Below are 115,343 nucleotides of genomic sequence, written 5' to 3' on the forward strand. Positions count from 1 at the left end.
TTACTTAATAGAGACTTTAATTCCCTTAGTGTTTCATGTTTATTTATAGCGCATCTACTTTTGTAAATGCGCTTTTTTTTGCTTAAATTTTATCGTGTAAGATGGGCTTATAAATAAGGAATTAGAAAAAGATAAATATTTATTAAACATTTTTGAACTTATTTAATATTTGATGCTCTTACTAAATAGAGACTTTAATTCCCTTAGTGTTTCATGTTTATTTATAGCGCATTTACTTTTGTAAATGCGCTTTTTTTTGGGCCCAATATTAGACAAAGATATTATTTTTTGGGACTTGTAGTCGCTGTATCTAGCAGTTTGCGTAGGTCGTTTTGTGTGATGGGTTTACTAAAATAAAACCCCTGAAGTTCTTCACAATTGTTGTTATCAAGAAAGTTTTGTTGCTCAACAGTTTCTACGCCTTCAGCTATAACTGACATTTTTAATGAATGTGCCATCGATATAATAGCTAAAGTAATTTCTTTTGCGTCAATACTGGTATCTAACTCACTCACAAATAATCGGTCGATCTTGATTCTGTCGATAGGGAATTGTTTTAAATAACTGAGTGAAGAGTAGCCCGTACCAAAGTCATCTATAGATAACCTAATTCCCATACCTTTAAGTTTATTAAGTACACCAATTGCTTTATCTATATCTTTCATTAAGCAGCTTTCAGTGAGTTCTAATTCAATATCATGAGCTGATATTTGTGCATTGTTTAATGCATACGCAACCTGCTCAATTAAATCTGGCGCAGAGAACTGAACGGTAGATAAATTAACCGCTAACTTTAAGTGGTGATGTCCTGCCTCATGTAAGCTTTTTAAATGTAAACATGCATTTTGTAGGATCCAATTTCCTATAGGAATAATTAACCCTGTACTTTCAGCCATAGGGATAAAGTCATCAGGTTGAATAAGTCCGCGTTGGGGATGATTCCATCTTACAAGGGCTTCAACCCCTATAATCTTATATTCTTTCGCTGTAACTTGAGGTTGGTAGTAAATTTCAATTTCTTCTCTTTCTAAAGCATTATGAAGATCATTAATAAGCTTGTTGTGCTCAATAATATTAAGCTTGATCGTTTGATCATAATAACAAACACCTCGATCGGTTTGTTTTTTAGCTTTTTGCATAGCTGTTATTGCAGCGTCAAATAGATCATCTATTTTATTGGCATGCTCTGGATAAAAGCTAGCACCAATACTAATAGGTAATATAAATCTTTCGTTTTGTATTTGGTAAGGCTTTCCTAGAAGCTCATATAATGCATCGCAATATAGACTTAGCTGCTCTTGGTTTGACACATCTTTAAAGAAAATAGTGAATTCTGGGCCGTTATATCTTGCGCATTCATGCTTGTGATCTATACAAGTATTAATGCGAGTAGATGCAATGTTTAATAAATGATCGCCTGCTTTAAAGCCTAGTAGCTCGTTTACATCTTTAAATTTACCTATATTTATCACAACAATTGCAAAGTTTAGGCTGCCATTTGACTGTCTAAGTGCTTTCACAATATTCTTTTTAAGCTGCTGTTGAGTCGGAAGTAAAGTAACGGGATCGTACCCAATATGCTTTTCTAGCACAGCGATTGTTTTATGATTGTTTTTGGTGTGAATAAATGAGGTTAAGCAATAAATAAGGACTTGTGCAACAATCATTAACGCTGGTTCAAACCATAAATTAAAGCCAAATAGTAAGAAAGCACTAACACCTATACTTAATAAAATTTGAGCAATTAAGCTAGGAATTAGCCAAAGGTTAGAAATGAAATAAGCACAAAGTAAGCTGAGTAATATAATAACAAACTTAATTGAATGACTTATCCAAGGTTCTGTTTTTAATATAAATTTATCATTGATTAAACCATTTACAATATGCGCATTGATCTCTACACCTGTCATGTTCTGGTGATTTGAAGAGAAGGGCGTTGTAAACCTTTCACTAAGTCCTGTTGCTGTTAATCCAACAATAATAACTTTGTTCTTAAAGTTGTTTATATCGACATTTTTATTTAAAACATCGATATAAGAATAAATAGGGATGGAGCCTGAGGTACTCGTATAGGGAATTAAAATAGGCTGACGTCTCGTCCAATAGTTACCTATGGTGAGTGTTGTTGTTTCAAATGTTTTATCAGGTTTAGCTAATCTTGCTAGGGCTAAAGAAAAGCTTGGCCATTTTGACTCTTTCCAACCAGCAAATAAATACAAGGATCTAACAAAACCATCACTATCAACCTCTAAGTCTACATGACCTAAAGCTGCGCTTTTATCCGCGAGTATTGAAAATGGTATAAGTTCTGAAGTAATGTTTTTTTGTGGTGCAAGTGGTGCTATAGCTAAAACAACATTATTGTTTTTTTCTATAGCGGTAGCAAAGTTGGTATCACGTACAGGGTGTTCTTTATCTGCTTCAGTAAACAGTATATCGAAACCTATTGCTTTTGCTTTGGACGTTTCTAATGTATTGAGTAATGTTGCGTGAACATCTCTAGACCAAGGCCATCGACCGATTTCGTTAATACTTTTATCGTCAATCGCAATGATAACGGCATTTTTTTCGACTACAGGTGGATTGTTACTTAATAAAAAATCATAAATAAGTGTATCTAACTTATTAAATTCATTAGTAAATAAAACTAACAGTCCTAATAAAAATATAACAGCGCGCAACTTATTGTTGCGCCATGTTGTTGGCGATTTCAGAGTTTGAGTGCCAACAGTTAAACTCATATTAATATGATTAATAAAATGAAACCAAATAGAGACATTACGCCTTTATCTATTTGAGTTGTATGTTGAGTTTTACTCCACGGGCTTTCAATTGTGGAATTGTTATATGATGCTGTTATTTTACATCTAACAAATAATTCATCGTTTGTAGTATGTTGAATATGATTTTTTTCTGAGCTTATTTGGTAGGCTTTTAAACCTTGAGTAAATTGATCATTTTGAGCTGTTTCAACGATTATAGTGTGATCATTTTTAATCGTTTTCCAAGAAATATCAACAATACCTGATGAAGCAACAGCGTTACACTGAGGTGTTTCTATTGTTGTTGTCCAGTTGAACATTAATGGCGTAGATGCCGGACCTTTATCAGTATCAACAATTGAAGACACTCTCCAATAATAATTACCGAATGCTAAATTATTAGGTAAAGCTAATTGGTTGCCCGTTATGTTTTTATTTAATACAAGTTGGGTAAATTTCTCATCTTTTGCTACTTCTACTTTATAGCGATCGGTAAGGTCTACAGAGTTCTCCCAGCTAAGCATAGATAATGTGCTATTGCCTAATATACGCTCAGGTATGTTTTTTAATTGAGGAGCTCTAGGTGATAAATTTAACGTGAAATTTTTATAAGCTGGCTTGCCTTCAATGCCTAATGCATCAATAGCTGTAACACGATAATAGTACATATCATCATTTAATTTAGGTAAAACGATAAAGGTATCTGTGGTTATTTGGCCCCAAATAATACGTTTAAAATCTTTTTTGGGCGAAACTTGAATGTTATAACGCTTCGCTTTTTCAATGTTATCCCACTTTATTACAGGTGCTTGTTCGAAAAATGTTTGTGTAGTTAATATGTGAGGAGGTGCTAATAGGGGAACAGGTTTAGTTGGTTCTGTTCCTTTTTCTATACGTGTACCTTGGCCGGTAGCAACTTTTATCGAGTTGTTTGATTTTTCTCCAGCAACAGCTACGGTTCCTTCAATAACTTCCACGGTTGATATATTTTTTTGATTGTTGGAAACACGGTACATGGTTCCTCTAACTGAACTGATTGCTGAAGGAGTCGAAATGTCTAAACGAGAACCAGGGCCTTTATTTTTCTTTGCGTTGGTTTCTACTTTTCCTTGAATAACACTTACACGTGTATCCACCATGCCAGTTTTACCGTAAGACGATAAATGGTCGAAAGCAATAATTGTGTTTTTAAATAACACCATTTCGCTACCGTCAGCAAATACAACAGTGGCGCTACTTTTGTCTGAGGTACGAATTTCATCACCTAACACTAAAGTTGTTGAGGCTGTGAGAGGGATTAATTTGTTATCTCTAAGGAGCAGGCTTTCGCCTTGTATAAACGAAATTCTAGCAGAGGCTGGAGTATGTTTTATCCATTCCATTGGAATACGAATAACACTACCAGGTTGAATTCGTTTAGGATATTTTATGTTGTTTAATTGTTGTAATTTCGTGTAATAGTCTATTTTTGTTAGGAATTTAGAGGTTATATTCCAAAGACTATCACCATTAGAAACCACGTAAACCCATGCTTTTTTTTCTACCGCATAGGTCGTTTGTAGGCTGCTAAATAGCAAGACTGAACTGGTAATTAAATAGACAATAAATTTTTTCATCAATGTATTAGCTGCTAAAGTATTTTTTATAATGATAATTATCGTTAATACTACACTGAATCTTATATCGAAGAAAATTTTTCCGTGTTAATATTGTGTAAATCTTATGTAAAATTTACGTTGTTGTCAATTAAAGTTGCTCAATGTAAAGAATGATTTCTCCTACTTTTAAACCATATTTTATAATATCGGTTTTATTAAACAGTCTTTTGTCATCTAATAAGTACATCCAGTCATCTAAGGTAACTTGGTATTCGCTCCCATCAACAGTGATTATTAGGTCGTATTGCCAATAAAGTGCCGAGCCATTTGTTTGCCCTTTTGCTGTACCTACCACATCGTTTGCTGTGCCAGTGTAAGTGTTATTTTCTTGCTTAATTAATTGCCAAGTTCTTATTGATTTTTCACCATCGTCGAATATGAACCATTCATTAATGGTGCCTTTGTTATTCTCCCAATAAGCTTCAAGTTTAACGGTAAATCTGCGAGAGAGTTTGCCATTGCGATCAAGCACCATGCCGTAAGCAACTAATTCGCCATTAAAAAAATCTTCTAACACTAGATTAGGTGTGGTGTTGTTGTAGTCTTCTATTTTGGGGGACGAGCAAGAGGTTACACAGAACAGCACTATTAACAACACAGAGCTTTTTATTAATTTATTCATTAGGTGATCTCGCTTTTTAAATAGGTTGTAAAGGGGGAAGTAAAATGAATAACCATAATGATTTTATGCCTATTTAGAGTTTACTTTCCAATAAGTTGTTTTCTTAATTTTGGCTCTGTGGTGTGTTCAGATAACCATATAGACAGGAAGTAGTCACCAAAAGTGGCGTCTTCTATTGTGCCTAATACTTGGTAGGTTTCGTTATATTGATTTTTATTTTTATCAAAAGTTTTAAGATAAAAATGAGCTTGTTTTTGCTCTGTTAAAATAAAAAGAATCACATCTTTTTCTGTAATATTAGGAAAAATACCGTTGAGTTGTTTTACCCATTTATCTTCTTGGGTTTCAGAAATAATTCTTTCGTTGAAATGAGCATTTAACTTATTCCATTGATCTTTTGTGGCATCAATAAATTCTTTTTGTTCTATATTCCTCTGATAGGTTAATTTTAGTGCTTTTGGGTAGGTTTGCTCTTGGTAAACGCTTCCTGATGTATAAAATTCAGCTTTGTATACTTTCCAAAAAAGTACTTTCATTTGCCCTTCACCGATCTTGTTTAATGAAGACAGTAATGAAGAGTCGGTATTAACCTTAGCCACCACTTTTCTCTCATGATCAGTTAATTTATTAGCATACGTGGTAGTAGAAAAAATAAGAACGAACAATAAAATATAACGCATTTTGTTTACCCTGTTTATAAATCTCTTTTGCAGCTAAATTGACTATGACCTGAAAATATAGCGGTGAATATGTGTAAATAGTGGTAGTAGTAAAGCCCAAATAAATGCCATAGCGAGTACAAAATATAAGGGAGATAAAACACTGTTGAATACATTTAGTTGTAAAGCCACGTAATAGCTTAGCGAACCAAAAATTGCGCCAATAACTCCTACTTTCTTTGTTGATAACTTAATTAGCCATTGCAAGCTGTGATTTAAACACCAAGCAAAAGCGCACCATAAAAACATCAACCAAATGGGTATTACTAAAGGTGACACAGAATTTTCAGGCAATTGTATTACTTGTATTGTAATTAATAACTGATCGACCGCTATGCCTATTAAAGCAATAGGAAGTACTTTAATGTCCGCTTTTTTTTGGGGGCTTAATGCAAAATGAATACACAGTAAGGAAATGATTATTAATATTCCGCTTTGTTGATATGTAGCCGATACAAACCAACAAAGCTGAAAGGTAATAAAATTAATAAGTGAGAATAGTCTCATCATTCGCATCTTTATATTCAGGTTTGCGTGCAACAATATGATGTGTGCTTATAACTCTTTCAATAAAAGCACCTTCGCAGTAAGCAAAATAGTAATGCCATAAACGTTTAAATTGATCATCGAAACCAAAAGGTTGAATATCAGCCCAGTTTTTATCAAAGTTTTTGCGCCAATCACTTAGTGTTCTTGCGTAATGCAAGCCCATATCCGTTACGTTATCTATCATCATGTCGGTACAAAGTGCTATATGCTCACTTATTACAGCTATAGAGGGTAAGCAGCCACCAGGGAATATATATTTTTGAATAAAGTCGGTGTTTTTTCGATAATTATCGTAACGTTGATCTGCAATGGTTATGGCTTGTATAAGCATTTTACCGTTAGGTTTGAGTAAGCTATTACACTGTTTAAAAAATTCACCCATAAAATCATGCCCAACGGCTTCAATCATTTCTATTGAAACGAGTTTGTCGTATTGACCTTCAAGTAAGCGATAATCTTTTTTTAATAAAGTGATTTTTTCATTTAATCCTAGCTTATTAACTCGCTCTTGAGCGTAGTCAAATTGTGCATCTGAAATTGTTGTTGTGGTTACCTGACAGCCATAGTGAGTAGCGGCATAAATAGCTAAGCCACCCCAGCCAGTACCTATTTCAACTAAATGATCTTCACTGGTTAGATTTAATTTGTCACATATACTTTTTAATTTTAGTCTTTGTGCTTCATCTAATGTGGTATGTTCATCGGAATAAAGTGCGCATGAATACATCATTTCTGGGTCAAGGAAGCGTGTGTAAAGATCATTACCTAAATCGTAATGAGCAAGAATGTTTTTCTTTGAACCACCGAGTGTATTGGCGTTTTTAAAATTAAGTAGTTTATTTTGTAGTGTGTTTAGCCAGCTACTTTGATTTTCAACACTATCAAGCGCTTTTTGATTACGAGCTAAAACACGCACTAATTGCGTTAAGTCTGTTGATGTCCATTTTTGTGATAAATAGCCTTCAGCAGCTGCAATGCTGCCACCTTTAATAATATCGGTATAAATTGAAGCATCATGAATATGCATGTGTGCTTTTAATGAAGCTTTTGGGTCGCCGCAAATTTCACTGTAGGTGTTTTCATGTATTTCAATGCAAGCATCTTTCATCTTATTGAGGGTATTTAAAACAAGTGCTCTGCATTTTTGTTCAAACCAAGTGAGTTTTTTATTTAGTATTAAATGATTTGTTTGTTCCATAATTACCTCAAATTAGTGCTTTTCTTTGTCTACAATAGGTATTTTTTTAATAAATAGCTGTAGAGCCTGCCAATAAATTAACGTTACAACCTTTACTATAGTAAAAGGTAAGCATAACCATGATTTTATTAGTGTGAGTGATTTAAGAGGCTGCTTGGTTAGTTTCATATTTACCTCGAATACTTTTTCACTGTTGTCAGGTGTAAGGTTTTGAATATTAACTAATATTTTTTCTGACGGATGACTTATATGCCAGTGATAATTCATGTTTAATTCCATAAAGGGAGAAACATGAAAGTCTTTTTTAGTTATTTGTAATTTATTCTTTGTTTTACATTCTGACTCTACGTTTAAATTAACAAGGTAATAATGCCTTTCATTCCAAGGGGTATTGCTTACCTCAGCTAACATAAATAAACATTGTTCATTTTTATCAAAACAGTAATAAAAGTTAATTGGGCTAAAATACAAACCTAAACAGCGACATTGAGCAATCATCAACACTTTATGCCCATCCCATTCACCGCCTAAGCGACTTACTTTATTAGCTATACGTTGCTTTAACGTACCTGGTTCACTTTTTATATAATCTTTTTCATTAAATCGAACAGGGTTAAACCATTGAGTCCCCAACAACGAGTGTTGACTTGTTACTTGATCAAGTTCGTCTACTACAATACCTAACATAGATATTTGATATGAAAACTCATGATGTTTAGGTGATAACCGCTTATGAGAAACAAACCCTTTATATACACCGCTTTCAAATAAATGGTTATCTTCTATAGTCTGTTTACGCATATTTACAATCCAATACCAAATCGTTTAGCTATAACTAGAGCACTAACTACACCATCTTCATGGAATCCATTTCGCCAATAAGCACCTGCAAAATGAGTGTGGTTATGACCACAAATTTCATGTCGCCTGTATTGAGCATCCAAACTTTGTTGATTGAAAATTGGATGATGGTAAACGTAAATGTCGATAATTTTACTTGGGTCAATCTTATCTGTTTGGTTGAGTGTTACGCAGAATGTTTCGTCAGTATCCGTTAAACCTTGTAAAATATTCATGTTGTAAGTCACGCATGAAGGGCGAGTTAATTGTTCTTGAGTGCTGGTGTTATCTAATAAATAATTCCAACTGGCCCAAGCTAATTTACGTTTAGGTAATAGATTAGTATCGGTATGTAACACAACTTCGTTTCCACTATACATTATGTTGCCAAGTATATTACTTTCAGCTTTTGAAGGCGTTTGTAGTAAGGCTAATGCTTGGTCGGAATGACAAGCAAAAACTACTTCGTCAAATAGGCTGCTATCCCCGTTTTTGAATACAACTTCAATATTAGCTTTATGACGAATAACATGACTAATATCGCAGTTAAGCTTAATGTTATCAGCTAACGATGCCGTTAATGGTTTAATGTATTCTCTAGAGCCACCAGGAATAACATACCATTGCGGTCGATCAGTAATATTTAATAAACCATGATTATGAAAAAAGCGGATGAAAAAATGTAATGGGAAAGCTTCCATTTCTATTAGGCTGGTAGACCATATGGCTGCTCCCATAGGTAAAATATAGTTTTGTTTAAAGTATTCAGAAAAATTATGTTGTTTTAAAAAATCACCTAAAGTTTCATTTTTATCAATATTGTCTTCTAAATAGAGTGTTTTACAACGCTTATTGAAACGAATAATTGCTTTAATTAAACGCCAAAATTTAATACTGAAAATGTTGCGGCGTTGAGCAAATAGGCTGTTTAGCGTATGACCATTGTATTCTAAATTTGACTGTTTATTGAATACACTAAAGCTCATTTCAGTAGGTTGTAAAGTAACATTGAGTTGCTTTAATAATTTAAGAAAATTAGGGTACGTTTTATCATTACAGACAATAAACCCAGTATCGATAGCGTATGATTTATTATTAAGCGTAATATCTTTAGTGGCCGTATGTCCGCCGATATAATCGTTTTTTTCAAACACGGTAACTTTGTGTTTTCTATTAAGTAAATAAGCACAGGTTAAACCTGATATGCCAGAACCAATAATAGCTATATTTTTCATGGTGTTATTGTCCTTTTACCATTTTATTTGCAAGGAATTTCCATATAAAAAATGGTAACAAAGCAAGTAATTTTAATGAGTATGTAAAGCGTTTAGGGAAATTTATCTCTGTTTTTTTACGAGACAACCCTTTGAAAATATATTGAGCCGCCGAATCAGAAGTAATAATGCAAGGCATGCTAAAGGTATTTTTATTGGTTAACTGCGTTTCAACAAATCCAGGGTTTATAACACTGACATTTATTTTTTGTGGGGTTAAATCAATAGCTAATGTTTTAGCTAAATAGTTCAAAGCTGCTTTTGAGGCGCCGTAAGCTTCAGCTCGCGGTAAAGGTAAAAAACTTGCACATGAACTAGTTATTGCAAGTTGTCCGTTGGGTTTTATCAGTTTTAACCAAACATCTAAGCAATAACCTATTGAAATAAGATTGTCTGTTATAACGCGGGCAAATAAGTCACCATCAAAATTTACAGCATCATCTATATATTCACAGCCACCTGCATTTAGTAATAATATGTCTAAAGGTGGAAATGCTATTGTAATATTTTTTATGTTTTCTTTATTGGTTAAGTCACAAGAAAAGGTTGTTATATTTTCATGTTGTACTGAAAGCTCATTTAATCGCTGTTGATTACGTCCTCCAGCAAAAACAGTAAACCCATTTTGTGCATAAAGTAGGGCAGTTGCAGCACCAATGCCGGAAGATGCTCCTGTGATCAGTATTGTTTTCATTTGTTTATTCTTTTCTTTAAGAAGCCAATAACACCACCTAAAAATGGAATGTTTTCATATAACATTGCACCGGCATCTAGGTAGTCTCTATGATAAATTATTTTGTTATCTAGGGTTTTTAAATGGGAATGCCCCATGACTGAAATAGTTTTACCTGATTTGAGCTTAGGGTGTTGATAATGCATTTCCCAATAAATAGCTGCTTCATCAAAGGTATGAATAAAGTGGTTAATTTCGAAGGTACAACTAATTACATGGGTGTATAAGTTTTCGAAATAAGCAAGCAGGTTGTGCAATCCTTCAACTTTGTGTAGTGGATCTTCAAACACAATATTTTCATGATAAACCAAGGTTAAAGCATTAAGATCATCTTTAGATAAGTTTTGATATACCGCCTGAAATTGAACCAACCAATCGGGTGTGTTTATATCATTTAGTAAGTTTTCAGTTATATCACTCATAAATACCTTTTAATTCTTAATTTCAACAATAACCATACTAGTTAAATACGCAGCGATTCTTTGTTTGGATCATAATGTTGTTGATAAAATGCTTTTTATTTAAAAAAATAAGATAAAGTATAGCTATTGCTAGTGTTTTTATAGAGATAAATGATAAGAGATGTATTGAAAGAGGAAAGGTGGAGTGATTATAGTCACTAAAATGTTAGTAAATGTGCCATCCTTGGCAATATGTTTTTACTCGCTCAGAATATACCCGTTACCAATCAAGAGACTATTTCAGAGTGCTCAAGCGCTTCTACTATGGGTCTAAAAATAATTTATGGGGCTTATTAACTTTAGTCAGGTTTCCTGCATGATGTAGGGCATTAGGGTAATGCAGGAGCAGTTACCGAGAATAACCATGACGTAAACTTAATGCCTTGCATACATGAATGTAGACCTTATATTTTGTTTGGATCGTAAAATCTGTGCCTAAATTTTTTTTAGTTCCCACTGAAACCTGCGTCTTGAATGATAACGGGTATAGAGGACTATTTTGAACTTGTAGCCATTTTTTATAGCTCCATTAATTGAACATCTTTTATTTCTAGTTCATGTCCTTCTGCTTGTAAGGCAATCCAGCCTGATGTAAGCGGTGTACCATCATCTAGTTGTAGCGACTGATAACGTAATACCTCTTTACCTTCAATGTATTGAATAACTTCTTTGTCGGAAGATACTTTTATCTCCATTTCTACCCATTTATCATCCAAGTAATAAGCTGAGTTTGATTTTACGCAATGGCTTTCTACCTTCTTACCGTTTTGTGATATATCGGTACCCGGAGTACATACATTGCCAGTAGATTGCTTTTTGTGCTTATCTGAACCTAGGAATTGTGCTTCAACACTGATAGGAAATGCTTGATATTTAGCTACCGATGTTGGATTTTCGCTATGAAACATTAAGCCACTATTTCGGTAAGCGTATTTAGGTGCATTAGCCACTAAGTGATCTAAAAATCTGTATTTAAACTTTAAACGGTAATTAGAATAAGGTTTTTTATAGAATAAATGAGCAAAGCGACCTTCATGAGCAAAAAAGGCTTTATGATCTAAATGCATGGCTCCATCTTTAATGGAAAATATATTCCCCGGGTTTTCTCCTAATTCGTAACCAGCAACTTTAGGGAGCCAACCCGCGTAGCTATAACCATTGAATATACTTTTCCAAACATTTTTAGTAGATGGTAATTCTTTTATTTTTAAATTACGCCATTGTACTTGCAGAGTGCCTGTATCTTGTTTAGTCGCATGAACCTGTAAACCTATAGTACCTTCATAATGTTGTGCATAAAGCTTTTCGTCACTATAGTCGCTAACTAGTTGGCCGTTAACCCATGTTCGTATGCGAGGGCCATCGGCGATTATTTTGTAAGTATTCCAATCGTTGTTTTTAAAAAATGAATGACTGTTGTTTTTAGCTTCTGGTGTTAACCAACCAGTATTTATTTTTTCACCATAAATATAACCTGATTGGCCGGGAGATTGCTCTATTTCTACTTGCGGGCCATATAGATGGGTTTCAAACAATTTATTTTCATCTAATTTATCTTTTATGTGCGAACGTATTTGTACGCCTGAATTTAATTTGTTGGGTAAAAATACCTCAAAGGTTAATTCAAAATTAGCATAGGTTTTTGTGGTGGCTAAAAAGGTGTTATGTCGAGGACCATTAATACCCACAATAGCACCGTTTTTAATTTTGTAATTAGCGTCACCACCATATTTTTGCCAATGCCAGCCACTAAAGTTTTTACCATTAAATAAACTTTGCCACGATTCAGCATTAGCTTGGCTTGAGCAAAGTAGGATGAGTAGACATAAATTTATTATTTTCATAGGGATCCTTATTTATTCTTATTTTTATCATGTTATATAAATGAATATTTTTAAGGTATGAGATATTCGGTTTTATATGCAAAATAATCGGCGTTAAACTTACAAATTGTGGTCTTCTACTTTATGTTGGGGTATATATTAAATCGAATAAATGTAGGGGGAGTACTACAAAATATGAGGTTTATAATGAATATTAATAAAAAGACTTTCTTGCTGGCGGGCTTTACTTTAACGTTATTAAGTAGTTGCAGTAATATGGATGAAGTAAATAACACTTCTGTTCAAGAAGTCAGTACAAAGCCGAATGTGGTTTATATCGTTGTTGATGATTTAGGTTATTCTGATATCGGGGCATACAATAAAGACAGTTTCTATCAAACGCCTAATATCGATACGCTTGCTTCTCAAGGTATTCAATTTACGGATGGTTACGCAGCTAATCCTGTTTGCAGTCCATCTCGTTTTGCCTTATTAACAGGTAAACACCCAACACGAGGTCAAGCGACAGACTGGTTTCCTCATAAAAACAAACCATCGCGCTCTGGGCATTTTAATGCAGCAGATTTTGAACGTGTTTTGCCTCATAAAGAAACAACAATTGCCGAAGCTTTTAAAGAGCAAGGTTATTCAACCGCATTTTTAGGTAAGTGGCATTTAGGTGAAGACGAAAGCTTTTGGCCTGAGCATCAAGGATTTGATGTCAACATTGGTGGCACTATGAATGGTCATCCTCCCGCAGGCTATTTTTCTCCTTATAAAAATCCTCGTTTATCTGATGGCCCTAAAGGTGAATACCTAACTCAGCGATTAACGGATGAGGCCATCAATTTAGTTGACGGATATAGTAAAAAAAGTGATCCATTCTTCATGATGTTAGCTTTTTATACTGTACATACACCGTTGCAAGCGCCTGAAGAAGATGTTCAAAAATATAACGCTAAACGTGATGAGGCTAACCTTGAAAATTCTTTTATTGAAGGTGAGCAAGTATGGCCTATAGATGAAGCTAGAAATATACGTGTAAAACAAAATCATTCTACTTACGCCGCTATGGTTAATCAAATGGATACCCAAGTAGGACGTTTGTTAAATAAGTTAAAAGCTTCAGGGTTAGACAAAAATACAATTGTTGTTTTTACTTCTGACAATGGTGGTTTATCAACTGCAGAAGGTGCACCAACGTCAAACTTACCTTTACGAGGCGGTAAAGGTTGGTTATATGAAGGAGGTATTCGCGTACCTTTTATTGTTAAAATTCCGAATATGCCGAATCAAGGGCAACTTGTTGCAACGCCTGTTATTTCAAACGATTTATACCCTACCTTATTAGCCGCAGCAGGTTTACCATTAAAGCCACAACAGCATATTGATGGGCGTGATTTGTCTAAAATGTTAATGGGCAAGGCTTCATATAATGAATTAAGTGATCGGGCTATGTATTTTCATTATCCGCATTATTCTAACCAAGGTGGATTTCCTGGAGCTGCAGTCCGTTTAGGTGATTGGAAGCTTATTGAACGTTTTGAAAACGGTGTCGTTCATTTATATAACTTGAGGAAAGATATTGAAGAGCAGCATGATTTAGCCACTGAATATCCTGAAAAGGTTAACGAGCTACGCACTAAGTTACATAATTGGTATAAAGAAACGGACGCTCGCTTTTTACAAGCAAAAGATGGCAAGCAACCATGGAGACCTGAGGCTTAGTTTATAGTTAGGTTTGATAAAGAAGGTAAATAAATTATTTATTTACCTTCTTTATACCGACTCAATTATTAACTTGGGCTGAAGCTAATGAGTAGATTGATATTTTAATTTAAGGTTTATAAAAATCTAAAGCGTCTAACCTTGCTGTTTTATGATCAACAATCGCTTCTGGATAAATTTCTGTTTTATTAATATTTGCCAGATACTTATGAGGAAAATGTATATGCTTTGTAGGTACATCACTCAACTCAGGTATATATTTTTTAATAAAACTGCCATCAGGATCAAAGCGTTCGCTTTGCCTAATGGGGTTAAATATTCTGAAATAGGGTTGGGCATCGCAACCTGTGCTAGCCGCCCATTGCCAGCCGCCATTATTTGCTGAAAAGTCGCCGTCTATTAAGTTTTGCATAAAAAACCTTTCGCCCAAACGCCAATCAATTAATAAATGCTTTGTTAAAAAGCTGGCAACCACCATACGTAATCGATTGTGCATCCAACCTGTGGTCACTAATTGTTTCATTGCAGCATCAACTAACGGATAACCTGTGCGTCCTTCACACCACGCTTGAAAGTGTTGTGGAGTATTGCGCCATAATAAGTGGTCGTACTTAGTTTGAAAGTTTTTATGCTTACACAATTGTGGAAAATGAAACAGTAAGTGCTTATAAAAATCGCGCCATGCAAGTTCATTTACCCAACAAAAATTATCTGCTTTTGGATTTTCTAATAAATGAGGATGTTTTTGTAATACGTTAAAAAGTAAGGCTTTAGCGCTAATGGCTCCAATCGCTAAATAAGGCGATAGCCCAGAAGTACCTTTTAACGCTGGAAAGTCACGGTATTCTTTGTATTCGTCATGTTTATTTTCAATAAAATTAGGGATAACCTGATCCAACACTTCAGACACTAACGGCCATTTCTTTGAACAAACCTTAGGAGTATTTAATGTTATTTTCGCAGGCGTAACCTTTGGCGACTTGGTCGCGGTATTCGTAACTTTGGGTGGATAGCTCATCGTAAAAGAATATTTAGCTAATTGATCAGCCCAGTTGTTTTTAAAAGGAGTAAACACTTTGTACATGGCTTTATCACCGTTAAGTACTTTGCCTTTTTCTACAATGACGTCAGCTTCAAAAAGATGTAACGATAGAGTTGTGCTACTAATAACTTGTTGTAGTTTGTTATCTCTGTTTTGTTCGTTTATTTCAACTTCGCTGTTGGCATATATATTGTCAATATTGTGTGCTTCACAATAATTTAATAACTGTGATATTTGGTCGTTGTAATCAGTAGATTCAATATGATCTAAGGTTATACCTAATTCAGCTAATTGTTCTGCTAATAAATTGAGATGACGCTCAATCAAGTCCGCTTGAATTGGAGCCATATCATGCTCTTGCCACTGCAACGGCGTTGAAATATATATAGCCTTACAAGGGGCTTCATTCATAGCTTGTGTAAGGGCTGGGTTGTCGTAAATACGTAAATCTTTTCTAAACCAAATAACATTCATTAATAGTGTACCTAACTTAATAATATGATAGATATAATTTGGGCTAATCCATTTTTATTATTGATATTTATTGCCTAAAACGCGGTGAAGAGTAAGAAAATATTTTGTTATATTTATTACTATATCAGAGCGTGTTAACATTGTGTTTACATTTAGAGGGCCATTTACTTAAGTTTATTTTTAATTCCTCTATTTCATGTAATACGTAGTAATTTAACAATAAGATCAGTGTGTATTTCTTATTGTTTTGTTCTTATTTTAAGTGGTTAAGCTATATGGATATTTTTAATCAAATAACTAATGTAATAAACGAGTTCATATGTTTAATCAAAAAACTAAAGAAGAATTAAAAAACTGTAAAGCTCAGCTAGTTGAAGTTCAATCGACTATTGATGCTATAAAGAGTGGAGTTGCTACTATTGAGTTTTCACCTGAAGGTAATATTCTTGATGCAAACGAACTTTTTCTTAATATAGCCGGGTATAAAAAAAATGAAGTTGTTGGGGCGCATCATTCAGTTATGTGTGAATCTAACTATGTAGCGAGCAAGGCATATAAAATTTTTTGGGAAAACTTACGCGCAGGCATTTCAAATAAAGGGACTTTTGAACGACGCAATAAACAAGGTGAAGTTTTGTGGTTAGAAGCAACATACTTCCCCGTTATAGTTGACAATAACGTTGTAAAAATAATGAAAATTGCCGCCGATGTAACTAAAGAAAAGTTAGCTGCCCTAGCGACAGAACAAATACTCGATTCTTTAGATAAATCACAAGCTATTATTGAATTTACACCTGAAGGGCATATCCTAAAAGCGAATAAAAACTTTACCGATGCTGTTAGGTATGACTTAAGCGAAATTAAAGGGAAGCATCATAAAATGTTTTGCGAAAGCGAGTTTTATGAGAAAAACCCTAATTTTTGGAATGATTTACAGCAAGGCGAGTTTAAAAGCGGTCAATTCTTACGAAAAGATAAATATGATACGCCTATTTGGCTTGAAGCTACATATAACCCCATAATTGATAGTAATGGACATGTGATTAAGGTTATTAAATTTGCCCATAATATTACGGCTAATGTCGAAAAAGAATACGCAGTTCGTAATGCATCAAATATGGCTCATAACATATCACTTGAAACAGTTAAAATAACAGAGCACGCTGCAGAGTTGCTTGATTCATCGGTCACATTGTCGAATGAAATTTCTGAAAAAGCTAAAATTACTTCAGAACAAATTGCTAAACTTAGCGAACAATCTGAGAACATACAGGCTATCGTATTAACAATTAAAAGTATTGCTGACCAAACTAATTTACTCGCCCTTAATGCTGCAATTGAAGCCGCAAGAGCTGGAGAACAAGGAAGAGGTTTTGCAGTGGTGGCTGACGAAGTACGCCAATTAGCTTCACGTACGAGCCAATCAACAAGTGAAATTGAAACGGTGGTTCTTAATAATCAATCCATTACTGTAAGTGTTCAAGAAGGTATGAGTTCTGTGTCAGACTTTGTTGAAAAAGGAAAGGTACAAATATCTGAAGTCGCAGATGTTATGGAAGAAATTAAGAGTGGGGCGGCAAATATATCGGATACCGTTTCAGCGTTATCTCAAGGTTAATTGCTAAAGCCTATTTATTACTCTCTTGTTATACAATTAAACCCATTATTTTGAATTTAAAATAATGGGTTATTGATATTAGCGTGTACTTATTATACTCGCTTAAAAATGCTAAAACCCGTACCTAAGTTTTAAATCATCTGGATAGGGAGATAAATACACTTGTGCAGATAAATACTCCTCTGTGTGCTCTCTTAAATAATGATTAATTAAGGTAAGTGGTACTAACAAAGGTAAAATCCCTTCTCGATATTGGTGTATTTTTTCAACCAATTCTTCTTTTTGAGATTTGTCTAAATACTTTTTAAAGTAGCCTTGTAAATGCATTAACGTATTCGTATGGCTTCTTCTATTCGACAGTTTTTTGAGTGCGGTCATTAATCCTGCAATATACAAATCGGCTTGTTCTTCTAACGGTAAATCAGCTCTCGCTAAAAGTTGCCCTAATGCTTTGTAGCTATCTATGTGATGGCTCATTACAAGATATTTATGTTCGCTATGAAATTTTATCAATTTGTGTTTTGTAAGGCCTGAAGCAATAAGATCTTGCCAATGACGATAAGTAAAAATACGAATGATAAAATTTTCACGCAATGGCATGTCGTTTAAACGGCCGTTTTCTTCACAAGGTAGTAATGGATTGGCTTTCATGACTTCTCTGGCGAAAAAACCTACACCATCGTGTTTGCAGCCTTTGCCATGGTCATACCAAATTTTTACACGTTCCATACCGCAGCTTGGGCTTTTTTGGCAGAAAATAAAGCCACTAAGCGAGTCAAAAGTTTTTGCTGTTTTTTGTCCGTATTCAGTTAAGGCTTTTGTTACATCGCCTGAACCGTCTGGTTGACTAACGGTAATGATGTCGTCTTTTATGATTTGTCGAATAGTGGGACGAGGAATAGGTAAGCCAATAGCAACTTCAGGACAGTACGTTTTGAAATCAACATGTTTGCTTAATTCGTTCATGCAAAAGTCAGACTTTTTATGGCCTGTATCATAGCGAACAGGTTCACCATGCACGCAAGCACTCATACCTATTACAGGTTTATTAAGGGTTTTTTTCATGGTGCTCCTTGTACAAAAACGAATGTGAAAAACTTAATATTAAGCCTTTAATAAATAAAGGCGCCAATAGGATTTAATAATTTACTTAAGCCTTGGATAAACTGTAACGCATCATCAGCTACGGTGTAGCATAAGCAGCCTTCTGTTGTATGTGGTGTATGGGTGTTTTTATCGGTTAACCAAATAAAGTCACCTTTAACGTAAGTGCCCATTTCATCTTCAAAACTACCTTCAAGCAATAGGGTTAGTTCAAATCCTTTGTGGGTGTGCGAAGGCACTCCACCGTCTTTGTCTATATGCAATAAGCTTGAATGTAACGCACCTTCATTTAAGTTTAGTCGTGCTCGGCTTAATTTACCCATTTTTTGCCAGCCCATCATCGACATAGATCGAAGGGCGGTAGGTAACTGATAAGTAGAACCTTTAATTTCAATTTCTAGAGGTTCTTGCACAACGAGTTCGGCAATTGATTCATCTTCAGTGATAGAATCAATCATAAATTCATAACTTAGCTCATCTGTAGCTGCTGTATTACTAGCAGGCTTATCTGAATAACTATTGTAAGTTTTAACGTCGGGTGAAAAAAAGTTAGCGGCAGACTCTTCTGTAAGGTGCTGAATGTTTTTCGCACAAATCTCACACATTTCGGCATGCACAGCAATTGCGGCACTTAATGAAGCAGGTAACTCTCCTTCCACAAACGCACTAAGGAGTTCGTGTTTTGGATGATGAGTGATCATTTCGATTCTCCTATTTGTTGTTTCAGTTTAACTAAAGCGAGTCGTAATCTCGATTTTACGGTTCCTAGCGGAATGGCGAGTTTAGTTGCCAATTGTTCTTGTGATAAGTCTTGAAAATATAAACCATTCACAATTTCTTTTTGTGCTTCAGGCAGTGTATTGATGTGCTTAAGAATATGCGTGCTCATAAGGTGATCATCAAAAACGTTATCTTCTATAAGTTCAGCTTCTGCTATTGGCCATATATCATCACTGAGTGTGTCTTCTCGGTTTGATCTGACTTTTCTTAACATATCAAACGATAAGTTACGCATTATGCTGTAAACCCAAGTGGTTGCTTGACCTTTATCGCCATCAAAAAGGTGGGCTTTTCGCCAAATATTACTCATGGTTTCTTGTAAAAGCTCGTTGGCTGCACTTTCGGTATTCAGTTTTTGTATGCCAAATCTAATTATTTTGGGCGCAAACCAAGAGAATAAGGCAGTAAATGCTGCTTTATCTCTATCGGTAGCTATATCGTATAGCCAGCCTTTTAATTGCTGTTGTTCATCAGGATCCATTGTTGAATTTCTTAAAATGATTTCAGCTGGCGCTGAGTTATAGTTCCAAGGTGTATTCATAATATAACACTTAACAGCAAATAAAGTTTAGGCTCTGTTGTGTTATACGCATTGTTTTATATTAGGGATCACTTTGTTTTAGTAAAAAGCTTAAATAAGCTGATTTAAAAGAAGAAGGAGACAGGGCTATTTGTGTGATAACAAATAACCTTACATAGCATTCACTATTTCAAGCAACTCGTTATGTTTCTCCTGCAACAGTGCAAAGAGATGAAATTGGTTTTTAGCACGATCTAAATTTTGTTTAGTATATTCTGTTTGAAAGTAAATATTACCGTTTATATGGTCAGTTAAAAATCGTATACCCAACATAAAAGGGATGAGCTGCGAGCCAACCACTAAGCTTTCTTTTTCGTGTTTAGAAAGATTATTGTTAAATGCGGTAAGATAGCCGCGTGCAATGGCTTTAAATATATCCATTCGAATAGTCATACTATGTAAATCAGTGCTGTTCTCATCAATGTTAGGGCAGCATGTTCGTACTAAGTCACCAAAGTCATTCATTAAAAAACCGGGCATACAGGTGTCTAAATCAATTATCGCTATGGGTTGCTGAGTAAGATGTGAAAATAGCAAGTTGTTAATTTTTGTGTCGTTATGAGTAACCCTTAAAGGTAAGTGAGTACTCAGTTCATTTACTTGCTTTACAAATGTTTTTTGATGTTCAATAAAAGAAATTAACGTTTGGCTTTCTTGTATTCTCTGCGCTTTATTTTTATCTGAATTACTATTAGAACATGCATTCAATGCTGTGCTTAGTTGTTGCAGTCGAGTATTAATATGATGAAAATTTGGAATGGTTTCGTTAAGTTTTCGTGCGTCTAAATCACTTAGCGTTCTCGTAAATTGAGCGAAAGCATTGGCCATAAGTTCAGCTTGCTGTGTAGTTTCAATCGCTTCAATAGTGACTGAGTTGGGAATGTAATCAAGTGCGCGCCAGTATTCTTTTTTATCGCCGTTATTATCTGTGTTGTGAACGCTATTTTCATAACAAGTAAGTCCGCTTTGATGAATGTTTTTAAGGTGTCCAACACTACTAAATGGATAAGATTTATTTTGTATTTTTTGCTGTAAATGCTGATGAATTAATTCGGCGTTTTCAACGATAGATTGAGGTTTTGGAAATACATGGGTATTAATGCGTTGTAATACAAAACGAGCTTCTGATGATTCAACTAAATAAGTATCGTTAATTAAACCATTACCAATACGAGTGATTTTGCTGGCATTTAATGAACAATTATATAAAGGCAGTATGTTTGCTAGTGTATTTTTAATGCTGTTGCTTAGCTTGTTGTTATTGAGGTGTTCGTGTGTATTTGACATAAGCTCTACGTATAATTATTTTTTTAATGGAAACGATAAGCTAAAACTAGCGCCTCCGTACTGTGTTGAATTTTTAGCTACAATTTTACCTTGATGCCAATCCATAACTTTCGCACAAATAGCTAAACCTAATCCAAAGTGACCATTTTCTCTTGACCGATTGGTATCAAGTTTTACGAAAGGATCAAATATAACATCGAGTTTGTTTTCAGGTATACCTTTACCGTCGTCTTCTATATTAATAGTGAGTAAATTTGAGTTACTCGTAATGTTTATATAAACACTTTTAGACGCGTACTGAACTGCATTGCCTACTAAGTTTTGTATGGCTCGTTGGCACCAGTATTCGTCAATTAAGGCGGTTATGGGTTTTGAGGTTTTATGATAAATTAATGCAATGTTATATTGCTGAGCCAGTGATTGCAGTTCGTCGGTTACGTTTTGTAAAAAATCGTTAATATCAACTGTTTCTTTTTTGAGATTAAACGCTTTTCGTTCCATGCCCGCATATTCCAAAAACGCTGAGGTCATGTCTTCCATTCGCGTGAGTTCAGCTTCCATACGGTTGATGTAAATGTCTTTTTTCTCAAGACTTTTCGCATCTAGCGCAGCTTCTACGCCAAAACGTAAACACGACATTGGGGTTCTTATGTCGTGAGATAAACTGCGGGCAAGTATTTGGTTGTCGTTCACGAGTTTTTCTATTTTTGCTGCCATTTGATTAAAGCTATTTTCAAAGGAGCGAATGTAAGAATATTTACTAGAAGATACGCGAAGTTCTAAGTTACCTTCACCTATTTTCTCCGCCACAGAAGTAAGAATAAATAGCCGACGAGTTAATGGAAATAACCATAAAATAATAATGCTACATACACCTAAATATAAAATAGAGGTAAGAATAATATCTACGTTTTGGCTCTCTATTGGATCGGTAGGTAGATGAATTTCAATTAATGCATCGGGGTGTGCGTTTAGCTTTCTTAATAAATAGGGGTTACTTTCTGATGCCAATAATAAACCGCCCGTTTGTGATAGCTGTACTGATAAAGACTCAGGTAAAGCTACGTTACTTGCTTGTTCTAAAGAAATATCTATTTGGTAATATTGACTAAATTTTTTAACTTCATTAGATAGTTGGTTGTGAGGTATTAGATTAAGCTGCTGACTTATACCTTCGATCAGTTTTTTATAAAGAACAATGTCGCTGCTGTCTTCATAATCTGCGTGTTCTTCAACCAGAGCGTCTAGGCCCCAGCTAATAATAAATAACGAGCCAAGCACTGCAAAAACAATGCTGATGTATAAACGTCTCATTAATTTTCTTCGGTCCAAGCGTCAGATACAAATAAGTAGCCTTTTCCCCATACGGTTTTAAATTTTTTAGGCTTTTGAGGATCGTCATTAAAGAGTTTACGTAGGGTTGAGAGCATAACGTCGAAACGGCGATCTTGTCCGTCGTATTCTCTACCTTTTAGTGCTTTAAATACTGAATCCCTATCAACTACTTGCCCAGCATTAGCCGCTAAAAATAACAAAAATGAAAATAAACTGGTGGATAATTCAATTTCTTTACCTTGATAGATAACTCGTTTTGCATCTTCGTTAATGAGTAAGCAGCCGTGCTGTATTTCATTGGTTTGCTGAATAGGTGCATGACTGTTTTTTAATGCACTGGTAATACGTGCAAGTAGGGCGCGCGGCCTTACAGGTTTAATAACATAGTCGTTTGCGCCTGCTTCTAAGCCGATAACTTCATCAAATTCGTCGGCACGTGCCGTTAACATAATAATAGGGATTTGTGAGTTTTCGCGAATTAAACGACAGACTTCAATACCGTTTAATCCGGGCAGCATAACGTCTAATAACACAATGTCGGCGTTGTAGTTTTTTAGTTCGTTCATGACTAAGTCGCCGCGGTCAACATGTTGAACATGAAAACCTTGTTCTACTAAATATTCTGAGACCCAATTGGCTAAGGTTATGTCGTCTTCGACCAGCAATATGTTATTTTGTGTAGTCATTATGTACTCCTAAAACAATCGCCATCTGCGTTTACGAGGTGACTTTTTATGAACCCAGCTTACGTCTACTGTTGCTTCTGCAAGTGGTTCATTATTGTTATTTATTAGTTGGTAAGTGAGGGACTCACTTGATTCAAATTCAAATGAATATGAATTACCTTTGCTATTCTTCCAACACTTTATGTTTTTTTGAGGTTGTGTTGATTGTTTTTGTACAATACAAAAGTTGTCATTATGTAATGTACTCCACTGTATTTTTACTTGCGCATAACAGGTTCTGCCTTGGTTTAAAGCAACACACATAGCGGGCTTTATTTGAAAAACTACATTTTGTTGCTGTTGCGCAAAACTTACTTTGGGCAATAAACACATTATTAATATAATTGGCGGAAAAGCAGCTCCATTGCTTAACTTAGAATACATATATTACCCCAAGCAGAAATTGAGTAATATTTTGCCTATCAATCAATGGGCTTTTACCAATAGTATTAGAGTAATAAGTTTGTGTTACCCCCGCACTAAATGACCATTTTTTCGAAATTGGGTATTGGGCGTAAACTTCAAATGTACCTTTATAACCGGTGTTAGGATCGTAAAAAGATCTGGCGTCTGTAACGTCTTCTGCTTTAACGCCGTAATAATAGTCCATTACCTGATTTGAATAATAGGTAACGCCACCACCAATATAAATATCCCAATTTTTATAAAAAAACACTTCGTTGTAATATACGTCAATTAACCAGCCATTTGCTTTACTCCAATAGGTAAGATTGGCAAAGTCTATTGAGAAAATAGCATCGTCATTAAAACGTGAGTAACGTAGTGCTATTGCATCACCTATTTCTCTTTCTTTTAATCCTTCTAACGTAGGTATATTTTCATCTTTCTTTTCAATTAAAAGCTCAGGGTCGTAACCTGAAATGTATGTTTTAGCTAAAATATCTACGGCCCAGTCGTTATCTACATGTAACTGATACCCCACTTCAGCACCTTGCGTTATAGCAACTGAACGACGATGGTTTGATTGAATAAAAAAACCTTTGTAATAAAGATCTATCATTAAAGACAAGGATAGATAATCAACTATATCTTCTTGTTTAACATCTTTTAATGGGCTATGACCTGAATAAACAGAAATTCCCATCATAACTTGCCAACTAAACGTTTGGTTAAACAAGGTTGTTTCTTTATCGAGTTGTTGTTCAACGGCAAAACTTAACTGAGGTAAAAAAAACAATGCAACTAGCAGAGTTTTACCTAAAGTGAGTTTTATTTTATACAACAAATTTTGAGTGAGTTTCATGTTTATCTTTTTTGTTTTACTTTTCCCCCTATGTTAGCAAATGTAACAAACATTGTGCAGGTAAGACCTTTTGTTAAAGTGTTTAAAAATTGTAAGAAATAGAACAATAAAAGCTATAAATTTACAGTTTTTGTTGAATATTACGTGTTAAAACTGCATTTTTAAGCCAATTGATGGAAACATTTCCATGCCTTTTTCACCTTCTATTGTATAGTCGGCTAATGTTTCTGTGCCGTCGGGCGCGTAGTAATAACCTGATATATTATCGCTGCCTAGCGCGTTTAGCATAGCAAAGCTCCACTCAGCTTTATTGCCAAAGTAGGTAGTTTTGTAATTAGCTTGTAAGTCTAAACGATGGTATACGGGTAGTGTTTTTGAATTGAGCTCACCGTATTGTGGTAAATAATGTCCGTTATAGTCGGGGTTTTCGTATAACCCTATAATGGGGGTGTACTTTTGACCACTTCTAATACTTAATTTTACGCCAAAATCCCAACGTTCGTTTAGCTCATAGTTAGCCACTAAGTTAGCCAGTAGAGGGGTGTCTAAGTAGTATTCGGTGGTAATATCGGTAATGTCATCGGTTCTATCACTTTTCGACCAGCTGATAGATGCCCAGCCATACCAGCCATTTTGTTTTTCACGCTTTACAACCCACTCTATACCTTTAGCACTGCCTGATAAGTCACTTGTGTAATGAAGGGCTTCGTTGATTTCACCTTCGTTGGTTGAACGAGCCATGTCTTTTAAGTCTTTGTAGTATATGTCTAAAGAGGTTTGCCAAATGCCGTTTAAGTTGTATTCAAACCCTAAAGCGTAATGTGTCGCTTTAGGTGATTTTATTTGGGGGTTACCTATTTTGCGTAATGCCGTGTCTATGTCTGGAAAACGACTATAGGTGCCCACTTTCGTGTTAACAGTTAAGTTATTAGTAGCATACCAATGTAGCGCAACTCTTGGGTGTATAAACTTTTGGTCGGTGTAGTCGTCATGCTCAGCTCGTAAGCCTATATCTAACATTAAGCTGTCGGTGATTGTCCATTGGTCATGTATATATGCCGCTATATTTTTGTTAGTTAATGCGTCAGTATCTTGAATGCGATCACCTTTTCGGCTTTCGCAATCGTTGTCATGATCTGTGCAGTAATAAGGGATAGCATCGTAAGAGTATTCGGTATCTTCTTGTTTAAAATCGACGCCTGTAATCAATTTATGTGATTCAAACCAGTCAATTTGATAAAGAAATCTAGCATTGTAAATTTCAGAATCAATATTAATAAATTGACCTTGGCCAAAGGATTGCTTTTCTTTTTCGGTGGTATGGCCAACAGTAAAATGCATTATTTTTTGATTGTCGCCATAGTATTGCCACGAAGCACTTTGACTATCAAACTGAGTTTTTATTTTTAAGTCGCCAATTGAATCAGGGTCAACTCGGCCAGCTTCAGAAGCCGCGGATATATTAATCCCCCCTACATCACTTGCGCCTGTTATGGTAAATGTTAGTTTGTGTTTGTCACCAATTAGCCATTGGTATTTCCCTTGATAATCATCACTCATTGGTGCTTTAAATATGGTGTAACCTTCGTCTTCTTCACCTTCTGGGAGGAGCAAATGAATTAAACTTCTGCGATAAGCTAGATAAAAAGCATGATCATCAGCAATACCTCCTTCGATCATTGCGCTGGCTTTGAGTAAACTCATATCTAAGGTTGTTGATATATCTTGATTACGTGGATCACGGAGTTTTACATCAAATACACCACCTGTTACATTACCATAATGACTACCAAAAGCAGCAGGTTCTAGCCTGAAGTCTCGTACAACATTTTCGTTAAAAATACTGTCGCCAAATAAATGAAAAATATAACCTGAGGGTAAGTTATCAATATAAAAAGCGTTATCGTCTGGAGATGAGCCTCTAATTGCGGGGGCTCCACCGTCATCGCCACCCGCGTAGACAACCCCAGGCATTGAATAAACGGCACTTAGCGGATCGTGATCAAGGCCTGCGATGCTAAGTAGTTTTTCAGTTTCAGGCGTTAGCTCTGTTAAAGCTTGGTTTCTTCTCCCTTCAACCGTAATAACCTCAGTGCTTCTATCTTTTAAATTTTCTTCAATACTAATTTCAGGAGTAAAAGCGTAAGTTGGAGTCGTAGTTATTGAACCGGCAATTATTCCAGATAATAGTGTTAATTTATGTAAGCTAGTTTTATGAGTAAACATAAGGCTCTCAAGTAATCAGTGAAGTTATTAATTGAGTATATTGTTGATGAAAATCGTGTTTAAATCCGTTAGCTATTTGTTGGCACTTTGTAGGTAAATGTAATAATTTGTTGAACCCTCTTTTGGTTGTAAAGATTTATAGCCAAACGTTATAGTTGCTACAAACGATAACTATTTTCGCTCTGCTATTTTTTTCAATACAATAGCCTATCCATCTTTAATATGAGTGTGCTTTCATGTCTGATAACTTTCAAAAGAAACCTTCTTTTAATTGGGAAGATCCATTACTGCTTGAGTCTTTATTAAACGAAGAAGAGCGCCTCATTAGAGATAGCGCCTATCAGTATTGCCAAGAAAAATTACAACCTCGAGTTCTTGAAGCTAATCGTAATGAGCATTTTGATACCAATATTATGAAAGAGCTTGGCGAGTTAGGATTGTTGGGCGCTACATTACCTGAACAATATGGCGGTTCTAATATTAATTATGTAAGTTATGGTTTAATCGCTCGTGAGGTAGAACGTGTTGATAGTGGCTACAGAAGTGCCATGAGTGTGCAATCTTCTTTGGTTATGCATCCTATTTATACCTACGGCAGCGAAGAGCAAAAACTAAAATATTTACCTAAATTAGCAACGGGTGAATATATTGGTTGTTTTGGTTTAACTGAACCTAATTCAGGATCTGATCCGGCAAGTATGTTAACTAAAGCTGTTAAAGTTGAAGGAGGTTATCGCATTACAGGTAATAAAATGTGGATAACCAATGCACCTGTTGCCGATGTTTTTATTATTTGGGCAAAGCTTGAAGGAGTGATTAAAGGTTTTATTCTAGATAAAGGTCTAGAGGGGTTATCTGCACCTGCAATTAAAGGTAAGTTTTCACTCAGAGCGTCTATTACGGGGGAAGTGGTAATGGACAACGTATTTGTGAATGAAGATGCTCTATTACCTCATGCTAAAGGCTTGTCAGGACCTTTTGGATGTTTAAACAAAGCGCGTTTTGGCATCGCTTGGGGAGCTTTAGGTGCAGCCGAATTTTGTTGGCATGGCGCAAGGCAGTACGTATTAGATCGCAAACAATTTAATAAACCGCTAGCGGCTACTCAATTGGTTCAAAAGAAGCTCGCTGATATGCAAACAGAAATAACCATGGCGTTACTAGCTTGTTTACAAGCCGGTAGATTGATGGACTCATCAGAATTAGCACCAGAAGCTATTTCTTTAATTAAGCGTAATTCTTGTGGAAAAGCTTTAGATATAGCCCGCACAGCGAGAGATATGCTAGGCGCTAACGGTATTAGTGACGAGTTTCATATTATTCGTCATATGATGAACCTTGAAACGGTTAACACTTATGAAGGGACTCACGATATTCACGCACTTATTTTAGGTAGAGCTCAAACGGGAATTCAAGCTTTTTGTTAGTTGATAGTGACTATGAATTATCATATTGTAATATTTATTAACGAACTCGCTATGCAAATAGTTATTCAATTTGGTATTAATACACATAAATGACATATCTATTATCATTTTTTGAGATTATAATAAAATGTCTTCTATAACCCGTAAATCATAGAGTTAATATGCTAAGTAACCGTAAAAAAAATGAATCCGCCTTAATTCAAACTTTTAAAGGTTTGTTAAAAGATCAATGTTATGGTTCGCAAAGTCAATTAGCTGAAGGCCTTGCTAAACATGGCTTTGACAATATGTCTCAAGCTAAAATATCTCGTTTGTTGTCTAAGTTAGGCGCTGTAAAAATGAGAAATGCATCGAGCCAAGTGGTTTATATTTTACCTGATGAATTAGCTGTGCCTCGTACGAAACAAGCCATACAGTCAGTTGTTATTAGTGTTAAAAATAACGGTGTACAAATTATAGTCAAAACAGGTATTGGTGGAGCACCACTTATTTCTAGGATGTTAGACAGTATGGGCGAATCAGCTGGTATTTTAGGTACATTGGCTGGCGACGATACTATATTTATTGCTCCTGCCGACGTGAAGAATATCGATCAAATAACTGCAGATATTAAACAAATATTAGATATGTAGTTTTATTGAGTAAACGACTATCGACTGTTTCTAATTGAATAGTTATTTAAGCATTTACGATAAACATTCATTTATTGTGAAGCCTTAAGAAATAAGTCCTTTATTCATCGGATAGTGTTAGTTTTTTCCTTATAATTCGTCTATAATCTCGCGCAAAAATTATACTTACTTAATTATTACAGAGGGCTCTCATGGCTATCGAACGTACTTTTTCAATTGTAAAACCAGATGCAGTAGCAAAAAATGTTATTGGTCAAATATATAACCGTTTTGAAACTGCAGGCTTAAAAATTGTTGCTTCAAAAATGGTTCACTTATCTAAAGAGAAAGCTGAAGGCTTTTACGCTGAACATAGCGAACGTCCATTTTTTGGTGCTTTAGTTGAATTTATGACATCTGGCCCAGTAATGGTTCAAGTGTTAGAAGGCGAAAACGCAGTATTAAAAAACCGTGAAATTATGGGCGCAACTAACCCAGCAGAAGCATTAGCGGGTACTTTACGTGCTGATTATGCTGATTCGATTGACGAAAACGCATGTCACGGTTCTGATGCTTTAGAATCTGCGGCTCGTGAAATTGCTTATTTCTTCTCTGACGATGAGATTTGCCCTCGTACTCGTTAATATTAACTGTTATTTATAATAACAGAGCATAATATAAATGTATGATGAAAGGATTTTACTGAATACTCGGTAAAATCCTTTTGTTTTTTACGATAGCCTTGCATATTGGTATTACGTAAAAATTTCAATATTGAGTGTTTTTTATTAGAATACTCAATATTAAAATTTTAACGGTGTTATATCGTTAAACCTTATGAAGTAATTTTCTTTATTAATAAGAAAGTTACTTTACCTATTAAATGTATTTCTGAGATTTATTTATCATGAGTGAAGTGGCCGAAACATCGTCTGAGTCTATTAAAAAAGTAAACCTACTTAATTTGGACCATCAAATGATGCGTGAGTTTTTAGCATCGCTAGGTGAAAAACCTTTTCGAGCCGATCAATTAATGAAGTGGATTTATCACTTTGGTTATGATGATTTCGAGCAGATGACAAACATCAATAAAAAATTGCGTGAAAAACTTCAACGTAGAGCTGAAATTGTTGCACCTGTTATTTCAGAAAAACAAGTCTCTAAAGATGGCACTATAAAATATTCATTAAGACTTGAAGGTGGTCAAGAAGTTGAAACCGTTTGGATACCTGAAAATGATCGCGCTACTTTATGTGTTTCTTCACAAGTAGGTTGTGCGCTTGAATGTACTTTTTGTGCAACTGCGCAACAAGGTTTTAATCGTAACTTATCTATGGCTGAAATTATTGGTCAAGTTTGGCGTGTAGCGAACGATATTGGCGCAACACGTATCGCAGGTAAAAGACCTATTACAAATATTGTAATGATGGGCATGGGCGAACCGTTATTAAATATGAAAAACCTGATCCCGGCACTAGATACTATGCTGAACGATTTAGGGTATGGTTTATCTAAGCGTAGAGTAACAGTGAGTACTTCAGGGGTTGTACCTGCATTAGATATGTTAAAAGAAAAAATTGATTGTGCATTAGCTATTTCAATTCATGCACCAAATAACAAGTTGCGTGATGAATTAGTACCTATTAATAAAAAATACCCTCTAGAAGAGTTTTTAGTTGCAGCAGGTCGCTATATAGAAGGTTCAAAAGCAAATAAACAAGCAACTATTGAATACGTAATGTTAGATCACGTAAACGATAGTACAGAACAAGCCCATGAATTAGCGATTGCTTTAAAAGATTTACCAAGCAAAATTAACTTGATCCCTTTCAACCCTTACCCAGGCTCTCCATATAAAAGATCAAGTAATTCACGGATAGATCGTTTTGACAAAGTACTACAAAGTTATGGTTTAACCGTTATTACCCGAAGAACGCGTGGTGATGATATTGATGCAGCTTGTGGACAATTAGCTGGCGATGTATTAGATAGAACTAAGCGTACGGCATTAAATGAAGAAAAAAACCAAGCAAAAATAGAAGAAATATCAGTAAAAGTTGTCTGATATAGTTATGATGCGTATGCAAATAATTCTAAATTAAAGGGATCTTACCTACTATGCCTAAAATTTACCAAATAATAACGGTAGGTGTATTGTCATCTTTACTTTCAGCTTGTGTCACACAGAATTATGAAAACAATGCTGAAAACCCTGTTACCGAGCGTAATTCAACCGATAATGAAATAGCTATGACACGTATTTCGTTAGGGATGGGGTATTTAAATATGGGTAATACCACGCAGGCAAAACTAAATTTAGAAAAAGCGAAAAGATTTGCACCTAACTTAACGCAAGTTTATACCGCTTTCGCTCATTATTACGATGTAGTCGATGAGCCTGAACAAGCAATAACAGCATTTGAGAAAGCCTTATCATTAGATGCTGATGATGCTGATACATTAAATAATTATGGTGTATTTCTTTGTAAGCGTGAAAAATACGACGAATCAGAGAAATACATGCTTAAAGCTATTGCCGTGCCTAGCTATTTGCTAGTTTCTCAAAGTTATGAAAATTTAGCTTTATGTCAGCTTGAAGCTAAAAACTTTGAAAAAGCTGAAATGTATTTAGCGAAATCAATATCACATAGCCCAAGTAGCGCTTCAGCATTATTGCAAATGCTACGTTTACAATATGCTATGGGAAAGTATGATGAAGCTATTGCTTATTTAAGGCGTTATGAAAAATCAACGAGACGCTTTACGCCTAATGCACTCGCATTAGCTTATAAAGTATACGAAAAAATGAATAATCGAGGCATCGCAAAGAACTATGCAAGCCTGTTAGTTAAAATGTTTCCTAATTCGTATGAAGCTAAACAATATATTTTAAATGGATTACAGCATGTTGAAGCGGACGACTTAGCGTCTAAATTCTTATTACTGAACAAAAAAAATAGCGATAAACCTAAAAAGCGCACTATGGTATTGTCGCCTAATAAAAAATCAGGGATTTCTTTATCATCAAAAAGAAAGATAGCTAATAAATCTTTGAATAATAAAGGAAGTGAGTCAGTTAAACTTGCTACTAAAAAACAAGTAACGACTACAAACGCAAATGTTAAAAATGATATTGTAGCAGCCAATGATAAAGCTACAAATATCAATAAAACGAAGCAAGAAGCTACAACTACCTCGAAAGAGGGCGTTACAGGCGATAAAAATATTGAAAAGACAGCTAAAAAACTTTTAGATACATCACCAAAAGAGGATGTATTAGCACAATCATCAATCGATGATGATGGTAATAAAATGTTAACCTTACCGATTCATGTGATTGTAAAAGGTGATAGCTTATTCTCTATTTCTAAACGATATAATATTAAAATGCAGCAAATTGAACGCTGGAATGGATTTAAACGGTCAAAAATTTTAAAGGTTGGTGACGTTATCTATTTGGCTGATCCTAAAAAAGCACTTAAACGTTAATGAGCTTACTTACATGAGTAAAAAATTACCAGAAGTAGAAGAAAACGAACTACAGATTGCACAGGCTGGCCCCGGCAGCATGCTATCTGAAGCTAGAATTAAAAAAGGTTTAAGTATTGATGATGTGGCTAGTCGCTTAAATATTAGAGTTGCATTGGTGAAAAATATTGAGGCAGATATTTTTGACCAAACTTTGCCAGATACTTATAACCGAGGTTATATAAAAAATTACGCTAAATTAGTCGATCTGCCTGTTGCTGATATTATTGCGTATTACGAAAAGCTAAATATTCTTGAAGTCCACAGTACCAAAATGCAGAGTTTTTCTCGTGGAACAATGAAAAAAGCCGAAAACAGCATGTTAATGTGGATCACTTATTTGATCTTAGCTATTTTTATTGGTTTAACTGTGATGTGGTGGTTGCAAGAAGATAAAGCACCTGAACCTAAAGCTGCACTAAGTTCTGAGACTCCAATAGAAAATACAACAAATAGTAACGCCACAGATCAACTTGTTGAAACAATCGCTTCTACTGTAGAAGATACCGCCAATATTGAGTCTATTACTACTGAAACAAACCATTCAACATTAGATGCCTCAAATATTGATAGTTCTGAAATAAATACCTCTGAGACTGATTCCTTAGAACAAAGTGCATTAGTAGAAAATATTGGTGCCGAAGATATCACAACGGTTGAGTCAGAAGATGTTGCGCTAACGAAAGTTGTATTTACTTTTTCTGGTGATTGTTGGGTTAATATTCAGGATGCTCTAGGTGAACGCATCGCTTGGGGAATAAAAAAATCAGGTTACATAATGACCATTGACGCAAAAGCTCCCCTAAAAATAACCATAGGTAAACCAGAACTGGTACAAATTAATTTTGGTGGTGAAAGTGTTGATATGTCTACCTTTCCTGAAGGGCACATTGCCAAATTTGATTTACCTTTACTTTCGCAATCATAAATTATTAGTAACTAAGAAAAATAACTATGTTTAAAGAATCTCCTATTATTCGACGTAAATCTCGCCAAATCATGGTAGGTAATGTTCCTGTAGGTGGTGATGCGCCTATTACGGTTCAATCCATGACTAACACACTTACAACAGATGTTGCCGCTACTGTTGCTCAAATTAAAGCTCTTGAAGCTGTTGGAGCTGATATTGTGCGCGTTAGTGTTCCCACAATGGATGCCGCCGAAGCTTTCAAAGAAATTAAAAAACAAGTTAATGTACCTTTAGTTACAGATATTCATTTTGATTATCGCATAGCATTAAAAGTCGCTGAGTATGGCGCTGATTGTTTAAGAATAAACCCTGGTAATATTGGACGAGAAGATCGTGTGAGAGCGGTTGTAGAATCTGCTAGAGATCATAATATTCCTATTCGTATTGGTGTTAATGGCGGCTCTTTAGAAAAAGATATTCAAGAAAAATACAGTGAGCCGACACCTGAAGCCTTACTTGAATCAGCCATGCGTCATGTAGATATTTTAGACCGCTTGAACTTTGATCAATTTAAAGTGAGCGTAAAAGCTTCCGATGTGTTTTTAGCGGTAGGGGCTTATCGATTACTTGCTAAGCAAATTGATAACCCATTACATTTAGGTATTACAGAAGCAGGTGGCTTACGCTCTGGTTCTGTAAAATCTTCTGTTGGTTTAGGTTTATTACTCGCTGAAGGAATAGGCGATACTCTGCGTGTATCTTTAGCCGCAGATCCTATTGAAGAAATTAAAGTCGGTTTTGATATTTTAAAATCTCTTAAATTACGTAGTCGTGGTATTAATTTAATTGCTTGTCCTAGTTGTTCTCGTCAAGAGTTCGATGTTATTGCCACTGTTAATGCGTTAGAACAACGTATTGAAGATATTATGACACCCATGGATGTTTCAATTATTGGCTGTATCGTAAATGGTCCAGGTGAAGCGATAGTATCAGATTTAGGTTTAACAGGTAGTAGCAAAAAAAGTGGTTATTACCTTGATGGCATTAGACAAAAAGAACGTTTTGATAATACTAATTTAGTTGATCAACTTGAAACTCGTATTCGTGCTAAAGCTAAGTTGCTTGATAAAAAAAATAGTATTGATGTAAAAGAAATTGATTAATACCGTACTAATAATAAGGTCTATTCAAGGCCTTATTTACGTTTAGCTGTAATACGCCTATAATGCGCGCAGCATTTTAACCATTCTGATTTTGTAGAGAGAAGTACATTAGTGAGTAAAGCAATTCAAGCAATAAGAGGCATGAACGATTGTCTACCATCTGAAACCAATATATGGCAAATGGTTGAAACGGTATTAAGACGTGTTGCCAGCAATTATGGTTTTGCTGAAATACGTATGCCTGTTGTAGAATCTACTGCGCTTTTTAAACGTTCTATCGGTGAAGTAACTGATATTGTTGAAAAAGAAATGTACACGTTCGATGATCGAAATGGAGACAGTTTAACACTAAGACCTGAAGGAACCGCCTCTTGTGTTAGAGCTGCAAATCAACATGGTTTGTTATATAACCAAGAACAGCGTTTATGGTACATGGGACCTATGTTTAGGCATGAACGCCCACAAAAAGGTCGCTATCGACAGTTTCATCAGTTTGGTATTGAAGCTTTTGGCTTAGCAACGCCTGATATTGACGCCGAAATTATTACACTTTCATCTCGTTTATGGCGTGAACTAGGTATTAGTGAACATGTAACATTAGAGCTTAATTCTTTAGGTTCTAATCAAGAGCGAGCAGAATACCGAGACGCATTGGTTGTTTTTTTAACTGAACGTGAAGATCAGTTAGATGAAGACAGTAAACGTAGAATGCATAGTAATCCTTTACGTGTATTAGACAGTAAAAACCCAGCAGTTCAAGAAGCTTTAGTGGGTGCACCTAAATTATCTGATTATTTTGGTGAAGAATCTAAAACACATTTTGAAGATGTTTGCCGTCGTTTAGACGCTGCCGGCATTAACTATGTAATAAATGATCGCTTAGTACGTGGTTTAGATTATTACAACCGTACTGTGTTTGAATGGGTAACTACAAGCTTAGGTTCACAAGGTACAGTTTGTGCCGGTGGTCGTTATGATGGTTTAGTTGAGCAACTTGGCGGTAAAGCAACACCTGGGTTTGGTTTTGCCTTAGGTATAGAAAGATTAGTACTAATGTTAACGAGCTTAGAAAAAGTTAACAATGTTCGACCTCAAGTAGACGCCTACCTTATTATGTTAGGTGAAGAAGTTGAATTAAAATCGATTCAACTTGCGGAGCAATGGCGTAATTTAGTACCAGAATGTAGAGTACAAAACCATTGTGGTGGCGGAAACATGAAAAAACAAATGAAGCGTGCTGATAAGTCAGGTGCTCAAATCGCCCTGATTATAGGCGAAAATGAATTAGCAGAACAAAAAGTAACAGTTAAATATTTGCGCGGCCAACACGACCAAGAAACCGTGTTATTAGAGCAAGTGCCAAGCTTATTAAAAAAATTAATATAAGGGAAAAACGTGGAAATTTACGAAACAGAAGAACAGCAAGTTGATGCAATTAAAAGTTACTGGAAAAAAAATGGTAATGCCATTATTGCTGGTTTAGTTATTGGTTTATCAGGTTTTGTGGGTTTTAACTTTTATAAAGAAGCAGAATTAGAAAAACAGTTAGCTGTATCAGATGCTTATCAAACATTAGTTGAATCATCAGAAACTAAACCTGACGGTTTTATTGCTGCTGGTGAAAAGTTTATTGCTGACAACAAAGATTCAAGTTATGCAACTTTAACCGCTTTAACGCTAGCGAAACAGGCTGCAACTCATAAAGATTGGGCTCAAGTTGAAAAGTATTTAACTACGGCTATCGAGTCTTCTAAAGACGAAGGCATGAAAGCTATTGCTACACTGCGTTTAGCAAGAGTTCAAATTCAATTAGATAAAGTTGATGCAGCATTAAGCACATTGGCTGCACCATTACCAAAATCGTTTAAGTCTTCAATTGAAGAAATAAAAGGTGATGCTTATTTATTACAAGATAAGAAAGATTTAGCACGTACTTCATACCAAGAAGCTATCGCGGCAACGCCAGGTAATGCAAGTCAATCACTTCAAATGAAGTTAGATGATTTAGCGGAAAACATTGTTTTAAAATAAAGATTTAAAATAATGTGAAAAAATAACATATTGAGTGACTTTTTTTCGAATTCAGTTGTCTGAAGCTAAAGCTCAATATGTTTAATGACTAAATAAGTGGATCTTGATGTGTTAATTTTTGATAAAAATAGTTTAAAAAAGAAAATAGCTGTTGTGTGTTTAATTGCGCTAGGTATTTCGGCATGTTCATCAACCGATGATGTTGATGAAAGTTTACCTGTTGATTTAGAAGAAATTAACCAACAATTTGAACCTAAAGTTATATGGGAAGAAAACGTCGGTGGAGCTGGGAAGTATTTTTCTCGCATTTCTCCCATTATTGCTTACGATAAATTATTTACTAGTAGTCGTGAAGGTGAAGTGACCGCGATCGAGCCTAAAACAGGTAAAGAAATTTGGTCTGTTAACTTAAGTGATGTTGATGGCAAGAGTGGTTTTTTCGAAAGTAATAAACCTGCATTAATTAGCGGTGGGCCAGTTGCAGGTATTAACAAAATATTTTTAGGTAGCGAAAACGGTAAAATTTACGCACTTGACGCTGCAACGGGTAAGTTAGATTGGCAATCAACCATTAAAGGTGAAGTTTTATCAGCGCCTGCTCTTGATGCGGGAATATTGGTTGTTAACAGTTCATCAGGTGTTATGAAAGCTTATAATGCAGCTACCGGAGAAGAGCTTTGGAAAATAGACCAAGATACTCCAGCATTAACCTTACGTGGCATTAGCGCTCCAACCATTTCATCTGGCGGTGTTTTTATTGGGACACCAGACGGTAATGTATCTGTTTATATTTTACAAAATGGTCAACAAGGCTGGTCAGCTCCTGTAGGAGAGCCAACTGGCTCTACAGAGTTTGAGCGTGTAATAGATGTTGATTCATCTCCAGCTGTATTTGGCGATAAGGTTTATACTATATCATCAAGAGGAAACTTAGTTGCTCTTGAGTTAAGAACAGGTCAAGTGGTATGGGAACGTCAATATTCATCTTATACAGACTTATTAGTTACGACGAATACTATTTATTTAACTGATATTAAAGGGCATGTTTATGCTGTAGATCGATTAAATGGTACTGAAAAATGGAGTCAACTTGCTTTAACTAATCGTGATGTTACTGGCCCTGTTGAAGTGGGAAATTATATTGTTGTAGGTGACTATGAAGGTTATTTACATTGGTTAAATAGTTCGACGGGAGAGTTTGTTGCTCGTCATCATCTAGATTCAAGTGGTGTTCATGTAACGCCTACTGTTCAAGATGATATTATATATTCACAAGCACGTAATGGTGATCTGCAGGCAATTAAAACACCTTAAGACACTTAAAAATTTAAATTAATAACGGCTCCTCGCATAACGTGTTGGAGCCGTTGTTTATTTTTAAAAAACATAAATATATTGAGTTTTGGCATTAGCACAAAGCTTATCATTCTTTTTAAATCGAGGTATTCATGCTTCCAGTTGTAGCGCTTGTTGGTCGTCCTAATGTAGGTAAATCAACGCTATTTAATCGTCTTACTCGTAGTCGAGATGCACTTGTTGCCGATTACCCGGGATTAACCCGTGATCGCCAATATGGTAAGGCCGAAGTTGAAGAGCACCCATTTATCGTTATTGATACAGGCGGTATTCAAGGGGATGAAGAAGGAATTGATGCATTAATGGCTGAGCAGTCATTAATGGCTGTTGATGAAGCCGATGCGGTTTTATTTATGGTTGATGCTAGAGCTGGTTTAACCTCTGCGGATTTAGGTATCGCAAGCTATTTACGTAAACAAGATAAAAAAATCTTTCTTGTGGCCAATAAAGTTGACGGTATTGATGCAGATTCAGCTGTTGCTGATTTTTACTCTTTAGGTTTAGGTGAGACAGTACATCAAATTGCGGCTGCTCATGGTCGAGGTGTTACTCAATTATTGACGTTGGCATTAACACCTCATATTGAAGCATTATCAGCACCTAAAGCAGAAGAAAATGACGAGTTTGATGGCGACATGGAGAGCGAGTTATCCGATCAAGAAAAAATTGATGCAGCTCCGGAAGAAAATGATCGTATTAAACTGGCCATTATTGGTAAACCTAATGTAGGAAAATCAACATTAACTAACCGTATTTTAGGTGAAGAACGTGTTGTTGTATACGATATGCCAGGTACAACACGTGATAGTGTGTATATTCCAATGGAACATGACGGTCGTGAGTATACGTTAATTGATACTGCAGGTATTAGACGTCGTAAAAATGTTACTGATATTGTTGAAAAATTTTCGGTTATTAAAACCTTAAGAGCTATTGAAGACTCGAATGTCTGTTTATTAATAATAGATGCGCAAGAAGGGATCACTGATCAAGATTTAAGCTTACTGGGCTTTATTTTGGAGTCGGGTCGTTCTTTAGTACTTGCTGTTAATAAATGGGATGGTTTAGATGATCACGTAAAAGATCGCATAAAAACTGAGTTAGATAGACGCTTAGGTTTTATCGATTTCGCGCGCATCCACTTTATTTCAGCTCTTCATGGTACAGGTGTTGGACATTTATATGAGTCAGTTGAAGAAGCTTTTGTTTCGGCAACTAAGCGTATTTCAACGTCAATGGTGACTAAAATATTAGATATGGCGGTATTTGATCATCAACCTCCTATGCATCAAGGGCGTCGTATTAAATTAAAGTATGCCCATGCGGGTGGTTATAATCCTCCTATTATTGTTATTCATGGCAACTTAGCTAAAAAATTACCGCCATCTTATAAACGCTATTTAATGAACTATTACCGTAAATCATTAAAAATAATGGGGACACCTATAAGAATTGAATTTAGAGAAACTAGTAATCCATTTGCTGGTAAGAAGAAGCTTACATATACAGAGCAAAAGAAACTTGCTAGAGCAACACAAGGTTATAAGAAAGATTAATGACTTTTAAGTGATTCATTCAAAACAAGAAAAAGTAGCTTAAATAGCTACTTTTTTTATGGCTAATAATCCAGTTATATTGCTTTTAATCGCTGATTTAGCTACTGTAATTAATATTATTTATTGTTTATTGCAGGCTTAATCGGTGAGTGCGAAAGAAATTGATACATCAAACAGGTTAAGTAACCATCTTGCTTTGATCTTACCTGGCACAACTGTGTCATTAGATATTGCAACACCTGCGGGGCAACGTGCAAAATTTAGAACAATATTTATTGGTTACTTACCTAAAAAATATACGCTGGTTCAGTATCCAGATACAAGTAAATTAGGCAGCTTTGCTAAATATATTACACAAGGCTCCTCTATTACGGTTCGTGGATTAATTGAAGGGCATGAAGGCTCTGTTGTAGCTTTTGTTTCAACCGTTAAACAAACGCTCCAAATTCCCTCACGTATGATTGTTTTAGACTTTCCTAAAAAAGTAACGTTGCAAAGCTTACGTGCATCACTGAGAATTGATGTAGATATTGAAGTCAAAATAAAAGTAGATAATGAGTATTGGAAAGCTTCAATTAGAAATGTTTCTGCGCATGGTTGTCAAATTAATGTAAGTAATGGAGAGTCTTTAACCTTAGTCTCCGATAAAAAAATAAGTATTATTATTGAAGACTTTCAAGGTTTGAAAAATATGAATTTAGTTGCCAATGTTTGTAATATTAAGTCTCAGGTCGAAGGCGTTTCACTCGGTGTTCAATTTGACGAAGTAAGCACAGAAGATGTAATTAAATTAGTTCAGCATGTTGTGGTAGCTGAATTATAAAATACCTAGGTTTATTGGTGTTTATTCAATTGTGTTACTATTGCTGAAATAAACCCATTAGTTACTTGTACTGAAATTTTCTCATCTATACGAGCTTGTTCAATGCTCGTAATAACCTTTCCTTTAGCATTTTTAGTCACACTATAGCCTCGTACAATGGTCGCTAGAGGGCTTACTATATGTAATTGCTCAATAGTATGTTTAAATTGATTTTGCTTGTTTTTGTTAGTTGCTTGTATCGCGTTGATTAACCTGACTTCTAATGCATTAACTTTTTGTTGATTATTTTGAATGTTTTTTAGTGGTGACTGTAACAATAAACGTTGGTTTAGTTGTTGATTTTTAAGTTGTAAGCGTGTTTTTAATTGCTGTAAATTATGGTTAAGTCTAAAGCTTAACTCATCAAACTTTTGTTGTTGTACTGTCAGTTTTTGCGCTGGGTGCAATAACGATAATCTATGTTGAATATGACCGAGTCGATTTTTTTCATTAAGTAAATTTCGTTGACTAGCTTGGCGTATTCTTTGATTAAAGGTCGTAAGTTTTTGCAGTTTTTCTTCAATATTAGAAGAGACTAATTCAGCCGCAGCAGAAGGTGTAGGAGCCCTAAGATCTGCGGTATAGTCAGAAAGAGTCGTATCTATTTCATGTCCTACAGCACTAATCACAGGTATTTTACTGTGATAAATTGCTCTAACGACATTCTCTTCATTAAAACTCCATAGGTCTTCTAATGAGCCGCCGCCTCTACCGACAATTAATATATCGCATTCTTTTCTGTAATTTGCTGTATTAATGGCTTGTTCGATTTCGAATTTTGCTTCGTTACCTTGTACTAGAGCAGGGTATATAATCACGTTAAGTAACGGATTTCGTCGTTTTAATACGGAGAGTATATCTTTTATAGCAGCGCCAGTAGGAGAAGTAACAATACCAATGGTAGTAATATTTTTAGGAATTTCTTTTTTACTAGAAAGCTCAAATAAGCCTTCAGCGTAAAGCTTATTTTTAAGTTGATCAAATTGTTGCCGTAAAACTCCTTCTCCTGCATCGTCAAGTTGTTCAATTATAAGTTGAAAGTCTCCTCTTGGTTCATATAAAGAAACTTTTGCTCTTACCAGTACTTGTTGGCCATTTCTGGGTAAGCCAGACGATAATCTAACTTTACGATTATTCCCTTTAAACATTGCACATTTTACTTGCGATTTACTGTCTTTTAATGACAAATACCAATGACCTGAACTTGCAGCAATAAAATTAGAAACTTCACCACATAACCAAACAGTATTTAATTCACTTTCTAAGATAAAGCGTACTTTTTTGGTTAATTCGCTCACTTGTAAAATATGCTGATTCATTTTTTATATTCGTTAAAATTTCGTTTTATTAGAAAGGAAATCGCATTATATAGCGGTTAATTGTTTTAAAGGGAATTTATTTTGGTTTTTACAAAAATTTAAGTTTACCTTACTGATGAAAACGGTTAAAATTCTGCCGCAATATTTACTCCTGATCACCCCTTATTAGTGAGATATTGCGATGCTAAGAATTGCCCAAGAAGCGTTAACTTTTGACGATGTTCTACTTGTACCTGCCCATTCTACGGTACTTCCCCATACGGCTGATTTAAAAACTAAATTAACTCGTAAAATAAACCTTAATGTACCTATGATTTCAGCATCAATGGATACAGTTACTGAGGCTCCTTTAGCTATTACGCTTGCTCAAGAAGGCGGCGTAGGTTTTATTCATAAGAATATGACCATTAAAGAACAAGCCAAAAATGTTTCTAAAGTTAAGAAATATGAAAGTGGTATTGTTTCAGACCCTGTTACTGTTTTTCCAGATGAACCTATTGAAAAAGTAATGAAACTTGCTGATAAACTTGGCTTTTCGGGCTTCCCTGTTGTCGACAAAGATAACAACTTAGTGGGAATTATTACAGGACGTGATTTACGTTTTGAAACAGACCTTTCTTTACAAGTATCTGAATTGATGACTGTAAAAGACAAGTTAATCACCGTTAAAGAAGGTGCTGAGCGCAAAGAAATTTTAGGTTTAATGCACGTAAATCGTATTGAAAAAATATTGATGGTTGATGATGCGTTTAAGCTTAAAGGTTTAATTACAGTAAAAGATTATCAAAAAGCAGAAAGCAAACCTAACGCATGTAAAGATGAGCTAGGTCGTTTACGTGTAGGTGCTGCGGTTGGTGTAGGTGCTGGTACAGATGAGCGTATAGATGCATTGGTTGAAGCAGGGGTTGATGTACTACTAATTGATACATCTCACGGCCATTCTCAAGGCGTTCTTGATCGCGTAGCTGAAACTCGTGCTAAGTATCCTGATTTACAAATTATTGCGGGTAACGTAGCAACTGGCGCAGGTGCTAAAGCGTTAGCCGATGCTGGTGTCGATGCTGTTAAAGTGGGGATTGGCCCTGGTTCTATTTGTACAACGCGTATTGTAACAGGTGTTGGTGTTCCACAATTAACAGCTATTTCAAATGCAGTTGAAGCGCTAAAAGGTACAGGAATTCCTGTTATTGCTGATGGTGGTATTCGTTTTTCAGGTGATATAGCTAAAGCACTTGTTGCGGGGGCTCATTGTGTAATGGTAGGCAGCATGTTTGCTGGTACTGAAGAGTCTCCAGGTGAAGTGGAGCTTTATCAAGGTCGTTATTACAAATCATATCGTGGTATGGGCTCTTTAGGTGCAATGAACCAAAAAGAGGGGTCAAGCGACCGTTATTTCCAAAAATCTGATGGTGAAGCTGATAAGTTAGTGCCAGAAGGTATTGAAGGTCGCGTTGCTTATAAAGGACCTGTAGCGGCAATTATTCATCAGCAAATGGGCGGTTTACGTTCATCTATGGGGCTAACAGGCTCAAAAGATATTGAAACTATGCGAACTAAACCTGAGTTTATGAAAATAACGTCAGCAGGTATGGGCGAGTCGCACGTGCATGATGTGACCATCACAAAAGAAGCACCTAATTACCGCATGGGCTAATTTTGATTTATATTTTTGCTGATAACTTTATCAGAAATACTCACTTACATTCGTAAGCTCAGTGTTTCTTCTTCGTTATCAATCAAAACTATTTCTCAAAATATTGAAACAGAAATAATATTAGGCTGAAGTAAATATGAATTATTTCAGCCTTTTTACTTTAAATATATCGCTCTAGATTAAAACAAAGTTAGAGCCGTTAAATATGAGAGAAGAACCATGAGTAAAGACATTCATGATCACCGCATACTAATTTTAGATTTTGGTTCACAATACACACAACTTATTGCACGTCGCGTACGTGAAATAGGTGTTTACTGTGAACTATGGGCTTGGGATGTAACCGAAGAGCAAATTAAAGGTTTCAATCCTACCGGTATTATTCTTGCTGGTGGCCCTGAAAGTGTTACCGAACATAATTCACCTCGCGCTCCTGAATATGTATTTAGCGCTGGCGTACCTGTTTTAGGTGTTTGTTACGGTATGCAAACTATGGCTGAGCAACTAGGTGGGGGAGTAGAAAGTTCTGAACATAAAGAATTTGGTTACGCTGCCGTTGAAGTGATCACTGAGTCTGCTTTATTTAAAAATATTGAAGATAGTGTGAATGATGCAGGTAATGCATTGTTAGACGTATGGATGAGTCATGGTGATAAAGTTTCAGCAATACCTGAAGGTTTTGTTACTGTTGCACAAACGCCAAGTTGTAAATATGCGGCAATGGCGAATGAAGATAAGCAATTTTATGGTGTTCAATTCCACCCAGAAGTTACTCATACCAAGCAAGGTTTACGTATTTTAGAGCACTTTGTGCTCGATATTTGTCAGTGTGAAAAACTTTGGACTTCTGCTTCTATCATTGAAGATGCAATCGCCAAAATGAAAGAGCAAATAGGCGATGACGAAGTTATTCTTGGTCTATCAGGAGGTGTTGATTCTTCGGTTGTAGCGATGCTTTTACATCGAGCTATTGGTGACAAATTAACATGTGTTTTTGTTGATAACGGTTTACTTCGTTTAAACGAAGGCGAACAAGTTATGGAAATGTTTGGTGATCATTTCGGATTAAATATTATTAAAATTGATGCCGAAGATCGTTTCTTAGACCGTTTAGCGGGCGAAAATGATCCAGAGAAAAAACGTAAAATTATTGGTAATGTGTTTGTTGACGTTTTTGAAGAAGAGTCAAATAAATTAGAAAACGCAAAGTGGTTAGCGCAAGGTACTATTTACCCTGACGTTATTGAGTCTGCAGCATCAGCTACAGGTAAAGCACACGTTATAAAATCTCACCATAACGTAGGTGGTTTACCTGATTACATGAAACTAGGTTTGGTAGAGCCTTTACGTGAACTATTTAAAGACGAAGTTCGTAAAATTGGTTTAGAACTTGGTTTACCATACGACATGCTTTACCGTCATCCTTTTCCAGGTCCTGGATTAGGTGTGCGTGTACTAGGTGAAGTAAAGAAAGAGTATTGTGACTTATTACGTCGTGCAGACCATATCTTTATTGAAGAACTTCACAAGCATGATCTATATAACAAAGTAAGCCAAGCCTTCACTGTTTTCTTACCTGTTCGTTCTGTTGGCGTTATGGGCGATGGTCGTAAGTACGATTGGGTTGTTAGCTTAAGAGCGGTTGAAACTATTGATTTTATGACGGCTATTTGGGCACCACTACCATACGACTTTCTAGGTTTAGTATCTAATCGTATTATAAACGAGATAGATGGTATTTCTCGTGTGGTTTACGACATTTCCGGTAAGCCGCCTGCTACCATCGAATGGGAGTAATTTATTAAGCGATGTTTTAACTTGCTGTAATATATAACTTCATCGTCAAACGTACTCACTGACTAGCGTCAGCTCCGTGCGATTTCCTTGAACTAATAAATTACATCGTCGTTTAAACAACGCTTAAGCTGTATATTTGATAAAACCTCATTGTTGAAAAGCATTGGGGTTTTCTTTTGACAAGAATAAATTTGAAGAGTGATAAAAATGACAATAGAAAGAATTGAAACAAAACAACGCATGAGCCGTATCGTAAAACATAACGGTACTATTTATTTATGCGGGCAAGTATGTGCTGATGCGACAAAAGGGATTACAGAGCAGACTCAAACCATGCTTGATAAAGTTGACGAGTTATTAATTGCTGCGGGTAGCTCTCGTGAGCATATATTATCAGCCACTATTTATCTTAATAAAATGTCTGACTTTCAAGAAATGAACGCTGTGTGGGATGCTTGGGTACCTGAAGGGTATGCTCCAGCAAGAGCTTGTGTTGAAGCTAAAATGGCAAGAGATGTGCTACTTGTTGAAATTAGCGTAATCGCTGCTGAGAAATAACAGCTAAAAAATGAATGTCACTCTATGTTGTAAAATGAAGTGTGACATTCATTAAATATTGTATTAAAGCGCGAGTTCTATCACCATGTCTTTAAGTTCGCTTTTTGATATAGAGTTATCGTGATTTTTATCAAAACGATGGAAAATGGTTTCACACATTCTTATTCCTTTGTCTTGTAATAATACGTCAATTAATTCAACAAATTCACTACGGCTAATAACGCCGTCTTTATCTTCGTCAAATACTTCAAATAATTCATCGACCCATTGATTAAGTTCCATGAGTATTCCTCGTTAGAATTTCTACTTACCTAATATTTAGATAGACTTTATCTTTTATCACTCGCTATGTGAATATTTAATTGTAACTTTTGTTGTTTAGATCATAAAAAGATCAGTTGTTGTTTTATATTTGAGCCTCGCTAAAAAACACAGTAAATTTTGGACTTATTATTAATTGGTATAAGCTATAAGTTGTTTTGTTTTTTTATTCTAAATAAGTGATTTTATATTCATTTTTCTTTAAGGTGAATATACAAAAATATAGGTTGTATTAACTTTTTTAGTTTATCGCTATGTTTAGCTATAAGTTAAAATTTAACCATAGTATAAATTTACACATGAAATTTTTTCATTGTGATATGTAAGAGAATATTTACAGGGGGGTATATTGCTGTTAGTTTTTAGTACGAAACCTTTACTACTTTTTTATTGTTGCCTCTTCTTCAATCCTTTGTATTTAAATGTTTTTTATTTTTATTGATTTTATTTTTGAGTTTTTATAAGGAAAGCAATGTTTTCGTTAATGTTGTTTTTAAGTGGTAGAAACAAAAAAAAGAAAAATTTTGAAAACTTGTAAAGCAACACAGGCTGTTCTATAAAGAAATGAGCTTTTTACAAGTTATTTACATAATAATTGTTTTAAGTAACTATAAAAATAAATAAAAATTCATAAATTAAGAATTTAGTCCTCAAATTTAATAAGGGAAAAATATGTCTATAAAATTTCGTAATGCTACATTAGCTATTGCTGTTAGTGTTGCTTTAGGAACAACAGCTGTATCTGCTGCTGAAAATGAAGCCGGTGCTAAAGAAAAAGATGTTGAGCGCATTGCTGTAGTTGGTTCTCGTGCTGCACCTCGTTCAGTTGCTGATTCACCTGTACCTATTGATATTATTGGCGCAGAAGATTTAGCAAAAACTGGCTCAAGCGATATGCTTGACCAACTAGTAGGTACTGTACCTTCTTTTAACGTTCATGCTAACCCAATCAGTGATGCAGCAACGTTAGTACGCCCTGTAAATTTACGTGGTTTGTCATCAGATAGTACACTTGTATTATTAAATGGCAAGCGTCGTCACCGTGCTTCTGTTATTGCCTTCCAAGGTGGTGGCATAAATGATGGTGCACAAGGTCCGGATATTTCTGTTATTCCAAGCATAGCGTTAAAACAAGTTGAAGTTTTACGTGATGGGGCAGCAGCGCAATACGGTTCAGATGCTATTGCTGGTGTTATGAACTTTGTATTAAAAGACGCTTCAGACGGTGGTAGTTTCTCAGTAAAACATGGCGAATATTATGAAGGCGATGGCGCTACAACTACCTATGCAGGTAATGTGGGTATGCCTTTAACTAAAGATGGCTACGCTAACTTTAGTTTTCAATATAAAAACGCTGATGCAACTAGCCGTAGTGTACAAGTTGCCGATGCTGCAACAATTTCTGCTGCAGGTAATCAGTTTATTGCTGAAGAAGCTCAAGTATGGGGGTCACCTGAAATAAATGATGATGTTTCATTATTTGGTAATATTGGATTAGATTTAGGTAATGATAAAAAATTCTACATGTTTGGTAATTACTCTGAACGTGATGTAAAAGGTGGCTTTTACTGGCGTAACCCGCACAACCGTGGAAGTATTTATTCTAACGATGGTGGTGATACATTATTGGTAGGCGATGTTGGTTTTGCTAATAATGGAGTTCCTACGTGTTCTGTCTCTAACGTTTTCAATGAAATTATTTTAGGTGCAGTAAATGATAAGGGTCAACCCGATAGAAGTTCTTCATTAGTACCTGCAAATGTAGGTGATGTTCTTAGTACTGACGCATATAAAAATATGGCATCTGATTCAAACTGTTTTTCAGTTAATCAAACTTACCCAGGTGGTTATACTCCTAATTTTGGTGGTAATGTAACTGATACTGCATTGACTATGGGTGTTGAAGGTGAAATCTCTGGCGGTATCCTAAATGAAGTTTACTTTGACGTTAGTGGTTCTGTTGGGCGTAACGAAGCTAGCTTTAGCATTGTTAATACCATCAACTCTTCAATGGGCCCAGAATCACCACATGATTTTGACTTAGGTAAATATATTCAGCTAGAAAAAACCTTTAACTTAGATTTAAGTAAAGGTGTTGATGTTGGTTTGATCGATCCAATGAATGTTGCTGCAGGTCTTGAATGGCGTGAAGAAACCTTCGAAATTGGTGCCGGTGATCAATATTCTTTCTTAGCTGGACCATTTATTGATCAAGGTTTTAACTTAGGATCTCATGGTTTTCCAGGTTTTCAACCTTCTCAAGCTGGTGTTTTTTCACGTAGAAACGTAGCTGCTTATGTTGATGTTGAAGCTTATATAACAGAAGACTTTTTAGTGGGTGGTGCATTGCGTTATGAAGATTTCTCATCTTTTGGTGATACATTAAACTATAAATTAACAATGCAATTAGCAGTAACTGACGAGTTAACGTTCCGTGGCTCAGTAAGTACTGGTTTTAGAGCGCCTACGGTTGGTCAAGCTAACGTAAGTAACGTATCTACAGCTTTAGAAGATGGTGAATTAACAGATTCTGCGTTATTACCACCTACAAGTGAGTTTTCAAAACTGTTTGGTGGTAAAGAGTTAGAGCCTGAAGAGTCACAAAGTTATGCAGCTGGTGTTGTTTATCAAAATGGTGAATTCTTCTTCACTGCTGATTATTACAACATTGAAGTTACAGACCGAATTACTCAATCAGATCGTACTAAGTTGACTGAAAGTGATTATCAAAAACTAGAAGCTTTAAATGTTGCTAACCCTCGTTCTGTGGGTACAGTAAGTTTCTTCGCAAACGATTTTGATACCACAACTCAAGGTGTTGATGTTGTTGCTAACTATGGAATGAATTTATTTGACGGTGATACTAAGTTTAGCTTAGCGTATAACTGGACTGATACTGAAGTTGACAGAAGTTCAGATATTACCGGTGCTTTTAAAGTTAAGCGTTTAGAAGAGGCATTACCAAATCATAGAGGTACATTTACTGTTTCTCAAAGTTGGGATACCTTGAGCATGTATGTTCGTGCTAATTACTTTGGTGAATATCACGCTGTACATGTAGATTATGATTTAGCGGCACAAGATGCAGATGCAGCGGTAACATTTGACGCAGAGCTAAGCTACTTTGTTAATGATGAACTAACTATTTCTGTTGGTGCTCAAAACATCTTTGATCAAGATGCTGAAGAGTTGAATTTTGCAGAAGCTTCACGTAGCCATCCTGATGGATTCACTCCAAATAACCAATGGGGTGGTAAATATTATGAAACATCTCCATTCGGATTTAATGGTGGTTTCTACTACGCAAAAGCAACTTATACATTTTAATTAGTGTGTAAATAACCACTTGGATAACAAGTGGTTTAATTTTAAAAGTCAGCTATTTGTTAGCTGACTTTTTTATTTCTGTAATTTTGTTTAATCGCTCGTTTTCTATTGCTGCTTTTATTTCTTTCCCTTTTAAACCTTGCTCAACAAATACTTTTGCCGTTATGGTATTTGCAGCTTTAAGACATTGGTGTAAATAATCAGCTTGTGGGTATTCTTTATCTTCGAATCCTGTTCTACCGCGCATATCAGCGGTGCAAGCTAAAATAAAGTCGTTAAATTCCTCAGGTCTCCTCCATACGTCTAAGGCATTAAATAGTCTTAAGATAGTACTAGGCTTTAACTCAAAGGCTTTATGGCAATGTAGGTGGTATTCGCACACCTTGAGGGCTAATGTTTGGTATGAATTAGGTACTCTTAAGCGGTTACAAACGTTTTTTACTAAAGGTAAGCCCGATTTTTCATGTCCTCTATGGCTTGGCCATTCAGGTTCAGGAGTATTACCCTTACCTAGATCATGGCACAGTGCAGCAAAGCGTACTTCAGGTTTTTTTGATAGCTTTACTGCTTGTTGTAAAACCATCATGGTATGAAGTCCTGAGCATATTTCAGGGTGCCATAGTGCTGGATTAGGAATTCCCCAAAGCGTATCAATTTCAGGGAGTAGTGCTTTTAATGCGCCACACGCTTTAAGTGTTTCAAAGAATACTTCAGGATTGTCTTCAAGTAGGCTTTTATTGAGTTCAGTAAATATTCGTTCGCTACTCAAAGATTGTAGCTCGTTGCTTTGAGATATTTGTGTCATCAAGGCCATGGTTTCTTCGGCAATAGTAAAGCCGTATGTGTGATACCGCGCAGCAAAACGTGCCACTCTTAATACCCTTAATGGATCTTCAATAAATGCGTCGGACACATGTCTAAATATTCTATTTTTAAGATCTGTTTGACCGTTATAGGGATCTATTATTTCGCCGTTTGGCTTTAATGCCATGGCGTTAATGGTTAAGTCTCGTCGGAGTAAGTCTTCTTCAATGGTAACAAATTCGGAAGCATCGCAGGTAAACCCTGTATAGCCAGCATCTACCTTTTTTTCGGTACGTGCTAACGCATATTCTTCTTTGGTTTGAGGATGCAAAAATACAGGAAAATCTTTACCCACTTGAGAAAAGCCTAGTGAAAGCATTTGCTCAACGCTCGAGCCTACTACAACGTAATCGTGATCGTAGCTTTTTCTGTTAAGTAGTTTATCTCTAACTGCACCGCCGACTAAGTAGCTGGTGATTTGTGATACTGGGTTTTCCATTGATACATCCGATTAAATTATTACAACTTAAGTTTACCATAAATGATAATAGTGTTTTGACATCTGCTAAGCTAAAGGTTAGTTTCATGGTGTTATTTTTTATGATGTTGTTGATATGTATACCGCTTATTTCGGCTTAAAAGAAAAACCCTTTTCAATTGCACCTGATCCTCAATATTTATTTATGAGTGATCGTCATCGTGAAGCACTCGCGCATTTAACCTACGGTTTAGGTGATGCTGGCGGCTTTGTACTGTTAACAGGTGAGGTAGGAACCGGAAAAACAACCGTGAGTCGTTGTTTAATGGAGCGCTTGCCTGAAAATACTCAAGCGGCTTTTATACTTAACCCTACGCTTTCAAGTCACGAATTATTGGCCACTATTTGTGACGAATTAAAAATTCGTTATCGTAAAACAGGCGCAACATTAAAAACCTTAACGGATAAAATTCAAGAAAAATTACTAAAAAATCATAAAGAAAATACCAATACACTATTAATCATTGACGAAGCTCAACACTTGCAACCTGAAGTACTTGAGCAACTACGCTTATTAACTAACTTAGAAACAAATACTAAAAAGTTATTACAGGTTATTCTTATAGGGCAGCCTGAATTACAAACTCTATTAAAAAGAAGAGATCTTCGTCAATTAGCTCAGCGCATAACGGCAAGGTATCACTTACTCCCTCTTAATAAACAAGAAGTCGCACAGTATATAAAGCATCGCTTATCTATTGCTGAGGGCATTAGAGCACTGTTTTCAGTGTCGGCTATGAATACTATTCATAAGATTTGCGGCGGTATTCCTCGTTTAATTAATTTAGTGTGCGAACGCTCTCTCATTAATGCTTATAGCAGTAATACTGCGGTAGTTAATAAACGCATTGTGTTGTTGTCTGCTCATGAAGCGCTTGGTGATGATTATGAGGTTACTCCTTGGTGGAAAAAACCTGCAACTAAAATAGCGCTAGTCGTTTTATTGATAGGTATTATTTCTGCTGGAGCCTATTTTTTTGGTAGCTATCAAACTCAGAATAATACCTTAAAACCATTAGCCATCATTGATGCCTCTGAAAAAAACCTCAATGATATTAAACCATCAAAGCAAACTGAGATCACTTCAGAGGAAATTCAAAACGATGAAATCACTAACTCAATAGTAGATAAAAAAACGAATGAAGTATTGCCGGTAGATGCTAGTGCACAGCAAAAGCAGGAAGAAGTTGAATCACCTATTACCGAAAAAGAAAGTACGCCAGCACCTAAAGAGATTGTCCAACAAGCGCCTGCTAAGGCTAAGCAAGTTAAACAAGAAGTTCAGGCTAAAGATATAGAATTTACTCAGGTTGAAGGTGTATCAGACGAATTATTAAGCCAGTTTAAAAAAGCGTTAAATAATGAAGACGATACGAATGACACTATTGAAAATATTAATAACGAGGATGCAAGAAACCAAGAAATAGACCCTATCGAAAAAATGCCGTTATGGGTACAAAATGGTATTCCGCAATTACAGTTTGAACAACATATTTATGCAAGTGATGGTCAAGGTTGGGTAAAGGTAAATGGTAGAGATCGTTATGAAGGTGATACGATTGCTAGAGAGTTAATTTTAGTCGAAATCCTCCCTCAAAAAGTGGTATTAAATTTTCGAGGGGAGAAATTTACAATGCCTGCTTTATCGTCTTGGTAGTTTTTGCTAACTGCTTTTAGGGAGCATACTGTCTGGCATTAATACCGCGATAACTTCTCCTCTAGCGCATTCAACATTGTCAGCCAACAAGCTGATATTTACTATTATTTTTCGCGCTTTAATTTCGGTAAAAGTACCTATTAAGGTTAACTCTTTATTCTGTGGTGTTGGTGCTAAATAACTTACATTTAAAGCACCTGTTACAAAACGTAGAGCAGGGGAGCTATCCATAGGTCTCTTTTCGTTATGATAGGCCATTGCTGCAGCACTTCCTGTACCGTGGCAATCTATTAGCGATGCAATTAATCCACCATATACAAAACCTGGAATTGCCGTGTATTTAACGTCAGGTGTAAAATGAGCAATGGTTTTAAGGCACTTCCCATCTAGGTGATTTGTGTCTTCAAACCAGTAGCTTTTTAGTTGATGTCCTTCGGGATTATTTTTCCCACAGCCATAACAATGGCTGATTTCATCTGGATAAAAATCTTGGAAAGCTAATGTAGTCATCGTATTTCCTAAATTTAATTTATGGGACGTAGGTCGTCTATTACTTTGCCGTCGTTAGCTAAACTACCTATAGGTACTAGCTCTACGGTTCCGCTGAGTTTTGTCACTTGCCTCAACATGCTAGCAATATCGGTAGAAGTTAGTTCTATTTCTATATTGGTGAATCCGTTTAAATCCATTTCGCACTGCAAGTGCATTTTGTCGTTATGATTTTCTTTGCTAATTGATAGACGAACTTTTGCAATGTTGTCGTATTTTAAGCGAACTTTTTCTATTTGTTCTGGGTGAACAAACATACCTTTTACTTTGGTTGTTTGATCAGCTCGACCTAACCAACCTTTTATACGCATATTAGTGCGACCACAGGCGCTAGGTCCTGATTTTACTGCTGATAAATCACCCGTTGCAAAACGTATTAATGGGTAATCTAAATTAAAGCTTGTTACTACAACTTCGCCTACTTCACCATCACTTACAGGTTCTAATGAGCCGGGGCGAACAATTTCAACAATAATATCGTCATTAATAATAAAGCCGTCACCCGCTATACTTTCGTAACCTATTAATCCTATGTCTGCTGTCGCATAGGCTTGCAGCACTTTTATACCCGCTTTATTAAAGTCAGTTCTTAGTGTTTCAGGTAAAGCTTCGCCCGTAACAAGTGCTTTAGTTATACTTGAAGTATCACGCTTATCTTCTTTACCTTTATCTAATAATATTTTTAGAAAAGAGGGCGTGCCGCAGTATCCTTGAGGTTTTAAGTGTTCAATGAGATCAAGTTGTTGCTCTGTTTGTCCCGGTCCAGCGGGGATTACGGTACAGCCACATGCTCTAGCACCAGAATCTAGAATAAAGCCACCAGGAGTGAGGTGATAGGATAAACAATTCTGAACTATGTCGCCTTTTCTAAAGCCAGCAGCATAAAAAGCTTGACCTACTCGCCACCAATCTTCGCTGGTATTCTCAGGATCATATATAGGTCCTGGCGATTGAAAAATTCTATTTATGTTAGCCTTTTGGGTATTAAGTCCGCCAAGTGGGAAATTGTTGTTTTGTAGAGTCATTAAGTCTGACTTACGTGTAATGGGTAATTGTGCTAATAACGCTCTAGACGTTATTTTATCAGCGTCTATATGCTTTAATGATTGTTGGTAATAATCGCATTCTTGCGTTGCATAGCTAATGAATGATGCTAATCGAGCAACTAATGATTGCTCTCTTTGCTCACTGTTTTGGCATTCTTTTTCATGAAAGTAACTGTTCATAACAACTCTTTTATTTTATTTGTTATTTGTAAAAAATGGTTTGTTGTCATAGATAAATAAGGGAGGTTAATACATTAGAAATATGACGCTAAACCACAGTGATATGTTATAGCCAACGTTTACGACGTTTGTACGACTTCAGGTCTTTAAAGCTCTTACGTTCTTCATTACCGCCGCCGAGATAAAATTCTTTAACGTCTTCATTATTCATGAGCTGTTCTTGCGTTCCATCTAATACAACTTTGCCTGATTCCATAATATAACCATAGTTTGCAGCTCTTAATGCGTAGTTCGCATTTTGTTCTACAAGCAACATAGTAATACCTTGGTCTTGATTAATTTTTTTAATAATGGCAAAAACTTCTTTCACTAATAGTGGCGATAAACCCATTGATGGTTCGTCTAAGCAAATCATTTTAGGTCTAGCCATGAGTGCTCTACCTATAGCTAGCATTTGTTGTTCGCCACCAGATAAATAACCCGCTAAACCTGTTCGCTCTTTTAAACGAGGGAAATAATGAAACACCATTTCAATATCTTGAGCTATTTGCCTATCTTTACGTGTATATGCTCCCAATTTGAGGTTTTCGATAGACGTCATATCTTCAATAATTCTACGCCCTTCCATCACTTGGAAAAGCCCACTTCTTACCACATCTTCAGCATTCTTTTTATCAATTCGTTCACCCATAAAAGTAATGTCGCCGCGGGTAACTTCACCATATTCTGTTTTAAGTAAGCCTGATATTGCCTTTAATGTGGTTGATTTACCTGCACCGTTGGGGCCAAGTAAAGTTACTACTTCACCCTCAGGAACATCGAGAGATACGCCTCGAAGTACTTGAATAACTTCGTCATAAACGACTTCTATATTATTAACACTTAATAAAGGTGAAGCGGTTTCAATTTTTACTGCTGCTTGTGACATAAATACTCCGTTGAACTTATTTATTCTTTGCTGTGTATTTTTACTTGGGTTCTTTTATCTACAGATCCCATAATTAGGCTGGGGGATAAGTATGTGATCTGTAGTAAAAGAAACTTTTAGTCGTTAAGTAAGGTGTTTATTAATAACCTAACCAGTCATCACGACGCTTTAGAGTGACCTGAGAAACTTTTTCTATTTGAACATTACCGTTGTTGTAGTTACCTTTATAAACGTTAACTTGGTTTACACCACGGTGATCATCCATTGCAAAGTTTGCTTGCAAACAAACACCCTCTAAGCCTTTAGGTACCCAGTTTTTATGGGCGTACATACCTTTCTTAACGTTTTCGCCGGTAATGCCACCATTGTCTTTGGCCCACTCCATTGCTTCTTTCATTAAATAAGTAGAGCAAACACCACGTATATAGTGGTGAACACGCTCTTCTGATCCTGATGGATCTGACATTTTTGATATTTCACGTACTAACTTCATACCGGGTGCATCATCATTCCAAAAAGGTGTCATAGTTGGGAATATATAATCTTTTATACCTTCGCCTGCCGCTTCAAACACTTTCTTATCTCCCCCCCAAATGTTAGACATTAGTTGGATATTTGTGCCTACGGTATTACAAGACTTAACAAGAGAAAGTACTGAGCCCCCTAAGTTACCAATGTAACCATAATTAGACCCTGAGCTTTTTAAACTTAAACATTGTGCTTTAAAATCACCTGGTTTCATTGAAATAACAACAGGAGGTAATACTTTAAAACCAAGTTCTTCAGCATATTCGGCACATGCAGCTTTTGGTGCATTTGGGAATGGGTGGTTTGCGCCTATATGAGTAAATTTAGGTTGGCGTTTTCTCCCCTTATCTTTCCAATCTTTGTAAGCCCATTGAACTAAGCCACGACACGCATCTGAATAAGATGCACCGTAGAAAAAATTATATGGAGCAGGTTTTTTCGTATGAGGATTTTTACCTGTAGGATCTGTTAAATGTCCGGAGTAAGACGCTGAAAAAACAGGTGTTTTATCACGTGCTACGAAAGATATTAATGCTTCAGTATCAGCCGTGCCCCAGCCTTGCATTGCTACCATATTTTTACGTGATGTCCACTTTTTATAAGAGGCTATGGCTTGTGGCACTTTGTAAGCGTAATCAACTGTTTCAAATTCAAGCGTAGTTCCCTTAATGCCGCCGTTAGCGTTTATATAGGCTAATGAATCTCTAACCCCATTAGCATAGGGTTTACCAACGAACGCTGTTGGCCCAGACATATCAGCTAGGTGACCAACAAACACTGAATCTTCTGCTTTTACTTGGCTAGTTATACTTATTACGATACTAGTTGCTATAGAGCTTATAATGAGTTTTTTATTTATGTGTGTCTTCATTTGACTTTCCTCGAGTAATTGCTTTTTTTATGGTGTACAAAAAATGTACTTTTATTGCTATTTTCAAGTGTTACCGATATATCTAAATCCCCGCGATATAACGGCGCGTATTCACCATTTATTTATTAATAAGCAAATGGATAGAATTTCCAGTAGTTTTTAATTTGTGTCCAACGATGTGCTAAACCTTCAGGTTCAAAAATAAGAAAGGCGATAATTGCTAGTCCGATTGCCATTTCTTTGATGTAGGATAGACCGTCAACAACCATAGGGATGTTGCCCCAGTCTGTCATTTTCATTAGGCCGACAATGCTGGCGAGTACCTCGGGTAATAACACCATGAATATGACGCCCATTAATGTTCCTTTTATTGAGCCTAACCCTCCAATAATGATCATCGCTAAGAATTGAATAGACATAAAAATGGTAAAGCCTTCTGCAGACACATAACCTAAGTAATGAGCGTACAACGCCCCCCCAATACCGGCATAAAAAGATGAAATACCAAACGAAAGTAATCGATATTTATTAAGGTTCACCCCCATGATTTCAGCGGATAAGTAATGGTCTCTAACTGCAATAAATGCACGACCATCTCTGCTGCGCATTAGATTACATCCCCAAATAAACATGAAAACTAAAGAAAATAAGGCAACGTAATAAAAGCTTTTGTCAGTATTAAAAACGAAACCAAATAAGTTTAAAGATTCAGCCATAGAACCGGCGGAACCACCTGAGAACCACTCTGCACGAGCGAAAAAGTCTTGGATGATAAATTGAGCGGCCAATGTTGCTATGGCTAGATATAAGCCTTTAATACGAGCTGCAGGCATACCAAATATCATGCCGACACCCATAGTAAAAAAACCGGCTAATGGAATAGATAAAAATACCGGAATTTCAAAGCTGATATTTAACCAAGCAGAGGCAAACGCTCCAAAACCAAAGAAAGCACCATGACCTAAGGATATTTGCCCAGTAAAACCAACAAGAATATTTAACCCTAACGCAGCAATACCTAAATATGATATTTGAATAAGTAAAGTAATAAAGTAGCCATCAACCACTAAAGGGGCAAAACATAAAGCAATAATGGATATGATGGTTATCCAGCGAATTGTGCTGGTTTCAAAAATAGTATTATCTTGTTTATAGCTCGTACGGAAATCACCGCACGGACGCATACTTAAACTAGACATAATGAACTCCTAAATAATAATTTTTATAATTTTTTAACGTAAATGCAGATTTAGAAAATACACCCTATTGGAACGAGGTTATTTTGCTTTATATGCGCTCAATATCTTTGGTTCCGAATAATCCGTATGGTTTGAACCATAAAATAATTAATAAAACGTAAAAGGGAGCAATGTCGTACATATTGCCAACATGTAGGTATTGGCTATCGAAGAACTCAGCGACATTTTCTAAAACACCGATTATGATACCGCCAACAATAGCGCCAACTATTGAATCTAAGCCACCTAGAATAACTGCAGGAAAGACCTTAATTCCCATAATGGATAACGAATCAGATACGCCGTTTACCATACCTATAACTACACCAGCAGTTCCTGATACCGTAGCAGCGATTCCCCAACTCATTGCAAATACATGTTTTACCGATATACCTAAACTTTGTGCTACTTGTTGGTCAAATGCAGTTCCTCGCATTGCTAAACCATGCTTAGAATGTTTAAAGAATAAATAGAAGGCGACCATGATAAACAGAGCGATAACCGTACTCATTAAATAAGCCATTTCGATATTAAGGCCTAATATGCTTATACTTTGGTTATCAAAAACTTGCGGGTAACTTTGTGGCGATACACCAAATATCCATTTCATTAATGCTTGGAAGAATATTGATAAACCAATGGTTACCATGATCACTGAGATAATCGGTTCACCAATCATTGGTCGTAGTACTATCATTTGAAGTAATACGCCAAAGGCCGCCATAAACAGAAGTGACAGTAAAAATCCGACAAAGAACGGTAGTTCCAAATAGACTAATGCCGCCCAGCAAACCCAAGCACCTACAAGTAAAAATTCGCCTTGTGCAAAATTAACAATTTGCGTGGATTTATATACCAGTACAAAACACATACCAATAACCCCATATAACAGGCCAACAATAAGACCGTTAACGATAAGTTGAGTTAAAAGTTCAAAATTCATGATGTTTACCTCTTACCTTGATTGTTGTTAATAACGGTCTTAACGTTAAGCTGAGTTTTAATACGTGATTTACTACCGTCTTGGAAAGTGATCACCGTATCGATATCAACTACATCTTTGTTATCGTAAATGGATTGAATAATGTCTCCGTATTTATCGGCGATAACATTTCTACGAACTTTACGTGTACGAGTTAACTCACCGTCATCAGCATCAAGCTCTTTATAAAGCAGAATAAATTTATTGATTTTTTGAGCATCAGGTAAAGTCTCATTTACCTTGGCAATCTCTTCGCTCACTTTTTGATAAACTTCAGGTAAAGTTGATAGGTTGGTGTAATTCGTAAAGGAGTAACCTTTTTGTTCTGCCCACTTCGCGACAATAGAGAAGCGAATGCAAATCATGGCACTTAAGTAAGGCTTATCTTTACCGAGGATGACGGCTTCACCAATGAAAGATGAGAATTTAAGTTTGTTTTCAATATACTGCGGAGAGTATTGAATTCCGGCGCTTGTTTTCGCTAAATCTTTTATACGGTCAATAATAACGAGGTGCCCTGAAGGTTTAAAGTAGCCAGCATCACCGGTATGCATCCAGCCATCTTTTACATCTTCATTGTAAGCTTCTTGGTTATCTAAGTAGCCAGTAAACATACCAACTGTTTTTGCTAGTACCTCACCAACCCCTTCTTTATCCGTGTTAATGACTTTTACTTCAGCGCAATCAAAGGCATAACCTACACTGTCATAATCAACATCATCAGCATTATGTACCGTGTAAGCTCCACATAATTCTGTTTGACCATATAATTGACGAAGAGGAACACCTATAGTTTGAAAGAACTTAAATGTATCAGGACCTAATGCAGCCCCACCTGTAGCTGCTGACTTTAAGAATGAAAAGCCCAACCTGTCTTTTAAAGCGCTCATTAGTAAGGTATCAGCTAACCAAGAGCGTTGACCTTCTTCTTGAGCTTTTTCAGCGAGCTTCATTGCATAGTTATAAAGCTTTTGTTTAAGTGGGGTTGAATCCATCATTCTTGCTTGAACGTCAGCTAATATTCCTTCCCAAACTCGTGGTGCTAATAAAACAAAACTGGGACCTATTTCACGAAGGTCAGCCATTAAGGTTTCTTGTTCTTCAACAAAGTTAACAATTTGTCTTGCAATTAACGCTTGGCCTACTGCATAAACTTGTTCCATGATCCAAGGTAAAGGGAGAACTGAAACGTAGTTGTCGCCGGCTTCTCTAGGGTCTGCACGTAAATAAGAAGCACAGTGTTTAACAAAATTACCACCACCTAATAAAGCTATTTTAGGTTTAGATGTAGTGCCTGAAGTTGTACAGTAAATCGCGGTATCTTCAGCTTTAGTTGATTCAACTAAAGCGTTGTATTTATCTGGAGAAGCTTTATCAATGGCTTGACCTTGTTTATATATATCTTCAATACTGATCAAGCGTTTATCTGAATATTTACGCATACCACGAGGGTCACAATAAATAATCACTTTTACGGCATCTATTTGTTCGCCTAGCTCTAATAGTTTGTCGCATTGCTCTTCGTTTTCTGCAATAACAACCGATGCATTACTTTTATTAAGTAAGTAAACCACTTCTTCATGTAATGAATCTTGATATATACCTAATGAATAACACCTTATGGCATGAGCTGAAATTTCGCCCCAAACCCATTCTGGACGGTTATCACCTAATAGACCGATGGCGTCACCAGGGGTTACTCCTAAATTAAGTAAAGCTAAAGACAACCACTTAACGCGGTTTTGATAATCTAGCCAGGTAAACTCATGCCAAATACCAAATTCTTTTTCACGCATGGCGATATCGTTAGGCCAGTTTTTAGCGTTGTGGTTTAAAATTTTTGGAAAAGTATCTAACTCTCCCATTTCAAAGTTGTGTGTTTGAAGTGACATTAGCTAGCCTCCTGTGCATCAATTTCGTCGTCTTCAATGCCTAAGTAGGCACGTTTAACGTGAGGATCTGCCATTACTTCATCAGGTAAACCAGTAATAAGTTTTTTACCGAAATCAAGTACCATGACTTTATGAGAAATATCCATGACTACGCTCATATCGTGTTCAATCATAATAACGGTAATACCGTATGCTTCGTTTAGGTCAAGAATGTAGCGAGCCATGTCTTCTTTTTCTTCTAAGTTCATGCCAGCCATTGGTTCGTCAAGTAAGATCAAATCAGGTTTTAATGCGATTGCTCTTGCAAGCTCTACGCGTTTACGTAAGCCATAAGATAAGGTACCTGCAATAGATTTACGGATAGGGGATATTTCTAAAAAATCGATCACATCTTCAACATGACGGCGATGTTCTAATTCTTCTTTTTGTGCATTAGATGCCCAATAAATAGGGCCGGTAAGCCAATTGTTTTTTAATAAATGATGACGTCCCACCATAATGTTATCTAATACGGTCATGTGGCCAAAAAGCGCTAAGTTTTGAAACGTTCGGCCCATACCTAAATCAGCTCTATCATTAGGACGAAGGTTAGTGACATTTTTTTGATTAAAATAAATATCGCCTGAATTAGGCTGATAGCGGCCAGATATACAATTAAGCATGGATGTTTTTCCCGCGCCATTGGGGCCTATAATTGAAAATATAGAGCCTTTTTCAACTTCAAAGCTAACATCGGTAAGCGCTTTAACACCACCAAAGGCTAATGAAATTTTCTCTACTTTGAGTATTGACTCAGCCATACTCATACTCCTAAATTAAAATAATATTTAAAAAAACATTAACGAGTTAAAAAGCATTAGTGTGTATAAATAATGAAAATTAAGTATGGATAATGCGTTAAAAAAGAGGGGGAATACTCCCCCTCAAACAACGTAACAATTACGAGAGGCGTTACGTTAAAGGGGTTTAACTGAGTTAAAGCGTGTATCTAAAAGATAATTGTGCATAGTTGGAGTCAACATTTGCATCATCCATTTTAAACTGGCCAATTTCACCACCAATTGCTAACTCTTTAGTTAAGTTTTTAAACAAGTTGACACTCCACTGGCTTCTATCGCGATCAGTAACATCTGATTCTGCTCTGCCGTAAAGTACTGTTGTTCTTAAAGATTCATTCCAAAAATGACGATAAGCAACAAGATAAGAGGTTGTATCTTCTACTTCTTCTCCAATTAAATCAGGTGCGAATGCAACACCTACATAACGACCTAATTCACCTTTATGAAATTGGAAACGCAGATCATCTTGACCACCGGTTTTAATACGACCAGCAACTGAAGCACCAATAGCTGTTTCTTTTTCGCCAGTAGTTGTATTCAACTGGCGAGCTAATGCTGAAAAAGAAACACTACCCCAGTCGCCTTTAAGGTTGTAGCGACCAACAAAGTCAGGTAGTGCATCTTCAGCTGTATCTCCACCCCATGATTCAGGGTTTTCGATAGAGAATTGGAAGTTACCTATTGTGTAGCGAATTTGAGCTTGACGAATAAACACTAAACCTACCGTTGCACCTGCAAAATCAGCTGTTTCAGCGATAGCGCTAGTATTCATGAATGTTGACCAAGTTTGACCAGCTAAAATGTTTTTATAGGTAATAAAAGCATGACGAAGTCTTGGGTGATGTGAGTTAGAAACAATCTCATTTTCGCCGCCGCCTAAAAAGTCCATTTCAATATAACCCATGACATCGCCATGGTTATATTTCATGTTAAAACGGGTTTCTGAAGCATTTAGATTAAATTGAGACTTACTTTCCGCTAAAGGAGTGCCAGAGCCGGTAAAAAAATCGTTGTATGCAACATCACCGCTGACGTAACGAGCATCTACTTTGATGTAGCCGCCAAAAGTAATTTTGTCTTCATCTGATATTTTTATTTCGTAACTTGCATTTGCAGCGCTAGCAACAAGTAAAGATGAAGCAAGTAGTAATTTTTTAGAGTTTAGTTTGATCATTTCATGTTTCCCTTATTTTTTTATATAAGTGTTTTTGCTTTGTTCGAAATTTATAATAGGTAAGTTGAAATAATGCACAATTGACAATAAGGATTAGCGCTAAAGGCTTAAAACTAAAGGAGTAGTAAAAAAGAACTAGTACTAAAGTACTAATTTTTATGAGGTTAACTGTTTCGCTTTTTATCTTTGAATTATGTTAAGTTGCTTTTAAGTAACTTGAAAAAGAGCGCAGTATGTTTGCAAATTGGTTATTAATAAGTGTCAGTATTAGCTATATAGGTTTACTGTTTTTAATTGCTTACTTAGGTGGTAAGTACCGTCATAAAATAGCAGGCAAACAACATGCTATTATTTATGCGCTCTCGCTAGGTGTTTACTGTACTTCTTGGGGGTTTTTAGGCACGGCAGCTCAAGCGGCAAATAGGAATTTTACGTATTTTTCTGTTTATTTAGCGCCTATATTATTGTTTGTTTTTGCTTGGCCTTTCATTCAACGTATTATTAAAACCTGTTTAGCACTAAAAATAACCTCTATAGCTGATTTACTGTCTTCTCGATTTGGTAAGTCGCAAAGTTTAGGTGTAATGATTACTTTAGTGGCCTTAATTGGTGTAGTGCCTTATATCGCGTTACAACTTAAAGCGATTGTTTATTCGTATCAAATACTTCAAGAAGATACAGATTTTTCTGTATGGCAAGTTGCTCTATTTGTGAGTCTTATATTAGCTTGGTTTACTGTTATTTTTGGTATTCGCACTATTGATGTAACAGAGCGTCATCCTGGTGTTATGGTCGCTATTGCTTTTGAATCTATTGTTAAATTAGTCGCTTTTTTAGGTATAGGCTTGTTTGTTTCTTTTGTTATATATGATTCCCCAATTGATATATGGGAGTTATCAATGGAGCAAATGTTTGTAGATTATCAATTTGAACCTAGTAACCTTCTGAATATGTTTGGTTTGATGATTATCGCCGTTTCTGCTTTTTTATGCATGCCAAGACAATTTCAAGTGATGTTTGTTGAAATTAAAGAACAAAAAAATAGTGCTTTTGCTCGTTGGTTATTACCTATTTACGTCATCATTTTTGCTGTATTTGCTGTTCCTATAGGCTTAGCAGGAAGCTTGAATTACGGCTCATCTTTACCCACCGACGCCTATGTTTTGTATTTACCTGCTTATAATGGGCAAATGTGGATGTCTTTATTTGCTTTTTTAGGTGCTGTTTCAGCAGCCAGTTCAATGGTCATTGTTTCTACAATTGCGCTAAGCACTATGCTAAGTAATGAAATCGTTTTTCCGATGATATTTAAGTTTTCACGAAAACAGAATTATGACTTTAATCAGTTCCAATCAAGGTTGTTGCTTATCCGTAAGGCGCTTGTTTTATTCGTGATTTTACTTAGCTACGGTATGTTACTTTTATCTCCTCCTGATACATTATCATCTCTAGGAGAAGTTGCTTTTGGTGCTATTGCTCAGATAGGACCCGCGTTATTTGCGGCATTTTTATGGCGAAAAACAACCTTATATGGTGTTTTGGCTGGTATAAGTAGTGGATTTAGTGTTTGGTGTGTTTTTAATTTATTACCTCAATTAGGGTTTTACTCTCACCCTTTAAGTGGTTCAGGTTTACCCGCGACTACTGTCATTACTTTGATAGGCTTATTTCTGAATATCACTATGTTATGGGTAGTGTCATTATTGACTCGACAAAGTATACGAGAGCAAATGCAAGCTAAGTTTTTTTACAAAGAACGAGTAAAAGAGCAGTGGAACTTACCAATAAAATCAAAAATAGATGTTACGGAATTAGAGCTATTAATCGCACGCTTTATTGGTCAAGAAAAAGCACGTATATGTTTTCAATTATTTAATCAAAAATATGGTCAACCTTCTATAAATGCTAAAAATAATAAGAAGTTCAATGAAGATCTTATTCTTCATGTTGAAGATACTTTAGCTCGAGTTATTGGTTCAGCATCTGCCAAATTAGTGACTTCATTTGCTACAGGTATAAGAAAAATTGACTTTGAAGAAGTCGCTAAACTTGTTGAAGATAATTCCACAGAGCAACTTGAGTTCAGTAGAACAGTATTACAAAGTGCGATTGAAAATGTGAGTGAGGGAATATCGGTTATTGATGGTGATTTAAATCTTGTTGCTTGGAATAAACAATATTTAGATATTTTTAATTACCCTGATAACTTTGTTTATATTGGCTGTCCCATTAGTCAATTGATACGTTTTAATTTAATGCAGCAAAAGCATTTTTCTAATGATTTAGACAAACAAGTAAAAAAGCGTATTAAATACATGAAAGTAGGAAGTCGACACAGTACCGAGCGTAAATTAAAAAATGGAAAAACCATCCACATTGAAGGTAATCCAATTCCCGGCGGGGGATTTGTGATGATTTTTTCAGATATAACAATATATAGACAAGCTGAAAAGGTGTTGAAAGAAGAGAATTATGATCTCGAATCGCGTGTTCGTTATAGAACAGCTGAACTGGAATTAGCAAATAAAAAATTAGAACAAGCCAGAGAAAAATCAGAACAAGCTAATATTCAAAAAAGCCAATACTTAAAAGCTTGTAGTCACGATTTATTACAGCCTTTATCGGCGGCACGGTTATTTTGTTCTTCGGTTTTATTAAGTTCAAAAGCCCATCGTGTTGATAGAGAACAAATAAAACAAATTGATAATTCTTTAGAAATAGCGAATAACCTTTTATTAGACCTCAACGAAATAGCCAGAATTGAAAGTGGTAATATATCTCCAACAATTGAAGTGTTATCGGTAAATAAATTGTTTTCAATGTTATCTTCTGAATTTAGCGGATTAACGGAGGAGTACAAAATACAATTTCGTTGTATAACTACTCAATATTATATTAAAAGTGACATAACCTTATTATCTCGAATTATTCAAAACTTTTTAAGTAATGCATTTAGGTATGCTAATAATGGCAAAGTTCTTCTTGGTTGTAGAAAGCAAGGAGACGAACTGTCTATTCAGGTTTTTGATAATGGCCCGGGTATTCCGATCGATAAACAGCAGCAAGTTTTTGAACAATTTATGCAGCTTAAAACAAGTAATGTTATTGGTCCTAAGGGCTTAGGGTTAGGGTTGAATATTGCGAGAAGTTTAGCTGAGATTTTAGGACATAAAATTAACTTAAAATCAGAGGTTGATAAAGGATGTTTATTTAGCGTTAATGTCCCCTTAGATGAATCTTCTGTTCTTGTTAAGCCGAAACAAAATTCATCTGCAAGTATGAATTTACAAGGTGTTGGTGTGTTATGTATTGATAACGAAAAAGATATTTTATTGGGAATGGAGCACTTGTTAGATGCATGGCAATGTAAAGTTTTTCTGGCGACTGATGCGCAACAAGCACGAGAAATCCTGTTAAAACATGAAGATGAAATAGATATGTTACTGGTTGATTATCAACTCGATGTTCCTACTGGTGGTCTTGAGGCTATTATCAGCCAAGAGGGGATTTGTAATTTATATGATGTGAATGGTATTGAGCTTATTCAACAGTTAAGGGAGATGAGTCAATATCCTTTACCTGCGATACTTATAACGGCAACCACGGATGAAAACTTAATTAATCGAGCTCAGCAAGTTGATATAGGTTACTTAAGAAAAATGATTAAACCTATAGCGTTACGTTCTTTAATGAGTTCTTTATTAGCTAAAAAACTTGAACAAAACTACGCTAACTGGTCTTCTAAAGAGTAATTCAGGCGTGTTTAGAGCTTAAAACTGTTGTCCAATGCTCTTTAATTGATTTAAGAGGATAACGGCTTGCGTTCGATTGCGAACACCTAGCTTTAAAAAAATGGTACTAGCATGGCTTTTTACGGTGGATTCAGATAATCCAAGATCATAGGCTATCTGTTTGTTTAATAATCCATCAGCAAACATTAATAAAATTTTGTGTTGTTTAGGTGTTAACGACGCTATTTTATCGGCGGCACTGCCTTCTTCTTTTTGATTAACATTAAACTCGCCATCCGGCGTCCATAACTTACCATCGAGTACGTCGTTAATTGCTGAGATCATTTCGGGTACAGATGTCGACTTCGGAATAAAGCCAGCAGCACCATGATGCATAGCTTTGTGGATAGTTTGCTTATCTTCAAAGCCTGAAACAATAATGATCCCTAGCTCAGGATAATTGCGTCTAATGCTAACTAAATTGTTAAAACCTTGAGCTCCTGGTATATCTAAATCGAGTAATACTAAATCTATAGACTTATTTGTAGCTAATATTTCTTCTAGCTGAGGAATAGATTCTGCTTCAAGTACGCACATATTATCAAATTGTGCTTTAAGAGTGCCCATTAAAGCTTGTCTAAACAAAGGGTGATCATCTGCTATTAATATTTTCATAAAGGCTATTTACATCGACTTTTACTGTTTTTTAAAATTATAGGAATAATTTATAAAACTTATATTATAACTACACCATAGCAAATTCATGAAAACCTAGCTACTCAGCAGTTTATTGGAATAAGAGAATAGCATAAAAAAATGTGATAACTTTACATTATTTATATATTTTATTTTGCTGCTATTTATTAATGAATGACTATTTTTTAGTTGATGATAAATATATGAAAATTAAAATTAATCAATGCTTTACGTCTGTCCTTTATGAATGTCTTCTGTAAGCACTTACCTATTGTGCAAAGTCTTCAGCATTGTAATAAAGAGGTTTCATTGCTCCGCAATAAGTGAGTTTATAGTGAATTTCATTCTCTTTGGGAACAGCTGAAGATGCTGTGAAGTTAGTTACACAATTAACATTATCCGACAGGTAAATAAGGTGTTCATAACTTGGCGGTTGTTGAATTTGGTGTACTAATATTCGCTCATTATTACGTAGTTGTACAATGTCATATTTTTGTCTTTTATTTGACTCTTCTGGTTTGTCGATTACTTTTACAAATAACTGTTTATCAAAAGCTATTTTCATTCCTTTGTAGGTTAACATGCCATCTTTTTTATAGTTTCCCATGTACACGTCAGCATTAACTTCTATTTGCTCTCCACGCATCAATCGCTCTAAATTAAACGCTTCCGGCTTAATTGTAACTAGGTCTGCATCTTTAACTAATTGTAGTAAAGAGAGCTCATTGATATCTATTTTATAAATAATTTGTACATTATTTGGGGCTTTTAATGTCAACATATGAGAGGCATATACACTTGAACCTTTATTAAAAAGTTTCATTCCATGAATACCCATATATTTAGGATTTAAGGGGGGGAGAGGCTTAGGCTCTTCTTCTGCTAAAGCAATATTAGAGAGTGATAATATAAAAAGCGATAAAATAATTTTGATCATGAAGTTTAATAATTCGAGTCATATTTAATTATTATTCTAGCAGTTATATTGATAAACATTGGCAGAAAATTTTAATTTTTTAGGAAAGTTAATACCTTGTATAAACAGGGTAAACTCAGCGTAAATAGAGTTAGTCCAAACTAGGGGATACTCAAATTACGCTTATATTTTCAGTCAAATAGTTACTTATTTTATGCTTAGGTAATAATGTCTTGATTCCTCAATGCTGTTGCAAAGTTTTTCTAATTCACCTAGCAACCTTGGTGTCATTCGGTGTAATTTGTCTGAGTTAGGATGTATTAATTGTTTATGTTTTGCGGCTGGTATGTCGCTCCACTGTAACCAATTAACAGCATCTGGAGTTACGTGTCCATTCGATATGGGCTGAATAATTAATTGTGGTTTAGCGATTGCCACTTGCTCTAAACCTATTTGTGGATAGTCAGTTATGCTTTCTACAAAAGGATTTGTTGCTCCACAAACATTAAGATGTTGTTGCGGCCACGAGTTATTACTTACTGTGGTTAATGGGTTAGGCCAAAGTTCGTAAAATACAGTTATAGGTGGTTTATTGGCGAAAGTTTTACGTAAATTTTTCAGGTCTAATTCATATTGGCTTGCTAGCTCTTCGGCACGTTGATTTGTTCCTGTTAATTTACCTAATAAGCGTAATTCAGTTGCAACATCTTCTAAATTTTTAGGATCTGAATATACAACATTTAACCCTAACTTTTTGAGCCTGTCTAAATCATCTAAAGGGTTTCCTGTGCGCCAAGCAATAATTAAATCGGGTTCATAGGCAAGTATTTTTTCTATTTTTAAGCGTGCATAATTTCCAATACGAGGAACATTATTTGCTGCTTCAGGAAAGTCTGAATGCTCGGTGGTTGCTATGACGCGATCGCCTACACCTAAGCTAAAAAGCATCTCTATTAGGTGCGGGGCTAAGGTGATAATACGTTGTTTTTTAAACTCACTTTTATTGTTATCTACATTATCAATGGCGCTAGAGTCATTGGCATATAACATAGTAGATGTACTTGCGAGTGCTAAAAGTACTAAAGCAAATAATTTTGATGGAAGCTGCATAATAATTACCAATCGACACCTTTTTGAACTCTTATGCCGCTATCGAAAGCATGTTTGATAGATTGCACTTCAGAGACTGTATCGGCTACTTCGATTATTTTTCTATGGCAAGCCCTACCTGTAATAATGACATGTTGCATTGATGGTCTATTTGCTAATACGCTTAACACTTCTTCTAAATCAATATAACCGTAAGTCACCATGTAGGTTAATTCGTCGAGTAATACAATATCAACACTTTCATCGGTGAGGAGCTTTTTCGCTTCAGCCCAAGCTAATTGAGCTGCGGCCGTATCGGCTTCTTTATTTTGTGTTTCCCACGTAAAACCTGTTTTCATTGTGTGGTGTTTTACGCCATGTTGTTTTAATAAATTAAGCTCGCCACATTCCCATGTACCTTTAATAAACTGAATAATTCCAGCACTTAAACCATGGCCTACAGAACGGGTGATCATGCCAAAACCAGAAGTTGATTTACCTTTACCATTACCTGTAATTACCAGTAGTAGGCCTTTATCTTCTGTGGCGGCTGCAATACGTTCATCTACTTTTTCTTTTAATTTTTGCTGGCGCTTTTTATGATTTTCTTTTTTCTTATCGTCATCAATCATGAGTGATTCCTCTATTTATTTTTATTCAAATTCTTCAGGGGTTTGAGATACCGCTTTTAAAGGGGTAGAAATTGTTATTACATTACTATGTTGCAAAGCTGGGAAAGCGCTTGAGCTTATATTTGTAAGATTTTTAACTAATGTAATACTACTATTTTTAATGGTTAATTGACTAAAAAGTGTTTTATTACGGTAATCAATATTAAGTAAAAGAGCCAAAAGCATACGAATAACACCACCGTGGCACACGAGTAAAATGTTTTTTCCTGTGTGTGAGGTTAATAGCTCACACCATGAGCGCTCGACTCTATTATAAAAGCTTGATAGCAATTCAGCTTGAGGGGGAGGAGATAGGTCTGGATCATGCCAAAAATCTTCTAATTGTTGCCAAGTTTTTTCACTGTTTTCTGAATCTCTAATATCATCAAATGAAATACCATCTAATTGGCCAAAATTCATCTCTTGAAAGTTATCTACAACTTCAAGAGGTAAGTGGTTATCTTTTGCGAACTGGTGAGCTAAGTTACAACAGCGTTGGAGGGGAGATGTAATTACTTGGCTAATTTTGTTGATTAAATTTTGTTGTAATTGATTTAATTCAGTTAATATTTTCATATTTACTTCATCTGTTACACCTATATCTGTTTGACCATATAAGGCCGCTGGCCCGTTTACTTTTCCATGGCGTAATAAATAGATTGTGGTTGTTTGCATAGTGTCTTTTTGCATAAAGGTTATGCCTGACCAAAGGATGTAAAACTAGCAAGTATTACTAGGTAGATAAGTAATTCACTTAACTGTTGGCAAGCACCTAAGCAATCGCCGGTATAACCGCCTATTCGTTTTATTAACCATTGTTTAAAACCCGCTCTAAAAATAAAAAGCGTGAGTATTAACAATAGGGCTGTAGTGAGCGAAAAAAACAGCAAAGGAGCAAGGCCAACAATAAAAAGTAACCTTAATTCAAAGGGGCTTTGTTTATTTGCTAAAGGTTTACTTTTACTGGTGTCGATATCTGCCACATAAGGTAAGTCATATATTAAACTAGCCGCAACCGCTCTTGATAAGGCATAACCCAAAAATAATGAGGGAATTAAATACGCTATTTGAGCAAGCTCTATTAATACTAATAACTTTAACGCTAAAGCCATAAATAAAGTGACTGCGCCATAAGTACCTATGCGGCTGTCTTTCATTATGGTTAAACGTTTTTCTACTGTCATACCACCGCCAATACCATCAGCCATGTCAGCTAAACCATCTTCATGAAAAGCGCCAGTGAGCAATAAGCTAACAATAACAAGTAACGCGATGCTAATCGTATCAGGGAATAAGGGAGAAATAAGGGTAAAAAGCAAGCTTAAAATACCTGCTAATAAAAGCCCTATTAAAGAAAAATAACGGCCAGATTTATTTAAAAGCACAGGGCTGTAATACATGCTTTGTGGAACAGGTATACGAGTAAAAAAGCTTAACGCTAAATAAAATAAGTTGATCTGGCGCTTTAAATATCGCCTATATTTATTGTTGCTTGTATACCCGTTACCAATCAAAATGCGTATTTCAGAGCACTTGAGCGATATCAATTCAAGGCAATGCTTTGCCATAATGGTGTACCCTTATAAAAAGTATTAACGACGAAGTGATTTTGCTCAAGCGCTTCTTCGATGGGTCTAAAAACAATTTATACTGCGTTATTAACTTTAGTCAGGTTCCTACACGGATGTAGGACATTAGGGTAACGCAGGAGCAGTTACCGAGAATAACCATGACGTAAATTTAATGCCTTGCCTAAATTGTTTTTAGTTCCCACTGAAACCTGCATCTTGAATGGTAACGGATATATAACGCTTTTGTATGATCAAACGGTTACACCTGCATCTTCAAAACTTGCCATATTATTGTAAAAAGCAGCTGCTGCCGTTAATAACGGTAATGCGACTGCTGCCCCCGTTCCTTCACCTAGACGTAAACCTAAATTTAGTAAAGGTTTGGCTTTTAAATGGCGCAATAATAGTTGATGACCAAATTCATGAGATTCATGAGCGAAAATTAAATAATCTCTTACATTAGAATTTATTTTACAGGCAACCAATGCTGCCGCACTTACAATAAAACCGTCAACTAATACACAAACTCCAGCTTGTGCTGCCGCTAAAATTGCGCCTGTTATTTCAACTATTTCAAATCCACCTACTTCTTTTAGAACCGTTAATGGATTGTCTGAATCAAAGCGTGCAAGGGCTTTATCAATTAAGGTTTGCTTTTTAAAAAGTTGTTCAGCAGTTATACCTGTGCCTACACCAACACAAAGGTCAACTTCTGTATGTGTTAAGCAAGCGGTAATAGCCGTAGCTGAACTCGTATTACCAATACCCATTTCGCCTAATATAATTAGGTTAGAGCCGTTTTTAATTATGGGAGTTACTACTTGTTCGCCATAACTAAGGCCTAATTCAACTTGTTCCATTGTCATTGCTGATTCATGTACAAAATTTTTGGTGCCTGCGCCTAATCTCATGTTAATTAAATTAGACGGTAATTCAGATGAGGCTTCTGTAATAGGCTCTATAATGCCAGCATCTATTACGTTGAACTCAATATTATTTGCCTGACAAAAGCAGTTTATCGCGGCACCACCTGCCATAAAGTTTTGTACCATTTGGCGCGTTACACAACTTGGTGCAATAGAAACACCTTCTTCACTAATACCATGATCCCCAGCAAAAACTAAGGCTGTAGGTTTGTTAATTGAAATATGTGAAATAAGTGTATTGGCTTTATTACTTTGAATAAGCGCAAGCTGTAAGGCTGTGTTTTCTAATAAACCTAAAGAACCAATTGGCTTGGTTTTTTGATTGATTTTGTTTTTTATTTCACTTTCAAATTCAAGCCTTAATGCTTTTATTTCCATAATAAATCTCGCTTACATTTTTCGTAATAAGGCTAAAAAAAACAAACTGCCCATCGCTGAAGTAATAACACCTATAGGTATTTCTTGTCCGCCTAAGGCGGTGCGGGCAATAACATCTACCCATACTAAAAAACAGCCACCAACTAAGCCTACGGCTATAAATAACTTAGCGCTGGTAATACCTACAAAAGGTCTAACAATATGTGGGATCATCAAACCAATAAAACTAATACCACCACAATAAGACACAATAACGGCTGTTATTGCGGCACATAAAATAAGGGTAATAACACGCAAGCGTTCAACTTTCACTCCCAAGGTACGAGCGCTGTCGTCACTGAGTAATAACGCATCAAGCTGACGGCCTAATAAAAGAGCAATAAGCGTAGCAATAATAATTACGGGGGATATAAGTAATAACGCGTTGGTATCTGCTCTGGCTAAACTGCCCATTAACCAAAAAATAACGCGGTTACTTGAAAAGGCATCACCGCTGTAAAGAATAAAGGTGGTTAAAGAACTTAATAAGAAAGAAACCGCTACGCCTGCTAACAGCAAATGTTCAATACGACGCCAATTGTTTTGATATAACACTATTAAAATAAGTCCAACGGCTAATAAGGACCCTAAAAAAGAGGCTAAAGGTAACGAAACAAGCTGCATTGATACCGGTAAAAACTGAGTTAAAGTTGCACCTAAACCCGCGCCAGAAACAATACCAAATAAATACGGATCGGCAAGGGGGTTGCGTGTCACGTTTTGCATTAAAGCACCGGCTAAAGCTAAACCAAAGCCAGCAATAAACCCCAGTAACACCCTAGGAAAACGTATTTCCCATAAGATGGTATCGTAAATGCTTTTCTCGCATCCTTGAGTAACACATTGCCATACTGCTTTGTGACCTAATTCTACAACACCAAATCCAATAGAAGACAAAAGAGTAATAACCACGAGACTACTAATTAATAATAGTGAGTGTTTGAAAGATAATTTTTTTGTAAAGAGGTGCTTTTTCATGATTGCAGCCATTTTGATTCGTCATTTACTCTATTATTTATGCCTGCAAAGGTAATTCTTGTTTTTTGAGTGAAAGGATTTTTATCAATAGCGCATTCTAGTTTAAATACATCGGTTAATTTTTCTGCAGTAAATACACCTTCAGGTGTGTCGTCAGCAACAATTTCACCATTATTTATTATGACCACTCTGTCACAATATTGGGCGGCTAAATTAAGGTCATGAATAGTGATTAGTAAGGTTATTTTTAGTGACTTAGCTAACATTAATATTTGATGCTGGTAGTACATATCAAGATGATTAGTCGGTTCGTCCATAATCAATATATCAGGTGCTTGCACAATAGCTCTAGCAATTAATACTCGCTGTTGCTCACCACCAGAAAGGGTGTTAAATAATTGATGCTGCTTCTTTATCAGATCAACCTTTATTAAGGCTTGTTCAATATTGTGTTTGTCAGCATCAGTGTTTATGTCAAACAAGCCTTTATGAGGAATAAGCCCCATACCGACAATATCTAAAACGGTTAAGCTGAATGCTGACTCTGAATGTTGGCTAACTACTGCAACTTTTTGGGCTATATCTTTGTTATTAAGAGCTTTAAGTGGCTTACCATGTAAGTAAATATTACCTGAATAATCAGAGTGCTCACCGTATAAACATTTTAGAAGGGAGGTTTTTCCAGCACCATTAGGGCCAACAATAGCAACGGTTTCACCTGTTTTTATTTGTAGGTGAATATTTTGAATAACATTTTTTGAGCCTGCAGACCAAGTTACATTATTTGCTTGTAGAACAAAGGGTGACATATGTGCCTTAAACAATTATACCAAATACAATTTTAGGAAATACAAGGACACATAATAAGAAGCCTCCTATGTTATATAGGAGATATTCCTAGTTTTACGCGTTACCCGCACGTTCACTAAAGGCAATTAAGGCAGGTGTTCTGACTTAAGCGTTGAGTGATGTTAACCGTCACTAAACTCTTATTACAGTTGCGGGAACAGTTATGGATTTAAGCGCTTGTTAATTTTAGTCGTATTGTGCTTGCACCATATTCCCCTTTAAGTTTTACTCTTAATAAAATCAGAGTGAAAAACACCTTAAAAGCGCTTTCATATTATCATAGTTAATTCTTAATTAAATCAATACAGCATATAAACAGCCTTTATTTAGCTTGTAAGTGAATGACGCTAATCAATTTTTGTGAGGAAAACAGTAGAGTATTTGCTTTATAAAGATTTATGACTATGATTAGCAATAATATGACTTATACGGAAATTTAATTTGCATTATGTTTACAAACCTTTCATTTAAAAGAAAAATACTGTTCTTATTGCTATTACCTTTATCTAGTTTTTTATGGATGAGCGTAAGTTTAATTCTTGAGCATATTGATGTTAAAACAGAAATGACTGAACTAAGCGGTTTGACTGAATTATCCGTTGTTTATAGCGATTTGGTGCATGAACTACAAAAAGAAAGAGGAGCAACCGCTGGATTTATCGGCTCTAATGGAACATCGTTTAAAAATATCCTAAAAGAACAAAGAGTGCTTACAAATAGTCAAAATGATAAAAGAACGACTTTTTGGCAAAATAACAATGAACACTCTCCCGTTATTGTTGAATTACATAATACAATTAATCAACAGTTAAATGAGTTAAGTAAAATTAGAGCAAATGTTGATTCGCAAAGCATTTCATTAAAAGAAGCTCTAACTTATTACACGACATTGAATGCAAAACTCTTAAGTGTTTCTAAAACAATCAGTTTATTAAGTAATCAGGCTCACATTACTAAAGCAATGATTGCTTATTATTATTTTCTTCAAGGTAAAGAGCGTGCGGGTATAGAACGAGCTGTTTTAAGTCATGTTTTTTCTGTAGATCAATTCTCTTCTGAATCATTGAGCCGTGTTATTAATCTTATTTCTCAGCAGAACACCTATTTTGATAATTTCAAAGATTTATCTAATGCTGAAAATATTGATTATTTTGCTAATGCAATGAAAAACCCTGCAGTTCTTGAGGTTGAAAAATTACGAAAAATTGCCATGGAAAAATCATCAATAGGTCAATTCGGTATTGATGCAAGTTATTGGTTTGAGCAAGCAACAGGAAGAATAAAACAGTTAAAACAGGTAGAAAATAAACTAGATAAATCGGTCATGCAATTAACTCATAGTATTATGGATGAGGCGAATTATTCTTTAATTGTATGTATTGCTGTTATTTTATTAATTAGTGTACTTGTTACTATAATTAGTTTGGCTGTGATTAAAGACTTAGATAACCGTATCAAAGATTTAATGAGAATTTTTAGCAAGGTTAGGAAAGAAAATGACTTAACCGTTAGAGGTCAATATAATGACCAGAGTGAATTAGGCACTATTTCAAATGCCTTGAATCTTACCTTAGAAAACTTTTCTGTCGCTTTATCAAATATCACAAGTGCAAGTGTTTCGTTATCGTCAGAAGCAGAAGAAACCGCTCAAACGTGTGAATATAGTTTTAAAAATATAGAAGAACAACAAGCTGAAATTGTACTTGTTGCTACTGCTATTGAAGAGCTGTCTACAACGGTGAAAGAAGTTGCTATGAATACTCAAGGTGCCTCAGACGCAGCTAAGAGTACAGATAATGAAGCGAAAGCTGGATTAGAAATAGTACAAAAATCTTATCAATCTATTGAAGATTTAGCGGAAGAAATATCAGACTTATCAGTAAAAATAACCAGTTTACATGAAAGTAGTTTAAATATTACCAATATTGTAGATGTTATTAAATCGGTTGCTGCGCAAACTAACTTATTGGCATTAAATGCTGCCATTGAAGCCGCCAGAGCTGGCGAACAGGGTAGAGGTTTCGCTGTAGTAGCTGACGAAGTGAGAACCTTAGCTTTACGTACACAAGATTCAACGAACGAAATAGAAAATTTCATTAGTGAATTACAAGGTAATGCCAACTTAGCTTTTACTGTTATTGAGAACAGTCAAAACAAAGCGAAAGAAGCTGTCGACAATTCAAAAAATGTTGAACAAGTGCTCAGTAACATAACAGGCTCTATTAGTAATATTTTTTCTCTTACTGAACAGGTGGCTGCAGCTGTTGAAGAACAGTCTATTGTGACTCAAGACGTTGCGAGAAATGTGGTTAATATTGAAGGTAAGTCTTTAGAATCCGTTACTGGAGCGAAGCAAATAGCAGCAACGGCACAACATCAAGCTGAATTAGCTATATCATTACAAGATACCGTTAATATGTTTAAAGTGAGCTAAGATAAACGTTTATCTCTCAAATAAAAATACTCTATCAAGTGATAGGGTATTTTTATTTTTAGCCTTTGAAACCGAAGTTGAGCAATGAAATAATGTAAGCCATTCTAGGGTCTAGATATACTTCGTAGTACAATTATCCACATGCCTGCTAAATATATGGGCTTCTTATTAATACCGATCTTAAGGCAACATGATGATCACTAAAAAAATTATAACTATTTGTAAGTTATTAACCATTCCTTTGTTACTGGGTTTTCCTCTTGCCGTAATTGCTTATCGTTTGCACTTATGGAGCATGGGAACGTCTTTTAAAATCATTCAATTTACAGGGTATGCGAGTATTATTGTGCTGTTAATTGCAATAGTTATTGGTTTGTTTGCGTTATTTACAAAAAAACAACGAGTGTTTAAAAGTAGTGCTATAGTCGCGATTTTATTAGCTATACCGGCTGTTGGTTTATCACTGCAAGCAGCTAAAGCTAAGTCTTTACCTTTTTTACATCAGGTAAGTACCGATACGGTTAGTTTACCTCAATTTCAAGCTGTTTTAGCTTTGCGTGGAGAAGGAACTAATCCACTTGAGTACAACAGCGAAAAATTAGCTCCTCTTCAAGAAAAAGCTTACCCAGAGCTAAAACCTATTATAAGCAATTTGAACACAGAACAAGCTTTTAACAAAGCTGTTGATACAGCGATAAAATTAGGCTGGGAAGTTGTTGCTAAAGATATTAAGCAAGGAATGATTGAAGCTGTTGACACCACTTTACTCTGGGGTTTTAAAGACGATGTAGCTATTCGTATTCAAGCAACAGATACAGGAAGTAAGATAGATCTGCGCTCCATTTCTCGTATTGGTGGAACAGATCTTGGAGCCAATGCTAAACGTATAAAAAGCTTTATATCATCATTTTAATTATTGAACAAAGTACTTTACCTAGGTTTTCTACACAATATTCTACTTAATATTTGTTTATATAAATAATGTCTGTACTGCTAATTATCTGTTATTAGCAGTACAAATTTTCTGTATACGAAAAACAAAATAGCATTGTGGCCTAAAATAGCTTAACTAGAGTTTAGGCTCCCTACCAAGTGATTCTTTAAAACAATATATCAGCAAAACATTATTACATTATCCGTCACTTATCGGTCTCCTAGATAAAAGCGGTTCAGAGTATTCACGTTATGTGGCAATATACTGCACTTATTATAAGGCTTAGACTTTTATCAAGAAAAACACCGAACGCATGAGCCAAACTAGTATAATTTTCAAATGCCTTGAATATGCATATTTTATTTAATTTTTACAAGGGAAAGTAATGAAGAGAACAAGACTTGCTCTATTTTCATTTTTGTTAAGTATTACCGCTAATGCTGTGTTGGCGAATGAAGAAAACTCTGCTGTTGAGAACTGCCACCTTGATGGTATTCGCTCGCAAGTGCAATGTGGATCTTTAAATGTCCCCGAGAACTACAATAAGCCTGAAGGCAAAAATATTTCCATTAATTATGCTGTGTTACCAGCGATTGATAGCTCAAAAAATAATGCGCCACTTATGTTTCTTGCCGGGGGGCCAGGTCAAGCAGCTGTTGAATTAGCAGCACATATACGTCGAAGCTTTGCAGAAATTAGAAAAACACGCGACATTATTTTAATTGATCAACGAGGTACTGGTTTATCTCAACCTATGTTGTGTGATGAAGCTACTAAAGGGAATTTATACAGCATGATTCCTGAAGAGTTTTCTGAACAAGAAACGCTAGACTGTATTACAAAACTAAAAGAAACTAACGAGCTAAGCCAATACAACTCAGAAAATGCAATCCGTGATTTTGATGCAGTAAGAGAAGCATTAGGTTACAAGCAAGTGAATCTTTATGGTGGCTCTTATGGAACAAGAGCGGCGCTGGTTTATATGCGTTTATTTCCTGAAGCCATTAAAAGTGTTGTCTTAGATAGCGTAGGGCCGATTGAAGTACCTATCGGTTTATTTGGTTTGAGTTCAGAGCGATCATTTAACTTATTACTTGAACATTGCGCTAATGAAGAAAGCTGTAATAAAGCCTACCCTAATTTAAAAGAAGAGTTTGAAACAGTTGTTAATCGTTTATCTAATCAAGTGATTTCTTTATCTGTTAACCATCCTAGGTTAGGCACTAAAATATCCTTTAAACTAAGTAAGGGAAAGTTCATTAGTACTTTATTTAAGCAACTATACAGTACACAAACTCGCACTATAGTGCCTTTAATTATTCATCAAGCCTTTCTGGAAAACTACCAACCATTACTTGGGCTAATTGCTACCGGTGAAGACGCTATGAGTATGTATGTAGGACTTACATTTAATATTGTATGCAACGAAGATATGCCAAGAGTTACTGATGATATGCGTGTTAAAGACAGCAAGAATAGTTTTGATGGTGGTAGTAGCCATGCTATTTTTAAAACAGCTTGTGATGTATGGCCAAAGTATCAGGTTGATGACGCTTTTTATAAGCCTGTTGTGGCCAATATTCCTACCTTAATATTATCGGGTGATTTAGATCCCGTTACACCGCCAAGCAATGGCGAAAAGTCAGCGAGTACTTTACCTAATAGTCATCATATTATTTCAAAAAACAGTGCGCATATTGTGGCTTCTTCCGCTTGTGGTGTAGCAATGATTAATGATTTTTTACAACATTTAGATCCTAAAAAAGTGGATCAAACATGTTTGTTAGATATACCTGCCGAGTCATTTATGACAAGCCTAAACGGCAGCATATAAGGAAATTATTATGATTGAAGTTAACAATTTACATAAATCTTTTTTAGGCGCTAAAAAGAAACAAGTCATCGCCTTAAACGGTTTGTCTTTTACCGCAAAAGATGGCGAAATTACTGGAATTTTAGGACCTAACGGAGCAGGAAAAACCACCTGTTTACGTACATTATATGGTTTATTAAAAGCGGATTCTGGCTCCGCTACTATTGATGGGATACAGGTTACCAAGTCACCTATTGAAGCTCGTGCTAAGTTAGGTATTTTTCCTGATAAATTTGGATTATATGAACGACTAACCGCTTACGAGCAAATAGATTATTTTGCAAGTATTCATGGTTTGCAAGGCACAGTTAAGCATCAAGCAATTGAAGCTATTATTAAAGATCTAGAAATGGAAGAACTTGCACACCGTAAAACACAAGGTTTTTCTCAAGGTCAGCGGATGAAAGTTACTCTAGCGCAAGCTTTGGTTCACCAACCACAAAACTTTGTTTTAGATGAGCCAACACGTGGCTTAGATGTAATGAGTACTCGTGTTTTACGTAATCACTTAGCTAAATTTAGAGACAAAGGCCACTGCATATTATTTTCGTCTCATGTTATGCAAGAAGTCGCTGCTTTATGTGATCGCGTTATTATTGTGGCTAACGGAAAACTCGCTGCACAAGGAACACCTGCTGAGCTATGTGACTTAGCGAGTGAAGCATTATTAGAAGATGCTTTTGTTAAATTAATAGGATCTGACGAAGGGGTTGCTGCATGATCCAATTTAAAGCGTTATTAATAAAAGAATTTAAAGAAGCCTTTCGCGATAAGCGTGCGCTTATGGTTGCCATGACCATGGCTATGCTCGCACCAGTTATGATTTTAGTGTTGTCAAAAACCATGATTAAAGAAATGGTGGCAACACCACCTATTTATTTAAATGTAACAGGTGAAAGCTTCGCACCTAAGTTAATTAAACAACTTAAGCAAAATAATATTTACCCATTAAGCGACGTACCTGAAGACATCAAAAACCTTTGGACAGAGCGTAATATTGAACTCATTATTCCAGAAAATTTTGCTGAATATATGGAAGAAGGGCGGGTTATTACCATCAATTTACGTGCTGATTTTAGTGAAAAAGCATTGAATGCACCGATCAGACGAATTAAAAATCAAATTAATCAATATGCACAAAGTATAGGTGCCAAGCGGTTAATTGTTAGAGGGATAGATCCGCGTATTTTACGGCCAATTCAAATTAACGATCAAGATACCGCACAGCCAAGCAGTAATGCTATGTTTATTTCTTTAATGTTGGGTTTATACGTATTAATGGCCGCTTTTATGTCGGGGCTTTCGGTCGCAATTGACTCAAGTGCTGGCGAGCGAGAACGTAATGTACTTGAAATGCTACTTTGCCAACCGGTAAGTACCTTTAAAATAGTTGCCGCTAAGCTTTGTTGTGCCAGCACCATTTCTATAATTGGTGTTACGTTAACGTTAGTGTTGACCTCTTTTTCAGTCAGCTTCGTCGATTTAACTAAAATTGGCGCAACGTTTAACCTTGATTTACTCATGGTATTATTTTTAATTTTATTGTTATTACCGATTAGTTTCTTTGCCTCAGCTTTACAGTTATTTGTTTCCTTTCAAGCGAAAAGTTTTAAAGAAGCGCAATCAACGGTTAGTATGATCATTATGTTGCCCGCGATGATCCCTGTTGCGCTTATGTTTATTGACGATAAGCCTCAGTGGCTAGATTGGTTACCTGTTTCAGGGCAATCTTTATTAATGGACGATTTATTTAAAGGTATTCCTATTAACTGGGCAGCCTTTACAGGTACAGCCTTAGTGACTGTTGGATTAACTGCTGCACTAGTGATCATACTTTCGCTGCGATTAAAATCTGAAAAAGTAGTTTTAGCGCTCAGTTAATTGTTTTATTGCTAAAGAGCTTGTTGAAGTGTTATTTCAACAAGCTCTTTTTTGTTGTATTAAGAATAATAAAACAAGTTATTTTTATTATGTATGGTATTTCTGTTTATATTGAAATTAAATTCATTGATTTAATCTTTTTATCGTATTATATTTTGTTTTGTTGTGGTTTGTCATTTTGTAGTTGATATTGAAATCTTCAAGATATATTAGATTACTAAATCGACTAACATTTGTTTGTTTTAGCATGTACAAAATAGCTAGTTTCAGGCAAAATACCGCCCATAAAATTTATTGATTTCTTATTGAATTATACCCCACAGCCTACGTAGAGTAATTGGCTGACTACTTGAGGATTTTACATGCTTAAACGTGATATGAATATCGCAGATTTCGATGCTGAATTGTATGAAGCAATCACTAAAGAAACTGTTCGCCAAGAAGAGCACATCGAGCTTATTGCTTCAGAAAACTACTGTAGCCCTCGTGTACTTGAAGCTCAAGGTTCACAATTAACGAATAAATATGCTGAAGGTTACCCAGGTAAACGTTATTACGGTGGTTGTGAATACGTAGATGTAGCTGAGCAATTAGCTATTGATCGCGCTAAAGAACTTTTTGGTGCTACATACGCCAACGTTCAACCACATGCTGGTTCACAAGCAAACGCAGCAGTTTTTCAAGCGTTAGTTACACCAGGCGGAAAAGTACTAGGTATGAGCTTAGCTCATGGTGGCCATTTAACTCATGGTTCACACGTAAACTTTTCAGGTAAATCTTATGAAGCGTTTCAATACGGTTTAGATCCAGAAACCGGTGATATTGATTACGTAGAATTAGAGCGTTTAGCGGTAGAACATAAACCAGAAATGATCATTGGTGGTTTCTCAGCATTTTCAGGTATTGTTGACTGGGCTCGCATGCGTAAAATTGCAGATAAAGTTGGCGCATATTTCTTTGTAGATATGGCTCACGTTGCAGGTTTAGTAGCTGCTGGTTTATACCCTAACCCAGTTCCACATGCTCATGTAGTTTCAACAACTACACATAAAACATTAGCAGGCCCTCGTGGTGGTTTAATTGTTTCTGCGTGTGATGATGAAGACATTTACAAAAAATTAAACAGTGCTGTATTCCCTGGTGGCCAAGGTGGTCCTTTAATGCACGTTATTGCCGCAAAAGCAGTAGCATTTAAAGAAGCTTTACAACCAGAATTTAAAGCGTATCAGCAAGGTGTTTTAGATAACGCTAAAGCTATGGTGTCTGTACTTCAAGACCGTGGTTACAAAGTGGTATCAAATAGTACTGAAAACCACTTATTGTTACTTGACCTTATTGATAAAGATATTACCGGTAAAGATGCCGATGCTGCATTAGGTAAAGCGCATATCACAGTAAACAAAAACTCAGTACCAAACGACCCACGTTCGCCATTTGTAACTTCAGGTTTACGTTTGGGTACACCAGCGATTACACGTCGTGGTTTTGGTGTTGAAGAGACTAAAGAATTAACAAGCTGGATTTGTGATATTCTAGACGATATTACTAACGAAGAAACTATTATAGCGGTGCAAGGTAAAGTTAAAGAGCTTTGTTCACGTTTCCCTGTTTACGGTTAATTTGTAAGTTTCTCAGTTTAGCTTTAATTTTTTCAAACACTAGTTTGACTTATTAATATCGCATAGAATGGCCGCATTAGCGGCCATTTTTATTTATGCTCAAACAGGGTTGTAGGATCTTATTATGTTTTGTCCTTTTTGTTCTGAAACAGATACTAAAGTGATTGACTCAAGATTAGTTGCTGACGGTCATCAAGTCAGAAGAAGACGCGAGTGTTTAGCATGTCGTGAACGTTACACTACGTTTGAAACCGCCGAACTCGTTATGCCTAAAATTATTAAGCGTGATGGTTCAAGAGAACCCTTTAATGAAGACAAAATGCGTAATGGTTTAGTTAGAGCATTAGAAAAAAGGCCAGTTAGCGTTGAAAATGTTGAGCTTGCTATCAATAGAGTTAAATCGACATTACGCGCGACAGGCGAGCGTGAAGTATCAAGCGAAATGTTAGGTAATACTATTATGGAACAATTAAAAGAGCTTGATAAAGTCGCCTATGTTCGATTTGCTTCAGTGTACCGTTCTTTTGAAGACATCAAAGAATTTGGTGAGGAGATTGCCCGTTTGGGTAATGAAATAATTAAATAACGTATGACTTCATTTTCAAGCCAAGATCATCAATATATGCAGCGAGCATTATCGCTAGCTAAGCGCGCTCACTATACTACCTCGCCTAACCCCAGAGTAGGTTGTGTATTGGTAAAAAACAATGAAATTATAGGCGAAGGTTATCATGTTAAAGCAGGCTTTGGGCATGCTGAAGTTAACGCACTTAAACAAGCTGGCAGTTTAGCTAAAGGTGCTACAGCTTATGTAACACTTGAACCTTGTAGCCATTATGGTCGAACGCCACCTTGCGCTGAAGGATTAATTAAAGCTGGCGTAAAACATGTAATAGCTGCCATGGTAGACCCTAACCCTCAAGTGTCGGGCAATGGTCTTAAAATGCTTGAGGCGGCAGGTATTACGACGCAACATGGTTTATTAGAACAAGAAGCAAAAGCGTTAAATATTGGCTTTATTCAGTTAATGACCACTAAGCTGCCTTATGTTCGCTGTAAATTAGCGGCGAGTATCGATGGCAAAACAGCCATGGCAAGTGGTGAAAGTAAATGGATAACATCACCTGAAGCCAGACAAAACGTACAGCGCTTACGTGCACAAAGTTGTGCGGTTATTTCCGGTGCTGATTCTGTATTATTTGATAATGCAAAAATGAATGTTCGCTGGAATGAGCTCGGCGAGCTAAAAAATACCTATAACGAAGATACTTTACGACAACCCATTCGGGTTATTATTGACTCTCAAAATAGATTGTCGCCAGAATTAGATCTTTTTAAAACAGAATCTCCTGTAATTATATTTACTCATAACATTGAAAATAGCCACAAGTGGCCATATTTTGTAGAACATATAAGCGTTCCTTATGCGCAAGGTTTAACGTCAAATAAGTTAGATCTTAAAGCCGTTTTATCTATTTTAGGTGAACGTGGCTTTAATGATGTACTTATTGAATCTGGTGCTAAATTAACAGGGGCTTTTGTTGAGCAGAATTTAGTGGATGAACTTATTCTTTTTCAAGCGCCTAAATTGATGGGAGCAGACGGTAAAAGCCTGCTGAATATGCCTCACATTGAAACTTTGTCGCAAGCGAAACAGCTAATGTTTTCAGATATACGTATGGTGGGAAAAGATATACGTATAACAGCAAAAATAGCTAAAAATTAACTTAATAATCAATTTAACTATAAAAACTAACAAGAGTTATTCATGTTTACAGGAATTATAGAAGCCGTAGGCCAAATAGGTACTATTCAAATTAATGCTCAAGGTGCGCGTATTACGGTGTTAACCGGACAGCTTGATATGCACGATGTAAAATTAGGTGACTCAATCGCCACTAATGGCATTTGTTTAACGGTTGTTGATTTTAGCACAAACACCTTTAGTGCTGATGTTTCTAACGAAACCTTAGCGCGTACCGGCTTTGCTCATTATAAAAGTGGGCAAAAGGTTAACTTAGAAAAAGCTATGTTACCTACTACACGTTTTGGTGGGCATATGGTTTCAGGGCATGTTGATGCTTTGTCTGAAATAGTAGCAGTTGAACATGATGGTAATAGCATTCATTATTGGGTATCAATGCCTAATGATTTAGCCGGATATATTGCTGAAAAAGGTTCTGTAACTATTGACGGCACAAGCTTAACGGTAAATAGTTTATCGGAAAATAAATTTAGATTAACTATCGTGCCGCATACTACTGAACAAACAATTATTAGCAGTTATCAAGTGGGCTCTAAAGTCAATTTAGAAGTTGATTTGATAGCACGTTATATAGAAAGATTATTGACACACAAAACAGCTGAAAATAAACAACAATCAGGTGTTACGCATGAACTATTAGCACGCAATGGTTTTATCAAATAAAGAGGTAGATATGAAATTAAATACCCCACAAGAGATTATCGATGATATAGCTCAGGGTAAAATGGTTATTTTAATGGATGATGAAGACCGTGAAAATGAAGGTGACTTCATTATGGCTGCTGAAAAAGTAACACCTGAAGCAATCAATTTCATGGCAACTCATGGACGTGGCTTGATCTGTATGCCTATGTCTGTAGAGAAGTGTAAACAGTTGAAGTTGCCGTTAATGGTAGATAACAACAATGCTCAATTTAGCACAAACTTTACCGTATCGATTGAAGCTGCTGAAGGGGTAACTACGGGGATTTCTGCTGCTGATAGAGCTACAACCGTATTAGCGGCTGTAGGGCCTAATGCGAGTCATTTGAGTATTGTTCAACCTGGGCATATTTTCCCATTAATGGCGAAAGACGGTGGCGTTCTAAATAGAGCAGGCCATACTGAAGCTGCTGTTGATCTATCTCGATTAGCTGGGTTAGAAGCTGCATCGGTTATTGTTGAAGTATTAAATGAAGACGGCAGTATGGCTCGTCGTTCAGACCTTGAAGTTATTGCTCAAAAGCATGGTATAAAAATGGGTACAATAGCCGATTTAATTGAATACCGTAATGCGAATGAAACAACCATTGAACGAGTTTCATCATGTAAATTACCTACAGCGTTTGGTGAATTCGATTTAACTGTATTTAAAGATACAATTGACGGCCAAGCTCACTTTGCCTTAACCAAAGGTGAAATTAAAGCAGATGAACCTACGCTGGTACGTGTACATCTTGAGAATACATTTAGAGACTTATTATTGAGTGAACGAGAAAGTGTTGCTAAGTGGCCAATAGCTGACGCGTTAAAAAGAATAGCAGAAGAAGGCGGTGTTCTTGTCCTGTTAGGTAAACATGAATCTCCAGAGTCGTTAATTGCTCAAGTGCAAAAGTATGCTAAACAAGACGCTGGCGAAGTGGTTAAAGATATAGAACGTCATGTAGGATCGCGTAATGTAGGGGTAGGATCGCAGATTTTATCTAATTTAGGTGTTAGTAAAATGCGTTTATTAAGCTCGCAAACTAAATACCATTCATTATCAGGGTTTGGTTTAGAAGTTGTTGAATATATTGCTGAGTAAGCTTAATAAGTATTAAGTGATGTAACTTAAAAACGCTACCTCGGTAGCGTTTTTTTATTTGTCTCTGTGTAAATTAGAGCATTCAACCATTTAGAAATGACCACGGTTATTCCTTACGGCACTTATAAACATTACCAGATAATGTTACGTTGGTTTGTTGGCTTCCTCCGCCAAAGCCATCGTCATAATGACCTGTTTGACCAGCTCTTTGCGTTAAAATATAAATGGTGTCACCACCAAGCATCATGGCTTTATTTTTTAGATCATTACGTGCACCTGTTTCTAAATCAGCATTAGAGGTAAACGATCCTGTAAAAAAATCGCCTTGGCTACCTGTAATATCTCCTAAAAATAAACATTCTGGCCCTGGTTCATTATGGGTTAATCTTACATTATTAGCTTCAGGGATTATGGCTGTTGAAGAGCATGCCGCTAATGTAGTTACAAATATTATGACGAATATAGCTTTCATTACTAGTTCCTATGAGTGTTTTGATTCGATTATTTTATGGAGTTCGTTAATTATTAATACTTACAAAGTGTTGTAATAATGTAAGTACAACTTACATGTCACGATCAGTTTTTTACAATTTATGAAATAGTGGCGATTTATCGTTTGAAAACATTAAAGTAAATTCGTTGTGCATTGAAAATGTTCAGGTTAAGGTAAACTATTCTGACAACAGCCTCGAAAAGGAATCAATTATGATCGATTTTAAAAATTCATCTGTATTTAAGCTAAAGCGAATTGACAATGAAGATGCGAGAGAAGATTTCCATGCTTTTCTCATTGACGGCGAAACTATTTTTGCTACGTTCAAAAGTATTCGTGATCAAGTGGTATTTACCAACAAACGTGTAATTTCAGCCAATGTGCAAGGTATTACGGGCTCTAAAGTTGATTATACCTCTCTTCCTTACAGCAAAATTAATGCATTCTCTATTGAGACTTCAGGCACGTTAGATTTAGATTGTGAAATACAATTATATATCAGTGAATTAGGGCAAGTTAATTTTGAAATTAAAGGTAGTTTCGATATTGTTGGTTTTAATCGTTTAATTAGCCAATACGTTCTCGGATAACCTTTTTACTCTGCTACTACAATAAAAAAGCTTCTAGTGAGGCTTTTTTATGACGTTATATTTATTTTACTTCATCTTACTCTTACTCCTTATCTCTTATTTTCAAGCTTCCTTCTTTTTACAGTAAATCGTGAGATTTTAGCCAAGAAACCTCTTTTTATGAAAATGAATGTCAATGTTATAATGTTTTTAATGTATTGATTTATCTTGTTTTTATTTCTGCTAACCCTCTTTTTTATAAATCCACACATTACAAAAGCCATTATCTAGAGCTAGAGTTAAATATTATTGGTAATGTATTTTTTATAGGTAAACTTCATTGGTATTACAATTAAGGTTAAATTGGTTGACACTTATTTTATTGTTGGTTAGTATTGTTTGGCTGGTAATATCTTTTGTAAAACTGAATAACATTTAAGATAAAAATTTTAAAGTGTTTAGTAGGGCTAATAAATAAATGTATATATGTTTTTATTTAGCTTTATGGTCAGTTAGGTTAAGAACAAAATTAGTATTTGTACTCAAAACTTATTAAATCTGGATTTATAGCGGAATCTTACATGTACTTTTATAAATGGTGCTTCCCTATAAAACTGATTCACAAAGCATTAGTGCAATGGGTTATTTATTCAGACATTAATCTGAGTTTTAAGTGAATTTTTTCTTTTATAAAGAAAATAGTACGTCCACGAGGCGTTAGCGATTTTAGACTCAGGCAAACAACACCAATATATTTAGGAGTTAGATATGACAAAACCTATCATAGGTTTCATCGGCCTTGGCCTAATGGGCGGCAACATGGTTGAAAACCTACAAAAACGTGGTTTTCAAGTAAACGTAATGGATCTTAATAAAGATGCTGTTACAAAGGTAATTGCTCGTGGTAATGCGACTGAAGTTACTTCAGGTAAAGAATTAGCAGAGAAAAGTGACATTGTTATGCTTGCGCTTACTACTTCAAAAGTCGTTGAGATGGTTGTCTACGGCGATAATGGTGTATTAGCGGGCATGTCAGAAGGTTCTGTATTAATAGACTTCGGCACTTCTATCCCGGCTTCTACACGTAAAATTGGTGCAGACCTTGCGGCTAAAGGTGCAGGAATGATTGATGCGCCACTAGGGCGTACTCCGGCTCATGCTAAAGATGGTTTACTTAACATTATGGCTGCTGGCGATATAGAAACTTTCAATAAAGTTAAACCAGTATTAGAGCAACAAGGCGAAAACGTATTTTATCTTGGCGCACTAGGTTCAGGTCATACAACTAAGTTAATCAATAATTTTATCGGTATGACTACTGTTACAGCTATGTCGCAAGCGTTTGCTATTGCAAAAGCTGCGGGTGTAGACGGACAACAGTTGTTTGACATTATGTCAGCAGGTCCATCTAATTCTCCATTTATGGAATTTACAAAAACCTATGCTGTAGATGGCGAAGAGAAATTAGGTTTCTCTGTTGCTAATGCTAATAAAGATCTTGGTTACTTCAACCAAATGGTTTCAGATTTAGGTGGTGAGTCTTTAATTGCTCAAGGTACTTCTGCTAACTTACAAGCAGCAGTTGATGCTGGTTTAGGTCAAAATGATGTTCCTGTGATTTTTGATTACTTCAATACAAAGTTAGCTAAGTAACCCTAACTGGGCTTATTTATATTTTATTTATAAATAAGCCGATTACAAATTCATTATTCCGAGTTTGGGTTAAGTAAGAAAAATCCCGTTGATCTTAATATCCTTTTATTCATGAAATGGGTATAGCGGGTAATATTCTACAATACATTATAGTGCTCGTTGGCCTCTTTTTGAGGCCTTTTTTTTGGGAGTTAAAAATAGACTATTATGAGCTTTGAAAGTAGGTGTTTGAGCACGAATATGAGATTGATAAATGATTAATTTATCTAGATGGATTTAATTAAATTGTTGATTGTATAACTATTTAATTAAGCTTTCTAAAGAGTACAAACCTCTTTTTTCACTGTTTTTTCTTTTAACTTCTTCTAATGCTCTGGTTTCAACCGCATCAAATAATGCGTTAATTAAACGATTGAAATGTTGATGCATAGCTAAGCGTGCTTTAGTGGCATTTTTCTCTTTCAATGCATTATAAATAGCCGTGTGCTCAGTTAACGTAAGGTTATTGTCTTTGCTACAAACGCTTTTGTAGTCATCAATTATTTCAGATGTTGAAGCTCGAAGTGCCCATAAGTTGTTAACAGATAATATCATTGCACCGTTACGTGTTGCGCCTGCAATAATGTTATGAAACATTTTGTCAGCTTTCTCAATACTATCTGCATCTTTTGGATTTTCCATCATAACAAGCGTTTTGTGTAAATCTTCTAGTTCGTCATCAGTAATGCTGGTAGCTGCTAAAGCGGCTACTTCACCTTCAACTAATGCTCTTGCTTGTGTTAATTCAAATGCACTAATGTTTTGATTTTTATAGCTTTGAGTTGCAGTTTCTAATACGTAAACACCAGAGCCGGTTTTAACCTCAACCTTTTCTCTCACTTCTAACGCGATGATTGCTTCACGAATAGTAGGTCTACTTACTTCAAATCTTTCTGCAAGCTCACGCTCCGGAGGGAGACGGCTTCCCGGTGTAAAGTCACCTTTATTAATAGAAGCCTCTATACTCTCGACGATACGCCAAAATAATCGACGATTCTTCATTTTTCTTTCCCTTAATTCTCAACAACACAATATTCAGTGTTTATATAGTATCTATTTACAAAACCCATAGCAAAGACATTATATTTTTTCGATTTTAAATTGTTTATATGCTTTGGTATTAATGTAGTAAGTCTTGTTTTTTTGTTTTCTGGTAATAAAGTGTACAACACTTTTAATTTAATTGGTATAACAAAATGGTTGACAATTGGTGTATTGATTGGTTAGATTTAACAGCGTATTAAAAGTGATGGAATTTAAACATAATCTAAAAAAATAATTATTTTATTAAATAAAGAAAATTAAAATTTAAAAATACAATCTGGGGGGATTACATGAACAGGAACATCAATAAGCTAAATAAAATAAGTTCAGCGTTAAAAGCAAGCCGTATAAATACAATGAATAAAGGTGTATTGCTTGGTGCAACTTTACTGACAGCATTAGCAACACCGGCATATTCGGCAGAAGAAGCGACTAAAGCTGAAGTGAGTAATAAAAAAGCGGAAGTAGAGGTTATTGAAGTACGCGGAATGCGCGGCACCATGACTCGTTCGTTAAACGAAAAGAAAAATACGGTCGCTATTGTAGATGCAATAGCCGCCGCTGATTTTGGCGACTTGCCTGGCTTATCAATGTCAGACGTTATTGAAAACATCACTTCAGTATCAGGGCATCGTGGTAAAGGTAGTGCTTCTGAAATGTCTATTCGCGGTATGGGACCTTTTTTAGGTTGGGCTACAGCAAATGGCCGAGTAGTACCTAGTGCTGGTTTTGCTCGTTCTTCAAACTTTAAAAAATTCCCATCAGATTTAAGCGATAAAGTGGTGGTTTATAAGTCACAACAAGCCGATTTAGTTGAAGGTGGTACTGCGGGTACTATCAATATCAACTCGTTAAGAGCGCTTGACTACGGAAAACAAAAAGGTTCGTTTGAAGCAACAGGTTTTTATAATACTAAAGCTGCAGATATTGATGATGATAATGGCTTAGGAAATAAACTAACCTTTTCTTGGGTTGATCAACTTAGAGATACAGCCATTGGTGATTTTGGTTATACGATTGGTTTAAGTCGAACAGATTCTGCTAATCCTGAAGACGAATTAAATTCAAGTTCTACTATGTATGCATGTTCGATGTTAGATGCCAACGGTGCTCGCATTGATACGGATCACGATGGTTGGAATAAACGTTGTTATTCTGGCGACGGTGAAGTTACTCGTGGTAATTACGATACTTTTAAAGATCAAGATGAAGCTGGTGAAGTTTTTATTGGCGAAAAAGAATGGTCATACAGAACAAGAGAAGAAGAAGATACTCGTGAAGCCGTGGTTGCTAGCTTTCAGTGGCAGCCTAATGAACGATTTGACATAAATTTTGATTCAGCTTGGTCTAAAAATAATTTTACAGATCACCGTCATGATTTCGGTGTGGCTGCTGCAATGGAATACATCAATACAGATCCTGACTCATACGAGATTGCTGAAGATCGTCGTCTCGTTAAATGGGAAGGCGAGTCTAAAATGTACAACAAAGGTGAAATTCGTGATGAGTTAGAAACTTATTTTGGATGGGGCTTAAATGTTGATTACATTGTTAGTAACGACTTAACGCTTAATGTTGATTTATCTCATGCTAAATCTCACCGTAACCGTCGCGATTTTCAAACACGTATATTTACTAAAAACCGTGTAGAGTATGCAATGGACGCAAGTAATAAGTTACTGCCTGCATTGTCGTTTATTGGTGATGACGTTGACTTTAATGCTAATGATGCAAGTTCATGGGCTGGTGGTGAAGCAAAAAGCACACGTAAAAATGACTACCGTTATTCTTACATGGACGCTTTACGTGTAGATATTGATTACGCACTTAATAATGATTTTTTCTCTTCAATTAAAGCGGGTGTTCGTTTTTCAAAAGAATCTTTAACTGATGATAAAAACTCTCAGTGGTCACATTCTTCTCCTACGGATACTACATCGACTAAAGAAATGAAAACTAAGGATACGGCTTATACCGATCCTATTATAGAAAACTGTATGTCTGCTCATAATAATGATGCTTACATGAGTAATGCGAATAATGCAGGTATCACCAATGGTGATGGCTCAGCTAATTCATGGGCATTGTTACAAGCTGATTGTGCATGGCCAATTTTACAAGGCGTAGATGGTTTTACTGATATTGGTCGTAAACCTCAATCAATAGATGCGGGCGATGTTGAAGTAGATGAAACCATTTTTTCAGCTTATGCCATGGGTAATATTGATGGTGAATTATTTGGTTTACCGGTAACAGGTAATGTGGGTGTTCGTTTTGTTAAAACTATGGTGGATTCTGTGGGTTATATTTCAGATTACACTAAACAAATTGACGATTCAGATCCTGATAATATCAGATACACTTTAGATGGTGACAGCTCTACTTTAGAACGTTTCGAAACAAGTAACGATAGTATCAACGTATTACCGAGTGCGAATATTACCTTTCATTTAAATGAAGAATATATGCTTCGTTTCGCAGCATATAAAGCTATCGCTAAACCTGACCAACGTAATATGGGCGCAGGCCGTACCATTAATACCAGTGAAAGTGACGAAAACTCGCTAGATGCATTAATTAATTATGTTGAAGGTGGTAACCCGTACATTGAACCGCTTGAATCGATTAATGCGGATATCTCTCTTGAATGGTATCCGTCTCAAGACACGTCGATTTCTGCGGCTATTTATTGGAAAGAGTTTGAAGCTAACTTCCGTAAAATTTATACCCAAGAAACCATTACGATTGATGGTGAAACAACCGATGTAGAATTGCGTACTTCAGGTTACACCGCTGACTCAACAACATTAACAGGTCTTGAGCTTGCGGGTCAGCATAACTTTGCTGACTTACCTTATCCTTTTAATGGCTTGGGTGTGAAAGCCTCGTATAACTATACTGATTCTGGATTTTCTAATGAAGATGGTGCATTTGGTGATTCTTTCAATGAATTAGGTATACAAACGGCTTCGTCTCTTCCTGGTATTGAAGACGCCAACCTATTTGGTTCATCAAAACATACTTTCTCTGGTTCTGTTTATTGGGAAATTGATGATTTAACACTGCGTGTACTTTATAAATCGCGCTCAGAATATTTCCAACCAAATACTGGTGCTAAAGCTAATCGTTATGTTCAAGACATTAATTTTGTTGATGTAAGTGTTAATTATAAAGTGAGCGATAATTTATCTGTTTCACTTAAAGGCATTAACGTACTTGATGAAGAACAAATAATGAGACGTACTAACTCAACCGTTACTTTTGTTTCGAGTACCGGTCCAAAGTGGGCGTTGAGTGCTAAATACAATTTCTAATCGGTAACCTAAGTTAACTAATAGTGGAAAACTCTACTATTATCTAACTAATTAGAAATAAAGGAGTTCTATCTTGTTTTATTCAGTAGAACTCCATTTTTCAGTAAACCTTTTATTTATTAGAAGTGTTACTGAAGAATTCATGCATTACTTATCCAACGAATCACGTACAAAAAGCGTAAATTAATTTGGATACTTGCTAAATTACAAGAGAGTTATCAATGAACAATCATAATAAAAAGCTAACGTTTAATCGTTTATGTATTTTTATATTAACCACTTTACTCATTGCATCATGTGGCGCTAACAACACACAAAGTCGTAATGAAATATTAGTGAAAAATCAAAAAGAATATTTTGCTGCCGCTAAAGATTTAAAAGCAGGTGACACGGTTATACTTGCTAACGGTGTTTGGCAAGACTTTGAAATAGTGTTTAAAGCTATGGGCACAGAAAACTCTCCAGTAACTCTTAAAGCTGAAACTAAAGGGCAGGTGATTTTATCGGGGGCTTCTAACTTACGTTTAGCCGGTAAATATTTAGTTGTATCTGGCTTGGTATTTAAAAATGGTTTTACGCCCAGTAGTGAAGTGATTTCGTTTAGACGTAATAAAGAAGATCTTGCGTATCATTCTCGTGTAACCGAAGTGGTGATTGACAATTACAGTAACCCAGACCGATTTGAATCAGATTACTGGGTTGGTATTTACGGTCAATATAATCGTTTCGACCACAACCATTTAGTGGGTAAACGTAATAAAGGCGTTACTGTTGCTGTGCGTTTAACTACAGCAGAAAGCCAACAAAATCATCATAGAATAGATCATAACTATTTTGGCCCTCGTCCTATCTTTGGTTCAAACGGTGGTGAAACTTTAAGAATTGGCACCAGCCATCATTCATTAACTCACTCATTTACTACCGTTGAAAACAACTACTTTGATCGCTGTAACGGTGAAGTTGAAATTGTTTCAGTTAAATCAGGTAAAAATAGCATTATTAATAACACCTTTTTTGAATCACGTGGCACGCTAACGCTTCGTCACGGAAACGGAAACATTATTAAAAACAACGTATTTTTTGGTAATGGTGTTGACCATACCGGCGGTATTAGAGTGATTAACCGTGACCAAGTTGTACAAAATAATTATTTAGAAGGTTTAACGGGCTATCGTTTTGGTAGTGGTTTAACGGTAATGAATGGTGTGCCTAACTCAAGTATTAATCGCTACCATCAAGTGGTTAATGCACAAATAGCCAATAACACATTGATTAATGTTGATCATGTTCATTTAGCCGCAGGTAGTGATGCAGAGCGTTCAGCTGTTCCTATTAAAAGTACCATTCAAAATAACCTGTTTGTTAATGAAAACAATAAAGCGCCATTTTCTGTATTTGACGATATTAGTGGCATTACTTTTTCCGATAATATTTCTAATAAATTGAAAAATAATAAAATTACGTCAGGTATATCAGAAAAAAATGTTGTGTTAAAGCGAGCTGCTAACGGCTTGTTATACCCAAGTAATTATTCCGCTAGTTCTGCAGGGGTTTCAAAAGACTTGCAACCCACGCTAAAAGATCAAACTGGCCCTACGTGGTATAAAAAAACTGAACCTGAAGTTGCTTTTGGTTCAGGTAAAACAACTACGGTTAAAGCGGGCGGTGAGTCGTTATATCAAGCCGTTGAACAAGCTCAGTCAGGCGATACTTTAGTTTTAGAAAATGGCAGCTATAGCGTAGAAAAAATTATTAAACTCGATAAAACGCTTTCAATTAAAGCTAAAAATCAACATAAGGTGCTAGTAGATTTCAGTCGTTCAACGTTATTCGAAATTAATAACGGTGGCAGTTTAAGTATCGACGGTATTGTTGTTAGTGGTAAAAATAGTGCTGATTACTCAGGTAATACCTTTGTGAGAACAGCTAAGTGGGGCATGTTTAAAAACTATCGTTTTACTATGAAAAATAGCGTGATAAAAGATCTCGATATTAACCACTCATTTCACTTTTTTGATTCAGGTAGCAGAGCATTCGCTTTATCAATTGATGTTGAAAACAATGTTTTTGAAAATATTACGGGTGATATTTTTAGATTAAATAAAGAAACCGATGATTTAGGTATTTATAACGCAGAATATTTAAATGTGAAGAACAACACCTTTAAAAATGTTGAAGGTACCTTGGTTAACTTATATCGCGGTGGTTCAGACGAAAGTACTTTTGGCCCACATATACTTTTCAAAAACAACATGATAACCAATGTAGGTAAGGGCAAACGAAACAAGTCGAAATCTGCAATGCAGTTACATGGGGTGCAAGTAACTAACCTTGAAGATAATACCTTTATTAATAGTGCCTTAATTAATGTTGAGCACACAGTAGGTGAACCCGTTACACGTATAACAAATAATACCCTTAATAAAACGGCAAAACCTCATGTGGTTGAATTACGTGTTAAAGGTCCACACACGGCAATTTTACAAGGTAATAAGGTACTTTAATGATGACAACACAACCCTTAAAAAATAGGTATTCGATTACCTTCTTAGCGGCTTTATTACCGAGTGGTGTAACTAAAGTTTTAACACGCTCTGTTTTAGTATTAGCGGCATTATGTCTATCTTCAACGGCTGTATCTGCTAAGTCGCATCCTACATTGGTGATTAATGTTGATGATGTTGTTGCAATGAAAGCTGCTATTCATCAACAAGGTAAATTTAAAGACGCTTACTTAGCGAATAAAGCATGGGTAGACCAACAATTACAGCAAGTGATTACCGTACCTGTACCACAAGATGGTGGTGGTGGTTATACCCACGAACGTCATAAGAAAAACTATAAAGTTATGTACGATGCTGGCGTTATTTATCAATTAACGGGTGAAGCAAAATATGCTGATTATGTTCGCGATATGCTACTTGCTTACGCTGACTTGTATCCTACTTTACCTCCTCATCCTAAAAGAAAAATAGGTAAACAAAACCCGGGTAAACTATTTTGGCAAAGTTTAAATGAAGCCGTTTGGTTAGTGTATACCAGCCAAGCCTACGACCTTATTTTAGCTTCGCTGAACACCGCTGAAAAAAACAAAATTGAAACCGGTTTATTTCGTCCTATCGTAAGGTTTTTATCGGTAGAATCGCCGGCTACTTTTAACAAAGTTCATAATCATGGTACTTGGACAACTGCAGCTGTAGGCATGACAGGTTATGTATTAGGTGAGCAAGAATGGGTTGAACAAGCACTTTACGATTTAGAAAAATCAGGTAAAGGCGGCTTTATGAAACAGCTTGATGAATTGTTTTCACCTCAAGGTTATTACAACGAAGGGCCTTACTACCAACGTTATGCCTTAATGCCTTTTGTTACTTTTGCTAAAGCGATTCAAACGAATGAACCTGAACGTAAAATATTTGAATATCGCGATGGTATTTTATTAAAAGCGATAGATACCACGATTCAGCTGAGCTATAACAAATTATTCTTTCCAATTAATGATGCCATAAAAAGTAAAGGCATCGACACTATTGAATTAGTTAATGGCGTAACTATCGCTTACGGACTAACGAAAGACGCAGGTTTATTAGATATTGCCAAGCAGCAAGATCAAATTGTTTTAACGGGCGATGGTTTAAAAGTCGCTAATGCGATAGACCAAGGTTTAGCAACACCTTATCAATTTAAGTCTGTAGCTTTTGGCGACGGTAACAATGGTAAGCAAGGTGCTTTGGTTGTTATGCGCCAAAATGTGGGAGGCGAACAAGCGTTATTATTTAAACCTGCCGCTCAAGGTTTAGGGCATGGTCATTTCGATAAATTAACTTGGCAGTTTTACGATCGCCAACAAGAAATCGTATCGGATTACGGTGCTGCTCGTTTCTTAAATGTTGAAGCCAAATTTGGCGGGCGTTACTTACCTGAAAACGACAGCTATGCAAAGCATACTATTGCTCATAACACGGTAGTGGTAGATCAAACATCGCACTTTAACAGCGATGTAACAGTGGGTAATGCTAATCATCCAGAGGTTATTTTCTTTGACGCGAACGATAAAGTAAAAATATCGTCAGCAAAAATTGATACCGCTTATGAAGGCGTTGAACTCAAACGTACTTTAGCGTTGATCAACTTACCTAAATTAAATCAGTCGTTAGTGGTTGATGTATTTGATGTAAGCAGTGATAAAACGCACCAGCTAGATTTACCTATACATTACAAAGGTCACTTAATTGAAACCAATTTTGAATTAGGCTCCAAAACTGAAAGTATTTCAGCACTAGGTAAAAATAACGGTTACCAACATATGTGGTTAAAAGCTCAGTCTTCACCCAAAGCGGGATTAGCTAAAATTACGTGGTTGAATGAAGATAATGGACGTTTTTACACACAAACTTCGTTAGTTGATGGCAAGTCAGAGATGTTATTTACCCAATTAGGCGCTAACGATCCTAACTTTAATTTACGTAACGAAAATGCATTTATTGCTCGCGTAAATAATACTAAAAAACATAGTTTTGTCAGTGTATTTGAACCTCATGGCGAATATAACCCGTCAAAAGAATTCACTATAGATGCAACGAGCAAGCTTAAAACATTACAACACAAAAAAATTAACGGGTTAGACATTGTCGCTTTTAGCTTTGACAACAAGGTTAATTACATACTGGCTTTTAATAGCCAGCAAAGTGATAACGCAACACGTAATAAATTTTCTTATAACGGTAAATCTTTTGAATTTACCGGTCATTCTAAATTTTTCGAAATTAATAAGTAGTAGGAGTTCCACATGAGTCAAAGTGAACGTTTCACCATAGGTAACGAAGCAGTAATTGAAGACATAGGCGGTGGGTTAAAACGTCAAATGTTGGGTTATAACCACGAGTTAATGGCAGTAAAGATTTGGTTTGAAAAAGGCGCTATTGGTTATAACCACGCACATAGACACTCGCAAGTGACCTACGTGGTTGAGGGGGAGTTTCATTTTAATATTGATGGCGTAACTAAAATCATGAAAGCGGGTGACAGCTGTATGATACCTCCACACGCTGACCATGGTGCTACTTGCCCAACAGGCGGTATTTTAATTGATACCTTTAGCCCTCCTCGTGAAGACTTTGTTGCAGAAGGTACCTTTGACCCTATTCATAATAAGGAAAGCAGCTAATGAAAATGAAAAACTTACGTTGGTGGGTTATTGCATTAATCGCATTAGCTACCGTTATTAACTACATTGATCGTTCTGCGCTTGCTGTACTTTGGCCTGATATTGTTGAAGATCTTTTCCCTGATGAATCGGCTTTAGAGCGTAAGCAAATTTATGCAAATATCTCTATTGTTTTCATTTTATCTTATGCTTTTGGCCAAGCCATATTCGGCAAGATATTTGATTGGGTTGGTACTCGCTTAGGTTTTGTTTTATCTATTGGTGTTTGGTCTTTGGCTACGGCTGCTCATGCTTTTGCACAAGGTGTACTGAGTTTTAGTATTTTCCGTGCAATATTAGGTGTGGCAGAAGCGGGTAACTGGCCCGGTGCAGCTAAAAGTAACGCGGATTGGTTTCCAACGAAAGAGCGTGCTTTAGCGCAAGGTATCTTTAACTCAGGTGCTGCTATTGGCGGTATTGTGGCTATTCCTTTAATTGCTTATTTGACCGTATATTTTAGCTGGCAAATGGTTTTTGTTGTGATTGGTGCTGTTGGTTTATTATGGCTTATTCCTTGGATCATTCTAGTGAAAGCGCCACCTAAGTCACATCCTTGGATCACAGACGAAGAACGTGAGTATATTTTAACGGGTCAAAGAAGCTGCGACGTTGATGATAGTGCTGCTAATGGCACTGATGAAGAAGAATATAATCCATCAACCAAAGAATTACTTTCACGTAAACAAAGCTGGGGCGTAATAATTGCCTCTGCAGCGATTGATCCTATTTGGTGGTTGTTTGTTTTCTGGATCCCTATTTATCTTAACGAAGTTTATGGCATGGATGTTAAATCCATCGGTATCTATGGTTGGGTTCCGTATGTAGGAGCCATGGTTGGTGCTTGGTTTGGTGGTTTACTTGCACAAAACCGCTTACAAGCTGGTTGGAGTACCGACAAAACACGTAAGCTCACCATTACTTTAGGTTGTTTGATTATGTTGCCTGCTTTGTTAGCTATGGCAAACCCTGGCGGACCAACAACTGCGGTAATTATTATGGCAGTTATCTTATTTGGCTTTCAAACTGCAATTGGTAATGTGCAAACACTACCAAGTGATCTTTATGGTAAAAAAGCCGTAGGAACATTGTCTGGCTTTGCAGGTATGGCTGCAAAATTGGGAGCACTCGGGTTAACGGCTTTAGTACCTATTTTAACGGCTGACGGAAACTATACGCCTGCATTTGTTATTGGGGCTTCTTTAGCTGTTATAGCAATGCTATCTGTTTGGGTTCTTATTCCAAAAATAGAACCTTTAAAAAGGAAATAGGTAAGTGAAAAAGATTTTCCTATTTGGTGAGTGTATGGTGGAGCTACTCAATGTTTCACCTAACACTCAATTACCACAAACATTAAAACAATCGTTTGCTGGCGATGTATTTAATACAGCTGTTTACCTTAAACGTGTGTTTTTTGACACGCAGGTGAATTTAATTACAGCGGTAGGAACTGATGAATTTAGTTCTAATATGGTTGAGTACTTTTCGCAGCAAAACATTGAGACTGATTTTGTTTATCGCTCAAACGATAAAATAGCGGGCTTATATTCAATTAAAACCGATAGCGAAGGTGAAAGAACGTTTACCTACTGGCGTGAAAACTCAGCCGCTCGTGATGTAATGAAATTTATTGATGCTTCAGAAATAGAAAAGATGTTACACGGCGATGTGTTCTTTTTTTCAGGTATTTCTTTAGCGGTTATTAGACCTGAAGATCGTCCAAAATTTTGGCAAATGGTTGAGCAATTAAAAGCTGCTGGACTAAGCATTATTTTTGACCCTAATTACAGAGCAAGAATGTGGAGCTCTGTTGAGGAAGCACAGCACGAATTTGATAAAGCCTTTTGTTTAAGCAATATAGCACTGCCGGGGATAGACGACTTTAAACAGCTCTATAATTTAACCACTGCAGAAGCCGTTATCGAATTTTGTAAGCCATATGCATTCGACGAACTGGTTATTAAAAACGGTGAACAAGGCGTTGTCAGTGTTAAAAATAACGTCATACAAAATATTGAAATAACACCTGTAGAACATGTGGTCGATACAACGTCGGCGGGTGATTCTTTCAATGGTGTATTTATTAGTGCTCGCACGTCAGGTATGAATAGTTTTGACGCTATTAAATTAGCTTCAGCCTCAGCGGCTTTAGTTATTCAACACCAAGGAGCCATTGTCGATTCAAAACCATTTCAAGCCTTTATTGACCAAGAGCTACTATCAATTATTAAGTAAATTTTAAACCTAAAACTCATCGATAAACCATCATTGTTTCAACACTATAAGAATGGCTATTCGACTTTATTTATACTAAAGGAAAAAAACATGAAAACATTCTCATCACTCATGGGAAACCAAACACTATTACCTATCATTCAAGCTGCTACAGTAGAACAAGGTGTTAATATAGCTAAAGCCATGCACGAAGCAGGTATTCATTTAGTTGAAGTGGTTCTACGTACTGAAGCATCGCTAGACATTATTAAACAGATCAAGAAAGAGCTACCTGACTTACTTGTGGGAGCGGGCACGATATTAAATGAAAGTATTTTAGATGATGCATTAAAAGCAGGTTCTGACTTTATTATTACACCAGCGAGTTCGCCAACATTACTTCATGCACTTAAAAACTGTCCTGTACCTGTTTTACCGGGAGTTTCTACATCAGCAGATATTTTATTAGCAACAGAATTTGGGTATAGTGAATTAAAATTATTTCCAGCATCACTTTCAGGCGGTTCTCAGTTTTTAAAAGCTATGGGTTCTGTATTTAAGTCAGTAAGCTTCTGTCCTACAGGTGGCATTAACGCAAACAACAAAGCTGATTATCTTAATTTAAGCAATGTATTTGCAGTAGGTGGTACTTGGGTTGCACCAGCAAATTGGGTTGAGTCACAGCAATGGAATTTAATTACATCAGCTTGTAAAGATGCTCTTTTATAGGATTATAAATAAAGCTTATGAATATAATATCTAATAGGGTGTCGGTAGGCGTAGCCACGGGACAAAGTGTTACTGATCTTTATAACTACGCTAAAGATAATCAGTTTGCTTATCCTGCAGTTAACGTTATTGGTAATCATTCCATTAACGCGACTCTAGAAGCCGCCAAAAAAGTCAATTCACCGGTTATTATTCAACTATCTCATTCGGGGGCTGCTTTTTTTATTGGTAAAGGTGCAAACCTTTCAGCAATGGATGCTTCTATTCAAGGAGCCATAGCTGGAGCCCACTATATACATTTAGCCGCTAAGCATTATGACGTGCCTGTTATATTAAATACCGATCATGCAGCTAAAAATTTACTGCCTTGGATCGATGCTTTACTGACCGAAGGTGAAGAGCACTTTAAAAGAACAGGCAAACCTCTGTTTAGTTCTCATATGGTTGACCTATCGGCTGAATCTTTAGAAGAAAATATTGCAACATGTGGTCGTTATTTAGAGCGTATGAGCAAAATTAATATGACGCTAGAAATTGAATTAGGTTGTACTGGTGGTGAAGAAGATGGCGTTGATAATACTGATATTGATAGCGCTAAGCTTTATACCCAACCTGAAGATGTCGCATATGCTTATGAACAATTGATAAAAATTAGCCCTAATTTTATTATAGCGGCTTCGTTTGGTAATGTGCATGGTGTGTACAAGCCAGGTAACGTAACGCTGTCGCCAATGATCTTAAAAAATTCGCAAAATTATGTATCTGAAAAGTTTGCTTTACCTCCTAGACCATTAAACTTTGTTTTTCATGGAGGATCAGGATCTGACGTAGGGGATATTAAAGAAGCACTATCGTACGGTACGGTAAAAATGAATATAGATACTGATACGCAATGGGCAACTTGGCAGGGCGTACTAAATTACTATAACGATAAAAAACGTTATCTTGGTAAACAAATAGGTAACCCAACAGGTGAAGATAAGCCCAATAAACCATTTTATGATCCTCGAGTATGGATACGCAAGGGTGAAGACAGTATGGTTCAAAGGTTACTTCAAACGTTTGAAGATTTAAATTGCTTAAATAGATACTAATTAACCTCAGCTCGGGATAAGCAAAGTTACTCAACAAGCTATTTTTATGCCTAACTTCGTTGAATTTATTACTAATAGCCAGCTATTAGATAGAAAAATTCGCCTTGTTATAAACAAAAATATCAATGTTGAGAGACTAATATAACTTAGGAAAACAACGATACAGATTAAGGTTTTGATAAATAAGATTTTTAATTCATTATCTAACATTCATTAACCCGAGTTGAGGTTAATTAACCTAAATTACAATTAACTATCCGTTTAAGATGTCGCAATAGGCATTTTAAGCGGATAAATAAGTTTTCTGCCACGGTTTCGTAACCTGCTCATTATTCCTTTTCTTTATTACGCTAAGCGCTTTATATCTTTTTATTCCCCTCTTTTTTTATGTAACCGTGTTTTTTTTGGTAATGCCAATTTTATTTATTTAGTATTTTTGTATTACCAATTTATTGGGTGGATTATGTATTTACATGATTATTGCTAATATATCATTATGTTAAGGTGTGCTTTATTTTTAACTTTTTCTTAATCTTGCATAAATGTAATTAACTCAACGTTAATTTGAATATTATCAGATTCTTAATTTAAGTTTTTGTTATACAACGTTTTTGTATTTATTTCTCGTTGTTTTAATTAAATTTTTATTATTAAGAGCAAAATAATAAAAGTGACCTATTATTTATAATAGGTAGTACCTAGGCTAAAAACGAAAGAAATTTATTATCAACTTGTTTATTTGATTAATTTCTTTACTCATAATTTAATTAATTATGTTAGCTGTCACTTAGGATTTATAGATTATTCCTTTTATATACGAGTACTTACAGAAGTAACTAAATCCATCTACCTTATTGGTAAAGACTGTTTTCGTTTGTTATTTTAAATTGGTTTACCAAAATGGTTGACAATAATGGTTTTGTTGGTTAGATTTGGTTTAGTTTTTGAGCTAATAACAAATATTAAATTGGTAAGCTCAAATAAAAAATAAACATCATGTAAGGTTTAGGGGAAAAAGATGACAATTCAATTAAATAAAATAAGTTCAGCATTACAACGTAACCGTTTAAGTAATAAATCAGCTCTATATAGTTCTGCGTTAGTGGCCATGCTAGCAATGCCTACTTATGCAGCAGAAGAAGTTAACACTCAAGATGCAAATGAAGCTGAAGCGATTGAAGTTATCGAAGTGCGAGGCATGTTAGGTAGTATGAAAGCTGCTTCTCTACTTAAACGTACAGATGGTCGTATTGTAGATGCTATCGTTGCTGAAGATATTGGTAAGTTACCAGATAACAATATTGCTGAAGCATTACAACGTATTACAGGTGTATCAATTAACACCGATTTTGGTGTAGGTGATAGCGTTTCAATACGTGGCTTACCTCAAAACCGTGTTGAATTAAATGGCCGTTCAACTATCGGTGATTCTCGCGATGGTGTAAGTCTTCAAGATTTTCCATCAAGTTTCTTAAAAGCGGTAGAAGTTGTTAAGTCACCTACTGCAGACATGATTGAAGGTGCACTAGGCGGTACAGTAAGTCTTAAAACCGTTCGTCCGTTAGAGTTAGAAAAGCTTACTGGTGCTATGTCTTTAGATGCTGAGTACGCAGATAAAACAGAAAATATCGCACCTATTTTTAGTGGTTCAGTAGGTAATAATTGGGATTTAGGTGATGCGGGTACTTTTGGTGCTTTAGCCATGCTTTCTTACCAAGACCGTGAAATTCGTCAAGATGAAACTTCTAGCCGTGTTAAGCCTCAAGATATTCAAATTAACGGCCAAGATGGAAACACTCCAAGCGGTAATGCAATCGTTAGAGATGAGCACAGTGTTGAACAATACGTAGAAAAACGTGAACGTACTGCTTTAAATTTATCACTTCAGTGGGCGCCTAAATCTAATGACGGTATGATCTACCTTGATTTAAACACAACTAAGCGTTCTGGTGAGCAAAATGGTAACTCAATTCTTGGTGTTGTTGGCTCTTTATCTACAGATGAAAATACGACGCAAGATGCTAATGGTGTAAATAACTATACTCTTACAAACGACTTTGCTATTCCTAAAACTTACAGTGATTTCCGTGAAACTAAGTCTTTTTCACATGCACTAGGTGCTGAGTGGAATATTGCTGACGACGTGAAAATATCGGGTGAAGTTGCTGTAGCATCATCAGAAAGTATTAGACCTGACTCTGAATTTACCTTACGACCTATTGAAAAATCTACCTTTGAAGCTAGTGGTGGAACAGACCTTGTAAATCATCTTTATGATGGTGCTTTTTCTCAATCAGGTAATAAACTTCCAAGTATTATTCACTCAGATCCTACGGCATTTACTAGCCCTGATAACTTAGCGTTACGTACTTTTAAAAGTGAAGAAAAAATAACGAATAACGATGAAACTGCTGTGCGTTTTGATATCGCAATAACGGAACCACTAGGTTTAGAGTGGGTAACTACATTAAAGGCAGGTGTTCGTGCAACTAAACGTGAATACGAATATGAGCAATACAAAGTTGAAATTAAAGATATTTACAAGAAGGCCTTTAATGATTCTGATGGTTCATTAGCTACATTATGGATTGATGATTACAACGACCAATTTGCTGGTAGTTTTACTACCATGAGCCACGATAACTCTTTCGATCAATTAGGGCATTCAGGCCAAAACGATTTGTTAACTTTCGCGACTTACAACGGATTATCTAACCCTGCAAATGTATTTAATGAATTACAGCAACTATTGGTAGGTACTAATTTAGCAACAACGGGTAGTTTAGCCGATAACTTGAAATTTCAAGATAGTGCTTACAGAGAGGTCACTGAAGATACTGCCGCTATTTATGTATCAGCGCATTTAGATTTTGATGATATTACCGCGATTGTTGGTGGTAGATATGTAACAACAGATCTTGAATCAAGCGTATATCTTGATAGTGAAAAAGTAACAGGCGAAAATGATTACAGCGACTTTTTACCTAGCTTAAACGTAACATATAACTACTCAGACGAAACTCTATTTCGTTTTGCTGCAGCTAAAGTAATGCGTCGTGCTAACTTCAATGAATTAAGTCCGGCATTTGATATTAATAACGATATAACGGGGGCTACTCAAGGTGCTATCGATTTAGAACCTTTCCGTGCAACTCAGTTTGACTTATCAGTAGAGCATTATTTTGGCGAAGGCAACATGGTGTCTTTCGCAGTATTCTACAAAGATGTTGAATCTTTCTTAAGTAACGAAAGTAGCTGTGTGGCAGATGCTTCTACTGTTGGCCAAAACGTGACGCAATGGAATCAGGTTTGTCAGTTAACTACAGCAGGCGTATCACAAGACAACCTAGTTTTCTCTGATAGTACAGACTTCCCAGTAGATGCTGACGGTTTTGCTTTTGTTGATGCGCTAAGAGCTTCAGGAAATACAGGTATTGATACAACGAAAGATACCAATGGTGAAAATGGTAAAGTTCAAGGGTTTGAAATAGGCTATCAGCAATTTTTTACTTCTCTTCCTGATGCTTGGTCTGGTTTAGGTGTTAGTGCAAACTACACATATGCAGATAGTGAGCAACCAAATGGTAACCCATTATTAGATATTTCTAAAAACACATACAACTTACAGTTGTTCTGGGAATATGAAGGTGTTTCAACGCGTTTAGCTTATAACTACCGTGATAGTTTCTTAGATACTGAAAATGAAAAACGTGTAGAAAATATTAATGCTACAGGTGGTATTTCTGAAGAAGGTACTGTTTATGGTAATAACTACCGTGACGATAGAGGCCAGTTAGATTTCTCTGCAAGTTGGGATATTAACGAACACTTTACAGTAGTAGCTAACGCGACTAACTTAACAGGTGAACCTTCTATCTACTTATCTGAATTAGGTGGAGCTTGGAAATACACTGAAGCGGATCGTCGTTACACAGTTGGTGTACGCGCTAAGTTCTAATATCAAATTAATATAGACTAAATAAAAAACGAGCTAAGTAGCTCGTTTTTTTATGTTTGATTATTATTTTTGATAATAAAGTTAACCTTTATAAGTGGCTTAATATCGCTAGAATTAATTAACGAATTTGTTAATTTTACTTAATATACCTTCGCTATCTAAACCTAACTCTTTATGTATTTCTTCTTGTGTGCCGTGCTTAATAAACACATCAGGTAAACCAATATTTAATACTTTTATCGCTATGCCTTTACTGAGTATAAATTCATTTACGCCTGAACCTGCACCACCTGCAATGGCGTTATCCTCAAGGGTTACGATGCAAGAATGCGTACTGACTATTTCTGAAATTAAAGACTCATCTAAAGGCTTAATAAATCTCATATCGACTAAGGTGGCGTTTAGAGAATCAGCGGCTATTTTTGCTTCATGTAACAAGGTGCCAAAACTTAAAATAGCAATCTCTTTACCTTGTTGTGTTATTTGGCTTTTACCTATTTCTAACGTTTCTGAAATTGCCGGTGACTCGGCACCAGTACCTGAACCTCGAGGATATCTTACTGCTGCAGGCCCATTGTGTTGGTAGCCTGTGGTGAGCATTAATTGACACTCTCGCTCGTCAGAAGGAGCCATTACAACCATGTTAGGTATACATCTTAAAAAGCTTAAATCGAATGCGCCTTGGTGCGTAGGGCCGTCGGCTCCCACAATACCTGCACGGTCAATAGCAAATAAAACAGGTAAGTTTTGAATCGCTACATCATGGATCAGTTGATCGTAACCACGCTGTAAAAAGCTTGAATAAATAGCCACAACAGGATGATAACCACCAATTGCTAAACCTGCCGCAAAGGTGACTGCGTGTTGCTCAGCAATGGCGACATCGTAATATTGTTCTGGAAAACGTTGGCTAAACTCAACCATGCCTGAACCTTCACGCATGGCTGGTGTAATTGCTGCTAATTTTTCGTCTATTTCGGCTGTTTTACAGAGCCAATGACCAAAAATTTTAGAATAAGTGGGTAAGCTTGGTTTACTTGCTGGCAGCGTAGTCTCTTCAGGATTAAACTTAGGAACAGCATGGTACTTAATAGGATCTTGTTCAGCGGCTTCGTAGCCTTTACCCTTTGTAGTAGCAATATGTAAAAGCTGAGGACCTTTTAAATTACGCATGTTGCTAATGGTATCAACTAAACCTTTAACATCGTGTCCATCGATCGGACCAATATAATTAAAACCAAGTTCTTCAAAAAAGGTGCTAGGAACCACCATGCCTTTAATGTGTTCTTCTGCTCGGCTGGCTAATTCTTTAATTGGTGGAATGCCTTTAAGTATGCGCTTACTACCTTCTCGAAGCCCAGTATATATACTTCCAGATAACATTTTAGCTAAGTGGTTATTTAATGCGCCTACGTTTTCTGATATCGACATTTCATTGTCGTTTAACACAACGAGCATATCTTTATTAATATCGCCGCCGTGGTTTAATGCTTCAAACGCCATACCTGCTGTCATCGCACCATCACCAATAACAGCAACTACTTTTCTGTTTTTTGCTTCTTTCTCTGCAGCTACTGCCATACCTAGGGCTGCAGATATTGATGTACTCGAATGACCGACACTTAACACATCGTATTCGCTTTCTTCTCTCCATGGGAATGGATGTAAACCATCTTTTTGTCGAATGGTATGCAGCTGATCACGTCGACCCGTTAATATTTTATGAGGATAAGCTTGATGTCCAACATCCCAAATAAGTTGATCAAAAGGTGTGTTATAAACAAAATGCAACGCCACGGTGAGTTCTATAGTGCCTAAGCCCGAAGCAAAATGACCACTGCTTTTACTAACTGAACTGAGTAAGTATTGACGTAATTCGTTACTCACTTGGGTGAGTTTATCTTTACCTAATAATCGTAAATCATCAGGCGTATTAATATTAGATAAAAGAGGGTAGTCATTCAGGTCAATTGTCATGTGTATTGATTATTCTTATTAATGTATATCGGGTAACTAGCTGGTGCGTTTTACAATGAAAGTGGCAAATTCAGCTAAACTGTGGGTATTGTAAGGTAAAGTAGACAAAGCTTGAAGCGCTTGTTGATATAAGTCGTCAGCTTTTTGTTGAGCACCTTCTAAACCAAGTAAAGCTGGATAAGTACTTTTATTGGCTGCTACGTCTGAACCCGCTGGTTTTCCTAGCTCTTCTTCGCTTGAAGTAATATCAATGATATCGTCTCTTACTTGATAAGCTAAACCAACAAGTTGTGCAAAAGTTTTTAATTGTTCTTTTTCTTTAATTGAAATTTTTGTACTGCAATCAGCCGCCATAAGTACAGAAGCTTCAATTAAAGCGCCTGTTTTTAATGAATGTAAATGTTGCAGTGCTTCTAACGAAATAGATTTGTCGGTTGCGGCTAAATCTAATGCTTGTCCGCCACACATACCTTGATAACCTGAAGCCTTAACTAATTGTTGCACAAAACCAATACGTTTATTTTGAAGTTGCTTAGAAAAATGGTGATTAGCTAAAATATCAAACGCTAAGGTTTGTAAACTGTCGCCTGCTAATATTGCAGTCGCTTCGTCAAAGGCTTTATGACATGTGGGGTTACCACGTCTCAAATCGTCGTCGTCCATTGCAGGTAAGTCGTCATGTAATAACGAATACGCGTGAATGCATTCTAATGCCGCAGCAATACCATCAATATCTTCTAATTTAGCGCCAACACTTATACCTGTTATATAAGCTAAATATGGGCGCATGCGTTTGCCACCAATCAGTAAACCATAACGCATGGCTTCTAATAAACGTTCGTCGTTACACGTTAGCTGATCTAATTTATGGGTAAGAAATTGATTAACACGTTGTTGGTATTCATCTAATTGAGGTAACTGACCCACTTAGCTATCGTCCTGTGTTAATTCAAATGTAGAAAGTTCTTGTTCTGGATTGTTTTTATCGAGCAATATTTGGATTTTTTGCTCGGCATCCTGTAGCTTCGTTTGGCTAGCTTGGCTAAGATTTAAACCACGCTCAAATAAATTCATTGAATCTTCCAGACTTAGCTCACCTTGTTCTAAATTTTGAACAATTTCTTCTAATTCATTGAGTGATTCTTCAAAGCTTAAGTTTTCAATTTTTTTTCTAGCCATTATTTTTTTACTGCTACATTTAATAGATAGGCGCAAAGGTACCTTAGCTTAACATTTTGGTCAATTAGCGTCGATTTATTAATTGATTGTTATCTTTTAATGAAAAGAACTTAAGTTATTGACATTGCGGGCGATAATAAAGTTATTAGTATTCGCGTAACCCAAATCGTTAATGTATTATTATTTTATAAAGTACAACGAAAACATGTGAACAGGAGAATTTTGTGGATTTAGCTACGCTTCTTGGAATGGTTGGCGCCATAGGTTTTATCGTAATGGCGATGATTTTAGGTGGTGATATCAGCATGTTTGTTGACACCCAGTCTATATTAATCGTGTTTTGTGGATCTTTATTCGTTGTATTATCAAATTATAATATGGGGCAATTTTTCGGCATAGGTAAAATATGTGGTAAAGCCTTCCTCTTTAAAATAGAAAAACCAGAAGAACTCATCGAAAAATCAGTTGAAATGGCAGACGCAGCTCGTAAAGGTGGTTTTTTAGCCTTGGAAGAAGCCGAAATCACTAACGCTTTTATGCAAAAAGGTGTCGATATGCTTGTAGATGGGCACGATGCTGATGTAGTACGCGGTACCATGCAAAAAGATATCACCCTGACCAGCGAGCGCCATGAAAGAGGCATAGGTATGATGATGGCTATTGCCGATGTTGCTCCTGCAATGGGGATGATAGGTACGTTAATTGGTTTGGTTGCCATGTTATCAAACATGGATGATCCTAAAGCTATTGGTCCTGCTATGGCCGTTGCGCTTTTAACTACACTGTATGGTGCCTTTTTAGCAAACGTAATTGCTATTCCTATTGCTAATAAACTAAAACTAAGACTTGATGAAGAAAAAATGAATCAGCAACTTATTTTAGATGCTGTTTTAGGTATTCAAGATGGTCAAAACCCGCGTGTTATTGAAGGGCTGTTAAAAAATTATTTAGCTGAAGGTAAGCGAACCATCGACACGAATGAAGAATAGGGGAGGCTAAAATGGAAGAAGAATGTAAGTGTCCGCCCCCTGGGCTACCTGCTTGGATGGGAACATTCGCTGATTTAATGTCATTGCTAATGTGCTTTTTTGTATTGCTGTTATCTTTTTCTGAAATGGATGTTTTAAAATTTAAACAAATAGCAGGCTCGATGAAGTTTGCTTTTGGTGTACAAAATAAAATTGAAGTAAAAGACATCCCTAAAGGTACGAGTATTATCGCCCAAGAATTTAGGCCGGGTAAGCCTGAACCCACGCCAATTGAAGTTATTCAACAACAAACCGTAGAAATGACCCAACAAATGTTGGAGTTTCAGGCGGGTGACGAAACTTCGGCAGGTGGTCGACAAGAGCAACGTGGAACTCAGCGTGGCGGTCAATCACAAAGTACAGCTAATGAACAAGCCGAACAACAAATAGTACAAACCTCAGAAGAAGCTCAAAAAGCCTCTCAAGAACAAATGAACGAGTTAATCAAGAAAATAGCAGATCAGCTCGATAAGCAAATTCAAGATGGTGCTATAGAGTTAGAATCTTTAGGCCAACAAATTATTATTCGTATACGTGAAAATGGCTCATTTCCCTCGGGTTCCGCTTTTTTACAACCACAGTTTAGACCTATTATTAGAGAAATAGGTGAGTTGTTAATGACGATACCCGGTGAAATAATGATATCAGGTCATACCGATAACCAAGGTATCAGCTCAGAGTTATTTACTTCAAATTGGGATTTATCAAGTAAACGAGCTGTCGCAATAGCGCATGAAATAATAAAAGTACCAGATTTTGATCAAAGCCGATTAGTGGTTGCTGGACATGCCGATGCTCAGCCTTTAGTGCCAAATACTAATGCACTTAACAGACGAAAAAATCGTCGGGTTGAAATTGCTATTAACCAAGGCCGAGCGCAAGAAACAGAACCTGTGTCTATTATTCAATAACACAATCAGTTCACAGTTAAAAAGAGTTGCATTTCGCAGCTCTTTTTTGTTTTAAAGCTATCATGACTATTTAACCTCAACTCGGGGTGATGAATGTTGATGAGTTGCTTTAAATTTTATTTATCAAAGGTTTAATTTTTCCCTTTGTTTTTCTATGCTTGTTGAGTAACTTTACTTATCTTGAGTTGATGTTATTTAGTTGCCCTCTTTATTTAGCTGATAAATATGCACTATTTATTATTGTAGTAGCCTTTTACTTTTTATCTGTTTATCTAAGCTAAACATGCTATTAAAAAATTATGATAAATGGCTTTATTTATCGTGTATAATTCGCGCCATTATTTTTGAAGTACATTTGTTAGGTATTAGCGTCCATGAAATTTATTGTAAAGTTGCAGTCTGAAATCACCATTAAAAGTAGGCCTGTACGTAAGCGTTTTACTAAAATATTAGAATCTAATCTTAAAACTGTACTTCGTCGTGTCGACGAACAAATTACTGCCCGTATGACGTGGGATAACATTGAAGTAAACTCACCAAACGACTCTCCAGAAAATCGTGAAAAGGTGATTGAAACTCTTAAATGTGTTCCTGGTATTCCGATGTTTTTAGAGGTTGTGCAAACAGACTTTACAGATTTGCATAGCATTTACGAAAAAACAATTGCTTTACATGCCAAAACGATTGAAAACAAAACCTTTTGTGTGCGTGTAAAGCGTACGGGTACTCACGAATTTAAATCTATTCAAGTTGAACAATATGTTGGTGGCGGCTTAAATCAAGCGGTTGAGTCAGCTAAAGTAAAGTTAAGCAAACCCGACGTTACTATTCATTTAGAAATTAAAAATGAAAAACTGTTTATTGTTACAGAGCGTCACAAAGGCTTAGGTGGTTTCCCAATTGCCACGCAAGAAGACGTATTATCGCTTATGTCGGGTGGTTTTGATTCAGCGGTTGCCAGTTACCAAATGATCAAAAAGGGGGCTCGTACTCATTATTGTTTCTTTAACTTAGGCGGTTCAGCTCACGAAATTGGTGTTAAGCAAGTCAGTTACTATTTATGGAACAAGTTTGGCGCATCTCATAAAGTTAAGTTTTTTGCGATTGATTTTGAACCTGTAGTGGCTGAAATTTTAGAGAAAGTAGAAAACGGTCAAATGGGCGTTATTCTAAAACGTATGATGATGCGTGCAGCAGAAAAAGTTGCCGCTCGCGCTAAAATACAAGCGTTAGTTACTGGTGAAGCATTAGGGCAGGTTTCTAGCCAAACGCTAACCAACTTAAATGTGATTGATCGTGTAACCGAGACCTTAATTCTAAGGCCATTAACAGCTTACGATAAACAAGACATCATTGATATTGCTCGTCAAATAGGTACTGAAGACTTCTCTAAAACGATTCCTGAATACTGTGGTGTTATCTCAAACAAACCTACGGTTAAAGCGGTGTTATCTAAAATTGAGCAGGAAGAAAGCAACTTTGACTTTGATATTTTAGACGACGTAGTAAAGAATACTCGTTTATATGATATTCGTGATATTGCTACAGAAACAGAAGCTGAAATTAAAGCGGTAGAAATGGTTGACCAACTTGATGATAGCGCCATTGTTGTTGATATTAGAAGCCCTGAAGAAGAAGACAATAACCCGCTAGAATTAGATAAAGTAGAAGTTATTCACATTCCATTTTATAAACTGGCGACAAAATTTGGCGATTTAGCGAAAGACAAAGACTATTTTCTTTATTGCGACCAAGGTGTTATGAGTAAGCTGCAAGCCTTGTATTTATTAGATAATGGCTTTACCAACGTTAAAGTTTACCGTCCGTAATTTACATTCATCATTACTGAGCTATAAGGCTAACACCCTTTGATATAGCTCAGTGTTTTTTGGGGTAGGAATATTCAATTCTTGCCCTAATCGATGAATATAACCATTAATATATTCCACTTCTGTTTGCCTACCTTGCTGTACATCGCAACGCATTGATGAACTATTTTTTGCAGTATTTTGCGCAACTAAATATACGGTTTCTTTTAAGCTTTCTTTATTCAAACTTATGTTTTTTAAATGGGCTATAACTACTATTTCATCTATTAGTTGGTTGATTGTATTCTCAAACTTCTCGTGAATTAGAGCACCATTTTTAATGTTGTGTAATGCTGTTAATGGGTTTATTACACAGTTAATCGCTAACTTTAACCATTGCTTCGATAATATATCTTCACACCAAATAACTTCAGGTAATACCGAATGCAGTAACTGCGTTGTTTTTGTTTCAAGTAATGGACTTTTTTTCCCAAATTTTCGGCCTAAATGAGAAACGCCAGCACCCGTATGAACTATCTTATTCTCAGAAAGTTTTAAGCAACCGTGCGTGGTAAGTAAGTCGAATACATTATTATTTTGTAAAAGCTGTGTTGACTCTGTATTTAAAGCCCCTAAACCATTATGTGTTGTTATTACGAGAGTATTTAATGTAATAAAGGGGGCTATGTCAGCAATGGCTTGATTGAGTTGATAGCTTTTAACACATACTAAAATAATATCTATTGAATGCTCGTTGCTGCTAGTGATCACTTTACTTGGAAAGGTTGTTTTTTGATTACTTAGTGAGGCGAATAAAATGGAATGTTGTAAGGTTTTTCGAGTAGGAGACTGATATAAAAAACAGTTAACAGCTTTGTTGTTACATAAACAAAAATGGCTATACCACAATAAACCAATAGCTCCTGAGCCAACAATCATTACATTAGTTGTAGGTTGAGTGGTAACTGAAGCCATAACGCTGGTCATATCGTTTCTTTTCTACCGTAAACCACTACCATCCATTTAATAATAACGAAGGTTCCAATACCAATAACATCGGCAATAAAATCTCTAAACTCACCATTTCTAAAGCCTAAATAATACTGGCCGATTTCGGTAAGTCCTGAATATAAAACCAAACAAATAGCTAAATTAAACAAAGGTAATTTAAATAAACTATTTAAAATCCATGTTAAGCAGAAAAAACCAATAAAATGGCCAATAGTATCAATTTTAGTAAATTGAAAAACGACCTCTCGTACTTCATTTGAAATAGTAAGCATCACCACAGACACCAATATAACAAGGAAAAAAAGTAAGTGATGGAGATATTTCATAAAGTTAGCAACAAAGGGAGACGATTTATCCTCATCATAACATGATGGAATAAGCCTATTCCAACGTATATTCGTTTAAATGTAGGCAAATATTCAGCATTATTATCAGCTTAATATTGGTTATCGAGTATCAGACTGTTATTATTTGCCTATCGTATTTTGTTTTAAAAAGAGAAAAATTATGCCATCAATGGATATCGTTTCTGAAATTA

At 36.0% G+C, this 115,343-nt stretch carries 94 protein-coding genes, 1 pseudogene and 1 riboswitch (1 of these 96 running past the window's edge); of the genes and pseudogenes, 46 read left to right on the top strand and 49 right to left on the bottom strand.

Annotated elements, in window-relative coordinates:
- Window positions 1-281: 281 nt before the first annotated feature.
- From B0X80_RS07365 to B0X80_RS07415, 11 genes are all read right to left on the bottom strand, one after another.
- Complete coding sequence (locus B0X80_RS07365; protein WP_077339201.1) at window positions 282-2,741, bottom strand: EAL domain-containing protein; 2,460 nt, start codon at window positions 2,739-2,741, stop codon at window positions 282-284.
- Entirely contained in the window at window positions 2,738-4,378 is a 1,641-nt protein-coding gene (locus B0X80_RS07370; RefSeq protein ID WP_077339202.1) for a FecR family protein, read from the bottom strand. The genes B0X80_RS07365 and B0X80_RS07370 overlap by 4 nt, the downstream gene beginning before the upstream one ends.
- Window positions 4,379-4,508: 130 nt before the next feature.
- Window positions 4,509-5,042, bottom strand: a complete 534-nt coding sequence (locus B0X80_RS07375; protein ID WP_076417078.1) for a DUF3833 domain-containing protein — start codon at window positions 5,040-5,042, stop codon at window positions 4,509-4,511.
- A gap of 80 nt (window positions 5,043-5,122) precedes the next feature.
- Window positions 5,123-5,722, bottom strand: a complete 600-nt coding sequence (locus B0X80_RS07380; protein WP_077339203.1) for a chalcone isomerase family protein — start codon at window positions 5,720-5,722, stop codon at window positions 5,123-5,125.
- Between the two features lie 42 nt (window positions 5,723-5,764).
- A complete protein-coding gene (locus B0X80_RS07385; protein ID WP_175623903.1) occupies window positions 5,765-6,271 on the bottom strand; it encodes a DUF2878 domain-containing protein in 507 nt (168 codons plus the stop codon).
- Window positions 6,246-7,508, bottom strand: coding sequence for an SAM-dependent methyltransferase (locus B0X80_RS07390; RefSeq protein WP_077339205.1), 1,263 nt, complete (start codon window positions 7,506-7,508; stop codon window positions 6,246-6,248). The genes B0X80_RS07385 and B0X80_RS07390 overlap by 26 nt, the downstream gene beginning before the upstream one ends.
- A 12-nt stretch (window positions 7,509-7,520) precedes the next feature.
- Window positions 7,521-8,309 carry a DUF1365 domain-containing protein gene (locus B0X80_RS07395; protein WP_077339206.1) on the bottom strand — a complete coding sequence of 263 codons (789 nt, stop codon included), beginning with the start codon at window positions 8,307-8,309 and terminating at the stop codon, window positions 7,521-7,523.
- A gap of 2 nt (window positions 8,310-8,311) precedes the next feature.
- Window positions 8,312-9,583: an NAD(P)/FAD-dependent oxidoreductase gene (locus B0X80_RS07400; RefSeq protein ID WP_077339207.1), complete on the bottom strand. Its 1,272-nt coding sequence runs from the start codon at window positions 9,581-9,583 to the stop codon at window positions 8,312-8,314.
- A 4-nt stretch (window positions 9,584-9,587) separates the two neighbouring features.
- Window positions 9,588-10,316: an SDR family NAD(P)-dependent oxidoreductase gene (locus tag B0X80_RS07405; RefSeq protein ID WP_077339208.1), complete on the bottom strand. Its 729-nt coding sequence runs from the start codon at window positions 10,314-10,316 to the stop codon at window positions 9,588-9,590.
- Window positions 10,313-10,777, bottom strand: a complete 465-nt coding sequence (locus tag B0X80_RS07410) for a nuclear transport factor 2 family protein (RefSeq protein ID WP_076417071.1) — start codon at window positions 10,775-10,777, stop codon at window positions 10,313-10,315. Before B0X80_RS07410 ends, B0X80_RS07405 begins: the two co-directional genes overlap by 4 nt.
- Before the next feature lie 557 nt (window positions 10,778-11,334).
- Window positions 11,335-12,660: a 3-keto-disaccharide hydrolase gene (locus B0X80_RS07415; protein WP_077339209.1), complete on the bottom strand. Its 1,326-nt coding sequence runs from the start codon at window positions 12,658-12,660 to the stop codon at window positions 11,335-11,337.
- A gap of 186 nt (window positions 12,661-12,846) precedes the next feature.
- Between B0X80_RS07415 and B0X80_RS07420 the strand changes: the two genes are divergently transcribed.
- Window positions 12,847-14,367 (top strand): sulfatase, encoded by a 1,521-nt coding sequence (locus B0X80_RS07420; RefSeq protein WP_175623904.1) that lies wholly within the window; start codon window positions 12,847-12,849, stop codon window positions 14,365-14,367.
- A 109-nt stretch (window positions 14,368-14,476) separates the two neighbouring features.
- On the opposite strand, the gene phrB is transcribed toward B0X80_RS07420, so the two are convergent.
- The gene (gene phrB / locus B0X80_RS07425) at window positions 14,477-15,883 is read right to left on the bottom strand and encodes a deoxyribodipyrimidine photo-lyase (RefSeq protein WP_077339210.1); all 1,407 of its coding nucleotides are present in this window, start codon (window positions 15,881-15,883) and stop codon (window positions 14,477-14,479) included.
- A 319-nt stretch (window positions 15,884-16,202) separates the two neighbouring features.
- Between phrB and B0X80_RS20710 the strand changes: the two are divergent.
- Window positions 16,203-16,964: pseudogene (locus tag B0X80_RS20710) on the top strand (PAS domain-containing protein); the annotation flags it as partial.
- A 36-nt stretch (window positions 16,965-17,000) separates the two neighbouring features.
- Entirely contained in the window at window positions 17,001-17,501 is a 501-nt protein-coding gene (locus B0X80_RS20715; RefSeq protein WP_425439698.1) for a methyl-accepting chemotaxis protein, read from the top strand.
- 111 nt (window positions 17,502-17,612) lie between these two features.
- Here the strand turns inward: B0X80_RS20715 and B0X80_RS07435 are convergent, their stop codons facing one another.
- The 9 genes from B0X80_RS07435 to B0X80_RS07475 form a co-directional block, all read right to left on the bottom strand.
- Window positions 17,613-18,566, bottom strand: coding sequence for a YbgA family protein (locus B0X80_RS07435; RefSeq protein WP_077339212.1), 954 nt, complete (start codon window positions 18,564-18,566; stop codon window positions 17,613-17,615).
- A 47-nt stretch (window positions 18,567-18,613) separates the two neighbouring features.
- Complete coding sequence (locus B0X80_RS07440) at window positions 18,614-19,306, bottom strand: ChrR family anti-sigma-E factor (protein ID WP_077339213.1); 693 nt, start codon at window positions 19,304-19,306, stop codon at window positions 18,614-18,616.
- A complete protein-coding gene (locus B0X80_RS07445; RefSeq protein WP_245825414.1) occupies window positions 19,303-19,926 on the bottom strand; it encodes a sigma-70 family RNA polymerase sigma factor in 624 nt (207 codons plus the stop codon). Before B0X80_RS07445 ends, B0X80_RS07440 begins: the two co-directional genes overlap by 4 nt.
- A gap of 150 nt (window positions 19,927-20,076) precedes the next feature.
- Complete coding sequence (locus tag B0X80_RS07450) at window positions 20,077-21,252, bottom strand: phosphotransferase enzyme family protein (protein WP_077339214.1); 1,176 nt, start codon at window positions 21,250-21,252, stop codon at window positions 20,077-20,079.
- A gap of 15 nt (window positions 21,253-21,267) precedes the next feature.
- Window positions 21,268-22,566, bottom strand: a complete 1,299-nt coding sequence (locus B0X80_RS07455; protein WP_077339215.1) for a sensor histidine kinase — start codon at window positions 22,564-22,566, stop codon at window positions 21,268-21,270.
- Complete coding sequence (locus tag B0X80_RS07460; protein ID WP_077339216.1) at window positions 22,566-23,273, bottom strand: response regulator transcription factor; 708 nt, start codon at window positions 23,271-23,273, stop codon at window positions 22,566-22,568. The genes B0X80_RS07455 and B0X80_RS07460 overlap by 1 nt, the downstream gene beginning before the upstream one ends.
- A 9-nt stretch (window positions 23,274-23,282) precedes the next feature.
- A complete protein-coding gene (locus B0X80_RS07465) occupies window positions 23,283-23,696 on the bottom strand; it encodes a DUF3019 domain-containing protein (protein WP_077339217.1) in 414 nt (137 codons plus the stop codon).
- Window positions 23,686-24,576 carry a MipA/OmpV family protein gene (locus B0X80_RS07470; RefSeq protein WP_077339218.1) on the bottom strand — a complete coding sequence of 297 codons (891 nt, stop codon included), beginning with the start codon at window positions 24,574-24,576 and terminating at the stop codon, window positions 23,686-23,688. The genes B0X80_RS07465 and B0X80_RS07470 overlap by 11 nt, the downstream gene beginning before the upstream one ends.
- Before the next feature lie 147 nt (window positions 24,577-24,723).
- Window positions 24,724-26,802 carry a TonB-dependent receptor gene (locus B0X80_RS07475; RefSeq protein ID WP_077339219.1) on the bottom strand — a complete coding sequence of 693 codons (2,079 nt, stop codon included), beginning with the start codon at window positions 26,800-26,802 and terminating at the stop codon, window positions 24,724-24,726.
- A gap of 236 nt (window positions 26,803-27,038) precedes the next feature.
- Here B0X80_RS07475 and B0X80_RS07480 point away from each other — a divergent pair, with 236 nt between their 5' ends.
- The 12 genes from B0X80_RS07480 to B0X80_RS07535 all read left to right on the top strand — a co-directional run bounded on the left by B0X80_RS07480 (window position 27,039) and on the right by B0X80_RS07535 (window position 40,207).
- Window positions 27,039-28,229, top strand: a complete 1,191-nt coding sequence (locus tag B0X80_RS07480; protein ID WP_077339220.1) for an acyl-CoA dehydrogenase — start codon at window positions 27,039-27,041, stop codon at window positions 28,227-28,229.
- Window positions 28,230-28,390: 161 nt separating this feature from the next.
- On the top strand, window positions 28,391-28,861 hold the full coding sequence (gene argR, locus B0X80_RS07485; RefSeq protein WP_076417059.1) for a transcriptional regulator ArgR: 471 nt from the start codon (window positions 28,391-28,393) through the stop codon (window positions 28,859-28,861).
- 191 nt (window positions 28,862-29,052) lie between these two features.
- Window positions 29,053-29,484 carry a nucleoside-diphosphate kinase gene (ndk, locus tag B0X80_RS07490; protein ID WP_044831864.1) on the top strand — a complete coding sequence of 144 codons (432 nt, stop codon included), beginning with the start codon at window positions 29,053-29,055 and terminating at the stop codon, window positions 29,482-29,484.
- Between the two features lie 263 nt (window positions 29,485-29,747).
- Window positions 29,748-30,905 carry a dual-specificity RNA methyltransferase RlmN gene (rlmN, locus tag B0X80_RS07495; protein WP_077339221.1) on the top strand — a complete coding sequence of 386 codons (1,158 nt, stop codon included), beginning with the start codon at window positions 29,748-29,750 and terminating at the stop codon, window positions 30,903-30,905.
- Between the two features lie 53 nt (window positions 30,906-30,958).
- The gene (pilW, locus tag B0X80_RS07500) at window positions 30,959-32,329 is read left to right on the top strand and encodes a type IV pilus biogenesis/stability protein PilW (protein ID WP_077339222.1); all 1,371 of its coding nucleotides are present in this window, start codon (window positions 30,959-30,961) and stop codon (window positions 32,327-32,329) included.
- 13 nt (window positions 32,330-32,342) lie between these two features.
- On the top strand, window positions 32,343-33,296 hold the full coding sequence (locus tag B0X80_RS07505; RefSeq protein WP_077339223.1) for a RodZ domain-containing protein: 954 nt from the start codon (window positions 32,343-32,345) through the stop codon (window positions 33,294-33,296).
- Between the two features lie 26 nt (window positions 33,297-33,322).
- On the top strand, window positions 33,323-34,441 hold the full coding sequence (gene ispG / locus B0X80_RS07510; RefSeq protein ID WP_077339224.1) for a flavodoxin-dependent (E)-4-hydroxy-3-methylbut-2-enyl-diphosphate synthase: 1,119 nt from the start codon (window positions 33,323-33,325) through the stop codon (window positions 34,439-34,441).
- Between the two features lie 111 nt (window positions 34,442-34,552).
- Window positions 34,553-35,827 (top strand): histidine--tRNA ligase, encoded by a 1,275-nt coding sequence (gene hisS / locus B0X80_RS07515; protein WP_077339225.1) that lies wholly within the window; start codon window positions 34,553-34,555, stop codon window positions 35,825-35,827.
- Between the two features lie 9 nt (window positions 35,828-35,836).
- The gene (locus tag B0X80_RS07520; protein ID WP_077339226.1) at window positions 35,837-36,472 is read left to right on the top strand and encodes a YfgM family protein; all 636 of its coding nucleotides are present in this window, start codon (window positions 35,837-35,839) and stop codon (window positions 36,470-36,472) included.
- A gap of 108 nt (window positions 36,473-36,580) precedes the next feature.
- On the top strand, window positions 36,581-37,786 hold the full coding sequence (gene bamB, locus B0X80_RS07525) for an outer membrane protein assembly factor BamB (protein ID WP_077339227.1): 1,206 nt from the start codon (window positions 36,581-36,583) through the stop codon (window positions 37,784-37,786).
- Window positions 37,787-37,920: 134 nt separating this feature from the next.
- On the top strand, window positions 37,921-39,384 hold the full coding sequence (gene der / locus B0X80_RS07530) for a ribosome biogenesis GTPase Der (RefSeq protein WP_077339228.1): 1,464 nt from the start codon (window positions 37,921-37,923) through the stop codon (window positions 39,382-39,384).
- 145 nt (window positions 39,385-39,529) lie between these two features.
- Entirely contained in the window at window positions 39,530-40,207 is a 678-nt protein-coding gene (locus tag B0X80_RS07535; protein WP_076417051.1) for a PilZ domain-containing protein, read from the top strand.
- An 11-nt stretch (window positions 40,208-40,218) separates the two neighbouring features.
- Here B0X80_RS07535 and xseA read toward each other — a convergent pair whose 3' ends face one another.
- Window positions 40,219-41,565 carry an exodeoxyribonuclease VII large subunit gene (gene xseA / locus B0X80_RS07540; RefSeq protein WP_077339229.1) on the bottom strand — a complete coding sequence of 449 codons (1,347 nt, stop codon included), beginning with the start codon at window positions 41,563-41,565 and terminating at the stop codon, window positions 40,219-40,221.
- A 181-nt stretch (window positions 41,566-41,746) separates the two neighbouring features.
- Between xseA and guaB the strand changes: the two genes are divergently transcribed.
- From guaB to B0X80_RS07555, 3 genes are all read left to right on the top strand, one after another.
- Complete coding sequence (guaB, locus tag B0X80_RS07545; protein ID WP_077339230.1) at window positions 41,747-43,219, top strand: IMP dehydrogenase; 1,473 nt, start codon at window positions 41,747-41,749, stop codon at window positions 43,217-43,219.
- A 219-nt stretch (window positions 43,220-43,438) separates the two neighbouring features.
- Window positions 43,439-45,016, top strand: a complete 1,578-nt coding sequence (gene guaA, locus B0X80_RS07550) for a glutamine-hydrolyzing GMP synthase (protein ID WP_077339231.1) — start codon at window positions 43,439-43,441, stop codon at window positions 45,014-45,016.
- 207 nt (window positions 45,017-45,223) lie between these two features.
- Complete coding sequence (locus B0X80_RS07555; protein WP_077339232.1) at window positions 45,224-45,574, top strand: RidA family protein; 351 nt, start codon at window positions 45,224-45,226, stop codon at window positions 45,572-45,574.
- Between the two features lie 63 nt (window positions 45,575-45,637).
- On the opposite strand, the gene B0X80_RS07560 is transcribed toward B0X80_RS07555, so the two are convergent.
- On the bottom strand, window positions 45,638-45,856 hold the full coding sequence (locus B0X80_RS07560) for an EF-hand domain-containing protein (protein ID WP_076417046.1): 219 nt from the start codon (window positions 45,854-45,856) through the stop codon (window positions 45,638-45,640).
- 717 nt (window positions 45,857-46,573) lie between these two features.
- Here B0X80_RS07560 and B0X80_RS07565 point away from each other — a divergent pair.
- A complete protein-coding gene (locus B0X80_RS07565; RefSeq protein WP_175623914.1) occupies window positions 46,574-49,222 on the top strand; it encodes a TonB-dependent receptor plug domain-containing protein in 2,649 nt (882 codons plus the stop codon).
- A gap of 52 nt (window positions 49,223-49,274) precedes the next feature.
- On the opposite strand, the gene B0X80_RS07570 is transcribed toward B0X80_RS07565, so the two are convergent.
- Complete coding sequence (locus B0X80_RS07570) at window positions 49,275-50,504, bottom strand: multifunctional CCA addition/repair protein (protein WP_089024853.1); 1,230 nt, start codon at window positions 50,502-50,504, stop codon at window positions 49,275-49,277.
- Between the two features lie 136 nt (window positions 50,505-50,640).
- Here B0X80_RS07570 and B0X80_RS07575 point away from each other — a divergent pair, with 136 nt between their 5' ends.
- Window positions 50,641-52,221: an AAA family ATPase gene (locus tag B0X80_RS07575; RefSeq protein ID WP_077339235.1), complete on the top strand. Its 1,581-nt coding sequence runs from the start codon at window positions 50,641-50,643 to the stop codon at window positions 52,219-52,221.
- Between the two features lie 6 nt (window positions 52,222-52,227).
- On the opposite strand, the gene B0X80_RS07580 is transcribed toward B0X80_RS07575, so the two are convergent.
- The 9 genes from B0X80_RS07580 to B0X80_RS07620 form a co-directional block, all read right to left on the bottom strand.
- Entirely contained in the window at window positions 52,228-52,731 is a 504-nt protein-coding gene (locus B0X80_RS07580; RefSeq protein ID WP_077339236.1) for a PaaI family thioesterase, read from the bottom strand.
- A gap of 14 nt (window positions 52,732-52,745) precedes the next feature.
- Window positions 52,746-53,996 (bottom strand): phenylacetate--CoA ligase family protein, encoded by a 1,251-nt coding sequence (locus B0X80_RS07585; protein ID WP_077339237.1) that lies wholly within the window; start codon window positions 53,994-53,996, stop codon window positions 52,746-52,748.
- Between the two features lie 106 nt (window positions 53,997-54,102).
- Complete coding sequence (locus tag B0X80_RS07590; protein ID WP_077339238.1) at window positions 54,103-54,924, bottom strand: ABC transporter ATP-binding protein; 822 nt, start codon at window positions 54,922-54,924, stop codon at window positions 54,103-54,105.
- Window positions 54,925-55,063: 139 nt separating this feature from the next.
- Complete coding sequence (locus tag B0X80_RS07595) at window positions 55,064-56,323, bottom strand: ABC transporter substrate-binding protein (RefSeq protein ID WP_077339239.1); 1,260 nt, start codon at window positions 56,321-56,323, stop codon at window positions 55,064-55,066.
- Between the two features lie 125 nt (window positions 56,324-56,448).
- On the bottom strand, window positions 56,449-57,522 hold the full coding sequence (locus B0X80_RS07600; protein ID WP_077339240.1) for a branched-chain amino acid ABC transporter permease: 1,074 nt from the start codon (window positions 57,520-57,522) through the stop codon (window positions 56,449-56,451).
- An 88-nt stretch (window positions 57,523-57,610) separates the two neighbouring features.
- On the bottom strand, window positions 57,611-58,504 hold the full coding sequence (locus B0X80_RS07605; RefSeq protein ID WP_077339241.1) for a branched-chain amino acid ABC transporter permease: 894 nt from the start codon (window positions 58,502-58,504) through the stop codon (window positions 57,611-57,613).
- A gap of 5 nt (window positions 58,505-58,509) precedes the next feature.
- The gene (locus B0X80_RS07610) at window positions 58,510-60,435 is read right to left on the bottom strand and encodes a long-chain fatty acid--CoA ligase (RefSeq protein ID WP_077339242.1); all 1,926 of its coding nucleotides are present in this window, start codon (window positions 60,433-60,435) and stop codon (window positions 58,510-58,512) included.
- Window positions 60,435-61,235, bottom strand: coding sequence for an ABC transporter ATP-binding protein (locus B0X80_RS07615; RefSeq protein ID WP_077339243.1), 801 nt, complete (start codon window positions 61,233-61,235; stop codon window positions 60,435-60,437). Before B0X80_RS07615 ends, B0X80_RS07610 begins: the two co-directional genes overlap by 1 nt.
- A 175-nt stretch (window positions 61,236-61,410) precedes the next feature.
- Window positions 61,411-62,448, bottom strand: a complete 1,038-nt coding sequence (locus tag B0X80_RS07620) for a DcaP family trimeric outer membrane transporter (protein WP_077339244.1) — start codon at window positions 62,446-62,448, stop codon at window positions 61,411-61,413.
- A 233-nt stretch (window positions 62,449-62,681) separates the two neighbouring features.
- On the opposite strand from B0X80_RS07620, the gene B0X80_RS07625 reads away from it, so the two are divergent.
- Window positions 62,682-66,200, top strand: a complete 3,519-nt coding sequence (locus B0X80_RS07625; protein WP_077339245.1) for a hybrid sensor histidine kinase/response regulator — start codon at window positions 62,682-62,684, stop codon at window positions 66,198-66,200.
- Window positions 66,201-66,218: 18 nt separating this feature from the next.
- Here the strand turns inward: B0X80_RS07625 and B0X80_RS07630 are convergent, their stop codons facing one another.
- From B0X80_RS07630 to B0X80_RS07670, 9 genes are all read right to left on the bottom strand, one after another.
- Complete coding sequence (locus B0X80_RS07630) at window positions 66,219-66,854, bottom strand: response regulator transcription factor (RefSeq protein WP_076417032.1); 636 nt, start codon at window positions 66,852-66,854, stop codon at window positions 66,219-66,221.
- Between the two features lie 289 nt (window positions 66,855-67,143).
- Window positions 67,144-67,812 carry a hypothetical protein gene (locus B0X80_RS07635; protein WP_077339246.1) on the bottom strand — a complete coding sequence of 223 codons (669 nt, stop codon included), beginning with the start codon at window positions 67,810-67,812 and terminating at the stop codon, window positions 67,144-67,146.
- 186 nt (window positions 67,813-67,998) lie between these two features.
- A complete protein-coding gene (locus B0X80_RS07640; protein WP_139345299.1) occupies window positions 67,999-68,901 on the bottom strand; it encodes a cobalamin-binding protein in 903 nt (300 codons plus the stop codon).
- Between the two features lie 5 nt (window positions 68,902-68,906).
- The gene (gene cobO / locus B0X80_RS07645) at window positions 68,907-69,512 is read right to left on the bottom strand and encodes a cob(I)yrinic acid a,c-diamide adenosyltransferase (RefSeq protein ID WP_076417030.1); all 606 of its coding nucleotides are present in this window, start codon (window positions 69,510-69,512) and stop codon (window positions 68,907-68,909) included.
- Window positions 69,513-69,533: 21 nt separating this feature from the next.
- Window positions 69,534-70,241, bottom strand: coding sequence for a histidine phosphatase family protein (locus B0X80_RS07650; protein WP_077339248.1), 708 nt, complete (start codon window positions 70,239-70,241; stop codon window positions 69,534-69,536).
- A 5-nt stretch (window positions 70,242-70,246) separates the two neighbouring features.
- Window positions 70,247-71,119, bottom strand: coding sequence for an adenosylcobinamide-GDP ribazoletransferase (locus B0X80_RS07655; protein ID WP_077339249.1), 873 nt, complete (start codon window positions 71,117-71,119; stop codon window positions 70,247-70,249).
- Between the two features lie 254 nt (window positions 71,120-71,373).
- Window positions 71,374-72,426, bottom strand: coding sequence for a nicotinate-nucleotide--dimethylbenzimidazole phosphoribosyltransferase (cobT, locus tag B0X80_RS07660; RefSeq protein WP_077339250.1), 1,053 nt, complete (start codon window positions 72,424-72,426; stop codon window positions 71,374-71,376).
- A 12-nt stretch (window positions 72,427-72,438) separates the two neighbouring features.
- On the bottom strand, window positions 72,439-73,377 hold the full coding sequence (locus B0X80_RS07665) for a FecCD family ABC transporter permease (protein WP_342743280.1): 939 nt from the start codon (window positions 73,375-73,377) through the stop codon (window positions 72,439-72,441).
- A gap of 62 nt (window positions 73,378-73,439) precedes the next feature.
- Window positions 73,440-74,252 carry an ABC transporter ATP-binding protein gene (locus tag B0X80_RS07670; RefSeq protein ID WP_077339252.1) on the bottom strand — a complete coding sequence of 271 codons (813 nt, stop codon included), beginning with the start codon at window positions 74,250-74,252 and terminating at the stop codon, window positions 73,440-73,442.
- A 113-nt stretch (window positions 74,253-74,365) separates the two neighbouring features.
- Window positions 74,366-74,567: riboswitch (cobalamin riboswitch) on the bottom strand.
- A 173-nt stretch (window positions 74,568-74,740) separates the two neighbouring features.
- On the opposite strand from B0X80_RS07670, the gene B0X80_RS07675 reads away from it, so the two are divergent.
- From B0X80_RS07675 to ribBA, 10 genes are all read left to right on the top strand, one after another.
- Window positions 74,741-76,726 carry a methyl-accepting chemotaxis protein gene (locus B0X80_RS07675; protein WP_245825415.1) on the top strand — a complete coding sequence of 662 codons (1,986 nt, stop codon included), beginning with the start codon at window positions 74,741-74,743 and terminating at the stop codon, window positions 76,724-76,726.
- A 190-nt stretch (window positions 76,727-76,916) separates the two neighbouring features.
- The gene (locus tag B0X80_RS07680; RefSeq protein ID WP_245825416.1) at window positions 76,917-77,639 is read left to right on the top strand and encodes a DUF1499 domain-containing protein; all 723 of its coding nucleotides are present in this window, start codon (window positions 76,917-76,919) and stop codon (window positions 77,637-77,639) included.
- A 406-nt stretch (window positions 77,640-78,045) separates the two neighbouring features.
- The gene (locus tag B0X80_RS07685) at window positions 78,046-79,494 is read left to right on the top strand and encodes an alpha/beta fold hydrolase (protein ID WP_077339255.1); all 1,449 of its coding nucleotides are present in this window, start codon (window positions 78,046-78,048) and stop codon (window positions 79,492-79,494) included.
- A gap of 10 nt (window positions 79,495-79,504) precedes the next feature.
- Entirely contained in the window at window positions 79,505-80,254 is a 750-nt protein-coding gene (locus tag B0X80_RS07690; protein WP_077339256.1) for an ABC transporter ATP-binding protein, read from the top strand.
- The gene (locus B0X80_RS07695) at window positions 80,251-81,414 is read left to right on the top strand and encodes an ABC transporter permease (protein WP_077339257.1); all 1,164 of its coding nucleotides are present in this window, start codon (window positions 80,251-80,253) and stop codon (window positions 81,412-81,414) included. The genes B0X80_RS07690 and B0X80_RS07695 overlap by 4 nt, the downstream gene beginning before the upstream one ends.
- A 362-nt stretch (window positions 81,415-81,776) precedes the next feature.
- The gene (gene glyA / locus B0X80_RS07700; protein WP_077339258.1) at window positions 81,777-83,033 is read left to right on the top strand and encodes a serine hydroxymethyltransferase; all 1,257 of its coding nucleotides are present in this window, start codon (window positions 81,777-81,779) and stop codon (window positions 83,031-83,033) included.
- A gap of 124 nt (window positions 83,034-83,157) precedes the next feature.
- The gene (nrdR, locus tag B0X80_RS07705; RefSeq protein ID WP_077339259.1) at window positions 83,158-83,619 is read left to right on the top strand and encodes a transcriptional regulator NrdR; all 462 of its coding nucleotides are present in this window, start codon (window positions 83,158-83,160) and stop codon (window positions 83,617-83,619) included.
- Between the two features lie 3 nt (window positions 83,620-83,622).
- On the top strand, window positions 83,623-84,759 hold the full coding sequence (gene ribD / locus B0X80_RS07710; RefSeq protein WP_077339260.1) for a bifunctional diaminohydroxyphosphoribosylaminopyrimidine deaminase/5-amino-6-(5-phosphoribosylamino)uracil reductase RibD: 1,137 nt from the start codon (window positions 83,623-83,625) through the stop codon (window positions 84,757-84,759).
- 42 nt (window positions 84,760-84,801) lie between these two features.
- A complete protein-coding gene (locus B0X80_RS07715) occupies window positions 84,802-85,461 on the top strand; it encodes a riboflavin synthase (RefSeq protein ID WP_077339261.1) in 660 nt (219 codons plus the stop codon).
- A 10-nt stretch (window positions 85,462-85,471) separates the two neighbouring features.
- Window positions 85,472-86,581 carry a bifunctional 3,4-dihydroxy-2-butanone-4-phosphate synthase/GTP cyclohydrolase II gene (gene ribBA / locus B0X80_RS07720; protein ID WP_077339580.1) on the top strand — a complete coding sequence of 370 codons (1,110 nt, stop codon included), beginning with the start codon at window positions 85,472-85,474 and terminating at the stop codon, window positions 86,579-86,581.
- Window positions 86,582-86,687: 106 nt separating this feature from the next.
- Here the strand turns inward: ribBA and B0X80_RS07725 are convergent, their stop codons facing one another.
- Complete coding sequence (locus tag B0X80_RS07725) at window positions 86,688-87,053, bottom strand: DUF4156 domain-containing protein (RefSeq protein WP_077339262.1); 366 nt, start codon at window positions 87,051-87,053, stop codon at window positions 86,688-86,690.
- A 233-nt stretch (window positions 87,054-87,286) separates the two neighbouring features.
- On the opposite strand from B0X80_RS07725, the gene B0X80_RS07730 reads away from it, so the two are divergent.
- Together B0X80_RS07730 and B0X80_RS07735 are read left to right on the top strand one after the other, a co-directional pair.
- Complete coding sequence (locus B0X80_RS07730) at window positions 87,287-87,664, top strand: PH domain-containing protein (protein WP_076417014.1); 378 nt, start codon at window positions 87,287-87,289, stop codon at window positions 87,662-87,664.
- A 747-nt stretch (window positions 87,665-88,411) separates the two neighbouring features.
- A complete protein-coding gene (locus B0X80_RS07735; protein ID WP_077339263.1) occupies window positions 88,412-89,296 on the top strand; it encodes an NAD(P)-dependent oxidoreductase in 885 nt (294 codons plus the stop codon).
- 300 nt (window positions 89,297-89,596) lie between these two features.
- On the opposite strand, the gene B0X80_RS07740 is transcribed toward B0X80_RS07735, so the two are convergent.
- On the bottom strand, window positions 89,597-90,337 hold the full coding sequence (locus B0X80_RS07740; protein ID WP_077339264.1) for a FadR/GntR family transcriptional regulator: 741 nt from the start codon (window positions 90,335-90,337) through the stop codon (window positions 89,597-89,599).
- Between the two features lie 332 nt (window positions 90,338-90,669).
- Between B0X80_RS07740 and B0X80_RS07745 the strand changes: the two genes are divergently transcribed.
- From B0X80_RS07745 to B0X80_RS07785, 9 genes are all read left to right on the top strand, one after another.
- Window positions 90,670-93,693 (top strand): TonB-dependent receptor, encoded by a 3,024-nt coding sequence (locus B0X80_RS07745; RefSeq protein ID WP_077339265.1) that lies wholly within the window; start codon window positions 90,670-90,672, stop codon window positions 93,691-93,693.
- A gap of 221 nt (window positions 93,694-93,914) precedes the next feature.
- Complete coding sequence (locus B0X80_RS07750; protein WP_077339266.1) at window positions 93,915-96,197, top strand: polysaccharide lyase 6 family protein; 2,283 nt, start codon at window positions 93,915-93,917, stop codon at window positions 96,195-96,197.
- The gene (locus B0X80_RS07755) at window positions 96,197-98,470 is read left to right on the top strand and encodes a heparinase II/III domain-containing protein (RefSeq protein WP_425439696.1); all 2,274 of its coding nucleotides are present in this window, start codon (window positions 96,197-96,199) and stop codon (window positions 98,468-98,470) included. The genes B0X80_RS07750 and B0X80_RS07755 overlap by 1 nt, the downstream gene beginning before the upstream one ends.
- A gap of 12 nt (window positions 98,471-98,482) precedes the next feature.
- Window positions 98,483-98,860 (top strand): cupin domain-containing protein, encoded by a 378-nt coding sequence (locus B0X80_RS07760; protein ID WP_077339267.1) that lies wholly within the window; start codon window positions 98,483-98,485, stop codon window positions 98,858-98,860.
- Complete coding sequence (locus B0X80_RS07765) at window positions 98,860-100,167, top strand: MFS transporter (RefSeq protein ID WP_077339268.1); 1,308 nt, start codon at window positions 98,860-98,862, stop codon at window positions 100,165-100,167. Before B0X80_RS07760 ends, B0X80_RS07765 begins: the two co-directional genes overlap by 1 nt.
- Window positions 100,168-100,171: 4 nt before the next feature.
- Window positions 100,172-101,131: a sugar kinase gene (locus tag B0X80_RS07770; RefSeq protein WP_077339269.1), complete on the top strand. Its 960-nt coding sequence runs from the start codon at window positions 100,172-100,174 to the stop codon at window positions 101,129-101,131.
- A gap of 90 nt (window positions 101,132-101,221) precedes the next feature.
- A complete protein-coding gene (gene eda, locus B0X80_RS07775; RefSeq protein WP_077339270.1) occupies window positions 101,222-101,839 on the top strand; it encodes a bifunctional 4-hydroxy-2-oxoglutarate aldolase/2-dehydro-3-deoxy-phosphogluconate aldolase in 618 nt (205 codons plus the stop codon).
- A gap of 17 nt (window positions 101,840-101,856) precedes the next feature.
- Window positions 101,857-102,933 carry a class II fructose-bisphosphate aldolase gene (gene fbaA / locus B0X80_RS07780; protein ID WP_077339271.1) on the top strand — a complete coding sequence of 359 codons (1,077 nt, stop codon included), beginning with the start codon at window positions 101,857-101,859 and terminating at the stop codon, window positions 102,931-102,933.
- Window positions 102,934-103,951: 1,018 nt separating this feature from the next.
- The gene (locus tag B0X80_RS07785) at window positions 103,952-106,891 is read left to right on the top strand and encodes a TonB-dependent receptor (protein WP_425439697.1); all 2,940 of its coding nucleotides are present in this window, start codon (window positions 103,952-103,954) and stop codon (window positions 106,889-106,891) included.
- A 114-nt stretch (window positions 106,892-107,005) separates the two neighbouring features.
- Here the strand turns inward: B0X80_RS07785 and dxs are convergent, their stop codons facing one another.
- Genes dxs through B0X80_RS07800 form a run of 3 tightly spaced genes read right to left on the bottom strand, consistent with a single transcriptional unit; the run spans window position 107,006 to window position 110,047 of the window.
- Window positions 107,006-108,868, bottom strand: a complete 1,863-nt coding sequence (gene dxs / locus B0X80_RS07790; protein WP_077339272.1) for a 1-deoxy-D-xylulose-5-phosphate synthase — start codon at window positions 108,866-108,868, stop codon at window positions 107,006-107,008.
- A 36-nt stretch (window positions 108,869-108,904) separates the two neighbouring features.
- Window positions 108,905-109,795, bottom strand: a complete 891-nt coding sequence (ispA, locus tag B0X80_RS07795) for a (2E,6E)-farnesyl diphosphate synthase (protein ID WP_077339273.1) — start codon at window positions 109,793-109,795, stop codon at window positions 108,905-108,907.
- The gene (locus B0X80_RS07800) at window positions 109,796-110,047 is read right to left on the bottom strand and encodes an exodeoxyribonuclease VII small subunit (RefSeq protein WP_076417002.1); all 252 of its coding nucleotides are present in this window, start codon (window positions 110,045-110,047) and stop codon (window positions 109,796-109,798) included. It abuts the gene before it with no gap.
- A gap of 224 nt (window positions 110,048-110,271) precedes the next feature.
- Here B0X80_RS07800 and pomA point away from each other — a divergent pair, with 224 nt between their 5' ends.
- From pomA to thiI, 3 genes are all read left to right on the top strand, one after another.
- On the top strand, window positions 110,272-111,036 hold the full coding sequence (gene pomA, locus B0X80_RS07805) for a flagellar motor protein PomA (RefSeq protein WP_077339274.1): 765 nt from the start codon (window positions 110,272-110,274) through the stop codon (window positions 111,034-111,036).
- An 11-nt stretch (window positions 111,037-111,047) separates the two neighbouring features.
- Window positions 111,048-111,986, top strand: a complete 939-nt coding sequence (locus B0X80_RS07810) for a flagellar motor protein MotB (protein ID WP_076417000.1) — start codon at window positions 111,048-111,050, stop codon at window positions 111,984-111,986.
- Between the two features lie 374 nt (window positions 111,987-112,360).
- The gene (gene thiI, locus B0X80_RS07815; protein WP_077339275.1) at window positions 112,361-113,815 is read left to right on the top strand and encodes a tRNA uracil 4-sulfurtransferase ThiI; all 1,455 of its coding nucleotides are present in this window, start codon (window positions 112,361-112,363) and stop codon (window positions 113,813-113,815) included.
- Window positions 113,816-113,836: 21 nt separating this feature from the next.
- Here the strand turns inward: thiI and B0X80_RS07820 are convergent, their stop codons facing one another.
- Together B0X80_RS07820 and B0X80_RS07825 are read right to left on the bottom strand one after the other, a co-directional pair.
- Entirely contained in the window at window positions 113,837-114,781 is a 945-nt protein-coding gene (locus B0X80_RS07820; protein WP_077339276.1) for a ketopantoate reductase family protein, read from the bottom strand.
- Window positions 114,778-115,077, bottom strand: a complete 300-nt coding sequence (locus B0X80_RS07825; protein ID WP_077339277.1) for a VanZ family protein — start codon at window positions 115,075-115,077, stop codon at window positions 114,778-114,780. The genes B0X80_RS07820 and B0X80_RS07825 overlap by 4 nt, the downstream gene beginning before the upstream one ends.
- Window positions 115,078-115,312: 235 nt before the next feature.
- On the opposite strand from B0X80_RS07825, the gene B0X80_RS07830 reads away from it, so the two are divergent.
- On the top strand, window positions 115,313-115,343 hold the 5' portion of the coding sequence (locus tag B0X80_RS07830) for a YajQ family cyclic di-GMP-binding protein (RefSeq protein ID WP_077339278.1). It continues 452 nt past the right edge of the window; only the first 31 of its 483 coding nucleotides appear in the window; its start codon is at window positions 115,313-115,315; its stop codon lies off the right edge, out of view.

This window comes from Pseudocolwellia agarivorans (assembly GCF_002000085.1).
GTDB classification, from domain to species: domain Bacteria; phylum Pseudomonadota; class Gammaproteobacteria; order Enterobacterales; family Alteromonadaceae; genus Pseudocolwellia; species Pseudocolwellia agarivorans.

Excerpts from the sequence above, each read along its gene's own strand:
- B0X80_RS07365 (WP_077339201.1), bottom strand. The coding sequence starts at position 2,741 with ATGAGTTTAACTGTTGGCACTCAAACTCTGAAATCGCCAACAACATGG.
- B0X80_RS07370 (WP_077339202.1), bottom strand. The coding sequence starts at position 4,378 with ATGAAAAAATTTATTGTCTATTTAATTACCAGTTCAGTCTTGCTATTT.
- B0X80_RS07375 (WP_076417078.1), bottom strand. The coding sequence starts at position 5,042 with ATGAATAAATTAATAAAAAGCTCTGTGTTGTTAATAGTGCTGTTCTGT.
- B0X80_RS07380 (WP_077339203.1), bottom strand. The coding sequence starts at position 5,722 with ATGCGTTATATTTTATTGTTCGTTCTTATTTTTTCTACTACCACGTAT.
- B0X80_RS07385 (WP_175623903.1), bottom strand. The coding sequence starts at position 6,271 with ATGATGAGACTATTCTCACTTATTAATTTTATTACCTTTCAGCTTTGT.
- B0X80_RS07390 (WP_077339205.1), bottom strand. The coding sequence starts at position 7,508 with ATGGAACAAACAAATCATTTAATACTAAATAAAAAACTCACTTGGTTT.
- B0X80_RS07395 (WP_077339206.1), bottom strand. The coding sequence starts at position 8,309 with ATGCGTAAACAGACTATAGAAGATAACCATTTATTTGAAAGCGGTGTA.
- B0X80_RS07400 (WP_077339207.1), bottom strand. The coding sequence starts at position 9,583 with ATGAAAAATATAGCTATTATTGGTTCTGGCATATCAGGTTTAACCTGT.
- B0X80_RS07405 (WP_077339208.1), bottom strand. The coding sequence starts at position 10,316 with ATGAAAACAATACTGATCACAGGAGCATCTTCCGGCATTGGTGCTGCA.
- B0X80_RS07410 (WP_076417071.1), bottom strand. The coding sequence starts at position 10,777 with ATGAGTGATATAACTGAAAACTTACTAAATGATATAAACACACCCGAT.
- B0X80_RS07415 (WP_077339209.1), bottom strand. The coding sequence starts at position 12,660 with ATGAAAATAATAAATTTATGTCTACTCATCCTACTTTGCTCAAGCCAA.
- B0X80_RS07420 (WP_175623904.1), top strand. The coding sequence starts at position 12,847 with ATGAATATTAATAAAAAGACTTTCTTGCTGGCGGGCTTTACTTTAACG.
- phrB (WP_077339210.1), bottom strand. The coding sequence starts at position 15,883 with ATGAATGTTATTTGGTTTAGAAAAGATTTACGTATTTACGACAACCCA.
- B0X80_RS20715 (WP_425439698.1), top strand. The coding sequence starts at position 17,001 with ATGGCTCATAACATATCACTTGAAACAGTTAAAATAACAGAGCACGCT.
- B0X80_RS07435 (WP_077339212.1), bottom strand. The coding sequence starts at position 18,566 with ATGAAAAAAACCCTTAATAAACCTGTAATAGGTATGAGTGCTTGCGTG.
- B0X80_RS07440 (WP_077339213.1), bottom strand. The coding sequence starts at position 19,306 with ATGATCACTCATCATCCAAAACACGAACTCCTTAGTGCGTTTGTGGAA.
- B0X80_RS07445 (WP_245825414.1), bottom strand. The coding sequence starts at position 19,926 with ATGAATACACCTTGGAACTATAACTCAGCGCCAGCTGAAATCATTTTA.
- B0X80_RS07450 (WP_077339214.1), bottom strand. The coding sequence starts at position 21,252 with ATGTCAAATACACACGAACACCTCAATAACAACAAGCTAAGCAACAGC.
- B0X80_RS07455 (WP_077339215.1), bottom strand. The coding sequence starts at position 22,566 with ATGAGACGTTTATACATCAGCATTGTTTTTGCAGTGCTTGGCTCGTTA.
- B0X80_RS07460 (WP_077339216.1), bottom strand. The coding sequence starts at position 23,273 with ATGACTACACAAAATAACATATTGCTGGTCGAAGACGACATAACCTTA.
- B0X80_RS07465 (WP_077339217.1), bottom strand. The coding sequence starts at position 23,696 with ATGTATTCTAAGTTAAGCAATGGAGCTGCTTTTCCGCCAATTATATTA.
- B0X80_RS07470 (WP_077339218.1), bottom strand. The coding sequence starts at position 24,576 with ATGAAACTCACTCAAAATTTGTTGTATAAAATAAAACTCACTTTAGGT.
- B0X80_RS07475 (WP_077339219.1), bottom strand. The coding sequence starts at position 26,802 with ATGTTTACTCATAAAACTAGCTTACATAAATTAACACTATTATCTGGA.
- B0X80_RS07480 (WP_077339220.1), top strand. The coding sequence starts at position 27,039 with ATGTCTGATAACTTTCAAAAGAAACCTTCTTTTAATTGGGAAGATCCA.
- argR (WP_076417059.1), top strand. The coding sequence starts at position 28,391 with ATGCTAAGTAACCGTAAAAAAAATGAATCCGCCTTAATTCAAACTTTT.
- ndk (WP_044831864.1), top strand. The coding sequence starts at position 29,053 with ATGGCTATCGAACGTACTTTTTCAATTGTAAAACCAGATGCAGTAGCA.
- rlmN (WP_077339221.1), top strand. The coding sequence starts at position 29,748 with ATGAGTGAAGTGGCCGAAACATCGTCTGAGTCTATTAAAAAAGTAAAC.
- pilW (WP_077339222.1), top strand. The coding sequence starts at position 30,959 with ATGCCTAAAATTTACCAAATAATAACGGTAGGTGTATTGTCATCTTTA.
- B0X80_RS07505 (WP_077339223.1), top strand. The coding sequence starts at position 32,343 with ATGAGTAAAAAATTACCAGAAGTAGAAGAAAACGAACTACAGATTGCA.
- ispG (WP_077339224.1), top strand. The coding sequence starts at position 33,323 with ATGTTTAAAGAATCTCCTATTATTCGACGTAAATCTCGCCAAATCATG.
- der (WP_077339228.1), top strand. The coding sequence starts at position 37,921 with ATGCTTCCAGTTGTAGCGCTTGTTGGTCGTCCTAATGTAGGTAAATCA.
- xseA (WP_077339229.1), bottom strand. The coding sequence starts at position 41,565 with ATGAATCAGCATATTTTACAAGTGAGCGAATTAACCAAAAAAGTACGC.
- guaB (WP_077339230.1), top strand. The coding sequence starts at position 41,747 with ATGCTAAGAATTGCCCAAGAAGCGTTAACTTTTGACGATGTTCTACTT.
- guaA (WP_077339231.1), top strand. The coding sequence starts at position 43,439 with ATGAGTAAAGACATTCATGATCACCGCATACTAATTTTAGATTTTGGT.
- B0X80_RS07555 (WP_077339232.1), top strand. The coding sequence starts at position 45,224 with ATGACAATAGAAAGAATTGAAACAAAACAACGCATGAGCCGTATCGTA.
- B0X80_RS07560 (WP_076417046.1), bottom strand. The coding sequence starts at position 45,856 with ATGGAACTTAATCAATGGGTCGATGAATTATTTGAAGTATTTGACGAA.
- B0X80_RS07575 (WP_077339235.1), top strand. The coding sequence starts at position 50,641 with ATGTATACCGCTTATTTCGGCTTAAAAGAAAAACCCTTTTCAATTGCA.
- B0X80_RS07580 (WP_077339236.1), bottom strand. The coding sequence starts at position 52,731 with ATGACTACATTAGCTTTCCAAGATTTTTATCCAGATGAAATCAGCCAT.
- B0X80_RS07585 (WP_077339237.1), bottom strand. The coding sequence starts at position 53,996 with ATGAACAGTTACTTTCATGAAAAAGAATGCCAAAACAGTGAGCAAAGA.
- B0X80_RS07590 (WP_077339238.1), bottom strand. The coding sequence starts at position 54,924 with ATGTCACAAGCAGCAGTAAAAATTGAAACCGCTTCACCTTTATTAAGT.
- B0X80_RS07595 (WP_077339239.1), bottom strand. The coding sequence starts at position 56,323 with ATGAAGACACACATAAATAAAAAACTCATTATAAGCTCTATAGCAACT.
- B0X80_RS07600 (WP_077339240.1), bottom strand. The coding sequence starts at position 57,522 with ATGTCTAGTTTAAGTATGCGTCCGTGCGGTGATTTCCGTACGAGCTAT.
- B0X80_RS07605 (WP_077339241.1), bottom strand. The coding sequence starts at position 58,504 with ATGAATTTTGAACTTTTAACTCAACTTATCGTTAACGGTCTTATTGTT.
- B0X80_RS07610 (WP_077339242.1), bottom strand. The coding sequence starts at position 60,435 with ATGTCACTTCAAACACACAACTTTGAAATGGGAGAGTTAGATACTTTT.
- B0X80_RS07615 (WP_077339243.1), bottom strand. The coding sequence starts at position 61,235 with ATGGCTGAGTCAATACTCAAAGTAGAGAAAATTTCATTAGCCTTTGGT.
- B0X80_RS07620 (WP_077339244.1), bottom strand. The coding sequence starts at position 62,448 with ATGATCAAACTAAACTCTAAAAAATTACTACTTGCTTCATCTTTACTT.
- B0X80_RS07625 (WP_077339245.1), top strand. The coding sequence starts at position 62,682 with ATGTTTGCAAATTGGTTATTAATAAGTGTCAGTATTAGCTATATAGGT.
- B0X80_RS07630 (WP_076417032.1), bottom strand. The coding sequence starts at position 66,854 with ATGAAAATATTAATAGCAGATGATCACCCTTTGTTTAGACAAGCTTTA.
- B0X80_RS07635 (WP_077339246.1), bottom strand. The coding sequence starts at position 67,812 with ATGATCAAAATTATTTTATCGCTTTTTATATTATCACTCTCTAATATT.
- B0X80_RS07640 (WP_139345299.1), bottom strand. The coding sequence starts at position 68,901 with ATGCAGCTTCCATCAAAATTATTTGCTTTAGTACTTTTAGCACTCGCA.
- cobO (WP_076417030.1), bottom strand. The coding sequence starts at position 69,512 with ATGATTGATGACGATAAGAAAAAAGAAAATCATAAAAAGCGCCAGCAA.
- B0X80_RS07650 (WP_077339248.1), bottom strand. The coding sequence starts at position 70,241 with ATGCAAAAAGACACTATGCAAACAACCACAATCTATTTATTACGCCAT.
- B0X80_RS07655 (WP_077339249.1), bottom strand. The coding sequence starts at position 71,119 with ATGGCAAAGCATTGCCTTGAATTGATATCGCTCAAGTGCTCTGAAATA.
- cobT (WP_077339250.1), bottom strand. The coding sequence starts at position 72,426 with ATGGAAATAAAAGCATTAAGGCTTGAATTTGAAAGTGAAATAAAAAAC.
- B0X80_RS07670 (WP_077339252.1), bottom strand. The coding sequence starts at position 74,252 with ATGTCACCCTTTGTTCTACAAGCAAATAATGTAACTTGGTCTGCAGGC.
- B0X80_RS07675 (WP_245825415.1), top strand. The coding sequence starts at position 74,741 with ATGTTTACAAACCTTTCATTTAAAAGAAAAATACTGTTCTTATTGCTA.
- B0X80_RS07680 (WP_245825416.1), top strand. The coding sequence starts at position 76,917 with ATGATGATCACTAAAAAAATTATAACTATTTGTAAGTTATTAACCATT.
- B0X80_RS07685 (WP_077339255.1), top strand. The coding sequence starts at position 78,046 with ATGAAGAGAACAAGACTTGCTCTATTTTCATTTTTGTTAAGTATTACC.
- B0X80_RS07690 (WP_077339256.1), top strand. The coding sequence starts at position 79,505 with ATGATTGAAGTTAACAATTTACATAAATCTTTTTTAGGCGCTAAAAAG.
- B0X80_RS07695 (WP_077339257.1), top strand. The coding sequence starts at position 80,251 with ATGATCCAATTTAAAGCGTTATTAATAAAAGAATTTAAAGAAGCCTTT.
- glyA (WP_077339258.1), top strand. The coding sequence starts at position 81,777 with ATGCTTAAACGTGATATGAATATCGCAGATTTCGATGCTGAATTGTAT.
- nrdR (WP_077339259.1), top strand. The coding sequence starts at position 83,158 with ATGTTTTGTCCTTTTTGTTCTGAAACAGATACTAAAGTGATTGACTCA.
- ribD (WP_077339260.1), top strand. The coding sequence starts at position 83,623 with ATGACTTCATTTTCAAGCCAAGATCATCAATATATGCAGCGAGCATTA.
- B0X80_RS07715 (WP_077339261.1), top strand. The coding sequence starts at position 84,802 with ATGTTTACAGGAATTATAGAAGCCGTAGGCCAAATAGGTACTATTCAA.
- ribBA (WP_077339580.1), top strand. The coding sequence starts at position 85,472 with ATGAAATTAAATACCCCACAAGAGATTATCGATGATATAGCTCAGGGT.
- B0X80_RS07725 (WP_077339262.1), bottom strand. The coding sequence starts at position 87,053 with ATGAAAGCTATATTCGTCATAATATTTGTAACTACATTAGCGGCATGC.
- B0X80_RS07730 (WP_076417014.1), top strand. The coding sequence starts at position 87,287 with ATGATCGATTTTAAAAATTCATCTGTATTTAAGCTAAAGCGAATTGAC.
- B0X80_RS07735 (WP_077339263.1), top strand. The coding sequence starts at position 88,412 with ATGACAAAACCTATCATAGGTTTCATCGGCCTTGGCCTAATGGGCGGC.
- B0X80_RS07740 (WP_077339264.1), bottom strand. The coding sequence starts at position 90,337 with ATGAAGAATCGTCGATTATTTTGGCGTATCGTCGAGAGTATAGAGGCT.
- B0X80_RS07745 (WP_077339265.1), top strand. The coding sequence starts at position 90,670 with ATGAACAGGAACATCAATAAGCTAAATAAAATAAGTTCAGCGTTAAAA.
- B0X80_RS07750 (WP_077339266.1), top strand. The coding sequence starts at position 93,915 with ATGAACAATCATAATAAAAAGCTAACGTTTAATCGTTTATGTATTTTT.
- B0X80_RS07755 (WP_425439696.1), top strand. The coding sequence starts at position 96,197 with ATGATGACAACACAACCCTTAAAAAATAGGTATTCGATTACCTTCTTA.
- B0X80_RS07760 (WP_077339267.1), top strand. The coding sequence starts at position 98,483 with ATGAGTCAAAGTGAACGTTTCACCATAGGTAACGAAGCAGTAATTGAA.
- B0X80_RS07765 (WP_077339268.1), top strand. The coding sequence starts at position 98,860 with ATGAAAATGAAAAACTTACGTTGGTGGGTTATTGCATTAATCGCATTA.
- eda (WP_077339270.1), top strand. The coding sequence starts at position 101,222 with ATGAAAACATTCTCATCACTCATGGGAAACCAAACACTATTACCTATC.
- fbaA (WP_077339271.1), top strand. The coding sequence starts at position 101,857 with ATGAATATAATATCTAATAGGGTGTCGGTAGGCGTAGCCACGGGACAA.
- B0X80_RS07785 (WP_425439697.1), top strand. The coding sequence starts at position 103,952 with ATGACAATTCAATTAAATAAAATAAGTTCAGCATTACAACGTAACCGT.
- dxs (WP_077339272.1), bottom strand. The coding sequence starts at position 108,868 with ATGACAATTGACCTGAATGACTACCCTCTTTTATCTAATATTAATACG.
- B0X80_RS07800 (WP_076417002.1), bottom strand. The coding sequence starts at position 110,047 with ATGGCTAGAAAAAAAATTGAAAACTTAAGCTTTGAAGAATCACTCAAT.
- B0X80_RS07810 (WP_076417000.1), top strand. The coding sequence starts at position 111,048 with ATGGAAGAAGAATGTAAGTGTCCGCCCCCTGGGCTACCTGCTTGGATG.
- thiI (WP_077339275.1), top strand. The coding sequence starts at position 112,361 with ATGAAATTTATTGTAAAGTTGCAGTCTGAAATCACCATTAAAAGTAGG.
- B0X80_RS07820 (WP_077339276.1), bottom strand. The coding sequence starts at position 114,781 with ATGACCAGCGTTATGGCTTCAGTTACCACTCAACCTACAACTAATGTA.
- B0X80_RS07825 (WP_077339277.1), bottom strand. The coding sequence starts at position 115,077 with ATGCTTACTATTTCAAATGAAGTACGAGAGGTCGTTTTTCAATTTACT.